The sequence below is a fragment of the Variovorax sp. GW821-FHT09D05 genome, from assembly GCF_059416325.1.
Genome location: NZ_JBWKOZ010000008.1, coordinates 324322 through 431051 on the forward strand (window position 1 = coordinate 324322; position 106730 = coordinate 431051).

Annotated in this window: 100 protein-coding genes, 1 pseudogene and 2 riboswitches (1 of these 103 running past the window's edge); of the genes and pseudogenes, 41 read left to right on the forward strand and 60 right to left on the reverse strand. The window is 67.2% G+C overall.

The window, feature by feature from the left end; genetic code table 11:
- Nucleotides 1–1305: the 3' portion of a lysoplasmalogenase family protein gene (locus AC07O3_RS23055; RefSeq protein ID WP_495340420.1), read on the forward strand. Its footprint begins 450 nt before the window's first position; 1305 of the gene's 1755 nt are visible here — the last part of the coding sequence; its start codon lies off the left edge, out of view; its stop codon occupies nucleotides 1303–1305.
- Here the strand turns inward: AC07O3_RS23055 and dmeF are convergent.
- Both dmeF and ruvB read right to left on the reverse strand, forming a co-directional pair.
- The gene (gene dmeF, locus AC07O3_RS23060) at nucleotides 1302–2243 is read right to left on the reverse strand and encodes a CDF family Co(II)/Ni(II) efflux transporter DmeF (protein ID WP_495340421.1); all 942 of its coding nucleotides are present in this window, start codon (nucleotides 2241–2243) and stop codon (nucleotides 1302–1304) included. The genes AC07O3_RS23055 and dmeF overlap by 4 nt on opposite strands.
- A gap of 6 nt (nucleotides 2244–2249) precedes the next feature.
- On the reverse strand, nucleotides 2250–3314 hold the full coding sequence (gene ruvB, locus AC07O3_RS23065) for a Holliday junction branch migration DNA helicase RuvB (protein ID WP_093056682.1): 1065 nt from the start codon (nucleotides 3312–3314) through the stop codon (nucleotides 2250–2252).
- An 87-nt stretch (nucleotides 3315–3401) separates the two neighbouring features.
- Between ruvB and AC07O3_RS23070 the strand changes: the two genes are divergently transcribed.
- Genes AC07O3_RS23070 through AC07O3_RS23100 form a run of 7 tightly spaced genes read left to right on the forward strand, consistent with a single transcriptional unit; the run spans nucleotide 3402 to nucleotide 9870 of the window.
- Complete coding sequence (locus tag AC07O3_RS23070; RefSeq protein ID WP_093056683.1) at nucleotides 3402–4019, forward strand: CDP-alcohol phosphatidyltransferase family protein; 618 nt, start codon at nucleotides 3402–3404, stop codon at nucleotides 4017–4019.
- Between the two features lie 31 nt (nucleotides 4020–4050).
- A complete protein-coding gene (locus AC07O3_RS23075) occupies nucleotides 4051–5817 on the forward strand; it encodes a bifunctional alpha/beta hydrolase/class I SAM-dependent methyltransferase (RefSeq protein ID WP_093056684.1) in 1767 nt (588 codons plus the stop codon).
- Entirely contained in the window at nucleotides 5814–7163 is a 1350-nt protein-coding gene (locus tag AC07O3_RS23080; protein ID WP_495340422.1) for a phosphatase PAP2/dual specificity phosphatase family protein, read from the forward strand. The genes AC07O3_RS23075 and AC07O3_RS23080 overlap by 4 nt, the downstream gene beginning before the upstream one ends.
- The gene (locus AC07O3_RS23085; RefSeq protein WP_093056686.1) at nucleotides 7153–7602 is read left to right on the forward strand and encodes a hypothetical protein; all 450 of its coding nucleotides are present in this window, start codon (nucleotides 7153–7155) and stop codon (nucleotides 7600–7602) included. Before AC07O3_RS23080 ends, AC07O3_RS23085 begins: the two co-directional genes overlap by 11 nt.
- Nucleotides 7599–8324 carry a lysophospholipid acyltransferase family protein gene (locus tag AC07O3_RS23090; protein ID WP_495340423.1) on the forward strand — a complete coding sequence of 242 codons (726 nt, stop codon included), beginning with the start codon at nucleotides 7599–7601 and terminating at the stop codon, nucleotides 8322–8324. Before AC07O3_RS23085 ends, AC07O3_RS23090 begins: the two co-directional genes overlap by 4 nt.
- Nucleotides 8321–9277: a phosphatidate cytidylyltransferase gene (locus tag AC07O3_RS23095; protein WP_093056687.1), complete on the forward strand. Its 957-nt coding sequence runs from the start codon at nucleotides 8321–8323 to the stop codon at nucleotides 9275–9277. The genes AC07O3_RS23090 and AC07O3_RS23095 overlap by 4 nt, the downstream gene beginning before the upstream one ends.
- A complete protein-coding gene (locus tag AC07O3_RS23100; RefSeq protein WP_495340424.1) occupies nucleotides 9274–9870 on the forward strand; it encodes a YdeI/OmpD-associated family protein in 597 nt (198 codons plus the stop codon). Before AC07O3_RS23095 ends, AC07O3_RS23100 begins: the two co-directional genes overlap by 4 nt.
- A 105-nt stretch (nucleotides 9871–9975) precedes the next feature.
- Here AC07O3_RS23100 and ruvA read toward each other — a convergent pair whose 3' ends face one another.
- Nucleotides 9976–10548, reverse strand: coding sequence for a Holliday junction branch migration protein RuvA (gene ruvA / locus AC07O3_RS23105; RefSeq protein ID WP_093056689.1), 573 nt, complete (start codon nucleotides 10546–10548; stop codon nucleotides 9976–9978).
- A gap of 20 nt (nucleotides 10549–10568) precedes the next feature.
- Between ruvA and AC07O3_RS23110 the strand changes: the two genes are divergently transcribed.
- Both AC07O3_RS23110 and ybeY read left to right on the forward strand, forming a co-directional pair.
- Nucleotides 10569–11525 (forward strand): PhoH family protein, encoded by a 957-nt coding sequence (locus tag AC07O3_RS23110; protein WP_426390504.1) that lies wholly within the window; start codon nucleotides 10569–10571, stop codon nucleotides 11523–11525.
- A gap of 1 nt (nucleotide 11526) precedes the next feature.
- A complete protein-coding gene (ybeY, locus tag AC07O3_RS23115; RefSeq protein ID WP_093056690.1) occupies nucleotides 11527–11994 on the forward strand; it encodes an rRNA maturation RNase YbeY in 468 nt (155 codons plus the stop codon).
- A 13-nt stretch (nucleotides 11995–12007) separates the two neighbouring features.
- On the opposite strand, the gene dtd is transcribed toward ybeY, so the two are convergent.
- Both dtd and AC07O3_RS23125 read right to left on the reverse strand, forming a co-directional pair.
- Nucleotides 12008–12451 carry a D-aminoacyl-tRNA deacylase gene (dtd, locus tag AC07O3_RS23120; protein WP_495340425.1) on the reverse strand — a complete coding sequence of 148 codons (444 nt, stop codon included), beginning with the start codon at nucleotides 12449–12451 and terminating at the stop codon, nucleotides 12008–12010.
- Nucleotides 12448–13365, reverse strand: coding sequence for a cation diffusion facilitator family transporter (locus AC07O3_RS23125; RefSeq protein WP_093177331.1), 918 nt, complete (start codon nucleotides 13363–13365; stop codon nucleotides 12448–12450). Before AC07O3_RS23125 ends, dtd begins: the two co-directional genes overlap by 4 nt.
- Nucleotides 13366–13515: 150 nt before the next feature.
- Here AC07O3_RS23125 and AC07O3_RS23130 point away from each other — a divergent pair, with 150 nt between their 5' ends.
- Nucleotides 13516–14061 carry a FecR family protein gene (locus AC07O3_RS23130; RefSeq protein WP_093078414.1) on the forward strand — a complete coding sequence of 182 codons (546 nt, stop codon included), beginning with the start codon at nucleotides 13516–13518 and terminating at the stop codon, nucleotides 14059–14061.
- The gene (locus tag AC07O3_RS23135) at nucleotides 14061–14687 is read left to right on the forward strand and encodes an OmpA family protein (RefSeq protein WP_495340426.1); all 627 of its coding nucleotides are present in this window, start codon (nucleotides 14061–14063) and stop codon (nucleotides 14685–14687) included. Before AC07O3_RS23130 ends, AC07O3_RS23135 begins: the two co-directional genes overlap by 1 nt.
- Before the next feature lie 7 nt (nucleotides 14688–14694).
- Here AC07O3_RS23135 and tyrS read toward each other — a convergent pair whose 3' ends face one another.
- Nucleotides 14695–15903, reverse strand: coding sequence for a tyrosine--tRNA ligase (gene tyrS / locus AC07O3_RS23140; RefSeq protein ID WP_093056694.1), 1209 nt, complete (start codon nucleotides 15901–15903; stop codon nucleotides 14695–14697).
- A 184-nt stretch (nucleotides 15904–16087) separates the two neighbouring features.
- Between tyrS and AC07O3_RS23145 the strand changes: the two genes are divergently transcribed.
- Together AC07O3_RS23145 and AC07O3_RS23150 are read left to right on the forward strand one after the other, a co-directional pair.
- Entirely contained in the window at nucleotides 16088–17434 is a 1347-nt protein-coding gene (locus AC07O3_RS23145; RefSeq protein WP_495340427.1) for a peptidoglycan DD-metalloendopeptidase family protein, read from the forward strand.
- A gap of 39 nt (nucleotides 17435–17473) precedes the next feature.
- Nucleotides 17474–18598, forward strand: a complete 1125-nt coding sequence (locus tag AC07O3_RS23150; RefSeq protein WP_495340428.1) for an anhydro-N-acetylmuramic acid kinase — start codon at nucleotides 17474–17476, stop codon at nucleotides 18596–18598.
- A 7-nt stretch (nucleotides 18599–18605) separates the two neighbouring features.
- Here the strand turns inward: AC07O3_RS23150 and mdtD are convergent, their stop codons facing one another.
- The 4 genes from mdtD to rplM form a co-directional block, all read right to left on the reverse strand.
- Nucleotides 18606–20030 (reverse strand): multidrug transporter subunit MdtD, encoded by a 1425-nt coding sequence (mdtD, locus tag AC07O3_RS23155; RefSeq protein WP_495340429.1) that lies wholly within the window; start codon nucleotides 20028–20030, stop codon nucleotides 18606–18608.
- Nucleotides 20031–20111: 81 nt separating this feature from the next.
- Nucleotides 20112–20477 carry an iron-sulfur cluster insertion protein ErpA gene (erpA, locus tag AC07O3_RS23160; protein WP_007827949.1) on the reverse strand — a complete coding sequence of 122 codons (366 nt, stop codon included), beginning with the start codon at nucleotides 20475–20477 and terminating at the stop codon, nucleotides 20112–20114.
- A gap of 186 nt (nucleotides 20478–20663) precedes the next feature.
- Entirely contained in the window at nucleotides 20664–21056 is a 393-nt protein-coding gene (rpsI, locus tag AC07O3_RS23165; protein WP_093056698.1) for a 30S ribosomal protein S9, read from the reverse strand.
- Nucleotides 21057–21068: 12 nt separating this feature from the next.
- Nucleotides 21069–21500, reverse strand: a complete 432-nt coding sequence (rplM, locus tag AC07O3_RS23170) for a 50S ribosomal protein L13 (RefSeq protein WP_007827946.1) — start codon at nucleotides 21498–21500, stop codon at nucleotides 21069–21071.
- Nucleotides 21501–21697: 197 nt separating this feature from the next.
- Here rplM and AC07O3_RS23175 point away from each other — a divergent pair, with 197 nt between their 5' ends.
- On the forward strand, nucleotides 21698–22648 hold the full coding sequence (locus tag AC07O3_RS23175; RefSeq protein WP_093078409.1) for a 23S rRNA (adenine(2030)-N(6))-methyltransferase RlmJ: 951 nt from the start codon (nucleotides 21698–21700) through the stop codon (nucleotides 22646–22648).
- 19 nt (nucleotides 22649–22667) lie between these two features.
- On the opposite strand, the gene AC07O3_RS23180 is transcribed toward AC07O3_RS23175, so the two are convergent.
- The 4 genes from AC07O3_RS23180 to ahcY form a co-directional block, all read right to left on the reverse strand.
- Complete coding sequence (locus AC07O3_RS23180; protein WP_495340430.1) at nucleotides 22668–23285, reverse strand: septal ring lytic transglycosylase RlpA family protein; 618 nt, start codon at nucleotides 23283–23285, stop codon at nucleotides 22668–22670.
- Nucleotides 23286–23347: 62 nt separating this feature from the next.
- Nucleotides 23348–24172 carry a methylenetetrahydrofolate reductase [NAD(P)H] gene (gene metF / locus AC07O3_RS23185; RefSeq protein ID WP_093056701.1) on the reverse strand — a complete coding sequence of 275 codons (825 nt, stop codon included), beginning with the start codon at nucleotides 24170–24172 and terminating at the stop codon, nucleotides 23348–23350.
- 10 nt (nucleotides 24173–24182) lie between these two features.
- The gene (locus tag AC07O3_RS23190; RefSeq protein ID WP_495340431.1) at nucleotides 24183–24965 is read right to left on the reverse strand and encodes a TlyA family RNA methyltransferase; all 783 of its coding nucleotides are present in this window, start codon (nucleotides 24963–24965) and stop codon (nucleotides 24183–24185) included.
- A gap of 10 nt (nucleotides 24966–24975) precedes the next feature.
- On the reverse strand, nucleotides 24976–26415 hold the full coding sequence (gene ahcY / locus AC07O3_RS23195) for an adenosylhomocysteinase (protein ID WP_093078405.1): 1440 nt from the start codon (nucleotides 26413–26415) through the stop codon (nucleotides 24976–24978).
- Nucleotides 26416–26481: 66 nt separating this feature from the next.
- Nucleotides 26482–26552: riboswitch (S-adenosyl-L-homocysteine riboswitch) on the reverse strand.
- 194 nt (nucleotides 26553–26746) lie between these two features.
- Between ahcY and AC07O3_RS23200 the strand changes: the two genes are divergently transcribed.
- The 8 genes from AC07O3_RS23200 to AC07O3_RS23235 all read left to right on the forward strand — a co-directional run bounded on the left by AC07O3_RS23200 (nucleotide 26747) and on the right by AC07O3_RS23235 (nucleotide 35027).
- Nucleotides 26747–28780, forward strand: a complete 2034-nt coding sequence (locus AC07O3_RS23200; RefSeq protein WP_495340432.1) for a hypothetical protein — start codon at nucleotides 26747–26749, stop codon at nucleotides 28778–28780.
- A 147-nt stretch (nucleotides 28781–28927) separates the two neighbouring features.
- Nucleotides 28928–29578 (forward strand): hypothetical protein, encoded by a 651-nt coding sequence (locus AC07O3_RS23205; RefSeq protein ID WP_093177320.1) that lies wholly within the window; start codon nucleotides 28928–28930, stop codon nucleotides 29576–29578.
- A gap of 152 nt (nucleotides 29579–29730) precedes the next feature.
- Nucleotides 29731–30225 carry a TIGR01841 family phasin gene (gene phaP / locus AC07O3_RS23210; RefSeq protein WP_093056706.1) on the forward strand — a complete coding sequence of 165 codons (495 nt, stop codon included), beginning with the start codon at nucleotides 29731–29733 and terminating at the stop codon, nucleotides 30223–30225.
- A gap of 14 nt (nucleotides 30226–30239) precedes the next feature.
- Nucleotides 30240–31160 carry an alpha/beta fold hydrolase gene (locus AC07O3_RS23215; protein ID WP_495340433.1) on the forward strand — a complete coding sequence of 307 codons (921 nt, stop codon included), beginning with the start codon at nucleotides 30240–30242 and terminating at the stop codon, nucleotides 31158–31160.
- A gap of 31 nt (nucleotides 31161–31191) precedes the next feature.
- On the forward strand, nucleotides 31192–31620 hold the full coding sequence (locus tag AC07O3_RS23220) for a hypothetical protein (protein WP_495340434.1): 429 nt from the start codon (nucleotides 31192–31194) through the stop codon (nucleotides 31618–31620).
- Nucleotides 31617–32690, forward strand: a complete 1074-nt coding sequence (locus AC07O3_RS23225; RefSeq protein WP_426390514.1) for an alpha/beta fold hydrolase — start codon at nucleotides 31617–31619, stop codon at nucleotides 32688–32690. The genes AC07O3_RS23220 and AC07O3_RS23225 overlap by 4 nt, the downstream gene beginning before the upstream one ends.
- On the forward strand, nucleotides 32687–33301 hold the full coding sequence (locus AC07O3_RS23230; RefSeq protein WP_093056710.1) for a GNAT family N-acetyltransferase: 615 nt from the start codon (nucleotides 32687–32689) through the stop codon (nucleotides 33299–33301). The genes AC07O3_RS23225 and AC07O3_RS23230 overlap by 4 nt, the downstream gene beginning before the upstream one ends.
- A gap of 97 nt (nucleotides 33302–33398) precedes the next feature.
- A complete protein-coding gene (locus AC07O3_RS23235; protein ID WP_093056711.1) occupies nucleotides 33399–35027 on the forward strand; it encodes a peptide chain release factor 3 in 1629 nt (542 codons plus the stop codon).
- A gap of 7 nt (nucleotides 35028–35034) precedes the next feature.
- Here AC07O3_RS23235 and AC07O3_RS23240 read toward each other — a convergent pair whose 3' ends face one another.
- The 3 genes from AC07O3_RS23240 to AC07O3_RS23250 are packed head-to-tail and all read right to left on the reverse strand — an operon-like array spanning nucleotide 35035 to nucleotide 37687.
- Nucleotides 35035–35838 (reverse strand): ABC transporter permease, encoded by an 804-nt coding sequence (locus AC07O3_RS23240; RefSeq protein ID WP_495340435.1) that lies wholly within the window; start codon nucleotides 35836–35838, stop codon nucleotides 35035–35037.
- A 5-nt stretch (nucleotides 35839–35843) separates the two neighbouring features.
- Nucleotides 35844–36695 (reverse strand): ABC transporter permease, encoded by an 852-nt coding sequence (locus tag AC07O3_RS23245; RefSeq protein ID WP_495340436.1) that lies wholly within the window; start codon nucleotides 36693–36695, stop codon nucleotides 35844–35846.
- Nucleotides 36692–37687: an ABC transporter ATP-binding protein gene (locus AC07O3_RS23250; protein ID WP_495340437.1), complete on the reverse strand. Its 996-nt coding sequence runs from the start codon at nucleotides 37685–37687 to the stop codon at nucleotides 36692–36694. The genes AC07O3_RS23245 and AC07O3_RS23250 overlap by 4 nt, the downstream gene beginning before the upstream one ends.
- A gap of 97 nt (nucleotides 37688–37784) precedes the next feature.
- Between AC07O3_RS23250 and AC07O3_RS23255 the strand changes: the two genes are divergently transcribed.
- Nucleotides 37785–38642: an HAD-IIB family hydrolase gene (locus AC07O3_RS23255; protein WP_495340438.1), complete on the forward strand. Its 858-nt coding sequence runs from the start codon at nucleotides 37785–37787 to the stop codon at nucleotides 38640–38642.
- Nucleotides 38643–38695: 53 nt separating this feature from the next.
- On the opposite strand, the gene AC07O3_RS23260 is transcribed toward AC07O3_RS23255, so the two are convergent.
- Together AC07O3_RS23260 and AC07O3_RS23265 are read right to left on the reverse strand one after the other, a co-directional pair.
- Nucleotides 38696–39907 (reverse strand): porin, encoded by a 1212-nt coding sequence (locus AC07O3_RS23260; RefSeq protein WP_495340439.1) that lies wholly within the window; start codon nucleotides 39905–39907, stop codon nucleotides 38696–38698.
- Nucleotides 39908–40106: 199 nt separating this feature from the next.
- Nucleotides 40107–41354 (reverse strand): MFS transporter, encoded by a 1248-nt coding sequence (locus AC07O3_RS23265; protein WP_440532787.1) that lies wholly within the window; start codon nucleotides 41352–41354, stop codon nucleotides 40107–40109.
- 88 nt (nucleotides 41355–41442) lie between these two features.
- Between AC07O3_RS23265 and AC07O3_RS23270 the strand changes: the two genes are divergently transcribed.
- Nucleotides 41443–42012, forward strand: a complete 570-nt coding sequence (locus tag AC07O3_RS23270; protein ID WP_093056718.1) for a TetR/AcrR family transcriptional regulator — start codon at nucleotides 41443–41445, stop codon at nucleotides 42010–42012.
- On the opposite strand, the gene AC07O3_RS23275 is transcribed toward AC07O3_RS23270, so the two are convergent.
- The 4 genes from AC07O3_RS23275 to AC07O3_RS23290 form a co-directional block, all read right to left on the reverse strand.
- Complete coding sequence (locus tag AC07O3_RS23275) at nucleotides 41999–42982, reverse strand: Bug family tripartite tricarboxylate transporter substrate binding protein (protein ID WP_495340440.1); 984 nt, start codon at nucleotides 42980–42982, stop codon at nucleotides 41999–42001. The genes AC07O3_RS23270 and AC07O3_RS23275 overlap by 14 nt on opposite strands.
- A 150-nt stretch (nucleotides 42983–43132) precedes the next feature.
- Nucleotides 43133–44173, reverse strand: a complete 1041-nt coding sequence (locus AC07O3_RS23280; RefSeq protein ID WP_495340441.1) for a histone deacetylase family protein — start codon at nucleotides 44171–44173, stop codon at nucleotides 43133–43135.
- A 36-nt stretch (nucleotides 44174–44209) separates the two neighbouring features.
- Complete coding sequence (gene ocd / locus AC07O3_RS23285; protein ID WP_495340442.1) at nucleotides 44210–45259, reverse strand: ornithine cyclodeaminase; 1050 nt, start codon at nucleotides 45257–45259, stop codon at nucleotides 44210–44212.
- Nucleotides 45260–45408: 149 nt separating this feature from the next.
- The gene (locus AC07O3_RS23290) at nucleotides 45409–46818 is read right to left on the reverse strand and encodes an aminotransferase-like domain-containing protein (protein ID WP_307615943.1); all 1410 of its coding nucleotides are present in this window, start codon (nucleotides 46816–46818) and stop codon (nucleotides 45409–45411) included.
- 170 nt (nucleotides 46819–46988) lie between these two features.
- Here AC07O3_RS23290 and gabT point away from each other — a divergent pair, with 170 nt between their 5' ends.
- From gabT to AC07O3_RS23325, 7 genes are all read left to right on the forward strand, one after another.
- Nucleotides 46989–48281, forward strand: a complete 1293-nt coding sequence (gene gabT, locus AC07O3_RS23295) for a 4-aminobutyrate--2-oxoglutarate transaminase (protein ID WP_093056721.1) — start codon at nucleotides 46989–46991, stop codon at nucleotides 48279–48281.
- Between the two features lie 30 nt (nucleotides 48282–48311).
- Nucleotides 48312–49415, forward strand: coding sequence for an ABC transporter ATP-binding protein (locus AC07O3_RS23300; protein ID WP_097197911.1), 1104 nt, complete (start codon nucleotides 48312–48314; stop codon nucleotides 49413–49415).
- Nucleotides 49416–49476: 61 nt separating this feature from the next.
- Nucleotides 49477–50505 carry an ABC transporter substrate-binding protein gene (locus tag AC07O3_RS23305; protein ID WP_093056723.1) on the forward strand — a complete coding sequence of 343 codons (1029 nt, stop codon included), beginning with the start codon at nucleotides 49477–49479 and terminating at the stop codon, nucleotides 50503–50505.
- 30 nt (nucleotides 50506–50535) lie between these two features.
- Nucleotides 50536–51792, forward strand: a complete 1257-nt coding sequence (locus AC07O3_RS23310) for an ABC transporter permease (protein WP_426390524.1) — start codon at nucleotides 50536–50538, stop codon at nucleotides 51790–51792.
- A 34-nt stretch (nucleotides 51793–51826) separates the two neighbouring features.
- On the forward strand, nucleotides 51827–52645 hold the full coding sequence (locus AC07O3_RS23315) for an ABC transporter permease (RefSeq protein WP_093056725.1): 819 nt from the start codon (nucleotides 51827–51829) through the stop codon (nucleotides 52643–52645).
- Nucleotides 52646–52660: 15 nt separating this feature from the next.
- A complete protein-coding gene (gene speB / locus AC07O3_RS23320) occupies nucleotides 52661–53620 on the forward strand; it encodes an agmatinase (protein ID WP_093078370.1) in 960 nt (319 codons plus the stop codon).
- A gap of 50 nt (nucleotides 53621–53670) precedes the next feature.
- Nucleotides 53671–55149 (forward strand): NAD-dependent succinate-semialdehyde dehydrogenase, encoded by a 1479-nt coding sequence (locus AC07O3_RS23325; protein ID WP_495340443.1) that lies wholly within the window; start codon nucleotides 53671–53673, stop codon nucleotides 55147–55149.
- A 40-nt stretch (nucleotides 55150–55189) separates the two neighbouring features.
- On the opposite strand, the gene uvrA is transcribed toward AC07O3_RS23325, so the two are convergent.
- Complete coding sequence (gene uvrA / locus AC07O3_RS23330; RefSeq protein ID WP_495340463.1) at nucleotides 55190–60940, reverse strand: excinuclease ABC subunit UvrA; 5751 nt, start codon at nucleotides 60938–60940, stop codon at nucleotides 55190–55192.
- A 186-nt stretch (nucleotides 60941–61126) separates the two neighbouring features.
- Between uvrA and AC07O3_RS23335 the strand changes: the two genes are divergently transcribed.
- Together AC07O3_RS23335 and AC07O3_RS23340 are read left to right on the forward strand one after the other, a co-directional pair.
- The gene (locus AC07O3_RS23335) at nucleotides 61127–62239 is read left to right on the forward strand and encodes an ABC transporter substrate-binding protein (RefSeq protein WP_093078365.1); all 1113 of its coding nucleotides are present in this window, start codon (nucleotides 61127–61129) and stop codon (nucleotides 62237–62239) included.
- Nucleotides 62240–62424: 185 nt separating this feature from the next.
- Nucleotides 62425–63537, forward strand: a complete 1113-nt coding sequence (locus tag AC07O3_RS23340) for an ABC transporter substrate-binding protein (RefSeq protein ID WP_093056730.1) — start codon at nucleotides 62425–62427, stop codon at nucleotides 63535–63537.
- Nucleotides 63538–63546: 9 nt separating this feature from the next.
- Here AC07O3_RS23340 and AC07O3_RS23345 read toward each other — a convergent pair whose 3' ends face one another.
- From AC07O3_RS23345 to AC07O3_RS23410, 14 genes are all read right to left on the reverse strand, one after another.
- Complete coding sequence (locus tag AC07O3_RS23345; protein WP_019656389.1) at nucleotides 63547–63696, reverse strand: hypothetical protein; 150 nt, start codon at nucleotides 63694–63696, stop codon at nucleotides 63547–63549.
- A gap of 119 nt (nucleotides 63697–63815) precedes the next feature.
- Nucleotides 63816–65510 carry an MFS transporter gene (locus tag AC07O3_RS23350; RefSeq protein WP_093056731.1) on the reverse strand — a complete coding sequence of 565 codons (1695 nt, stop codon included), beginning with the start codon at nucleotides 65508–65510 and terminating at the stop codon, nucleotides 63816–63818.
- A 172-nt stretch (nucleotides 65511–65682) separates the two neighbouring features.
- Nucleotides 65683–66339 (reverse strand): 2-hydroxychromene-2-carboxylate isomerase, encoded by a 657-nt coding sequence (locus tag AC07O3_RS23355; RefSeq protein ID WP_495340444.1) that lies wholly within the window; start codon nucleotides 66337–66339, stop codon nucleotides 65683–65685.
- A complete protein-coding gene (locus tag AC07O3_RS23360) occupies nucleotides 66336–66602 on the reverse strand; it encodes a DUF1289 domain-containing protein (protein WP_093056733.1) in 267 nt (88 codons plus the stop codon). Before AC07O3_RS23360 ends, AC07O3_RS23355 begins: the two co-directional genes overlap by 4 nt.
- The gene (locus tag AC07O3_RS23365) at nucleotides 66599–67087 is read right to left on the reverse strand and encodes a YbaK/EbsC family protein (protein ID WP_093056785.1); all 489 of its coding nucleotides are present in this window, start codon (nucleotides 67085–67087) and stop codon (nucleotides 66599–66601) included. The genes AC07O3_RS23360 and AC07O3_RS23365 overlap by 4 nt, the downstream gene beginning before the upstream one ends.
- A gap of 65 nt (nucleotides 67088–67152) precedes the next feature.
- Nucleotides 67153–67791 carry a homoserine/homoserine lactone efflux protein gene (gene rhtB, locus AC07O3_RS23370; protein ID WP_093056734.1) on the reverse strand — a complete coding sequence of 213 codons (639 nt, stop codon included), beginning with the start codon at nucleotides 67789–67791 and terminating at the stop codon, nucleotides 67153–67155.
- Nucleotides 67792–67794: 3 nt separating this feature from the next.
- Nucleotides 67795–68715 carry a hydroxymethylglutaryl-CoA lyase gene (locus AC07O3_RS23375; RefSeq protein ID WP_495340445.1) on the reverse strand — a complete coding sequence of 307 codons (921 nt, stop codon included), beginning with the start codon at nucleotides 68713–68715 and terminating at the stop codon, nucleotides 67795–67797.
- 138 nt (nucleotides 68716–68853) lie between these two features.
- Nucleotides 68854–69147 (reverse strand): acylphosphatase, encoded by a 294-nt coding sequence (locus tag AC07O3_RS23380; RefSeq protein WP_093177283.1) that lies wholly within the window; start codon nucleotides 69145–69147, stop codon nucleotides 68854–68856.
- 16 nt (nucleotides 69148–69163) lie between these two features.
- Nucleotides 69164–70333 (reverse strand): acyl-CoA dehydrogenase family protein, encoded by a 1170-nt coding sequence (locus AC07O3_RS23385; protein ID WP_097197904.1) that lies wholly within the window; start codon nucleotides 70331–70333, stop codon nucleotides 69164–69166.
- Nucleotides 70330–71559, reverse strand: coding sequence for a CaiB/BaiF CoA transferase family protein (locus tag AC07O3_RS23390; protein ID WP_495340446.1), 1230 nt, complete (start codon nucleotides 71557–71559; stop codon nucleotides 70330–70332). Before AC07O3_RS23390 ends, AC07O3_RS23385 begins: the two co-directional genes overlap by 4 nt.
- Complete coding sequence (locus tag AC07O3_RS23395) at nucleotides 71556–72572, reverse strand: Bug family tripartite tricarboxylate transporter substrate binding protein (RefSeq protein WP_093056739.1); 1017 nt, start codon at nucleotides 72570–72572, stop codon at nucleotides 71556–71558. The genes AC07O3_RS23390 and AC07O3_RS23395 overlap by 4 nt, the downstream gene beginning before the upstream one ends.
- A 28-nt stretch (nucleotides 72573–72600) precedes the next feature.
- A complete protein-coding gene (locus AC07O3_RS23400) occupies nucleotides 72601–72993 on the reverse strand; it encodes a cupin domain-containing protein (protein ID WP_495340447.1) in 393 nt (130 codons plus the stop codon).
- On the reverse strand, nucleotides 72990–73739 hold the full coding sequence (locus AC07O3_RS23405) for an IclR family transcriptional regulator (RefSeq protein WP_495340448.1): 750 nt from the start codon (nucleotides 73737–73739) through the stop codon (nucleotides 72990–72992). Before AC07O3_RS23405 ends, AC07O3_RS23400 begins: the two co-directional genes overlap by 4 nt.
- 89 nt (nucleotides 73740–73828) lie before the next feature.
- Nucleotides 73829–74749: a 2-hydroxyacid dehydrogenase gene (locus AC07O3_RS23410; protein WP_495340449.1), complete on the reverse strand. Its 921-nt coding sequence runs from the start codon at nucleotides 74747–74749 to the stop codon at nucleotides 73829–73831.
- A 94-nt stretch (nucleotides 74750–74843) separates the two neighbouring features.
- On the opposite strand from AC07O3_RS23410, the gene AC07O3_RS23415 reads away from it, so the two are divergent.
- Nucleotides 74844–75158: an EthD family reductase gene (locus tag AC07O3_RS23415; protein ID WP_495340450.1), complete on the forward strand. Its 315-nt coding sequence runs from the start codon at nucleotides 74844–74846 to the stop codon at nucleotides 75156–75158.
- Nucleotides 75159–75173: 15 nt separating this feature from the next.
- On the opposite strand, the gene yfcF is transcribed toward AC07O3_RS23415, so the two are convergent.
- The 10 genes and pseudogenes from yfcF to AC07O3_RS23465 all read right to left on the reverse strand — a co-directional run bounded on the left by yfcF (nucleotide 75174) and on the right by AC07O3_RS23465 (nucleotide 86293).
- On the reverse strand, nucleotides 75174–75806 hold the full coding sequence (yfcF, locus tag AC07O3_RS23420) for a glutathione transferase (protein ID WP_307615955.1): 633 nt from the start codon (nucleotides 75804–75806) through the stop codon (nucleotides 75174–75176).
- A gap of 57 nt (nucleotides 75807–75863) precedes the next feature.
- Entirely contained in the window at nucleotides 75864–76847 is a 984-nt protein-coding gene (locus AC07O3_RS23425) for a DUF4349 domain-containing protein (protein WP_495340451.1), read from the reverse strand.
- A 69-nt stretch (nucleotides 76848–76916) separates the two neighbouring features.
- The gene (locus AC07O3_RS23430; RefSeq protein ID WP_440532799.1) at nucleotides 76917–78920 is read right to left on the reverse strand and encodes an acetyl/propionyl/methylcrotonyl-CoA carboxylase subunit alpha; all 2004 of its coding nucleotides are present in this window, start codon (nucleotides 78918–78920) and stop codon (nucleotides 76917–76919) included.
- Entirely contained in the window at nucleotides 78913–79587 is a 675-nt protein-coding gene (locus tag AC07O3_RS23435) for a DUF4126 domain-containing protein (RefSeq protein ID WP_093177270.1), read from the reverse strand. Before AC07O3_RS23435 ends, AC07O3_RS23430 begins: the two co-directional genes overlap by 8 nt.
- A gap of 12 nt (nucleotides 79588–79599) precedes the next feature.
- Complete coding sequence (locus AC07O3_RS23440; RefSeq protein ID WP_093177268.1) at nucleotides 79600–80103, reverse strand: SMI1/KNR4 family protein; 504 nt, start codon at nucleotides 80101–80103, stop codon at nucleotides 79600–79602.
- A gap of 24 nt (nucleotides 80104–80127) precedes the next feature.
- Nucleotides 80128–80910: pseudogene (locus AC07O3_RS23445) on the reverse strand (enoyl-CoA hydratase/isomerase family protein); the annotation flags it as partial.
- Between the two features lie 17 nt (nucleotides 80911–80927).
- Nucleotides 80928–81791: an alpha/beta hydrolase family protein gene (locus tag AC07O3_RS23450; protein WP_495340452.1), complete on the reverse strand. Its 864-nt coding sequence runs from the start codon at nucleotides 81789–81791 to the stop codon at nucleotides 80928–80930.
- Between the two features lie 22 nt (nucleotides 81792–81813).
- Nucleotides 81814–83436 carry a carboxyl transferase domain-containing protein gene (locus AC07O3_RS23455; protein ID WP_093056750.1) on the reverse strand — a complete coding sequence of 541 codons (1623 nt, stop codon included), beginning with the start codon at nucleotides 83434–83436 and terminating at the stop codon, nucleotides 81814–81816.
- Nucleotides 83433–85103, reverse strand: coding sequence for an AMP-binding protein (locus AC07O3_RS23460; protein WP_495340453.1), 1671 nt, complete (start codon nucleotides 85101–85103; stop codon nucleotides 83433–83435). The genes AC07O3_RS23455 and AC07O3_RS23460 overlap by 4 nt, the downstream gene beginning before the upstream one ends.
- 17 nt (nucleotides 85104–85120) lie before the next feature.
- On the reverse strand, nucleotides 85121–86293 hold the full coding sequence (locus AC07O3_RS23465; protein WP_093056752.1) for an isovaleryl-CoA dehydrogenase: 1173 nt from the start codon (nucleotides 86291–86293) through the stop codon (nucleotides 85121–85123).
- Nucleotides 86294–86435: 142 nt separating this feature from the next.
- Between AC07O3_RS23465 and AC07O3_RS23470 the strand changes: the two genes are divergently transcribed.
- A complete protein-coding gene (locus AC07O3_RS23470) occupies nucleotides 86436–87464 on the forward strand; it encodes an AraC family transcriptional regulator (protein WP_093056753.1) in 1029 nt (342 codons plus the stop codon).
- A gap of 70 nt (nucleotides 87465–87534) precedes the next feature.
- Here AC07O3_RS23470 and AC07O3_RS23475 read toward each other — a convergent pair whose 3' ends face one another.
- The 5 genes from AC07O3_RS23475 to AC07O3_RS23495 form a co-directional block, all read right to left on the reverse strand.
- Nucleotides 87535–87861, reverse strand: a complete 327-nt coding sequence (locus AC07O3_RS23475; RefSeq protein WP_495340454.1) for a thioredoxin family protein — start codon at nucleotides 87859–87861, stop codon at nucleotides 87535–87537.
- A 51-nt stretch (nucleotides 87862–87912) separates the two neighbouring features.
- On the reverse strand, nucleotides 87913–88605 hold the full coding sequence (locus AC07O3_RS23480) for an HAD family hydrolase (RefSeq protein WP_093056755.1): 693 nt from the start codon (nucleotides 88603–88605) through the stop codon (nucleotides 87913–87915).
- A gap of 63 nt (nucleotides 88606–88668) precedes the next feature.
- Complete coding sequence (thiC, locus tag AC07O3_RS23485) at nucleotides 88669–90552, reverse strand: phosphomethylpyrimidine synthase ThiC (RefSeq protein ID WP_258352753.1); 1884 nt, start codon at nucleotides 90550–90552, stop codon at nucleotides 88669–88671.
- A gap of 90 nt (nucleotides 90553–90642) precedes the next feature.
- Nucleotides 90643–90748: riboswitch (TPP riboswitch) on the reverse strand.
- Between the two features lie 26 nt (nucleotides 90749–90774).
- Nucleotides 90775–91209 (reverse strand): YchJ family protein, encoded by a 435-nt coding sequence (locus tag AC07O3_RS23490; RefSeq protein ID WP_093177258.1) that lies wholly within the window; start codon nucleotides 91207–91209, stop codon nucleotides 90775–90777.
- A 56-nt stretch (nucleotides 91210–91265) separates the two neighbouring features.
- A complete protein-coding gene (locus AC07O3_RS23495) occupies nucleotides 91266–93053 on the reverse strand; it encodes a sensor histidine kinase (RefSeq protein WP_495340455.1) in 1788 nt (595 codons plus the stop codon).
- A 130-nt stretch (nucleotides 93054–93183) separates the two neighbouring features.
- On the opposite strand from AC07O3_RS23495, the gene AC07O3_RS23500 reads away from it, so the two are divergent.
- Nucleotides 93184–93930 carry a helix-turn-helix transcriptional regulator gene (locus AC07O3_RS23500; RefSeq protein WP_354338716.1) on the forward strand — a complete coding sequence of 249 codons (747 nt, stop codon included), beginning with the start codon at nucleotides 93184–93186 and terminating at the stop codon, nucleotides 93928–93930.
- Here the strand turns inward: AC07O3_RS23500 and iaaH are convergent.
- The 7 genes from iaaH to AC07O3_RS23535 form a co-directional block, all read right to left on the reverse strand.
- A complete protein-coding gene (iaaH, locus tag AC07O3_RS23505; RefSeq protein WP_495340456.1) occupies nucleotides 93923–95434 on the reverse strand; it encodes an indoleacetamide hydrolase in 1512 nt (503 codons plus the stop codon). The genes AC07O3_RS23500 and iaaH overlap by 8 nt on opposite strands.
- A 130-nt stretch (nucleotides 95435–95564) precedes the next feature.
- Entirely contained in the window at nucleotides 95565–96695 is a 1131-nt protein-coding gene (locus AC07O3_RS23510; RefSeq protein ID WP_495340457.1) for an acyl-CoA dehydrogenase family protein, read from the reverse strand.
- 33 nt (nucleotides 96696–96728) lie between these two features.
- Nucleotides 96729–97976: a glutamate carboxypeptidase gene (locus AC07O3_RS23515; protein WP_093056761.1), complete on the reverse strand. Its 1248-nt coding sequence runs from the start codon at nucleotides 97974–97976 to the stop codon at nucleotides 96729–96731.
- Nucleotides 97977–98063: 87 nt separating this feature from the next.
- Nucleotides 98064–99248 carry an acetyl-CoA C-acyltransferase gene (locus AC07O3_RS23520; RefSeq protein WP_093056762.1) on the reverse strand — a complete coding sequence of 395 codons (1185 nt, stop codon included), beginning with the start codon at nucleotides 99246–99248 and terminating at the stop codon, nucleotides 98064–98066.
- A 46-nt stretch (nucleotides 99249–99294) separates the two neighbouring features.
- The gene (gene aceK / locus AC07O3_RS23525; protein ID WP_093078329.1) at nucleotides 99295–101115 is read right to left on the reverse strand and encodes a bifunctional isocitrate dehydrogenase kinase/phosphatase; all 1821 of its coding nucleotides are present in this window, start codon (nucleotides 101113–101115) and stop codon (nucleotides 99295–99297) included.
- Between the two features lie 33 nt (nucleotides 101116–101148).
- Nucleotides 101149–101937: a carbonate dehydratase gene (gene can / locus AC07O3_RS23530; RefSeq protein ID WP_495340458.1), complete on the reverse strand. Its 789-nt coding sequence runs from the start codon at nucleotides 101935–101937 to the stop codon at nucleotides 101149–101151.
- 28 nt (nucleotides 101938–101965) lie between these two features.
- On the reverse strand, nucleotides 101966–102385 hold the full coding sequence (locus tag AC07O3_RS23535) for a MerR family transcriptional regulator (protein WP_435462387.1): 420 nt from the start codon (nucleotides 102383–102385) through the stop codon (nucleotides 101966–101968).
- Between the two features lie 106 nt (nucleotides 102386–102491).
- Between AC07O3_RS23535 and AC07O3_RS23540 the strand changes: the two genes are divergently transcribed.
- The 4 genes from AC07O3_RS23540 (at nucleotide 102492) to AC07O3_RS23555 (ending at nucleotide 106644) form a co-directional block, all read left to right on the forward strand.
- Nucleotides 102492–103556 (forward strand): MBL fold metallo-hydrolase, encoded by a 1065-nt coding sequence (locus tag AC07O3_RS23540; RefSeq protein WP_495340459.1) that lies wholly within the window; start codon nucleotides 102492–102494, stop codon nucleotides 103554–103556.
- A 10-nt stretch (nucleotides 103557–103566) separates the two neighbouring features.
- On the forward strand, nucleotides 103567–104877 hold the full coding sequence (locus AC07O3_RS23545) for a leucine-rich repeat-containing protein kinase family protein (protein ID WP_495340460.1): 1311 nt from the start codon (nucleotides 103567–103569) through the stop codon (nucleotides 104875–104877).
- Nucleotides 104874–105794, forward strand: a complete 921-nt coding sequence (locus AC07O3_RS23550; RefSeq protein WP_097197885.1) for a pseudouridine synthase — start codon at nucleotides 104874–104876, stop codon at nucleotides 105792–105794. Before AC07O3_RS23545 ends, AC07O3_RS23550 begins: the two co-directional genes overlap by 4 nt.
- A 79-nt stretch (nucleotides 105795–105873) precedes the next feature.
- Complete coding sequence (locus AC07O3_RS23555; protein ID WP_093078323.1) at nucleotides 105874–106644, forward strand: SDR family oxidoreductase; 771 nt, start codon at nucleotides 105874–105876, stop codon at nucleotides 106642–106644.
- The last annotated feature ends 86 nt before the right edge of the window (nucleotides 106645–106730 follow it).

Sequence of the window (106730 nt, forward strand, 5' to 3'; positions counted from 1 at the left end):
CTGCCGATGGCGGTGGCGGGCGTGCCACCGCTGGTGTTCGGCGTGGTGGCGCTGGTCGACCTGCTCTACCAGTTCTGGGTGCACACCGAGCAGGTGGGCAAACTGGGCTGGTTCGACCGCTGGTTCTGCTCGCCGTCGAACCACCGCGTGCACCACGCGGTGAACGACAAGTACCTCGATCGCAACTACGGCGGCATCCTCATCATGTGGGACCGGATGTTCGGCAGCTTCCGCGAGGAAGACGAACGCTGCGTCTACGGCACGCGCGGCGAGTTGCGCAGCTGGGACCCGCTGTGGGCCAACGCCGAGGTGTACTGGGCGCTGGCGAAGGATTCATGGCATGCGCGCAGCTGGGTCGACAAGCTGCGCGTGTGGTTCAAGCCGCCGGGCTGGCGGCCGGCCGACGTGGCAGCGCGGTTTCCGAAGCCGGCCTTCGACATTTCAAAGGTGACGCGCTACGAACCGGTGGTGAGCCGGGCCGTGCAGTGGTTCGCTGGCGTGCAGTTCATGCTGATGCTGGCGGGGGCCATATTCTTCCTGTGGTTCTCCGACACCATGCCGCTGCCGCAGGCCGCCGTCTGGCTGGCCGCGCTGACGGCGAGCCTGTGGGCCATCGGCGGCGTGCTGCAGGGGCGGTTGTCGATGACCGAGGTGCTGCTGATCGAGGCAGCGGCCCTGGCCACGGCGAGCGCGGCGCTGGGCATCGGCTGGCTGCACCTCGTCTTCAAGCCGCTGGCTTTGTCGATCGCGATCTTCTTCGCCGCGCGGCGGGCGGTGGCGGCTGGTGCCGTAACGACCTTCGACGGGCTGCTGCTGACGGGGCTGGTGGCATCGCTGGCCGGCGACGTGCTGCTGATGGGGCCGGCCAAGCTGTTCGTACCCGGGCTCGTGTGCTTCCTGCTGGCGCACCTGGCCTATATCGCGCTGTTCCGCATCGGGGTCGGCCTGTTTCCGCGCCGCGGCGTGCTCGCGGCGACGCTGCTGATCGGCGCGGGGATGTACGCGTTTCTCTGGCAAGGTGGGCTGCCCGTCGCCCTGCGGGTGCCGGTCGGCGTCTATGTGATCGTGATCGCCTGCATGGCGGCACAGGCCATCGGGCGGGCCGCCGTGCTACGAAGCGCAGACCCTGCCGCGCTGTGGGTTGCGGTGGGCGCATGCTTCTTCATGCTGAGCGACTCGCTGCTGGCAACGAACCGCTTCGTGTCACCGCTGCCGCTGGCGTCGCTGTGGGTGCTGGCTACCTACTACGCGGCGCAGATTCTGATCGTGCGGCACACGCGGCCCGCAGAAAGAAGCGGGAGCTAGTCGACGCAGCGCTGGATTTCCACCGTGGAGTGGCGAATCTCCTCGTGCATCGAGAAGCACGCCCGCACCTGGTCGGCCGTCAGCGTCATCGAATGCGTCACCACCGTGAGCGCACAGGCGTACGCATCGCGCCCCACGCGCCACACGTGCAGATCGGCCACGCGCGTTTCCGAATCGGCCAGCGTCGTCTCGACGCCTTCGCGGATCTCTTGCGTCACCGGGTGGTCCATCTCGCGGTCGAGCAGCACCTTGCCGGTTTCCTTCAGCAGCCCCTTGGCCCAGACCGCCACCAGCACCGCGCCGACGATGCCCATCGCCGGATCGAGCCAGGCCCAGCCGTAGAACCAGCCGCCCAGCAGCGCCGCAATGGCCAGTACCGAGGTGGCAGCATCGGCCACGACGTGCATGTAGGCGGAGCGCAGGTTCAGGTCGTGACCGTGGTCGCCATGCGCGTGGTGATCGTCATGCCCGTGATGATGGTGATGCGCCCCGCCCAGCAACCGCGCGCAGACCAGGTTGACCACCAGCCCCAGCACCGCGACCGAGATGGCTTCGGGGTAGTGAATGGCCGAAGGCGACCACAGCCGCTCGAGCGAGCCCACCACCATCAGCGCCGCGATGCCCAGCAGCACCAGCGCGCTGGCAAAACCGCCGAGCACTTCGATCTTCCAGGTGCCGAAGGCAAAGCGCGGGTCGCGCGCGTAGCGCCGCGCGGCCGCATAGGCAAAGGCGCTCAGACCGATGGCCAGCGCGTGCGAGCTCATGTGCCAGCCGTCGGCCAGCAGCGCCATCGAGTTGAACCACCAGCCGGCACCGATCTCGACGACCATCATCGCGGCGGTGATCCACATCACGAGGCGCGTGCTGCGCTCGGCGGAGGCGGTGTCGGCGCCGAAATGGTGGTCGTGCTGCCAGGCACTCAGGTCATGAGTGTGCATGTGTCTTCAGGCTCCAAAGAGGTCTTGTCCGTCGGAACGGCTCGAAGGCGGCGTCACGCCCAGGTGCCGGTACGCCGCCAGCGTGGCGATGCGCCCGCGCGGCGTGCGCTGCAGGTAGCCCTGCTGGATGAGATAGGGCTCGATCACGTCCTCGATGGTGTCGCGCTCCTCGCCGATGCTGGCCGCCACGTTGTCGAGGCCCACCGGGCCGCCGTCGAAACGGTGGATCACGGCTTCGAGCAGCTTGCGGTCCATCAGGTCGAAGCCCTGCGGGTCGACGTCGAGCATGGCCAGCGCCTTGTGCGCGATTTCTTCGGTGATGCGGCCATTGCCCTTGACCTCGGCGTAGTCGCGCACGCGGCGCAGCAGGCGGTTGGCAATGCGGGGCGTGCCGCGCGAACGACGGGCGATCTCGAAGCCGCCGGTTTCGTCGGTCTCCACCTTGAGCAGGCGGGCGCTGCGGGTCACGATCAGCGCCAGCTCTTCGGGCGTGTAGAACTCCAGCCGCGCGACGATGCCGAAGCGGTCGCGCAGCGGGTTGGTCAGCATGCCGGCGCGGGTGGTGGCGCCCACCAGGGTGAAGGGCTGCAGGTCGAGCTTGATGCTGCGCGCCGCGGGGCCCTCGCCGATCATGATGTCGATCTGGTAGTCCTCCAGCGCGGGGTACAGGATTTCCTCGACGACCGGGCTCAGGCGGTGGATCTCGTCGATGAAGAGCACGTCGTTCGGCTCCAGGTTGGTCAGCAGCGCCGCCAGGTCCTTGGGCTTTTCGAGCACGGGGCCGGAGGTCTGGCGCAGGTTGACGCCCAGTTCGGCCGCGATGATGTGAGACAGCGTGGTCTTGCCCAGGCCCGGGGGACCGAACAGCAACACGTGGTCGAGCGCCTCTTTGCGCTTGCGCGCGGCGCCGATGAAGATTTCGAGCTGCTCGCGCACCTTGGCCTGGCCGACGTACTCGTCGAGCAGCTTGGGGCGCAGCGCCCGCTCGATCGCCTCTTCGTTGGGCGATGCGGGGGCTGCGGACACCACGCGTTGGGGGGCGGGCGCGAAGTCGTCTGTCTGGATGGTCATTGGGTAAGGGTCTGCGTCGGCAAGTTTAGTCCTTGGGCCAGACTGGCAGAATGCTTCGGCACATAACAAACGAGGGGAAGCCAGCACGTGTCGATCTACGAACTGAAGCCGCGTTTCCAGGCCCTGCTGCGGCCGCTGGTGGTCCGCCTGCATGCGATGGGCGTCACCGCCAACCAGGTCACGATGGCGGCATGCGTCGTTTCGGTCGCGCTCGGGCTCTGGCTCTTCTTCGCGGCGCCCTCGCTGGCAGCCTTCGGGCTCATTCCACTTTGGATGTTCCTTCGCATGGCCTTCAACGCCATCGACGGCATGCTGGCGCGCGAGCACAACCAGCAGAGCAAGCTGGGCGCTTTTCTCAACGAACTGACCGACGTGGTCTCCGACGCGGCGCTGTACCTGCCCTTTGCGCTGGTACTGCCTTTCAGCGGCTTCTGGGTCGGCACGGTGATCGTGCTGGCCGGGCTGAGCGAATTCGCCGGCGCGCTGGGCCCCACGGTGGGCGCCTCGCGCCGCTACGACGGTCCGCTGGGCAAGAGCGACCGGGCCTTCGTGTTCGGCGCGCTCGGCCTCTACGTGGCCCTGGGCTTGCCGCTGCCGGGCTGGACGGCCTGGCTGATGCCGCTGCTTGCTGTGCTGGTGGCCTGGACCACCGTCAACCGCATCCGCCGCGCGCTGGCCGAGGCCGACGCCGCAGGCCGCCACTGAACAAGCTCCTACAAGATTTCACAGGGATTCAATGAACGACACCACTCCACGCGCTCCGAACGAGCTTCATTTCCAGACGCACGACGGCGAATCGCTTTTCTACCGCCACTGGCCAGCCACCGGCGCCACGCGGCGCGGCGCCATCGTGCTGTTCCATCGCGGCCATGAACACGGCGCGCGCATGGCGCACCTGGTCGACGAGCTGAACCTGCCCGACTTCGACTTCTTCGCCTGGGACGCCCGCGGCCACGGCCGCTCACCCGGGCAGCGCGGCTACAGCCCGAGCTTCGGCACCTCGGTGCGCGACGTGCAGACCTTCGTGCAGCACATCGGCACGGCACACGGCGTGCCCGAGCAGGACATCCACGTGGTCGCGCAGAGCGTGGGCGCGGTGCTGATCGCCACATGGGCGCACGACTACGCGCCCAAGGTGCGCGGGCTCACGCTCGCCTCGCCGGCCTTCAAGGTCAAGCTCTACGTGCCGTTCGCGCGCGCCGGGCTCGGGCTGATGCACAAGCTGCGCGGCCTGTTCTTCGTCAACAGCTACGTGAAGGCGAAGTTCCTCACGCACGACCCCGAACGCATCGCCAGCTACGAGAGCGATCCGCTGATCTCGCGGCCCATCGCGGTCAACATCCTGCTGGGCCTGTACGAAGCCGCCGACCGCGTGGTGGCCGACGCGAATGCGATCACGCTGCCTGTGCAGCTGCTCATTTCAGGCGCCGACTGGGTGGTACACCACAAGCCGCAGCACCAGTTCTTCGAGCGGCTGGGCAGCGCGGTGAAGACCAAGACCGAGCTGCCGGGCTTCTTCCACGACACGCTGGGCGAGAAAGACCGGGCGCCGGCCGTGGCGCAGATCCGCGAATTCATCCTGCAGCGCTTCGACGAGCCGGCCGTGCCGGTGGACCGCCGCGAGGCGCACTTGAGCGGCGACACGGCCGACGAGTCGCGTGCGCTGGCCGAGCCGCTGTCGCCCCTGTCACCGCGCGGTGCCTACTGGGCCATGACCCGCGCGAGCCTGAAGCTGGGCGGCACGATGTCGGAAGGCATCAAGCTCGGCCACGCCACCGGCTTCGACTCGGGCAGCACGCTCGACTACGTGTATCGCAACCATCCGCAGGGCAGCTCGGCCATCGGCCGCTCCATCGACAAGACGTACCTGGACTCCATCGGCTGGCGCGGCATCCGCCAACGCAAGATCCACGTCGAGGAGTTGCTACGCATTGCAATGGAGCGCCTGGCCGACATGCACCGCGAGGTGCGCGTGATGGACATCGCCGCCGGCCACGGCCGCTACGTGCTCGACGCGGTGCTGGCCAGCCCTGTCAAGGCCAGCTCCATCCTGCTGCGCGACTACAGCGACATCAACGTGCGCGACGGCCGGGCGCTCATCGCCGAGAAGGGCCTGGAGGACGTCGCACAGTTCGTGCAGGCCGACGCCTTCGACCGCATGAGCCTCGCGAGCGTATTGCCGCGGCCCACGCTGGCCGTGGTGTCGGGCCTGTACGAGCTGTTCCCCGACAACGAGATGGTGCGCCGCTCGCTCGCGGGCGTGGGCGACGCGGTGGAAGACCGCGGCTACCTCGTCTACACCGGTCAGCCGTGGCACCCGCAGCTCGAGATGATCGCGCGCGCCCTCACCAGCCACCGCCAGGGTGAGGCCTGGGTGATGCGCCGTCGCACCCAGTACGAGATGGACCAGCTGGTGGAAGAAGCGGGCTTCCGCAAGATCGACCAGCGGGTCGACGAGTGGGGCATCTTCACGGTGTCGCTGGCAGTGCGCGTCACTCAATGACCGCCTGGCTGGCGCAACGGCCCTGGAAGCGCGCCGCCGCATGGCTGGTGTTTCTGGGGCCGCTGTTCTATGCGACCTATGGTTTCGCCAACTGGTGGGCGACCACGCGGGCGAACGTGCCGTCGATGGCTTTCGAGTGGGAGCGGCAAGTGCCGTTCTGGCCGTGGACGATCTTTCCTTACTGGACGATCAACGTCTTCTATGCGCTGTCGCTGTTCCTGGCGCGCAGCCGGCACACGCTCGACCGGCACGCGCTGCGGCTGGTCACGGCCACGCTCGTCGCCTGCAGCTGCTTCATCCTCTGGCCGCTGCACTTCAGCTTCGGGCAGCCGCCAGTCGACGGGGCGCCGGCCTTTCTGTTCAACGCGCTGCGCGGGTTCGATCAGCCGTTCAACCAGGCGCCTTCGCTGCACATCGCGCTGGCCGTGATCCTGTGGGATTGGTATCGGCAGTTCACCCGGCCCCTCTGGGCGCGGCTGGTGCTGCATGTGTGGGCCTTCGCCATCTGCGCGTCGGTGCTCACGACGTGGCAGCACCACTTCATCGACATTCCGACCGGTGCGCTACTGGGCCTGTTCTGCGTATGGCTGTGGCCGCTGGAGCGCGTGGTGTCGATGCCGCGCGCGTGGCGCATCACGCGCGATGCGCAGCGCTGGAAGCTGGCGGGTTTCTATGCAGTGGGCGCGGCGCTGTTCCTTGCGGCAGCGCTGTACGGCGGCGGTGTCACGCTGTGGCTCGCATGGCCGGCCGCGTCGCTGGCGCTGGTGGCGTTGAACTACATCGGCTTCGGCGCACGCGGCTTCCAGATGGACGGCCACGGTCGCATGGGTTGGGCCGCGCGCTGGATGCTGGCGCCCTACCGGCTCGCCGCCGCCATCAACGCCTGGCTCTGGACGCGCAAGCTGCCGGCTTCGGTCGAAGTGGTGCCGGGCCTGCGGCTGGGCCGACGGCCGACGCACGCCGAATGGCTGGCCGCCGGGCAGCCCCGGCTGGTGAGCCTGTGCGCCGAGCTGCAGATGCCCGCGGGCGTGCCGCATGCGCGCTGCGTGCCGCTGCTCGACCTGACGGTGCCGCCAACCGTGCGCCTGCAGCGCGCGGCGGCCGTCATCGAAGGCCAGCGCCGGAACGCGGACGATGCCACAGTGTGGGTCTGCTGCGCGCTCGGCTTCTCGCGCAGCGCTGCGGCGGTGATCGCCTGGCTGGGCCGCTACGGCCCGGCCGGCGGCGTCGCCCAGGCCGAAGACACGGTGCGCCGCGCACGGCCGCAGATCGTGCTGCGGGGTGCCTGGCGGGTGTCACTGGAGCCGTTCAAACCTTTGCCGGAGGTACCGCCCCATGACCGATGACAACGACCGAACCACCTGCGCCGCGCTGGCGGGCCTTCTGCGCGCCATCGCGCTGCTGGGCCTCTGGGGCTTCGCGCTCACCTGCATCTCGGCGCTGGTGCTCGCGCTGACGCTGCGCTCGCTCTCGACCACGGCCACCATGGGCTTCGGCGCGGTCGTGATCCTCGGCGCGCTGGAGCGCTACTTCGCGTTCCGGCTGCGCTTCGACGAAGCGCTGTTCGACGGCCTCGCGCGCAACACCGTCGCTTCGCTCGAAGCGCTCGACAAAGCGCTCTCCACGCTCGGACTGCGCGAGCCACCGCCGTCGCAACACAACACCACGCGCCCGCTCGACGACCGCGTGCAGGGCACCCGACAGCTCATGCAGCGCCACGCCATCGTGGTCGCGTGCCAGAGCGCCTTGTTCCTCCTTGCCTTGATGACACAGGACCTCTCTTGACCGAAGAAAACAACAAGAACAACGACAAGCCCGAAAGCACCGTGCTGCGGCGCGGGCTCGCCATCGTGGCGGGCAAGCTGATCATCGGCGCGGCCGGGCTGCTGACCGGGGTGCGCGCCATCTGGTCGGGCACCACGCCGAAGGCCGAGCAGACGCTGTACTTCGCCAACCACACGAGCCACGGCGACTTCGTGCTGCTGTGGGCCACGCTGCCGCCCGATCTGCGCGCGCTCACGCGGCCGGTGGCCGGGCAGGACTACTGGATGGCCTCGAAGACGCGCCAGTTCATCGGCGCCGACGTGTTCAATGCGCTGATGATCCGCCGCGACGGCTCGGGCCAGGGCGAGAACCCGGTCGAGCAGATGAAGGAAGCGCTGGACGCCGGCGACTCGCTCATCATGTTCCCCGAAGGCACGCGCAACACGGGCGACGAGATCCTGCTGCCGCTGAAAAGCGGGCTCTTCCACCTGGCGCGCGCCTGCCCCAACGTGCGGCTGGTGCCCGTGTGGATCGAGAACCTGAAGCGCGTGCTGCCCAAGGGCACGCTGGTGCCTATTCCGCTCGCGTGCACGGTGCGCTACGGCGCGCCGATCAAGCTGGCTGAGGGGGAAGACAAGAACACCTTCATCGCTCGCGCGCGCACGGCGATGCTCGACCTGCGCCCCGAATACGACCGCATCGAACAACAAAACGGACAACGCAACGGAGGGAGCGCCTCGTGATCGAACTCTCTCCCTTCGCGTGGACCACGCTCAAGCTCTTCGGCGGCGTGGCCGGCGTGCTGATACTGGCCTCGGCCATCGGCGCGCTGCTCAAGTGGCGCGTGGCGCACGGCCAGCCTCATTCGGTAATCGACAACCTCAACTCGCGCGTCAATGCGTGGTGGGTGATGGTGGCGGTGATCGGCATTGCCTTTGCCTTCGGCAAGGGCGGCGTGATCGTGCTGTTCTATCTGATCTCGTTCTATGCGCTGCGCGAGTTCATCAGCCTGGCCTACACGCGGCGCGGCGACCATGCGCCGATCGCGCTGGCTTTCTACCTCGCGCTGCCGGGGCAGTATTTCCTGATCTGGATCGACTGGTATGGGCTCTACGCGATCTACATCCCGGTCTATGCATTCCTGCTGCTGCCGATCCTGGCGGCGGTCGGCGGCGACACGCGCCGCTTCCTTGAGCGCACCTCGAAGATCCAGTGGGGGCTGATGGTGTGCGTGTTCTGCATCAGCCACGTGCCGGCGCTGCTCACACTGCAGATTCCTGGCTTCGAAGGTCGCAACCTGCTTCTGATCGCGTTCCTGGTGATCGTGGTGCAAGGCAGCGACGTGCTGCAGTACGTGTGGGGCAAGCTCTTCGGCAAGCGCAAGGTGGCGCCCGAGCTGTCGCCCTCCAAGACCTGGGAAGGCCTGATCGGCGGCGTGGCGAGCGCCACCGCGCTGGGCGCCGCGCTGTACTGGGCCACGCCGTTCAACCCGTGGCAGGCGGCGCTGATGGCGCTCACGATCTGCCTGATGGGTTTCTTCGGCGGATTGGTGATGTCGGCCATCAAGCGCGACCGCGGCGTGAAGGACTGGGGTTCGATGATCGAAGGCCATGGCGGCATGCTCGATCGGCTCGACTCGGTGATCTTCGCGGCGCCGATCTACTTCCACGCGCTGCGCTACTGGTGGGTGCCATGAGCACGAAGACGGCAGAGCGCATTCCGCACGACACGCCGATCGAATGCACCAATGCCGCGTCGTGGACACGCTGGCTCAAGCGTCACCACGCGACCGCCGCCGGCGTATGGCTTCGCATCGCGAAGAAGGACAGCGGCATCGCCTCCATCGACCACCCCGCCGCACTCGAGGAAGCGCTGTGCTACGGCTGGATCGACGGCCAGCGCAAGAGCGATGACGCGCAGTATTTCCTGCAACGCTTCACGCCGCGCACCAAGCGCAGCATCTGGTCGCAGATCAACCGCACCAAGGTGCTGAAGCTCATCGACGAAGGCCGCATGCAGCCGGCCGGACTGGCCGAGATCGAGCGCGCGAAGGCCGACGGGCGCTGGGATGCAGCCTACGAAGCCGCGAGCGTGGCGACAGTGCCGCCCGATCTTCAGGCCGCGCTGGACGCGAACAAGAAAGCTGCGAAGTTCTTCGCCACGCTGGATGCGCGCAACCGCTATTCGGTGCTGTTTCGTACTCAGGGTGCGAAGAAGCCCGAGACTCGGGCGCGGCGCATCGCGCAGTTCGTGGAGATGCTGGCCAAGGGCGAGAAGATCTATCCCTGAGCGGCGAGAGTTTCGTTCCGGGGTGCGTGCGCTGCCGTTGTGCCGGAGGTTTAAGCGCTGCGCTGAACGATCACGCCGTCGGCGTGAGCGCGCCCCGAACCAAGCTCACTTAGCCAGTGACTTCAGCGCCATCTTGATGCCCTCGCTCACCGTCGCATCCTTCGGCAGCGCCTTGAGCGCAAGCGCGGCCTCCTTGTCGCTGTAGCCCAGCGCGATCAGCGCCTGGAGAATGTCCGCCTGCGCATCGGACGCCGCATGCGCCGGCAGGCCGATGTCAGCGCCGAGCTTGCCCTTGAGTTCAAGCAACAGCCGCTCGGCCGTCTTCTTGCCGATGCCCGGAATCTTCACGAGCCGGCCGAGTTCCTGCGTCGTGATCGCCTGCGAAAGCTCGCCCACGCTCATGCCCGAGAGCAGGCCCAGCGCGGTGCGCGGCCCCACGCCGGTGATCTTGATGAGCTGGCGAAAGGCTGCCCTTTCCTCCGCAGTGCCGAAGCCGTAGAGAATCTGCGCGTCCTCGCGCACGACAAAGTGCGTGAGCAGCGAGACTTTCGCGCCGAGGTTCGGCAGGTTGTAGAACGTGCTCATCGGCACGTCGACCTCATAGCCGACTCCGTTGCAGTCCACAACTACCTGCGGTGGGTTGCGTTCGGCCAGCGTGCCGGTCAGTTTGCCTATCATGGGTGCCCTTTTTCCTTGAAATGTCCGGCGTGATTCTGCGACACACCTTTACCCCACTGAACAATTCGCGCCTCGGCCACCTGTGCGGACCTCTGGACGCCCACCTGCGCCGCATCGAAGAGGCGTTGGGCGTGAAGATCGCGCACCGTCACGAACAGTTCAAGGTCGACGGCCCCAAGGCCTCCGCGCAGCGCGCAATGGACGTGCTGCAGGCGCTGTACGAAATTGCCCAGCGGCCCATCGACGCGGCGGTGGTGCAGCTCACGCTGGCCGGCGACGGCGGAATGCTCGATGGTGACGACGACATAGCGATGCTCGTCACCCGCCGCACCGACCTGCGCGCGCGCACACCCACGCAGGCGCTGTACCTCGACAACATCGCCAAGCACGACATCACCTTCGGCATCGGGCCGGCCGGCACCGGCAAGACGTATCTCGCAGTGGCCTGCGCGGTCGATGCGCTGGAGCGCGCCGCCGTGCAGCGCATCGTGCTGACGCGGCCCGCGGTGGAAGCAGGCGAGCGGCTGGGCTTTCTGCCGGGCGACCTGACGCAGAAGGTCGACCCGTACCTGCGCCCGCTGTACGACGCGCTCTATGACCTGATGGGCTACGAGAAGGTGCAGAAGGCCTTCGAGCGCAACGCGCTCGAGATCGCGCCGCTGGCCTTCATGCGCGGGCGCACGCTGAACAACGCCTTCGTGATCCTCGACGAGGCACAGAACACCACGCCCGAGCAGATGAAGATGTTTCTCACACGCATCGGCTTCGGCGCGCGCGCGGTGGTGACGGGCGACGTCAGCCAGATCGATCTGCCCAAGCAGCAGTTGAGCGGGCTGATCGACGCCGAACGCGTGCTCAAGCGAGTGAACGGCATCGCCATGACGCACTTCACGAGCGTGGACGTGGTGCGCCACCCGCTTGTGGCGAAGATCGTCGATGCCTACGACGGCCAGCGCAAGCGCGCGGGAGCCCACTGAGATGGCCGCATCCGCACTTCCCGCACTTTCGCTCTCGCTGCAGTTCGGCCGCTTCAAGGGCGTGGAGCGCCATCGCGCCGCGCTGCCGCGCCACAGCGTGACGCGCTGGATCCGCCATGCGCTGGACATCGACGGCGAGATCACAGTGCGCATCGTCGACGCCGACGAGGGCCAGCGCCTGAACCGCGAGTTTCGCGGCAAGGACTACGCAACCAACGTGCTGACCTTCGACTACGCGCAAAGCCCGCTGGTGATGGCCGACCTGGTGCTGTGCGCTCCGGTGGTGGCGCGCGAGGCAAAGGAAAACCGCAAGACGCTGGCCGACCACTACGCGCACCTGCTGGTGCACGGCACGCTGCATGCCCAAGGCTGGGACCACGAGACCAGCGAGGCCGACGCTGACGAGATGGAGGCCTACGAAATCGAGATCCTCGCGGGACTGGGCATTCGCAGCCCGTACGGCAAATAAATAACGGCCGCCGCTACGCCGTCATCTGCAGCGGGATGGTGACGGGCCCGTCGTTCAGCAGGTGCACCTGCATGTCGGCGCCGAACTCGCCGGTGGCCACCACCGGGTGCGCGGCCCGCGCCTGCGCCACGAAGTATTCGTAGAGCCGGCGGCCTTCGTCGGGGGGCGCGGCCTGGGTGAAGCTGGGGCGGTTGCCGCCGCTCGCGTCGGCCGCCAGCGTGAACTGGCTCACCACCAGCAGGCCGCCGCCGATGTCCTGCACGCTGCGGTTCATCTTGCCGGCCTCGTCCGAGAAGATGCGCAGCTTGAGGATCTTGGCGAGCATGCGGTCGGCGAGCGCGTCGACGTCGCCGCGCTCTGCGCACAGCAGCACGAGCAGGCCCGTGTCGATGGCGCCGACGGTGCGGCCGGCAATGTCGACGCGCGCATTTGCCACGCGTTGGAGAACAGCTTTCATAAGGCGTGATGTTCGCCGGCCTGGGTGGCGCGGGCTTCCATGGTCAGGGGCAGGAGCTGGATCGTCACGCGCAGGCCGGGCACGGCGTCCATCAGGGCCTGCTCCAGCTGGTCGCGCATGTTGGCGGCATGCTGCAGGGTCCAGTCGCCGGGCACGTGCATGTGCAGGTCGGCAAAGCGGCGCTGGCCGGCGCTGCGGGTCACCATGTCGTCGAAGCGCAGCCGCGTGCCTTCGGGCATGCGGGCGGCGAAGGCGTCGAGGGTGGCGCGCACGGTGGCGAGGGTTTCGGGGTCGAGGGCTTCGTCCATCAGGCCCTGCGACGAGCGCCACACCAGCTTGACGCCCTCGCGCACGATGTTGAGCGCTACGCCGATGGCCAGCAACGGGTCGAGCCAGAGCCAGCCGCTGAGCTGCACGCCGACGATGCCGACCACCACGGCGGCGGAGGTCCAGACGTCGGTCATCAGGTGGCGGCCGTCGGCCTCCAGCGCGATCGAACGGTGCGTGCGTGCCGCGCGGAAGAGCATGAAAGCCAGCCCTGCGTTGAAGCCCGAGCTGAGCACCGACAGCGCCAGGCCCCAGCCCAGCTGCTCCAGCGGCTGCGGCGACAGCAGGCGCTGGATGGACACCCAGAGGATCGCAATGGCCGCACCAACGATCAGGATGCCTTCGAAGCCCGAGGAAAAGTACTCGGCCTTGTGGTGGCCGTAGGGATGGTCGTCGTCGGCGGGCCGTTCGGCGATGGTCACCATGGCCAGCGCGAACATGGCGCTCGCCAGGTTCACGAAGGACTCCATCGCGTCCGAGATCAGGCCCATCGAATTCGTCATGTAGCCAGCCAGGCCCTTGAGCACAATCGTGATCAAGGCCACGGCAACGGACACACGCAGCAGCGTCTTGGGGGTCAACGTCATGCAAAAACCATGGGAATTGGGCAGAAGGCAACGCAAAAAGCGGTAAAAGGCCGCAAGAACTGCCTGAATTATCGGCTCCGTGTCTACATGTAACGCCTTCGCATTAATAATTTGCGACCAACGCGAAACTGTCCTTCGCAGAGAGCCCAGATGATGAAAAACCTCGTGATCGCCTTGGGCGGCCTCGCCATTGTGGCCTCGGCCGCGCTGGCACAAGCCCAGACGCCGTCGGCCGCTCCCGTGGCGGCGCCACCTGCCGCAGCCGCGTCCGCACCGGCGCCTGCTACAGCCGCCCCCGCCGCCAAGGCGGATCCCCAGGCGGGCTTCGTGAAGTTCGTGCGCGGCAACGTGCAACTGCTCAACGGCGCTGGCGCCACCCGCGCGGCCAGCCCCGGCGACGCGCTGGGCGCCGTGGACCGCATCGTGACCGGCCCCGACTCCTCGGCCTCCGTGGTGCTCCGCGACGACACGACACTGGTGGTCGGCCCCTCGTCGCGGCTCGACCTGAAGGAATTCCACTTCGACGGCACGACGCACGAAGGCGGCATGCTGGTCTCGCTGCTGCGAGGCTCCATGCGCATGATCACCGGCCTGATCGGCAAGACCAATCCCGACGCAGTGCGGGTCGAGACGCAGACGGCCACCATCGGCATTCGCGGCACCGACTTCATCGTGCAAGCCGACGGCCAGCCATGATGAAGAACCCCAACCCCCAACAGTCCCGCCTCGCATTCCTTCTTCCGGCCGCGCTGGCCGCCCTGCTGCTGGCCGCATGCTCGACGCCCGGCACGCGGGTGGTGCTGCTGCCGCAGGCGGACGGCAAGCCATCGGCAGTGGTGGTACGCGCCAAGGACGGAGAAGAAGTGCTTTCCACGCCTTACCAGCGCGCCACTGCCGCAGTGGGCGCAAAGGGCGCTCCGGTGGTCGACCAGGCCGATCCGGCCAAGGTGCAGGCAGAGAACAAGCCGCTGTTCGACATGCGCCCGCCTCCGCCGCAGCGCTATACGGTGTATTTCGAGCTCGGCGGCACCACGTTGACGCCGGCTTCGCAGCAGATCATGACCGAGGCGCTGGCTGCGGCGTTGGCGCGCAGCGGCGGCGACATCGTGGTCACGGGCCACACCGACACCAAGGGCAGCGGCGAGCAGAATGACCAGTTGTCGCGTCGTCGGGCGCAGGAAGTGGTTCAGCTCTTCGTGGAGCGCCAGTTCCCGGCCAACCGCATCGAGGCCGTGGGCCGCGGCGAGCGCGACCTGGCCGTTCCGACCGCCGACGAGGTGGACGAGCCGCGCAACCGGCGCGTCACCATCGAGGTTCGCTGAAAGCCCCTCAGCTCAGGGTCACGCGGGCGAACTTGCGCTTGCCGACCTGCACCACGTAGCTGCCTGCGGGCAGCTTCAGCGCCTTGTCGCTGACCACGGCTGAGTCGATACGCACGCCGCCACCGTCGATCAGGCGATTGCCTTCCGAGGTCGAAGGCGCCAGGTTCGCCTGCTTGAGCAGTTGGGCGATGCCCAGCGGAGCACCCGACAGCGACACCTCCGGAATCTCGTCCGGCACGCCACCCTTGCTGCGGTTGATGAAATCCTGCTCGGCCGCGTCCGCCGCCGCCGCACTGTGGAAGCGCGTGGTGATTTCCTTGGCCAGCGCGACCTTGGCGTCCTTCGGATTGCGGCCGCCCTCGATCTCGGCCTTCAGCGCCGCGATCTGCTCCAGCGACTGGAAACTCAGCAGCGTGTACCAGCGCCACATCAGGTCGTCGGAAATCGACAGCACCTTGGCGAACATGGTGTTGGCGTCTTCGCTGATGCCGATGTAGTTGTTCTTGCTCTTCGACATCTTTTCGACGCCGTCGAGCCCTTCCAGCAATGGCATAGTGAGTATGCACTGCGGTTCTTGACCGTATTCCTGCTGGAGATGGCGACCGACGAGCAGGTTGAATTTCTGATCGGTGCCGCCCAGTTCGAGATCGCTCTTGAGCGCGACCGAGTCGTAGCCCTGCATCAGCGGGTAGAGGAATTCGTGCACCGAGATCGACTGGCCGCCCTTGAAGCGCTTGTTGAAGTCGTCGCGCTCCATCATCCGGGCCACCGTGTACTTGGCGGCGAGCTGGATCATGCCGCGCGCGCCCAGGGGGTCGCTCCACTCGGAGTTGTAGCGGACTTCGGCAATATCGACGTTCAGCACCAGGCGCAGCTGGTCGAAGTAGGTCGCCGCATTGGCCTCGATCTGCTCGCGGGTCAGCGGCGGCCGGGTGCTGTTGCGCCCGGAAGGGTCGCCGATGGTGGTGGTGAAGTCGCCGATAAGCGGGATCACCGTGTGGCCCAGGTCTTGCAACTGGCGCATCTTGTTGAAAACCACCGTGTGACCCAGATGAATATCCGGCGCCGTCGGGTCCAGGCCGAATTTGATGCGCAGGGGGGTCCCGGTGGCTTCGGAGCGCTGGAGCTTGCGCACCCACTCGTCCTGCGGCAGCAGCTCGTCAGCGCCGCGGAGGGATATTTCTAGCGCGCGTCCTACACTATTTGAGAGGCTCATGGATGTAACAGATTCGGCCTTTACGGGCTTTTTTAGCTGACTTTGGGGGTGCCGAAGCTATACTCAGCCCGACTTTTCAAGCGCCGAATTCTAAGCGGCGCTTTTTTCCGCACCGTCTGCTGCCGCCCTGAACGTACTGGGCCTTGCAGCACGGATTTGCAGAACCTGAGCTGGAATTCACAGTTTGATCAACGGCATTCTTGCCGCCGAGGAGCTACTTGCTTCTCGCGTGGCCTATACATTCCGGACGTACCCCAAGCAGATCACCGCGGTCATTGCTGCCGCGCTGCTGAGCGCCGGCACCCTCGCGGTGGCATCGCTCGGTCCTGACGCATCCGACCTCCCGGTCCACCAGATTCTCGAAGCGACGGCGCCAATCTCGTTCGCCGACCAGAGCGAATCGCTCGAAAACTTCAGCTTCACCCTGTTCCGCACCGACGTCACCCGTTCGAGCGACACGGCCGAGGCACTGATGAAGCGCCTGGGCATTTCCGACCCGGCCGCCACCGCCTTCGTGCGCGGCAGCGTGGAAGCCCGCAACGCGCTGTTCTCGCGCGCCGGCCGCACCGTGACGGCCGAGGCCACGCAGGAAAACCAGCTCAAGAAGCTCAGCGCCCGCTGGATTCCCGACGGCGACGGCGGCTTCAAGCGCTTCGTCATCGAACGCACGCCCACCGGCTTTGCCGGCGTGACCGAGCGCGACATGCTCACGCCGGGCACGCGCCTGGCGAGCGGCACCATCCGCACCTCGCTGTTCGCCGCCACCGACGATTCGCGCATTCCCGACGCGGTGGCGAGCCAGCTGGCCGACATCTTCGCGGGCGACGTCGACGTGCGCGCCCTGCGCAAGGGCGACCGCTTCGCCGTGGTGTACGAAACCTTCGAAGCCGACGGGCAGGCGCTGCGCAGCGGCCGAGTACTGTCGGCCGAGTTCGAGAACAACGGAAAGATCCACCAGGCCGTCTGGTTCCAGCCTCCCGGCGCGGGCCAGAAGGGCAGCTACTACCGCCCGAACGGCGACAGCCTGCGCAAGGCCTACCTGGCGACGCCGGTCGAGTTCTCGCGCGTGTCCAGCGGCTTCGCGATGCGCATGCACCCGATCCTGAACAGCTGGCGCCAGCACAACGGCATCGACTACGCAGCACCCACCGGCACCTCGGTGCGTTCGGTCGGCGACGGCACGGTCGATTTCGCGGGCACGCAGAACGGCTACGGCAACATCGTCATCATCAATCACCGCAACAACCAGCAGACGGCGTACGCGCATTTGAGCCGCATCGACGTCAAGGCCGGCCAGGCAGTGAGCCAGGGCCAGACGGTCGGCGCGGTGGGCTCCACCGGCTGGGCCACCGGCCCGCACCTGCACTTCGAATTCCGCGTGGGCGGCGTCTATCAAGACCCGGCTTCCATCGCACAGGAAGGCGGCGCGCCGATCACCGCCGCCATGCGTCCGGCCTTCGAACGCGTCGCCGTGGGTGCGCGCACCGAGCTGGCGGCTGCTTTCTCGGTCATCCAGGCCAGCGCCGACTGATTCCGTCGCGCGGCCGGCCTCTCCAGCCCTGATCCAAAGATGGCCGCCGAACTTTTCATCGGCCTGATGTCGGGCACCTCGCTCGATGGCGTCGATGGCGTGCTCGCCGACTTTTCCGGTGGCCGCATCGCGGTGCAGGCCTACGCCACGGCGCAGTTCCCTGTGACCTTGCGCGCCGAACTGCTCGCGCTCAACACTCCCGGCGACAACGAACTGCATCGCGCGGCACTTGCCGGCAACGGGCTGGCACGTGCGTATGCCGGTGTCGTCGCCCAGTTGCTGGCGGACAGCGGCACCGACGCCAAGGCCGTCACCGCCGTCGGCGCTCACGGCCAGACGGTGCGCCACCGGCCGCTCGAGTTCGACGATGTCGGCTACACCCTGCAAGTCAACAACCCCTCGCTGCTGGCCGAGCTGACCGGCATCGACGTGGTCGGCGACTTCCGCAGCCGCGACCTCGCGGCCGGCGGCCAGGGTGCGCCGCTGGTACCAGCCTTTCACCGCGCGCTGTTCGCTCGGGCCGACGAGACGGTCGCCGTGCTGAACATCGGCGGCATTTCCAACCTGAGCCTGCTGCCAGCGACGAATACGGTGGGCGGCGCCACCGTGCTCGGCTTCGACTGTGGCCCAGGCAACGCGCTGATGGACCACTGGTGCCAGACCAACCAGGGCCAGCCCTTCGACCGTGGCGGCCAATGGGCGGCCAGCGGGCAGGTGCTGCCCGCCCTGCTCTCGCAGTTGTTGGTCGACCCGTATTTCGCCAAGACGCCACCGAAAAGCACCGGACGCGACCTGTTCAACCCGACCTGGCTCGCCGCGCAACTCGGCACCACGACGATGGCGCCTGCCGATGTGCAGGCGACGCTGGCCGAATTGACCGCACAGGTCTGTGCGGTAGACGTGAAGAGCTATGGAAAAGATAGCAAGCTGCTGATCGTCTGCGGCGGTGGCGCGCTGAACGACCATCTGCTAGACCGCCTGCGCGCCCTGCTGCCTGGCATCCATGTGGCGGCTTCGACCGATCACGGCCTGCCGCCCCAACAAGTCGAGGCGGCGGCGTTTGCATGGCTTGCCCGCGCGACCGTCCGGCGCGAGGCAGGCAATCTGGCCAGCGTGACTGGCGCGCGCGGGGCACGGGTGCTCGGCGCGATCTACCCCGCCTGATTCGCCCTCAGCCCTGGCCGGAAACCTCCGGCTGGGCGGGGTGCGGCGCTCGCACTTCCGAGGGAAGATGCCAGAAGATCATCGCTGAAGCCACCGTGATCAGCCCCATACTTGCAAAGGTGGCCTGAAAGGCATCCAGCGTGTGCGCGGGCGTTTCGGTGCCGAAGATGCCGTTGTAACCCGCCAGCACGGCGCCCGCGGCGGCCACGCCCAGGCTCATAGCCAGCATCTGCACCATCGACAGCAGGCTGTTGCCACTGCTCGCCATGCTGCCGTCCAGGTCCTTCAGCGTGATGGTGTTCATCGCGGTGAACTGCAGCGAGTTGACCGCGCCGAAAGCCAGCAGCTGCAGCACATGCAGCACCATCGGCTGGCCCGGTGCCGTCAGCCCGAAGCTGGCCATCGTGCAGCCCACGAGGATGGTGTTGATCACCAGCACCTTGCGGTAGCCGTGGCGCGTGATCAGCGGCGTGGCGAAGCGCTTCATGGCCATGCCGGCCAACGCGATCGGCAGCATCATCAGCCCGGCGCGCACCGGTGAATAGCCCATCGACACCTGAAGCAGCAGCGGCACCAGGAAAGGCATGCAGCTGCTGCCCAGCCGCGAGAACAGGTTGCCGATCAGGCCGATGCTGAGCGTCGGCACATGAAACAGCGAAGGCGCAAACAGAGGCTCGGGCGTACGCGAAGCGCGCAGCCAGTAGGCGACGATGCTCGCAAAGCCGAAGATCAGCACGACCATCACGCCGCCCTGGCGCAGGCCCACGCCGTCGAGCGAGAGCGAAATCGCCACCATGCCGAAGGCCAGCATCGCGTAGCCCACGCTGTCGAAACGCTTCTGCACCACGCCGCGCAGGTCGGGCATGTACTTGAGCGTGGCGATGCAGCCCAGCAGCCCCACGGGCACGTTGATCAGGAAGATCCAGTGCCACGAGGCGTACTGCACCAGCCAGCCGCCCAACGTAGGGCCCAGCAAGGGCCCTATGAGGCCCGGAATGGCGACAAAGCTCATCGCCTGCAGGAATTCCCCACGCGGCACCGTGCGCAGCAGCGCCAGGCGCCCCACGGGCAGCAGCAACGCGCCGCCCAGGCCCTGGACCACCCGGGCGGCCACCAACTGGCCCAGTCCGTGCGAGAGCGCGCACAGCACCGATCCGGCGGCGAACAGCACGATGGCCGAGAAAAAGATGCGCCGCGTGCCGAAGCGGTCGGCAATCCAGCCCGAAGCGGGGATCAGCATCGCCATGGTGAGCGCATATGCCACCACCACCGACTGCATGCGCAGCGGGCTCTCGCCGAGGCTCGCGGCCATCGCCGGCAGTGCGGTGTTGATGATGGTGGCGTCGAGCGTCTGCATAAAGAAGCCGACGGCGACGAGCCACAGCAGGCTCTTGCGAACGGGATTGACGGCAGCGTCAGCCTCGGAGTTCATAGGCAGGGAAAAGAGAAGCAGGAACGAAAAAGCCGCCCGGAGGCGGCTTATTGGGGAAGCTGGGTCAGCAGCATTCAGGCATCAGGCCGAGAAGCTCGATCCGCAGCCGCAGGTGCTGGTGGCATTCGGGTTCTTGATCACGAACTGGGCGCCTTGCAGGTCTTCCTTGTAGTCGATCTCGGCGCCGACCAGGTACTGGTAGCTCATGGCATCGATCAGCAGCGACACGCCGTTCTTGGTCATGGTGGTGTCGTCTTCGTTGGTGATTTCATCGAAGGTGAAACCGTACTGGAAGCCGGAGCAGCCGCCACCCTGCACGAACACGCGCAGCTTCAGGTCGGGATTGCCTTCCTCGGCGATCAGGTCGGCCACCTTGGCAGCCGCGCTGTCTGTGAAGACGATCGGCTCGGGCATCTGGGTCTGGATGTTTTCGGCAACGGCGCTCATGGGGTGATAACTCCTAGGGGGCCGGACATGCGGCCAATGGAACGAATGCTACTGCAATGCCGCATTCTCGGCAGGCTGGGTGTGGCGTGCACCCCAATGCAAGTGGGGTTGGAGGCCCTGGCGCCAAGAGGGCTTCCAATGAAAAAGCCGCCCGAAGGCGGCTTTTTGTTCGCAGCGAACAGTGGATCAGCGCTTGCTGAACTGCTTGCGACGACGGGCGGAGTGCAGACCGACCTTCTTACGTTCGACTTCACGTGCATCGCGCGTCACGAAGCCGGCTTGGCTCAGGACGGGCTTGAGCGACGCGTCGTAGTCGATCAGCGCACGGGTGATGCCGTGGCGCGTGGCGCCGGCTTGACCCGATTCGCCGCCGCCGTTCACGTTCACCATCACGTCGAAAGCTTCGAGGTTGTTGGTCAGCGCGAGGGGCTGCTTGGCAATCATGATCGAGGTTTCGCGGCCGAAGAACTCTTGGATGTCCTTGCCGTTGACCGTGATCTTGCCGGTGCCTTTTTTCAGAAACACGCGGGCGACGCTCGATTTGCGACGGCCGGTGCCATTGTTCCATTCACCAATCATTCTCAAGGCTCCTTACAGTTCCAGCACTTTGGGCTGTTGGGCGGTATGCGGGTGCTCAGCACCACCGTACACCTTGAGTTTCTTGATCATCGCGTAACCGAGCGGGCCCTTGGGCAGCATGCCCTTGACAGCCTTTTCCAGGGCGCGGCCCGGGTGCTTGTTCTGCATGTCGCGGAAGTTCGTCGCCGTGATACCGCCCGGGTAGCCCGAGTGACGGTAGTACACCTTGTCGATCGACTTGGCGCCGGTGACGCGCAGTTGCGCGGCGTTGATGATGACGATGAAGTCACCGGTATCGACGTGAGGCGTGTAAATGGCCTTGTGTTTGCCGCGCAAACGGAGAGCAACTTCGCTGGCTACTCGTCCGAGGACCTTGTCGGTCGCGTCAATCACAAACCACTCGTGCGTCACGTCAGCGGGCTTGGCGCTGAACGTTTTGGTCATGAGTTTTTCTCTTGAAAAGAGGGTTTGTCGGGCCCTTTTCCACGGTCGGCGTTCCTCTGACGGGAATCTCTTAGGTGGGAAGGTAGTCTTCGCCGCGGGGCCACAAAAACGCTGCGAAGCCCGCGATTATATAAAGAATGGCCCTGTGCTGGCAAATTCGCATATGTGCGGCCCAACACCGTTACCATCCTCCCCCTATGTTCAGTTACCGCCACGCCTTCCATGCCGGCAACCACGCCGACGTGCTCAAGCACACGGTGCTGATTGCCACGCTCGACCATCTGCTTGAAAAAGAGGCAGCCCTGACGGTCGTCGACACTCACGCCGGCGCCGGTCTGTACCGGCTCGACGGCGACTATGCCGGCACCAGCGGCGAAGCGGCTGACGGCATCCTGCGCCTTCTTTCGGACAAAAAAGAGCCCACCACGCCCGCCCCCGCGGCGAAGTCCGCTACCAAAAAGGTAGCACCCGAAGCCGAAGCCCCCTTGGCCGACGCGATCGCGCGCTACCTCAGCGTGATCCACGACTTCAACCCCAAGGGCGGCGCGCGCGTCTACCCTGGCTCGCCATTCATCGTGCAGCACCTGCTACGCGACCACGACAAGCTCAAGCTGTTCGAGCTGCACCCGACCGACGCCCGCACGCTGGACGCCAACATCGCCCAGCTCGAGGCCGGCCGCCAGATCGCGGTGCTGCGCGAAGACGGCTTCGGCAGCGCCACCAAGTTCCTGCCGCCGCCGTCGCGCCGCGCGCTGGTGCTTATGGACCCCAGCTACGAGATGAAGACCGACTACGGCCGGGTGCTCGATTTCGCGGCCGAGGCGCTCAAGCGCTTTGCCACCGGCACCTACGCGATCTGGTATCCGATCATTCCGCGCCCCGAGGCGCACGACCTGCCGCGCCGGCTCAAGACGATGGCGACCAAGGCCGGCAAGTCGTGGCTGCACGCCACGCTGACGGTCAAGTCCAGCAAGATCACGACGGATGCGTCGGGCGAAACGCACCGGCCGGGGCTGCCGGCCAGCGGCATGTTCCTGATCAATCCGCCGTACACGCTGAAGCCGCTGCTGGCGGCTGCGCTGCCGCAGCTGGTGGAGCGCCTGGCGCAAGACCGGCACGCCGCCTTCTCGCTCGATTCGGGCGGCTGAGCCTCCGCCTTTTCGTTTCTTATTTACGGCGACGAGGCGGCACGATCACCTTGCGCCGCGCGGGCACCGGCGACTTGGCTCGCTGCTGCACGGCCGCAGCCGCCACTGGCGCCGACGCATCGCCTGCCTCCACCGGCAAACCACCGCAGCGCATCCCTTCACGGTCGACGATCGACAGCGCCACCTGCTTGATGCCCAGGCCCGTCAGGCCGATGCGGTCGGCCGCCGCGCGGCTCAGGTCGATCACGCGGCCCGCTGCATAGGGCCCGCGGTCGTTGATGCGCACCAGCACCTCGCTGCCGTTGACGAGGCTGCGCACGCACACGCGCGTGTTGAAAGGCAGGGTCTTGTGGGCCGCCGTCAGGGCGGTCATGTCGAAGCGCTCGCCGCTGGCGGTCTTGCGCTGGTGAAACTGGATGCCGTACCAGGAGGCGCCGCCGCGCTCGAAGATTTCGCGCGGCCCGTCGTCGCCGGGCACGCCGTCGTCCGGCGTCTGTTCGCCCATTCCAGACACCGCCAGGTCATAGCGCACCGACGGCACGCTCGAACGCGGCGCCGCGCCCGGCGGCACCGCGATGGCGCGGGGCAAGGGCAGCAGCTTCCCCGTTCCGCCTTCGGCGTCCGTGGCCGTCGGCATGGCGCAACCGGCGAGAACGCAGGTCGCAGCTACCAGGACTGCACGAAGCCCCGCGCGCCCTCTCAATCGAGGCGCTCCAGTACAGCCAGCGTGGCCGCCGACTGGTTCATTGTGTAGAAGTGCAGCGCCGGGGCGCCACCGTCGCGCAGGCGCGCGCACAGGTCGGTCACCACGTCGAGGCCGAAGGCCTTGATCGATGCCGTGTCGTCGCCGAAGCTTTGCAGACGCAGGCGGATCCAGCGCGGAATCTCGGCGCCGCAGGCGTCCGAGAAGCGCATGAGCTGCGTCGAACTCGTGATCGGCATGATGCCCGGCACGATCGGCGTGTCGAGCCCCAGCTTGCGCGCGTCGTCGACGAAGCGGAAGTAGGCCTCGGGGCTGAAGAAGTATTGCGTGATCGCCGAATCGGCGCCCGCCTTCACCTTGGCGGCAAAGGCCTGCAGATCAGCCTCGGGCGAACGGGCCTGCGGATGGATCTCGGGGTAGCAGGCCACCTCGATGTGAAAGTCGCGGCCGGTCTCTTCGCGGATGAAGGCGACGAGGTCGCTCGCATACAGGAATTCGCCGCCGATGCCGTAGCCGCTCGGCAGGTCGCCGCGAAGTGCCACGAGGCGCTTGACGCCCATGGCCTTCAGCTCGGCGAGCTGCTCGCGCACCGTGGCGCGCGTGGCGCCAATGCACGAGAAGTGGCTCGCGGCGTCCACGCCTTCGGACAGGATCTCCTGCACCGCACCGAAAGTGCCCTGGTGCGTGGAGCCGCCCGCGCCGTACGTGACCGAGCAGAACTGCGGCTTGCGCACATACAGCTGCTGGCGCACGGCGCGCAGCTTGACCGCGCCTTCGGGCGTCTTGGTCGGGAAGAATTCGAAACTCAGCGGAAGGCGCACCTGCGTCTCCTTAGGAACCGTCGTTCGCGTCCTGGACGGCACGAACGGCGTGAATGAAAAACTCGCGGTTGCCGTCGCCTCCGGCGATCGGGCTGTCGAACCACTGCAGCACCCGCAGGCCGAGCGCCTCGCAGGCATCGTGCAGGCGCTTCTCGACCACCGCATACATCGACTCGTCGCGCACGATGCCGCCCTTGCCGACCTGGCCGGGCTGCAGTTCGAACTGCGGCTTGACCAGCATCAGCAGACGCCCGTAGTCGGCCAGGAATTCGACCACCGCAGGCAGCACCAGCGTGAGCGAAATGAACGAGAGGTCGCCAACGATCAGGTCGAAACGCGACTCGCCTTCTTCTTCCAGGTCATCGGGCGACAACGCACGCGCATTGACGCCTTCGATGGCAACCACGCGCTCGTCCTCGCGCAGCCGTGCATGCAGCTGCCCGTGGCCGACATCGACGCCAACCACCTTCGCGGCACCGCGCTGCAGCAGGCAATCGGTAAACCCGCCGGTCGACTGGCCCACGTCGAGGCACAGCTTGCCGGAGGGATCGACGCCGCTCTCGGCCAACGCGCCTTCGAGCTTGAGCCCGCCGCGCGACACATAGCGTGCCTCGGCAGCATCGGCGAGCTCGAGCTCGGCCGACTCGGGCACGTCGTCCTTGTTCTTGACGACCGAGCGCCACGCGTCGCTCGTGCCCGCGTCGCGCCAGCGCAGGCCGCCGGCAATGAGCCGCACCGCTTGCGAACGCGACGCGGCCAGGCCGCGCTCCACCAACAGTTGATCAGCGCGCATCCGTTGTCGATCAGTAGCGGTACGTGTCCGGCTTGTACGGGCCGTTCTTGCTCACGCCGATGTAGGCGGCCTGCGCGTCGGTCAGCTCGGTGAGCATGGCGCCGACCTTCTTCAGGTGCAGGCGCGCGACCTTCTCGTCGAGGTGCTTGGGCAGCACGTAGACCTTGCCGGCCTGGTAGGCGTCGGGCTTGGTGAACAGCTCGATCTGGGCGATGGTCTGGTTCGCGAACGACGACGACATCACGAAGCTCGGGTGGCCCGTGCCGCAGCCCAGGTTCACGAGGCGGCCCTTGGCCAACAGGATGATCTTCTTGCCGTCCGGGAACTTGATGTGGTCGACCTGCGGCTTGATTTCTTCCCACTCGTACTTCTCGATCGACGCGACGTCGATCTCGTTGTCGAAGTGGCCGATGTTGCAGACGATGGCCTGGTCCTTCATCTTGGCCATCGTGTCGTGCGTGATGACGTCCTTGTTGCCGGTGGTGGTCACGAAGATGTCGGCCTTGTCGGCGGCGTATTCCATCGTCACGACCTTGTAGCCTTCCATCGCGGCCTGCAGGGCGTTGATCGGGTCGATCTCGGTGACCCACACTTGCGCCGACAGTGCGCGCAGTGCCTGTGCCGAGCCCTTGCCCACGTCGCCGTAGCCGGCCACGCAGGCCACCTTGCCGGCGATCATCACGTCGGTGGCGCGCTTGATGCCGTCCACCAGCGACTCGCGGCAGCCGTACAGGTTGTCGAACTTGCTCTTGGTGACCGAGTCGTTCACGTTGATGGCGCGGAACAGCAGCGTGCCCTTGGCGCTCATCTCGTTCAGGCGGTGCACGCCGGTGGTGGTTTCCTCGGTCACGCCGATGATCTCGGCCGACTTGCGGGTGTACCAGGTCGAATCGACGGCCAGCTTGGCCTTGATGGCAGCGAAAAGAATGCGCTCTTCCTCGCTGCCCGGGTTGGCGAGCACGCCCAGGTCCTTCTCGGCGCGCTGGCCCAGGTGCATCAGCAGCGTGGCGTCGCCGCCGTCGTCCAGGATCATGTTCGGGCCTTCGCCCTTCGAGTCCTTGGGACCGAAGTCGAAGATGGCGTGGGTGTAGTCCCAGTAATCCTTCAGCGACTCGCCCTTGATGGCGAACACCGGCGTACCTGCCGCGGCGATGGCGGCGGCGGCGTGGTCCTGCGTCGAGAAGATGTTGCACGAGGCCCAGCGCACGGTCGCGCCTAGCGCCTGCAGCGTCTCGATCAGCACGGCCGTTTGAATGGTCATGTGCAGCGAGCCCGTGATGCGCGCGCCCTTCAGCGGCTGCGCCTTCGAGAACTCTTCGCGGATGGCCATCAGGCCGGGCATCTCGGTTTCCGCGATCTTGATTTCCTTGCGGCCCCAGGCGGCGAGGGACAGGTCGGCGATCGCCTGGTCGGCGGTCGAAACGGGGGTGGGCTTGAGAACAGCGCTCATGGGAACTCCAACAAAACTGGTTTGAAAGATGCCGCTGCGTACGGGGAACGGACTCACCGCAAGAACAGCGGGTGAGCGTGGTTGCGATGTGTGGTCCGAGCCTCACGCCTGACGGCGCTGCAACGCTCCTCGGAACGGCGGATTGTAGACGGGGCAAGAGCCTGCGCCAATGCTCGGGGCTTGGCTGACATTTGTCACCCTCGGAGTGACATTGACCTCTGGTTACGATTTCCTCAGGTTTGGTTCAGCAGCCAACCGGCCTGTTGTCGAGCCTATCTGAAAACAAAAGGGCACAAAAATGAGGATGACGAGGAATCTTGCGAGTTGGTGCATGGTCGCCTTGCTTGCGGCTTGCGGGGGAGGAGGCGGCGGCTCCGGTGGCCTTTCGCTGTCGTCGGGCGGCAGCGGCAAGCCAGAGGTCGCGGCCGGCAAGACCCTGGGCGCGGACGCGCGCAACGGCAGCTATCGCGTCTACGCGGCCAATGGCACGCAACAGCAACTGGCGGTCGATTTCGACGCCGGCAGCTACACGATGACGGACAACCTCGGCCTGGCCGAGTCCGGCACTTTCAGCGAAGACTTCACCGAGCCGGGGACCTACGTCTTTGCCAGCAGTCGGATCACGACTGCGGCCAACACCTCGCGCTTCCGGGTGACGACGGACGCCATCGTCGGTGCCTTCCCGTTCCAGACCGCGTACTCGAGCCCCGCTGCGTATGCCGCGCAGCCCTTCATAGCCGCGCGCGACTTCGTGGCTGACGCCGCATTGCTCGACAGCGACTACAACCGCCTCGGCATAACACGCAACGGCGCCGGCGCTTCGGACTCGCAAATCCTGTCCATGCGCGTCTCCGGCACCGGCACGACGCTCGAGATCTGTCTCGACAACGTGGTCTACCGAATCGCCTTGTGTCCCGCCACGTCGAAGCGAACCTACACAATCGCCGCAGACATCGACAGCGCGTGGGTTGCGACCAACATTGCCGATGCCGCTGACACAGTGAGGTTCCGGATGGCGCGCATCGGCGGCCAGAACGTCTATCTGGCGGCGGGCACCAGCTCGACTGCGCCGGCCACCCAGCTCTTGAGGATCGGTCTGCCCGACTCTTCGAACTGGCCCACCACCCGCGGCATCGGCGCATCGACCACGGGCAGTTGGGGCAGCAACCTGATCGACACCGCCAACTCGGTGCGCACAGCCACCAGCACGGACGGCACCTACGGCACCCTGACGATGCCGATAGGCGGCACCTTTCCGCTGCCGCCCGAAGGCATCCGCACCGTCAACAGCGGCGGCGCGAGCAGCTACTTCGCGATGCAGAACGGCCTGCTCTCGGTGGTCGTCGGTTCGCGCAACCCCAACACGCAGGGCTACATCCAGATCAACCTGATCGACACCGGCACCGCGCCCGACGCACGCAACGGCCGCTACAAGGTCTACGCCACCAACGGCACGCGGCAGACGCTGGCGCTTAACCTCGACAGCAAGCGCTACGAGATGACCGACGAGGCCGGCACCGTCGCCTCCGGCAGCTTCGCCGAAGACACGGCAGAAGCCGGCAGCTTCGTCTTCGACAGCAGCCGCATCACAAGCCCGGTGAACACGGCGCGCTTCCGCCTTGCGACGGACACGGTGGTCGGATCGTTCCCGTTCGCTGTCGCGCAGGTCACGCCGGTGAGCTATGGCGTGCGGCCGTTCGTCGCATCGCGTGCGCTGGTGAAGACGCAGGCAGCTCTCGACGGCGTCTACAACCGTCTGGGCATCAACCTGACGGCCACCACCGGCGATTCGTCGATCACGCAGGTCCAGATCGCCAACGGAGGCGCCACGCTCTACCTGTGCAACGACAACGGGATCTACCGCATCGACAACTGCCCTGCAGCCTCCCTGCGGACCTACACCGTGTCGGCCGGCCCGACCGTCGACACCTGGCACATCGTGAGCGTGACCAATCCCTCCGACAACGGCAACTTCGGGATCGCACGCATCGGTGGCGAGAACGTCTACCTCGGGGCCGGCGTCAGCTCCTCGACGCCCACGATCTCGCAGTTCCGCATCGGCCTGCCGGAGCGCGCGACATGGCCCACCATCGCCGCACGCGGTGGCGCTACCAACGGCAGCTGGGGCGGAACGTCCATCGACGCCGTCAACTACGCCCGCGCGCAGGTGCTACCCGACGGCACCACGGCCACGCTCAGTGCGACGCTGGGTTCGATGGGCACGATCGGCCCGCTCAACATGCGCGCGGCAACGTTCGGCGGCACCGCGTTCCACTTCGCAAGCCAGAGCAGCAAGCTCTTCGCGATGGTCGGCTCGCGCAACCCGGCCACGGCCGGCGCGCTTGAAATCGGCCTGATCGACTGACGCTCCAGGCTCTTCGTAAAAAGGCCGCACACCGCATCGCGCGGAGTGCGGCCTTTTTTCTTACTCATTCAGGCCTAAGTCGGCGGTCTGCACGATTCGCCGCCGCGACGTACATTGGCCGGACTCCCATCGCCCCCGAAAGCCACCATGCCGATTTCCCTGTCCAGCGCGTCCAAAGCCCTGCTCGCCACCACCGCCACCGCCCTTTGCCTGACCGCCGCCGTGCTGCCGGTCACCGCATCGGCGCAGAGCCCCGACACCGTACGCATCCGCGGCACCATCGTGCGCGTCGATGCCAACACCCTCGTCGTGCAGGACCGCGGCGGCGAGGTCGTCTCGCTCGCACGCCCGGCCGAGATGGCCGTGTCCGAGGTCTACCGCATCAAGCTGTCCGACATCAAGCGCGGCAGCTTCATCGGCACCGCCGCCATGCCGCAGGCCGACGGTACGCAGAAGGCGCTCGAAGTGGTGGTGTTCCCCGAGGCTGCGCGCGGAACGGGCGAAGGCCACCGCCCATGGGACCTGCTGCCCCAGAGCACCATGACCAACGCCACGGTCGCCGACCTGGCCGCGGCGCCGAAGTCGGTGCGCGGCGGCCAGCAGCTGCGGCTGACCTACAAGGGTGGCGAGAAGACCGTCATCGTGCCGCCCGATGTGCCCGTGGTCACCTTCCGCCCCGGCACCGACGCGCTGCTGGTGCCCGGCGCCCACGTGCTGGTCAATGCGCAGGAGAAGAACGGCACGCCCACGGCATTGCGCGTCACGGCCGGCCGCAACGGCTTCGCGCCGCCGATGTAAGAAGAAGCCCGGCACCCAAGGGAAATCCCGCAGGCATTTTTGTCGCTGCGGCAACCTCCGGTGCATCTGTGCGGCGTATCGTGGCGAGGGACTTTTGCCGCCAGGCTGGTCCCTGCCATCCAACCGTTCACCGTCACAGGAGATTCCGCACCATGGCCACTGCCAAGAAAGCCGCCGCCAAGAAGACCACCGCCAGCAGCAGCACCGCCAGCGCGAAGACGGCGATGCCGACCGCCGCGGACATGCTCAATCCGCTGAAGGGCATGGCCGACAAGCTGCAGAACCTCAACCTGACCGGCGGTGCCGGCAAGCTGCTGGAGAGCGGCCGCAAGGACCTGGCGGCGCTGATGCAGGCCAACGAGAAGTCCTACCAGGGCCTGCAGACCGTCGTGCAGCGGCAGACCGAGATGATCAAGAGCGCGATTGCCGAATGGCAGACCGCCGCCAAGGCAATGCCGGGCAAGGACCCGAAGGAAAACCTGGCCAAGCTCGACGAACTCGGCCGCCAGTCTTTCCAGCGCGCCATCGACGACATCAAGGAGCTGGCCAACCTCGCCGCCAAGTCGCAGGCCGACGCCTTCGACGTGGTGCGCCAGCGCATCCAGGCCAACGTGGACGAAGTGACGAAGCTGCTGCAGCGCAAGTAAGCCGGGCCGCAGCCATGACCGCAGTCCCGCCCCGCGTCGAGCAGCGCACGCGCGCCAACGGCATCGAGCTCGCCTGGGACAGCTTCGGCGACGCCGGTGCACCGCCGCTGCTGCTGGTCATGGGCCTCGGCGCGCAGATGGTGGCGTGGGACGACGCGTTCTGCGCCCGGCTCGCCGAAGCCGGCGGGCACCGCGTGATCCGCTTCGACAACCGCGACATCGGCCATTCGACGCATCTCTCGCACCTCGGCGTGCCCGACATCCAGGCACTGATGGCGCAGGCGATGGCGGGCCAGCCGCTGCGAACGCCCTACAACCTGCGCGACATGGCCGCCGACTGCGTCGGGCTGCTCGACGCGCTGGGCATCGCGCGTGCCCACATCGTGGGCGCCTCGATGGGCGGCGCCATCGGGCAGGAGCTGTGCATCCACCACCCGCACCGCATGCTGTCGTTCACCAGCATCATGTCGACCACCGGCGCTCCGGGCCTGCCGCCGCCCACGCCCGAGGCGATGGCCGTGCTGTTCACGCCTTCGCCGACGACCTTCGAGGCCTACCTGCCGCACTACGCCAGGGTGTGGCGCGTGCTGCGCGGCCCGTCTGACTTTCCGCTCGATGAGGCGCGCGACGCCGAAAAGGCCCAGCTCGTGTTCCTGCGCGGCCTCAACCCGGCCGGCGTGGCACGGCAGCTCGCGGCCATCCTGGCCTCGGGCAACCGCAAGCCCGCGCTGCGCGACGCGCGCGTGCCAACGCTGGTGATCCACGGCGACGCCGATCCGCTGGTGCCGGTGGCCTGCGGAGTCGACGTGGCCGATGCCATCCCGGGCGCGCAGCTGCTGCGCATTCCGCGCATGGGCCACGCGCTGCCCATTCCGATGTGGCCGCAGATCGTCGACGCCATTGCCGCGCACACGGCGCGGCACCCGAACACCTGACACAAGAACGACAGACAAGGGAGCACCTGCCATGAACCAGTTCTCCCCGCTCGACCCGATGGCGATGTGGCGCGAGCTCACCGCCCAGTGGGAAAAGAGCACCAACGAGTTCGCCAACGAAGCCATGGCCTCCGACCCTTTCCGCCAGGGCATGCACGGCGGCATGAACGCCTCGCTCACCGCGCAGAAGGCGCTGGGCGATCTGATGGCGCGCTACCTGACGCTGCTGAACCTGCCCACGCGCGCCGACCTCCAGGTGCTGGGCGAGCAACTGCAGCGCATCGACGACCACCTTGCGCGCATCGCCCGTGCGGTGGAAGGCGGCTCCGGCCCCGCGCCGATTGCGCAAGCTGCTGCACCGAAGCCGCGCCGCACGCGCCAGCCGCCGAGCCCGCCGCCGGCCGCAACGGCGAAGCCGGCCCGCAGCACGCGCAAGCCAGCAGGAAAGCGCCCGGCATGACCACCGCCCTCGATGCCTTCGCCCTGCCCGACATCGGCGCAGAGATCGAGCGCGCGATCCAGCGCAACATCAAGGGCCTGGATTTCCTCACCTCGGCCACGCCCACCGTCGGCCAGACGCCGAAGGACGAGATCCACCGGCGCGGCACGCTGAGCCTGTACCACTACCGCCCGATGGTCGACGAGATCTACCGCGTGCCGGTGCTGATCGTCATGGCAACCACCAACCGCGGCTACATCCTCGACCTTGCTCCGGGCCAGAGCATGGTCGAGCACCTGCTGCTGCAGGGCTACGACGTCTACATGATGGACTGGAACGCGCCGCGCCCCGACGAGAAGCGCCTGCGCATCGAAGACTACGTGCTCGACTTCATCCCCGATTCGCTGCGGCGCGTGCAGGAACGCTCGGGCGAGGAAGACGTCACACTCATCGGTTACTGCATGGGCGGCGTGCTCTCCACGCTCTATGCGGCGCTGCACCCCGGCGGGCCAATGAAGAACCTTGCGCTCTTCACCACGCCGATCGACTTCAGCCACATGAAGATGTTCCATGCGTGGTCGGACAAGCGCTACTTCGACGTCGACCGGCTGGTCGACACCGTGGGCAACGTGCCGCCCGAGATGCTGTTCGCCTCCTTCGACATGCTGCGCCCGGCGGGCCGCAGCGCAGGCGTGGTGCAGCTGTGGGACAACATGGACAACGACGAGTTCGTCAAGTCGTACCGCATGTTCGATCGCTGGGGCACCGAGATGCTTCCGCTGGCCGGCGAGTATTTCCGCCAGACCGTTAAGGAACTCATGTGGGGCAACAAGCTGCACAAGGGCGAACTGACGCTCGGCGGGCGCAAGGTGCTGCTGAAGAACATCAAGGTGCCGGTGCTGCACGCGCTCGCGCAGCATGACCACATCGTTCCGTATGAAGCGGGGCAGCCGCTGATTGCCGGCATCGGCTCGGCCGACAAGGAAGAAGTGGTGCTCAAGGGCGGCCACGTCAGCCTTGCCGCCGGCCCCAACGCAGTGCGCAGGCTGTGGCCCAAACTCGACGAATGGCTTGGAGTGCGATCGACATGACCATCACCGCCGTTTCCGATTCCTTTTCGCGGACCTATCCGCGCACCGTGACGAGCAGCGAAGGCAACATTGTCCTGCGCCTGATGACCGCGGACGACGCTGCGGCCGTGCTGGCCTTCGCGCAGGCACTGCCCGCGCACGACCTGCTCTTTTTGCCGCGCGACATCACCCAGCCCAAGGTGATGAACGCCTGGGTGCGTGCCATCGAGCGCGGCGACATCGACAGCGTGCTCGCGGTGCGCGAAGCCGCGGTACTTGGCTGCGCGGCGGTGATCCGCGATCCGCACTCGTGGTCCAGTCACGTCGCCGAACTGCGCGTGCTGGCCGCGCCCGAGCAGCGCGGCAGCGGCCTGGGCCAGCGGCTCGCGCGCGAGGCCTGCTCGCTGGCCATCGAGCGCGGAGCGGAAAAACTCGTCGCCCGCATGACCGTCGACCAGCGCAGCGCCATCGCTGTCTTCCAGGCCCTGGGCTTCCGCCCCGAGGCGCTGCTGAGCAAGCACGTGAAGGACTGGCAGGGCGTGACGCACGACCTCGTGGTGCTGAGCCACGACGTGGCGCGGTTCGAGGCGCAGATGCGGGCGTACGGGATGAACGAAGCGCTCGGAGCCTGAAAGAAGCAGGCGTCTGCGGGGGTGCTTTGCCAGGGCCGGACGGGGCGCAAACCGCCGCCCTTCTAAAATCGCGGCATTCCCCCGCAGATTGCCCACCTTGTCTTTTGTTGCCGAAACCCGCCGCCGCCGCACCTTCGCGATCATTTCCCACCCTGACGCCGGCAAGACCACGCTGACCGAAAAGCTGCTGCTTTTCTCTGGCGCGATCCAGATCGCCGGCTCGGTGAAGGCGCGCAAGGCCTCGCGCCATGCCACCTCCGACTGGATGGAAATCGAAAAGCAGCGCGGCATCTCGGTGGCCTCGTCGGTCATGCAGATGCTGTATCGCGACCACGTCATCAACCTGCTCGACACGCCCGGCCACAAGGACTTCTCGGAAGACACGTACCGCGTGCTCACCGCCGTCGACTCGGCCCTGATGGTGATCGACGCGGCCAACGGCGTGGAAGCGCAGACGCGGCGGCTGATCGAAGTCTGCCGCCAGCGCGACACGCCCATCATCACTTTCGTCAACAAGATGGACCGCGAAGTGCGCGAGCCGCTGGACATCCTCGACGAGGTGGAGCGCGAGCTCGGCATGCCCTGCGTGCCCATGACCTGGCCCGTGGGCCAGGGCAAGACCTTCCGAGGGATCATGAACCTGCGCACGCAGGCGATGACGGTGTTCGAGTCGGGCAGCGAACGTCTGCCGCAGGACTTCGAGACCATCCCGCTGAGCGAGCGCGACACGCTCACCAAGCGCTTCGGCGCCGACTTCGAGACCGCCATGGACAGCATGGAGCTGGCCACCGGCGCATCGCCCACCTGGGACCGCGAAGCCTTCCTGGCCGGCAAGCAGACACCCGTGTTCTTCGGCTCCGGCGTGAACAACTTCGGCGTGATGGAAGTGCTCGACGCGCTGGTCGACCTTGCGCCTTCGCCGCAGTCGCGCACCAGCACCACCATGGTCAACCGCCAGCCGGTGGTGAAGGAGATCCAGCCCGAGGACAAGGACTTCGCGGGCGTGGTCTTCAAGGTGCAGGCCAACATGGACGCCAACCACCGCGACCGCATCGCCTTCGTGCGCATGGCCTCGGGCAAGTACACGCCGGGCATGAAGCTCAAGGTGCAGCGCACCTCGAAGGAACTGCGCCCCACCAGCGTGGTGACCTTCATGAGCCAGCGCCGCGAGGCGGTGGAAGAGGCCTACGCGGGCGACATCGTGGGCTTTACCACCCACGGCGGCGTGCAGCTGGGCGACACCATCACCGACGGCGCGAGCCTGCAGTTCACCGGGCTGCCGTTCTTCGCGCCCGAGCTGTTCATGACCGTGATCCTGAAGAACCCGCTGCGCACCAAGCAGCTGCAGCAGGGCCTGGCCCAGCTCGGCGAGGAAGGTGCGATCCAGGTGTTCCGCCCCGAGGTCGGCGGCCCGATGCTGCTGGGCGCGGTCGGCCAACTGCAGTTCGAAGTGGTGCAGCACCGCCTGAAGGCCGAGTACGACGCCGACGTGCGGCTCGAAGGTTGCCAGTACACCGGTGCGCGCTGGATCACGGCTGACACGCCGGCTGAGCTGCGCGAGTTCGTCAACGCGTACCCGGTGCGCATGGCCAAGGACGCGGCCGATACGCTGGCCTTCCTGTGCACGTCGCCGTACGACGTGCGGCTGGCGCAGGAGCGATTTCCGAAGATCCACTTTCATCCGCTGCGGGAGCATGCGGGGTTGGCGCTGCAGAGCGCCGGTTGATGGCACGCTAGCTGCCCGTCGAGGCGTAGTGGCGTAACCCGAAGCGCCAAGCCCCGAACGCCGCCGCGAGAAACACGAATCCCGCGAGCGGCGACACCATGCCCACCCACCCGGGCGCCCCCAGCGGATCGGCCTTGCCCAGAATTGCCAGCACCGGGTAATAAGCCACGCAGGCCAGCGGCACGATGAAGGTCAGCACGCGGCGGAACCACTGCGCATACAGTGCCAACGGATACTGCGCCGCCTGCACGCCGCCGTAAGTCAGCACATTGGCGATCTCCAGGCTCTCGACGGTCCAGAACGACAGCGTGCCCTGCAGCACCAGGATGCCCAGGAACAGCGCGACGCCGCCGGCAACGGCGAACAGGGCGATCGCCACCGTGGCCGGAGTCCATGCGATGGCCGCCTGATGCGTGGCGAACACGATCACCGCCACACCCTGCAGCAAGCGCCCTGCGCGGCTGATGCGGAAGTCGTTGCCCATCAACTGCAGCGCGAGCGAACGCGGGCGCAGCAGCAGGCGGTCGAAGGCACCTGTGCGCAGGAACTCCGTGCCGAGCACGTCGAAGCCTCGACCGAGCGCATCGGCCAGCGCGAACATGCAGTTCACCAGCCCGTAGAACAGCGCCACCTCGCCGATGTGCCAGCCCTGCACTTCACCGAAGCGATGGAACAGCGCCCAGACGGCGACCACCTCGATGCCGGAGCCGAGGAACTGGCCGACGGTCAGCATCAGCGCCGAGGCCGGATAGCGCGCCTGCCCGCCGATGGACGCGCCGACCAAGCGGAAGAAAAGCGGAAGCGATCCCATCGCGTTCACCCGCCCTGCACCTGCAGGCCGCGCATGGTGCGGCCCATGGCGAAATGGCCGAAGGCCACGAGCACCGCGATCCAGAAAGCCTGCAGCCCCAAGCCGCCGACGGCCTGCCAACCCTGCAGCTGCCCGAAGTACAGGCGAGCCGGAATGTCCATCAAACCGGCCAGCGGCTGGATCAGCAGCGCGGTCTGCCAGCCATCGGGCAGCATCGCTAGCGGCAGCAGGTTGCCCGAGAGCACGATGACCATCGGCGTGGCCACCGCGCTGATGCCGCGTTCGTTGAGCGCGGCGGTGGCGGCCACATTCAGAAGCATCACCATCGACGTCGAAAGCAGCAGCGCGAGCACGGCCGACAGCATGAATGCGAGCCCCGCCGCAACGCCCGCCGGCAGTTGCCAGGCCCACTCGCCGAGGCCGGCCAGCGGCAGCACGACCATCGCGAACGCAGCCATCAGCGCCACGCGCGGCAGCACGCGCGCCGCGATCCAGCCGGCGCTGCGCGCGAACCACAGCGCATAGGCATCGACGGGCCGCAGCCGGTCGTAGGCGACGGCGCCGGTGCGCACCGCCTGCCCCACCTCCGGGTCGCCCAGCCAGGGCAGCAGCACGAGCAGCCCCTGCGCGAGCCAGGTGTATGTGATGGCCTGCGCGAGCGACATCGAGCTGCTCGCGCCCGTGGTGGCCGCGTGGCCGTAGAAGGCCGCGAACACCATCACCTTGATGCCACCCCACCAGCACTGCGTGGCGAAGCCGGCGAGCGCGGCGGTGCGGTACTGCAGCATCTGCAGGAAGCGCGACGCGAAGGCCGCGAAGTAGGGCCTCGCAAGATCGCGCGGGCTGGTCGCCGTCATGCCTCGGCCGCTCCATGCATGGCATAGAAGCGCGCGATAACGGCTTCGATCGCCAGCCCTTCGAGGCGGATGTCTTCCACCGCATGCGCAGCGGCGATGCGCGCGATCAGCGCGGGCGCGGCGGTCTGCGCCGGGTCGAAGTCGAGCACCAGTGTCTGTCCGTCGCGCGAATGCACGCGTGCGCCGGCCACTTCCACGGGCAGCTCGGCGTCCTGCGCAAAGTCGACCACCAGCCGGCGCTCGGCCATCACCTGCGCGCGCAGCGCCTCCACCGGGCTGTCGGCCAGCACGCGGCCGTGGCCGATGACGATCACGCGGCGGGCCAGCGCCTCGATGTCATGCATGTCGTGCGTGGTCAGCAGCACGGTGGTACCGCGCTCGCGGTTGGCGCGGCGCACGAAGTCGCGCACGGCGAGTTTCGACGGCGCGTCGAGCCCGATGGTCGGCTCGTCGAGAAAAAGAATGTCGGGTTCGTGCAACAGCGCCGCAGCAATTTCTGCGCGCATGCGCTGGCCCAGCGAGAGCTGGCGCACCGGCTGGTCGAGCACACGCTCCAGATGCAGCAGCGCGACCAGCTCGTCGCGCGTGCGGCGATAGCGCACCGGGTCCACGCGGTAGATGTCGCGCAGCAGGTCGAAGCCGTCGCCCACGGGCAGGTCCCACCACAGCTGCGTGCGCTGGCCGAAGACCACTCCGATGCGCGCCACGTGCCGCTCGCGGTCTGCAAACGGGTCGCGCCCGTCAACTTCCACGCGCCCGCCGTCGGGCCGCAGGATGCCCGAGAGGATCTTGATCGTGGTCGACTTGCCCGCGCCGTTCGGCCCGATGAAGCCGAGCAACTCGCCGCGCTCGAGCGAGAACGAGACGCCCGACAGCGCCTCCACCGTGCGATGGCGGCGCTGCACGAGCCCGCGCAGCGCGCCCATCACGCCGGGGTCGCGCTCGGAGATTCGGTAGGTCTTGCGGAGGTGGTCGACGAGGATGTGGGGCATGAAGGGCGCCGCGCCGGCCTCGATGGCGCGGCGGGGGCGGGATGCTACACGAAGAAGGCACAAGTACGATCACCGACTCTCCCCAACATTCCTCGCCATGCCCTCGCTGCCCGCCTCGCCCCACCACCTGCTGCCGCTGACCCGCTGGGAGGCGACGGCACGCAGCGCGCTCGTCGGCGTCTTCACCGACATCGACGACACGCTGACCCACGACGGCGCGATCACGCCCGATGCGCTGCAGGCGCTGGGCGATCTCAAGGCCGCGGGGCTGTCCGTGGTGGCAATCACCGGCCGGCCGGTGGGCTGGAGCCTGCCCTTCGTCAATGCCTGGCCCGTCGATGCCATCGTGGCGGAGAACGGTGCAGTTGCGCTGCTGCCAGCGGCCGGCGGCCGGGTCTGGAAGCGCTACCAGCAGGATGCGGCCACCCGCGCCGCCAACTTCGCGCGCATGCAGACCGTGCTGGCGCGCATCGAGCGCGAATTTCCGGGCGTCGGGCGCGCCACCGATTCGCCGGGGCGCGAGACCGACATCGCCATCGACCACAGCGAATTCGTGCAGCTCAGCGACGCCACCATCGCGCAGGTGGTGGCGCTGATGCGCGGCGAGGGCATGCACGCAACCGTGAGCAGCATCCACATCAACGGCTGGTACGGCGACAACGACAAGCTCGAAGGCGCGCGCTGGATCGTGCGCGAACTGTGGGGCCGCACGCTCGACGACGAAATGGACCGCTGGGCCTACGTGGGCGACTCCACCAACGACCAGCTGATGTTTCGCACCTTCGCGCACAGCATCGGCGTGGCGAACGTCGCGCGCTTCGTACCGCAGCTGGAGCACCTGCCGCGCTACGTGACGCAGGGCGAGCGCGGCTCGGGTTTTGCAGAGGCGGCGCGCGCCGTGCTGTCGGCACGAATGCAACAAGGAAATAAAAAAAGCCCGCACGAGGCGGGCTAAAAGGATCGGCCTGGAGACCCTTGGAGAAAACTCGAGAGGACTGACTACCCGGCTCAGAACGCGTGGCGAATGCCGAACTCGTAGCCCATCGACGACTTGGGCTGCAGCGCGGCCCGGTTGAACGCGACGACATACGACGGGCCGGCGCCGACCGTGTTGCCCGCGCCGTTCTTGTTGCTGACGCGCGCGATCGTGCCGTAGAGCGCGGTGCGCTTCGACAGGTTGTGCACGTAGCCCAGTGCGAGCTTGTTGGACTTCGGATCGGGGGCGTTCAAGACGCCGAGAGCCGGCACGCGGTTGAAGTCGTACTTGACCTGCGAGTACGAAGCACGGATCTGGCCCGGGCCGATCGGCACGGTCACGCCGATCAGGTAGCCGGTCAGGTCCACGTCCGGCACACGGGTGAAGACATTCAGCGGGTCGCGCTGGTCCTTCGAACGCGAGTACTCACCGAACAGCTTGGCCACGCCGAAGTCGTAGGTTGCGCCGAGGTTGAAGGTCTTGATCTTGCCCGGGCGCGCCACGGCCGCGGCGCCGGAGCCAGTCGTGAAGCTCGTGTCGTTCTGCGCATAGCTGGCGGCCACGTCGAGCGGGCCGGCTGCATAGCCGACGCGCCCGCCGATGTGGCGACCGGTGTTGGTCTTGTCGGCGCCGGCCACGGAGTCCGGCGAGGTGCGGGTGAGCTCATGCAGGCTGTAGCCCACGTTGCCGTAGAAGCCGCCCAGGTTGCGCGGCAGGAAGTACTGCACCATGTTGCCGGCGCGCTTGTACGTGCTGTTGCTGCCGTAGCCGGTGCCCGACACGCTGGTTTCGTTGGCGTCGATGATCAGCGAGCCGCCGATGCCGGTGTCGGCGAACGGATCGAACTGCTCTTCGTTCAGCACGGTGGCGGTCTTGTCACGGCCGAGGCGGATTTCGCCGAAGCTGCCGGCAAGGCTCACCGTCGAGCGGCGGCTGAAATTGCTGAGGCCAGTGGCGCCGTCGTCGTTGGTGATCGGGGACTCGAGCCAGAAGCTGGCCGACAGGCCGCCGCCCAGGTCCTCCACGCCGCGGAAGCCGAGGCGGCTGGAGCTCAGGCCCGAATTGGCCAGTTCGGTGCGGCTGGCCTTCACGCTGTAGAAGGGGCCGAAGGGGTTCGTCGACTCGCTCTTGTTCGATACGTTGCGGTAGGCGGCGTCGACCACGCCGAACAGCGTTACGGTCGATTGCGCCGACGCGGCACCACAAGCCGCAAGGGTGGCCAGAACAAGCAGGGATTTTTTCATTCGTATCACTCCAGGATGGGGAATTCGCCGCTCCGTATCGGGCGCGACAGTTAAGAAGTCCGGGCCTTTGCGCCACAGGACTGCATCCGAGTGTTTCTTCGCTAGAAGACGAATGAATTACATAGGGTTAACGCTTAATTGACGAAGGGATACCGCACTTGACATGTGTGAGCTGCGCGCCCTTGCGCGCCATTGCGCGTCAATGCGCGCCACGGCGTAACACCGACCACTGGTTCCAGACGCCGAAAGCAGCGATCAGCAGCAGCACCGCCGCATAGCCTTCCGTCGTATTCAGCAACCCCAGTGGCGCCACCAGGAAGCCCGCCAGCATCGCGGGCAGGCTGAACGCGAGATAGCTCACGACGAAGATCGCCGCGAACAGTTCGCCGCGCTCGTGCGATTGCGCCAGTGGCGCCAGCGTTTGCACCAGCGCCGAGAACGCACCGCCGAAGCCGATGCCCGCCACCGCGGTGCCAACGAAGAACAGCGCGAGCGAACGAGTGGCAAGCGAGGCGAGCAGCAGCCCCAGCCCGACCGCGATGCTGGCCATGCCGAGGATGGCTGGGCGAGGTGCAGCGAAGCGGCCGAGCAAGGTAGGCGCGATCGCGCCCATACCGGAGAGCACCGCCACCGTGAGTCCGTTGACCACGCCGTTGTCGATGCCGAAAACATGCAGCATCAACGACGGCGCGAGCGACAGATACAACCCGCCGAGCGCCCACACCACGACGAACACCGGCAGCCCGCGCACGAACTCGGCCCGTGCGCGCACGGGAATCGACACGCGCGGCACCAGCGAGGCCAGCGCACCGGCGCGCGGCGTGACGGTTTCGGGCATCCACAGCACCACCGCCGCGCCCAGCGCGAACACCGCGGCCAGTACGCCGAAAACCAGCATCACCGGCTGAACCGAGAACTTCACCGCCACACCCGTCAGCAACGCGCCCAACGCCAGGCCGGCCAGCGGAGACACGCTCGTGATCAGCGCCCCCAGCCGCTTGCGCGAAGCCGGCGCAGCCTCGACCACCGCCGCGCTCAGCGCGCCGCTAGCGATGCCCGTGGCCACGCCCTGCACCACGCGAGCGACGATCAGCCCGCCGATGCCGTGCGCCAGCAGGAAGAGCCCCATCGCCACCGCCTGCAGCACCAGCGCCGCCAGCACCACCGGCCGCCGCCCGATGTGGTCAGACAGCGAACCCGCCACCAGCAGCGAGATCAGCAACGCAATCGCATAGATCGCAAAAGCCACCGTGAGCAGCGATGACGAAAAGTGCCAGGCGTGCTGGAACACCACGAACAGCGGCGACGGTGCAGCCGCCGCGAAGAAGAAGGCGAACAGCACGGCGGCCAGCAACGGAAAAGCCGCGCGTGCCGGCAAGCGCCAGGGCTTGGCGCGGGCGGCGAGGTCGGAGGTGCTGACCGCGAGGTCGGGGCAGGTGGATGGCATGGCGAATCCTTAACGCAACTTTTTTTGCTTTTGTGATTCTAGACCTGGGAATCAACTAAAGCAAATATCTTTGCGTTAAAGTCCGAACATGAACGACATCGCCCTTCCCCACAAACGCCCCGGCGGCCGCAGCGCGCAGGTGCAGGCGCTGGTGCGCACCGCCCTTGAAGAACTCGTGGCCGAACAAGGGCGGGAGCGTGTGACGGTGCCGGCAGTGGCCGAGCGCGCGGGCGTCAGCGCCTCCAGCATCTACCGGCGCTGGGGCGATCTGCAGGGGTTATTGGCGGAGACGGCCACCCACCGGCTGGACCCGAACCGCCCACTGCCAGACACCGGCGCGCTACGGGCCGACCTCGAAGCCTGGGCGCGCGAACTCATCGAGCACCTGGCCAAGCCGTGCAACACCTCGCTGCTGAAAGCCGCGGCCGCGCTGGCCAACGGCGATTCGGACACCGACTGCCTGCGCAACCGCCGCAAGGAGGCGCTGACGCTGGTCGAGCAGGCACGCGCCCGCGGCGAGCACGCGCCGGAGCCGCAGCAGGTGATCGATCACCTGATTGCGCCGATCGTGTTTCGCCTTGTGTTTGGAGCGGACCCGGTGAAGCCGGAGTTGGCGGCGCGGCTGGTGGACGAACTGTTCGTGCTCAGTTCGTCTTGACTTCCTTCGCCAGCCCCAGCTTGTCGATGATCACCTTCTCCCTCACCACCGTCTCCTGCGCAAACTTGGTGTACGTCGCCGAGCTCATGTAGTTCGGCAGCATGTCGTAGCGCCCCAGCGCGGTCACGTAGCTCGGCTCTTCCATCGCCTGTTTGAACGCGTCGTGCAGCTTCTTCACCACCTCGGGCGGCGTGCCCTTGGGCGCGCCGATGCCGAAGGGCGAGTTCTGCACCACGTCGTAGCCCAGCTCCTTCAGCGTGGGCGCGTCGGGGAACTTGGCCAGGCGCTTCTCGCCCCAGGTGTTCAGCACGCGCAGCTTGCCCGCCTCGACCTGCGGCGCGAAGCCGGTGCTGTCGGCGGCGGCCATCAGCTGGCCGCTGACCACCGCGAGCATCAGGTCGGCGCTGCCCTTGTAGGGCACGTGCTGCAGCTCGATGCCAGCCTTCTGCGCGACGATCTCGGTCGTCAGGTGCGGGCTGGTCAGCGTGCCGGTGGAGCCGTAGGTGAGCTTGCCGGGGTTGGCCTTGGCGTAGGCAACGAAGTCGGCCCAGGTCTTGAAGGGGCTGTTGGCCGGCACGACGATGCCGAAGGCGTAGCCCGTGACGTTGATGACGTACGTGATGTCCTTCAGCGGGTCCCAGTTGATCTTGGTGGTGTAGCCCAGGCGGAACACGCCGAGCGGGATCTGCGCGACGGTGTAGCCATCGGGCTGCGAGGTCTGCAGCGCCTGCGCGGGCAGCGTGCCGCCCGCGCCGGGCTTGTTGTCGATGATCACCGGCTGGCCGAGGATCTTGCTCGCGTTCTCCGCGAGCTGGCGCATGGTGATGTCGGTCGGGCCGCCGGCCGGGAAGGCGATCACCAGCTTGATGGGCTTGGCGGGAAAGCCCTGCGCGAACGCCGCCATGGGAGAAACAAGGCCGCAAGCGGCAAGCGCGACGGCGGCGCGGAGAAATGTGGTGCGGCGGAGCATGGCTGACTGGATCCTGACTTTGAAAGCGCCGATTGGGCCCCGCCCCGTTGGGGAAGGCAATCGGGGCTCCCCTGATTTCCCGGGGAAAACAGGGCCATTCGCGGCATCCGAGTCGCCTGCGCGTCAGCGCAGCACGAGAGGCGGGCAGGGCTACGCCTGCCCGAAACCTTCGAGCACGTTCACCGCATTCACGCCCACTTCGGCCACCGCGTAGCCGCCCTCGAAGACGAACACCGTCGGCAGTCCCGCGCGCGCCAGGTCTTCACCCATGCGCAGGTAGTCGTCGCTCTTGAGCTTGAAGCCCGAGATCGGGTCGCCCTCGAAGGTGTCGACGCCGAGCGAGACCACGAGCGCGCCGGCCTTCACCGCCGCGATGCGCTCGAGCGCGGCCTTCAGCGCCGCGCGCCAGGCCGCGAAGTCCGTGCCGCGCGGCAGCGGCAGGTTGTGATTGAAGCCTTCGCCCTGCCCCGCGCCGCGCTCGTCGGCGTGGCCCAGGTAATACGGGTAGTCGGTCAGCGGGTCGCCGTGCAGGCTCGCGAAGTGCACGTCGCTGCGCTCGTAGAAGATGGCCTGCGTGCCGTTGCCGTGGTGGTAGTCCACATCGAGCACGGCCACGCGTTCGACGCCCGCGTCACGCAGCGCCTGCGCCGCGACGGCGGCGTTGTTGAGGAAGCAATAGCCGCCGAAGAAGTCGGCGCCGGCATGGTGGCCCGGCGGCCGCGAGAGCGAGAAGGCCGCGCGCTCGCCGCCAATGACGCGCTGCGCCGCAGTCCACGCACAGGCCGCGCCATGCCGCGCCGCCGCCCAGCTGCCGGCCATCAGCGGCGTGCCCGCATCGAAAGAGAACAGCCCCATGCGCGCCGGAAAGCTCTTCGGCAGCACGTCGGTGCGCATGCCGCGCGTGGGCCAGTACGAAGGCAGCGCATCACGCGAGACGTTGGTCGGGTCGAGCGCGACCCACTCGTCCCATGCATGCGCGATGAAGTCCAGGTAGCGCGGCGCATGCACTTTGGCCAGCAGCGCCTCGTCGAAGGCATCGGGCGCCTGCAGCGTGCCGAAGCCCCTGCGCTCCAGCTCATGCTTCACATGATCGACGCGGGCGGGCACCTCGAAGCACGGCACGAGTTCGCCGCGGAACATCTCGACTTTGCCCTGATGAAGAACGTGCTGGTCGTTGTAGATGGTGAGCATGGAGAAAAGCAGGATCGGCGGTGGTGAAGCCGCCCATCATGCCGCACGCCGCAGCACCGCCCGGCGCCGGCCCGAGGCCGTGAGGCCGAACAAGTCCTTCGGGTCATCGAGCTCGGGCACCAGCGCAATCTGCTGGCCGATGCCGCGCTCCGTGGCAAGGCGCTGGATGTAGCGCAGCGCCGTGTAGTCCTCCAGCGCGAAGCCCACCGAATCGAACAGCGTGACCTGTGCGGGGGTCTCGCGGCCGGACACTTCGCCGAGCAGCACGCGCCACAGCTCGTGCACCGGAAAGTCGGCGGGCATCTGCTGGATCTCGCCCTCGACGCGGGTCTGCGGCTCGTACTCGACGAACACGCGCGCCCTGCGCAGCACGTCGGGGTGCAGTTCGGTCTTGCCGGGCGAATCGCCGCCCACGGCGTTGATGTGCATGCCCGGCTCGATCATGTCCGGCGTGAGCACGGTCGCACGCCCCTGGCAGGCGGTGACGGTGGTGACGATGTCGGCGCCGCGCACCGCATCGGCCACGGAGTGCGCGCGCATGATGTCCAGCGACGTGCAGGCCGACAGGTGGCGCACCAGCTTGTCGGTGGCGTGCGGGTCGGTGTCGAACACGCGCACTTCTTCGATGCCCAATAGCGCATGAAAAGCCAGCGCCTGGAACTCGCTCTGCGAGCCGTTGCCGATCAGCGCGAGGCTGCGCGAATCGGGCCGCGCCAAGGCCTGCGCCGCCATGGCCGAGGTGGCGGCCGTGCGCAACGCGGTGGTGAGCGTGAGCTCCGACAGCAGCACCGGATAGCCCGTATCGACTTCCGCCAGCACGCCGAAAGCCATGACTGTCGGCAGCCCGACCTGCGTGTTGTGCGGATGTCCGTTGACGTACTTGAAGGCATAGGCGCCGTCGTCGGCCACGGGCATCAGCTCGATCACGCCCAGATGCGAATGGCTGGCCACGCGCGCCTTCTTGTCGAACTCGCGCCACCGCAGGAAGTCGTCGCGCAGCGCGTCGGCCAGCGCGGTGAGGAACTGGGGAATGCCGGTCTCGTCCACCAGGCGGACCAGGCTGTGAACATCGATGAAGCGGGTCATGGCGCGGCTCCTTGCGTAGCCCCCGGCACGGCGCTTCATCCCCTCACATGTTCACTCCACCATGGCTGATTCAGGATGCGCCTGCGCCAAGGGTTCGAGCCATTGTGCGCCTGCTTGCTGGCCTTTGCGAGCCCCGGCCCTGCCAGCAGTCAGTCGTGCCTGTGCTCTTCGATGTTGCGCTCAAGAAAGCGCCACAGCCGCTCGTCTTCGCTGAAGGCCACGTTGAACCGGAGCCAGCCGGTGGGATGCGGGTTGACCAGGAACAGCTGGCCCGGGCCGAGCATGATTCCCTCCGCCGCGGCGCGCCGCGAAAGCTCGGCGCTGTCGGCAATGTCCGGGTGCCGGGCCCACAGGTACATGCCGGCCGCGGCTTCATGGAACAGCTCGAAGCCAAGCCCGTCCAGCCGCCTCGCGACGCTGCCTTGCGCCTGCGCGAGCCTGTCGCGCAGGGCCTTGAGATGCTTGCGCCAGCGGCCGTCGGTCACGGTGCCGAAGGCCAGGCGCTCGGTGATGTCGGACGAGGTGAGGCCCGAAACCATCTTGAGCTGCGCCAGTTCTTCGAGCAGTTCCGGCTGGGCAACGACGTAGCCGACGCGGATGTTCGGCGAGATGGTCTTCGAGTAGCTACCCACGTAGACCACGCGGCGCAACTGCCCCAGGCTGGCGAGCGAGGGGCGCATCGATGCGTCCATCTCGGCGTAGATGTCGTTCTCTACCAGCGTGAAGTCGTGCGTCTGGGCCAGCTGGAGCAGTTGCACCAGTTGCGGCAGCGAAGCCATCGAGCAGGTCGGGCTCTGCAGCCGGGGCTGGGTGAAGAAGGCCTTGGGCCGGTGCACCGCGAGCAGCGCCTCGAGCGCGGGCATGTCGTAGCCCGTCGGGGTGCGCGGCACGCCGATGATCTCCACGCCCAGGAAGCGCAGCATGAACATCAGGTTCGGATAACCCGGGTCGTCCACCAGCACCGAATCACCCGGCTTCAGCAGGCGGCGCGCGACCAGGTCCAGCGCCTGGCTGGAACCCTGGGTCAGCAGGACCTGCGCGGCCTCGACCACGATCTGCTGCTCCGACAGCGCCTCGGCCGTTGCCATGCGCAGCGCCATGTGGCCGAAGGGCAGGCCGTAGCCGCCGATGTCGGTGCCTTCGGAGGCCAGGTGGCGCAGGCTGCGGCGCATGCCGTCCTCGAACAGCCAGTCGTGCGGCAGCCAGCCGCAGCCGGGCTTGAGCGGCAGGTTGCGGTTCTCGAAGATCTGCTGCAGATACCAGCGGGCGTCGAAGCGGGGGTCCGGGCGGGGCACGCTGGTGGTGCCGGAGGCGCTGTCTTCGCTGCGCCGCTTGACGAAGAAGCCCGCGTTGGCGCGCGAGACCAGCAGGCCCTGCGCCACCAGCCGGTCGTAGGCCTCGACCACCGTGAAGACACTGACGCCGTGGGCCGCGGCAAAGGCGCGGATCGACGGCAGCTTGCTGTCGGCCTTGAGCTTCTGGGCGCCGATCAGTCCGCGCAGCCCTTCCACGATCTGGCTTACCAGCGGCGTCGGCTGTTCGGGGCGAAGAATGAGCATCGGGGGTGTCTCCGGCAGTCCGGCCTGCACCATATTGAGGAAAGTATGTACAGGATACAAGACCAGTACAGTCTTCCGGGCGATCACTTCCGGTGTACATGGCTGGATCGAATCGCGCGACCTAGAGTGCCGGGATTCCTTCTTCACAGCACCAAAGCACAGGTCGTACCATGCAACGCGAACCCCACCTCAGCAACGCCGCCCTCATGGCCCGGCGCAACGCGGCCGTCGCCCGCGGCGTCGGCCAGGCCCACGAAATCTTCGTCAGCCGGGCCGCCAACGCCGAACTGTGGGACGTCGAGGGCCGCCGCTACATCGACTTCGCCGGCGGCATCGCGGTGCTCAACACCGGCCACTGCCATCCGGAGATCAGCGCCGCCGTCAAGGCGCAGGTAGATCTTTATTCGCACACCTGCTTCCAGGTGGTGGCCTACGAGCCCTATGTGGAGCTGGCCGAGCGCCTGAATGCACTGGCACCGGGCGCGTTCGCGAAGAAGTCGATCTTCCTGAGCACCGGCGCCGAGGCGGTGGAGAACGCCGTCAAGATCGCCCGCGCCCACACCCGGCGCCCCGGCGTCATTGCCTTCACCGGCGGCTACCACGGCCGCACGATGATGACGCTCGGCCTCACCGGCAAGGTGGCTCCCTACAAGATCGGCTTCGGCCCGTTCCCGGGCGAGGTGTTCCATGCGCTGTACCCGAATGCGCTGCACGGCGTGAGCGTGGACGATGCACTGCATTCGGTCGAGCTGCTGTTCAAGAACGACATCGAGCCCGAGCGCGTGGCGGCCTTCATCCTGGAGCCGGTGCAGGGCGAGGGCGGCTTCTACGTGGCGCCCAACGACTTCGTCGAAGGCCTGCGCGCGCTGGCGGACCGCCACGGCATCCTGATCATTGCCGACGAGGTGCAGACCGGCGCGGGCCGCACCGGCACCTGGTTCGCCAGCGAGCAGTGGCCCGTGGCGCCCGACCTGATCACCACCGCCAAGTCGATGGCGGGCGGCTTCCCCATCTCCGGCGTGGTGGGCCGCGCCGAGGTAATGGACGCCCCCGCGCCCGGCGGCCTGGGCGGCACCTATGCCGGCAGCCCCATCGGCTGCGCCGCGGCGCTCGCGGTGCTGAAAGTGTTCGACGACGAGCAACTGCTGGCGCGCAGCCGGGCGCTGGGCGAGCGGCTCACGGCCGGCCTGCGCCGCATCGCGGCCGACGTGCCTGCCATCGGCGACGTGCGCGGGCTCGGCGCCATGGTGGCCGTCGAGCTGTTCGAGCAGGGCGACACGTCGCGCCCCGATGCCGCGCTGACCCGCAAGGTGGTCGCGGAGGCGGCGCGGCGCGGGTTAATCCTGCTGTCATGCGGCACCTACGGCAATGTAATTCGCGTACTGGTGCCGCTCACGGCATCCGACTTGCTTGTGGACGAAGGCCTGGCGCTTCTCGCGGACAGCTTCGCCGCACTGCGCTGATCGACAGATCCTTTCCTTAATTCCTCCTCCATGACAGCAGAACCCTTGGTGCGCTTCCAGCGCGTCCAGAAGACCTACGACGGCGAACACCTGGTGGTGCGCCAGCTCGATCTGGACATTCACCGTGGCGAGTTCCTGAGCCTGCTCGGGCCTTCGGGGTCGGGCAAGACCACCACGCTGATGATGCTGGCGGGCTTCGAATCGCCGACCTCGGGCGAGATCCTGCTCGACGGCAAGCAGATCACCGGCACGCCGCCGCACAAGCGGAACTTCGGCATGGTCTTCCAGAACTACGCGCTGTTCCCGCACCTGAGCGTGGGCCAGAACGTGGCCTATCCGCTGACGGTGCGCAAGGTGCCCAAGGACGAGCAGCAGCGCCGCGTGCAGCGCGCGCTCGACATGGTGCAGTTGCGCGGCATGACCGACCGCCTGCCCGGCCAGCTCTCGGGCGGCCAGCAGCAGCGCGTGGCGCTGGCGCGCGCGCTGGTGTTCGAGCCCCAGCTGGTGCTGATGGACGAGCCGCTCGGCGCGCTCGACAAGCAGTTGCGCGAGCACATGCAGATCGAGCTCAAGGACCTGCACCGCCAGCTGGGCGTGACCTTCGTCTACGTGACGCACGACCAGGGCGAGGCGCTCACCATGAGCGACCGCGTGGCGGTGTTCAACGAAGGCGTGATCCAGCAGCTGGACACGGTCGACCGGCTCTACGAGACGCCTTCCAACCGCTTCGTGGCCGGCTTCGTCGGCGACAACACCGTGCTCAAGGGACAGCTGGGCCAACAGGGCCACAGTGGCGAGCATGCAGAAATGAAGCTGCCCGATGGTCGCGTGCTGCACGGGCTCAACGTCAGCGGCGCTGCCGCGGGCGCGACCGTCGAGGCCTGCATCCGCCCCGAGCGGGTGGTGCTGCACCGCAGTCCGCCCGCGCCGCGCGCCAACATGCTCGCCGCCCAGGTGGCGCGCGTCATCTACTTCGGCGACCACCTGCGGCTGCTGTGCAGCGTCGGCGGCGACCAGGCCGAAGCCACCGTGAAGCTGCCGCTGAACGGCCTCGAAGGTGCCGCCGCGCCGCAGGCCGGCGAAGCGGTGGTGCTCGAATTTCCGACGGCGCATGCGCGCATCTATGCCTCCTGAATCCGGCCAGTTGTTCCCTCGTTTCCTTTCTTTGCTTTCATCACCCAGGAAGACTTCCACCATGAAAAAGACTCTCCTCGCCTGCACCGTCGCCGCCAGCTTCGCACTGCCGGCCTTTGCCCAGCAGCAGCTCACCGTGGTCAACTTCGGCGGCGCCAACGCCAATGCGCAGAAGAAGGCCTACTACGAACCCTTCGAGAAGACCGGCACCAAGATCATCCCGGTCGAATACAACGGCGAGCAGGCCAAGATCAAGGCCATGGTCGAGACGAAGAAGGTCACCTGGGACGTGGTCGAGGTCGAATCGCCCGACGCGGCACGCGGCTGTGACGAGGGCCTGTTCGAGAAGCTCGACTATTCCAAGATCGGCAGCAAGGCCGACTTCCTGCCGGCCGCCGTCACCGACTGCGGCGTGGGCCTCTTCGTGTGGTCGACCGTGATGGCCTACAACGGCGAGAAGCTCAAGACCGCGCCCAGCAGCTGGGCCGATTTCTGGGACGTGAAGAAGATCCCCGGCAAGCGCGGCATGCGCAAGGGCGCGCGCTACAACCTCGAGTTCGCGCTCATGGCCGACGGCGTGAAGCCGGCCGATGTCTACAAGGTGCTCGGCACCAAGGAAGGCGCCGACCGCGCGTTCAAGAAGCTCACCGAACTCAAGCCGAACATCCAGTGGTGGGAAGCCGGCGCGCAGCCGCCGCAGTTCCTGGTGGCCGGCGACGTGGTGCTGACCACCGTCTACAACGGCCGCATCGACGCGGCCAACCGCGAAGGCCGCGACCTCAAGATCTACTGGCCGGGCGGCATCTACGACCTCGACTACCTGGTGATCCCGAAGGGCGCACCGAACAAGGAAGCCTCGCTGAAGTACATCCAGTTCGCGATGCAGCCGGCCAACCAGGCGGTCTATGCCCAGAACATCGCCTACGGCCCCACCAACACCAAGGCGCTGACTTCGCTGAGCAGCAAGGTGCTGGCCGACCTGCCGACCTCGTCGACCAACGCCAAGGATGCGCTGCAGTTCAACGTCGGCTTCTGGGCCGACCAGGGCGAGGCGCTCGAGAAGCGCTTCGCATCCTGGGCCACGCAGTAAACGGGCAAACGAGCGAGCGCGAAAGAGTCCATGCACGCGGCAACGTCTGTCCCCCTGGTTCCAGCAGAAGCGCCGCCCGGCGAACTGCGGCGTGCGCTGGCGCGCGCCGAAGCCCGCCGAAAGTGGCGCGCGTTTGCGCTCACGGTGCCGCTGCTGGTGTTTCTGCTGCTGACGCTGCTGGTGCCCATCGTGGCGCTGCTGCAGCGTGCGGTAGAAAACCCCGAGGTGGCCAACGCGCTGCCGCGCACCGTGCGCGCGCTCGACGGCTGGAACCGCAAGGAGGCGCCCGCGCCGGCGGCCTTTGCAGCCATCGCGGCCGACCTCGGCCAGCTGCCCGACAGCTCCGACGCCGGCGCCCTGGCGCGCCGCCTCAACACCGAGATCGCCGGCGCCCGCTCGCTGGTGATGGGCACCTTCCGTGCGCTGCCGATCGCCGGCACGCCGGAAGAGGTCAAGGCGCGCATGCTGGAGCTCGACCCGCGCTGGGGCGAGGCGCCGTACTGGCAGGCGATTGCCAAGAACGGCTCGCGCTGGACGCCCGACTACCTGCTCGCCTCGGTCGACCTGCGGCGCGACGTGGCCGGCGAGGTCGAGCGCATGCCCGCCGACCAGCGCGCCTTTGCCGGCATCCTGCTGCGCACCTTCCAGATCAGCGCCGTCGTCACCTTCTTCTGCCTGCTGCTGGCCTATCCGCTGGCCTGGTGGCTGTCGACGCTGCCCGCGCGCAAGGCCAACGTGCTGATGATCCTGGTGCTGGTGCCGTTCTGGACTTCCATCCTGGTGCGCGTGGCGGCCTGGATCGTGCTGCTGCAGTCCGAGGGGCTGGTCAACCGGGGCCTCATGGGCATCGGCCTGATCGACCATCCGCTGGCGCTGCTGTTCAACCGCACCGGCGTGATCATCGCGATGGTGCACATCCTGCTGCCCTTCATGATCCTGCCGCTGTACAGCGTCATGAAGAGCGTGCCGCCCACCTACCTGCGCGCGGCCGTCTCGCTGGGCAGCTCGCCGCTGGCGGCCTTCTTCCGCGTGTACGTGCCGCAGACCTACCCGGGCATCGGCGCCGGCGCGCTGCTGGTCTTCATCCTGGCGATCGGCTACTACGTGACGCCGGCGCTGCTCGGCGGCGCGGACGACCAGATGCTGAGCTACTACATCGCGCGCTACACCAACGTCGAAATCAACTGGGGCATGGCGTGCGCGCTGGGCTCCGTGCTGCTGGTCGCCACGCTGATTCTGTATGCCGTGTACCGCCGCATCGGCAAGGCCGAGCTGAGCCTCGGATGAGCCGCACGAAAAGCTGCACGAAAGACAGACGAACATGTTGAAGCTTCCCCAATTCCCGGCCTATGCCACCTTCGCCGACAAGCTCGGCTGGTGGCTGGTGCGCGGCGGCTGTGTCGCGGTGCTGGCCTTCCTGCTGGCGCCGATCCTGGTGGTGATTCCGCTGTCGTTCTCCGACAGCTCGTTCCTGGCCTACCCGATTCCCGGCTGGTCGCTGCGGTGGTATCGCAACCTCTTCGAATCGCCCGAGTGGGCACGCGCGGCGCGCAACAGCTTCATCGTCGCGCCGGCCGCCACGGTGCTGGCCACCGTGCTGGGCACGCTGGCGGCGGTGGGGTTGTCGCGCACGAGCTTCGCCTTCAAGGGCCTGCTCATGAGCGTGCTGATCTCGCCGATGGTGGTGCCGATCGTGGTGGTGGGCGTCGCCACGTATCTCTACTTCGCCCCCATCGGACTGGCCGACACCTACTTCGGGCTGATCGTGGTGCATGCGGCGCTGGGCGCGCCCTTCGTGCTGACCACCGTGCTCGCCACACTGGCCGGCTTCAACCAGAACCTGGTGCGCGCATCGCTGAGCCTGGGGGAGACACCGTTCAGGACCTTCATGCGCGTCACGCTGCCGGTGATTGCGCCGGGCGTGATCTCGGGCGCGCTGTTCGCCTTTGCCACTTCATTCGACGAGGTGGTGGTCACGCTGTTTCTCGCGGGGCCGGACCAGGTCACGCTGCCGCGCCAGATGTTCACCGGCATCCGCGAGAACATCTCGCCCACCATCGCCGCCGTGGCGACGCTGCTGATCATCTTCACCACCACGCTGCTGCTTGCGCTCGAATGGCTGCGCGGCCGGCGGCGTTGAACCCGCACACGCACGATGCCCACCACCACAACACCGAACCAGCCGCTGGGCGGCAACACGATGCCGCGCTTCGCCGGCCCCGGCACGATGATGCGGCTGCCCGCTGCAACGTCTCCGGCAGGGCTGGATGCGGCGTTCATCGGCGTGCCGCTGGACATCGGCACTTCCAACCGGCCGGGCGCGCGCTTCGGGCCGCGCCAGATCCGTGCGGAGTCGGCATTGCTGCGGCCCTACAACATGGCCACCGGCGCGGCGCCTTTCGACAAGCTGAACGTGGCCGACCTGGGCGACGTGCCGATCAACACCTATTCGCTCGAAAAATCGATCGACATCATCTCGGACTTCTACGACACGGTGCTGGCCGCCGGCTGCGCGCCGCTGACGCTGGGCGGCGACCACACCATCGCGTTGCCGATCCTGCGCGCATTGGCGCGCAAGCATGGCCCGGTGGCGCTGGTGCATGTGGATGCGCATGCGGACGTGAACGACGACATGTTCGGCGAGCGCATTGCGCACGGCACACCGTTCCGGCGCGCCGTCGAAGAGGGCCTGCTGGCCTGCGACAAGGTCTGGCAGATCGGCCTGCGCGGCACCGGCTATGCGGCGGACGATTTCGACTGGCCGCGTGAACAGGGCTTCACAGTGGTGCAGGCGCACGAGGTCTGGTACCAGTCGCTGGCGCCGCTGATGGCGCAGGTGCGCGAGCGCATCGGGCCGACGCATCCGGTGTACATCAGCTTCGACATCGACGGCATCGATCCCTCGTTCGCCGGTGGCACCGGCACGCCGGAGATCGGTGGACTCACCGTGCCGCAGGCGCTGGAGATCGTGCGCGGCTGCCGCGGGCTGAACGTGGTGGGCGCCGACCTGGTAGAGGTCAGCCCGCCGTACGACACGAGCGGAAACACTGCGCTGCTCGGGGCCAATCTGCTTTACGAAATGCTCTGCGTGCTTCCGGGCGTACCTTTCCGCTGACACCGGGTGCTTGCACCGGCTACTCATTTCTTTAGAGACAACACGACACCATGGACACGAAGACATCTCCCCTCGCGCTGCTGAACGACCCGACCTTGCTCAAGACCGATGCGCTGATCGCGGGCGAATGGGTTGCGGGCGCGAGCCGCTTCGACGTGAACGACCCGGCCACCGGCCGGAAGCTGGTCGACGTGGCCAACCTCACGCGTACGGATGCCGCGCACGCCATCGCCGCCGCCAACAAGGCGCTCGCCGCCTGGCGCGGCAAGACCGGCAAGGAGCGCAGCATCGTGCTGCGCAAGTGGTTCGACCTGCTGATCGCCAACACCGAAGACCTGGGCCGCCTGATGACCGCCGAGCAGGGCAAGCCTTTTGCCGAGGCCAAGGGCGAGGTCGCCTACGGCGCGAGCTTCATCGAGTGGTTTGCCGAGGAAGCCAAGCGCGTGAACGGCGAGGTGCTGCCGCAGTTCGACAACAACCGCCGCCTGCTGGTGATGAAGCAGCCCATCGGCGTGTGCGCGGCGATCACGCCGTGGAATTTTCCGCTGGCCATGATCACCCGCAAGGTGGCGCCGGCACTGGCCGCGGGCTGCACGGTGGTCATCAAGCCGGCCGAACTCACGCCGCTGACCGCGCTGGCCGCTGCGGAGCTGGCCGTGCGGGCCGGCATTCCGGCGGGCGTGCTCAACGTGCTCACGGCCGACAGCCAGAACAGCATCGCGATCGGCAAGGAGCTGTGCGAGAGCGACGTCGTGCGCCACCTGAGCTTCACGGGCTCCACCGAAGTGGGCCGCATCCTGATGAGCCAGTGCGCACCGACGGTCAAGAAGCTGTCGCTGGAGCTGGGCGGCAACGCGCCTTTTCTGGTGTTCGACGATGCGGATGTGGATTCGGCGGTCGAAGGCGCCATCGCGAGCAAGTACCGCAACGCCGGCCAGACCTGCGTGTGCGCGAACCGGCTGTATGTGCAGGAAGGCATCTATGACGCCTTCGTCGAGAAGTTCGCGGCCAAGGTCAGGGCGCTCAAGGTCGGCAACGGCTTCGAGGACGGCGTGACGCAGGGCCCGCTGATCGAGGATGCGGCCATCGACAAGGTGCAGCGCCATGTGGCCGACGCCATCGCCAAGGGCGGCAAGGTGCTGGCGGGCGGCCACAGGATGCAGGGCCAGTTCTTCGAGCCGACCGTGATTGCCGAGGCCACGCCCGACATGCTGTGCGCACGCGAAGAAACCTTCGGCCCCTTCGCGCCCGTGTTCCGCTTCAAGACCGAGCAGGATGGCATCGACGCGGCAAACAACACCGAGTTCGGCCTCGCGAGCTACTTCTACACACGCGACGTGGGCCGGATCTTTCGCGTGGCGGAAGCGCTGGAATACGGCATGGTCGGCATCAACGCCGGCGTGATCGCCACCGAGCACGTGCCCTTCGGCGGCGTGAAGCAGTCGGGCCTGGGGCGCGAAGGCTCGCACCACGGCATGGACGACTACGTGGAGATCAAGTACCTCTGCCTGGGCGATATCCAGAAATAAGAGGAGGAAGAAGGCGGGGGCAAGCCCCGCCCTGCCCTGTCTATCGCGCCAGCACTGGCGCCAAGGCCACGCCGGTGTGCGTGCCGAGCCGCACCACCTCTTCCGGCGGCGCCGCCGCGACGATGCGCCCGCCGGCGTTGCCGCCCTCGGGCCCGAGGTCGAGGATCCAGTCGGCCTCGGCGATCAGGTCGAGGTCGTGCTCGATCACCACCACGCTGTGGCCGCCGTTCACCAGCCGGTGCAGCACGTGGATCAGCTTCTCGACGTCGGCCATGTGCAGGCCCACGGTCGGCTCGTCGAGCACGTACAGCGTGTGCGGCGCCTTCTGGCCGCGGCGGGTGATGTCGTCGCGCACCTTGCTCAGCTCGGTCACCAGCTTGATGCGCTGCGCCTCGCCGCCCGATAGCGTGGGCGAGGGCTGCCCCAGCGTGAGGTAGCCGAGCCCCACGTCCTTCAGCAGCTGCAGCGGGTGGGCGATGTTGGGCATGCTGGCGAAGAATTCGACGGCCTCGTCGACTTCCATCTTCAGCACGTCGCCGATGCTCTTGCCGCGCCAGCTCACGGCCAGCGTCTCGGGGTTGAAGCGCGCGCCGTGGCACACCTCGCAGGGCACCTTCACGTCGGGCAGGAAGCTCATCTCGATGGTGCGCACGCCCGCACCGTCGCAACCGGGGCAACGACCTTCGCCGGTGTTGAAGCTGAAGCGCGCCGGGCCGTAGCCGCGCGCCTTGGCTTCGAGCGTGTCGGCGAAGAGCTTGCGGATGGTGTCCCAGAAGCCGATGTAGGTGGCCGGGCAGCTGCGCGGCGTCTTGCCGATGGGCGTCTGGTCGACTTCGAGCACGCGGTCGATGGTCTCGTAGCCCTCGACCTTGCTGCAGCCGGCCCAGGCCGGGCGCTTGCCGGCGGCGTCGGCGTCGCGGCCCGCCTTGGTCATGCGCTGCACCACGATGCCATGCACGTTGGCCAGCAGCACGTCGCGCGCCAGCGTCGACTTGCCCGAGCCGCTGACGCCGGTGACCACCACCAGGCGATGCAGCGGCAGCGTGGCGGTCACGTCCTGCAGGTTGTGCAGGTCGGCACCGTGCACGGTGAGCCATTCGCCGTTGTCCGTGGCCTTGGGGTTGGGCGAAGGCACGAGGCGGCGCGCCTGCAGCGGGTGCTTGATGGCATCGCGCAGGTAGCGGCCGGTCTGCGAATCGCCAGCGTTCTGGATGTCGGCCACCGAGCCCTCGGCCACCAGCCGGCCACCACGCTTGCCCGCGCTCGGGCCGATGTCGATGATGTGGTCGGCCCGGCGGATGGTGTCTTCGTCGTGCTCCACCACCACCAGCGTGTTGCCCTTGTCGCCGAGCTTGTGCAGCGCGTCGAGCAGGATCTGGTTGTCGCGCGCGTGCAGGCCGATGGTCGGCTCGTCGAGCACGTAGCACACGCCCTGCAGGTTGCTGCCGAGCTGCGCCGCCAGGCGGATGCGCTGCGCCTCGCCGCCTGAAAGCGTGGGCGCGCCACGGTCGAGCGTGAGGTAGCCCAGGCCCACTTCTTCGAGGAATTCGAGCCGGCTCTTGATCTCGGGCACGAGATCGCGCGCGATCTCCGCTTCGCGGCCCGTGAGCGTCAGCCCCTCGAACCACTGCCGCACCTCGGTCACGCTCATGCGCGCGAGTTCGGTGATGCCGATGCCGCCCGAGCCGTCGGCCGCGGTGCCGAAGCCCACGGCGCGGGCCGTGGCGTTCAGGCGCGTGCCCTCGCAGGTCGGGCAGACCACGTCGGCCAGGTCCTCGACCTCGGGTTCTGCAAAGGTCTGCTCGCGGCCCTTGTTGTCGTCGGCCAGCACGGAGTCGTCGAACACCTTGCGCTGGTCCTTGCTGAGCTTGACGCCCGTGCCCACGCAATCGGGGCACCAGCCGTGCTTGCTGTTGTAGCTGAACAGGCGCGGGTCGAGCTCGGCGTAGCTGGTGCTGCACACCGGGCAGGCGCGCAGCGTGGAGAACACGTTCACGCGGCCGATGCCGGCGGCGGACACGCCCGCCATCATCGCGGCGCGCAGGCCGTCGAGCTGGCTCAGCACGTGCACAACGCCCTTGCCGTGTTCGAGCGCCTTGGTCAGCGCCTCGCGCAGCTCGGTCTCCTTCGATGGCAGCACGTCGAGGCTGGCCACGGGCAGCTCGATGCTGTGCTCCTTGAAGCGGTCGATGCGCGGGAAGCCGGCGGTCGGCAGAAAGTCGCCGTCCACGCGCAGGTGCGTGAAGCCGCGCGGGCGCGCCCAGTCGGCCAGCTCGGTGTACACGCCTTTGCGGTTGCTCACCAGCGGCGCGAGCAGGCCGATGTGCTGGCCCTTGAAGTTGCGCATCAGCTGCGCGGCGATGCTGTCGGGCGTCTGCGGCTGCACGGCCGCGCCGTCGTGAATGCAGTGCTGGATGCCCAGCTTCACGTACAGCAACCGCAGGAAGTGCCACACCTCGGTGGTGGTGCCCACCGTGCTCTTGCGGCCGCCGCGCGACAGGCGCTGCTCGATGGCCACGGTCGGCGGAATGCCGTACACCGCGTCCACCTCGGGCCGGCCTGCCGGCTGCACGATGCTGCGCGCATAGGCGTTGAGCGATTCGAGGTACCGGCGCTGCCCTTCGTTGAAAAGAATGTCGAAGGCCAGCGTCGACTTGCCCGAGCCGCTCACGCCGGTCACCACGCTGAATTTGCCGCGCGGAATGTCGACGCTGAGGTTCTTCAGGTTGTGCTCGCGCGCGTTGACGATCTCGATCGCGTTGCTGCCCGGCGCCGTCTTCGCATTGGCGATGTAGCGGCGCGCGGCGCGCTCGGCCACCTTGTAGGCGTCGGGGCCGATGGCCAGCTCGTAGTCGGCCAGCGCGGCGCCGGTGAGCGAGGCGCGGTTCTCGCGCAGCTGCTCCGGCGTGCCTTCTGCCACCACCTGGCCACCGCCCTCGCCGCCTTCGGGGCCGAGGTCGATGAGCCAGTCGCTCGCGCGGATCACGTCGAGGTTGTGCTCGATGACGATCAGCGAATGGCCGGCGTCGAGCAGCTTGCGCAGCGCGCGCATCAGCCGCGCGATGTCGTCGAAGTGCAGGCCGGTGGTCGGCTCGTCGAACAGGAAGAGCGTGCCCTTGCGCGCCACCGACTGCTTGCTCGAGGTCGCGTTCTTGGCAGCCTCGGCCAGGAAACCCGCGAGCTTCAGGCGCTGCGCCTCGCCGCCGCTCAGCGTGGGCACGGGCTGGCCGAGCTTGACGTAGTCCAGGCCCACGTCGGAAATCGGCTGCAGCACGCGCAGCACGTCGCGGTCGGCCTCGAACACGGTGGCCGCTTCGGCCACGGTGAGGTCGAGCACGTCGGCCACGTTGTAGCTCTTGCCCTTGCGCTCCACGCGCACTTCGAGGATTTCGGGGCGATAGCGCTTGCCGTCGCAATCGGGGCAGCGCAGGTACACGTCGGACAGGAACTGCATCTCGACGTGCTCGAAACCCGAGCCGCCGCAGGTCGGGCAGCGCCCGTCGCCGGAGTTGAAGCTGAACTTGCTCGCGGTGTAGCCGCGCTGGCGCGACAGCGCCGCGGTGGCGAAGATCTCGCGGATGGCATCCCACGCGCCCACGTAGCTCGCGGGGTTGGAACGCGCGGTCTTGCCGATGGGCGACTGGTCGACGAACACCACGTCGCCCAGGTGGTCGGCGCCGAGCATGCGGTCGTGCGCGCCGGGTGTTTCGGTGGCCTTGCCGAAGTGGCGCATCAGCGCGGGCGCCAGCACGTCCTGTATCAGCGTGGACTTGCCCGAGCCGCTGACGCCGGTAACGCACACCAGGCGCGCCAGCGGGAACTCGACCGCGATGTTCTTCAGGTTGTGCTCGCGCACGCCTTCGAGGATGAGCCGGTGCGTGTTCTCGCTCACGAGCCGCTTGAAGCCCATGCCGATCTTCTTGCGCCCGCCCAGGTACTGGCCGGTGAGCGTGTCGGCGTCGCGCAGCTGGTCGGTGGTGCCGTCGAACACGATCTGCCCGCCGCGCGCGCCGGGGCCGGGGCCCATGTCGATCACGCGGTCGGCGGCGAGCATCACGGCCGGGTCGTGCTCGACCACCACCAGCGTGTTGCCGGCGTCGCGCAGGCGCAGCATGGCCTCGGTGATGCGGTTCATGTCGCGCGGGTGCAGGCCGATGCTGGGCTCGTCGAGCACGAACAGCGTGTTGACCAGCGAGGTGCCGAGCGCCGTCGTGAGGTTGATGCGCTGCACTTCGCCGCCGCTCAGCGTGCGGCTCTGGCGGTCGAGCGTGAGGTAGCCGATGCCGACGTCGTGCAGGTAGCGCAGGCGCGTGGTGATTTCTTCGAACAGCAGCTTCAGCGCCTGCGTTTCGCCTTCGCTCACCGTGTGGCCGTTGCCGTGGTGCTCGACGCGGTCGAAGAGCCTGCGCAGCCGCTCGATGGGCAGCAGCATCAGGTCATGCAGGCACAGGCCCGGCAGGGCTTCGAGCTGCGCGCGCGTCCACTTGGCGCCCGTGGGCATGAAGCGCTTTTCGGGCGGCAGCACGGCGTCGGCGTCTTCCTTGCTGCCGATGCGCCACAGCAGGCTGTCGAGCTTCAGGCGCGCGCCGCTGCAGGTGGGGCATGGCGTGTAGCTGCGGTATTTGGACAAGAGCACGCGGATGTGCATCTTGTAGGCCTTGCTCTCCAGGTAGCCGAAAAAGCGCCGCACGCCGTACCACTGCTTGTTCCAGTTGCCTTCCTTGTAGTTGGGCGTGCCTTCGATCACCCAGTGCTTCTGCTCGTCGGTGAGCTTGTTCCAGGGGGTGTCGCGCGGGATGCCGGCGGTTTCGGCGTGGCGCATGAGGTCGTCCTGCGCTTCCTTCCAGGCGGGCGTCTGGATGGTCTTGATGGCGCCGGCTCGCAGCGTGAGCTTGTCGTTCGGAATCACCAGGCCCAGGTCGACGCCGATCACGCGGCCGAAGCCGCGGCAGGTTTCGCAGGCGCCCACGGCCGAGTTGAACGAGAACATCGACGGGATGGGGTCGGCGTAGCGGATGTCGCTTTCGGGGCAATGCAGGCCGGTCGAGAACTTCCACACGTCCGTCGGCGCGTTTTCCTCTGAACCGGTGGCATGCACGGTGACGCGCCCGCTGCCGCGCTTGAGCGCCACCTCGATGGCCTCGACCACGCGCGAACGCTCGGCGCTCGAGGCGCGGAAGCGGTCGGCCACCACGTCGAGCACCTTGCGCGGCCCGGTGGGCGTGGCCACCTCGCGCTCGGCCTGCACGCGCGTGAAGCCGCTGGCCGACAGCCACTGCGTGACTTCCTCGGCCGTGGTGCTCGCGGGCAGCTCGACCGGGAAGGTGACGACAAGGCGCGGATCGCCCGCCGCGGCCGCGCGCTCGACGATCTGCGCGTAGATGCTGTCGGGCGAATCGTGGCGCACCGGCAGCGCAGTTTCGCGGTCGAACAGGTTGGCCGCGCGCGCGAAGAGCAGCTTCAGGTGGTCGTTCAGCTCGGTCATCGTGCCGACCGTGGAGCGCGAGGAGCGCACCGGGTTGGTCTGGTCGATGGCGATGGCGGGCGGCACGCCCTCCACCTTGTCGACGGCCGGCTTGTCCATGCGGTCCAGGAACTGGCGGGCGTAGGCGGAGAAGGTCTCCACGTAGCGCCGCTGGCCTTCGGCGTAGAGGGTGTCGAAAACGAGGCTGGACTTGCCCGAGCCGCTGGGCCCGGTGACCACCGTCATCTCGCCGGTGCGGATGTCGAGGTCGAGGTTCTGGAGGTTGTGCTGGCGCGCGCCGCGAATCCGGATGGAGCCCTGTGTCATGAGTGCCTTGGGGGGTGGGGCAAACATTCTAGGGAGTGCTCCATGACGGGTTTGCGCACTGCGTCACAAGGTCGGTGGCCGCGCAGGGGTTTGTCCGGATGGAGTTTCAGACACTTTCAGAAACAAATACGACATTTGTTTTCACATGTTCCCGGGCCAGTTCCTGCATTCCCTCGAAAGACTCCCATGACAAAGACGCGCATGCTTTGCGCCGCCGCCCTGCTGGCCCTCAGCGCCGTGGGTGCGTCGGCCCAGATCCTGATCGGCCAGACCACCGGCGTGACCGGCTCGGTGGCCGCGAGCGTGAACGAGACCATCGGCGGCGCGCAGCTGCTGATCGACTCGGTCAACGCCCAGGGCGGCATCCACGGCGAGAAGATCGAAATACTGCGCATGGACGACGGCTTCGACGTGAAGCGCGCCAGCGAAAACGCTCGCGTGCTGATCGAAGACAAGAAAGTGCTGGCGCTGTTCATGAGCCGCGGCACGCCGCATTCGCAGGCCATCATCCCGTGGCTCGACAAGTACGACGTGGCGCTCATCGGCCCCTCCACCGGCGCGATGGTGCTGCACAAGCCGCTGCAGAAGCACGTGTTCAACGTGCGCGCCACCTACCAGCGCGAGGCCGAGAAGGCCGTGCAGCACCTGCTGACCATCGGCCTCACGCGGATCGCGGTGGTGCACGTGACCGACTCGTTCGGCACGGACGCACTCGAAGGCGCGATGACCGGCTTCGCCAAGGGCAAGGCCAAGCCGGTCGTGACCATTCCGGCCGACCGCGACAAGCCCGACTACAAGGTCATCGTGCCGGCCATCAAGGACGCCAATGCGCAGGCCGTGGTGTGGATCGGCTCGGGCGTTGCCGTGGTCGACGGCATCAAGGCGCTGCGCGCGGGTGGCTCGGCGGCGCAGGTGGTCACGCTGTCGAACAACGCCTCCTCGGGCTTCATCAAGCAGCTGGGCGACGCGAGCAAGGGCGTGATCGTGACGCAGGTGTTCCCGAACGAGCGCTCGCTCGGCCAGCCGATGGTGAAGGAAGCCCAGGCACTCGCACAGGCCAAGGGCCAGGCGGAGCTGTCGCCGGCAATGCTCGAAGGCTTCGCCTCGGCCAAGGTGCTGGTGGAGGCGCTGCGCCGCGCGGGCCCCAAGCCCACGCGCGCGAAGATGGTCGCTGCGCTCGAAGGCCTCAAGGGCTACGACCTGGGCGGCGGGCTTGAAGTGAGCTATTCGCCGCAGGACCACAGCGGCATCGACTTCGCGGACCTTTCGATCATCAGCGACGGGCGCTTCAAGCGCTGAGCCCCGCCCCTCGACTACGCCTTTCGAACCAACGGCCCGCCGGCAAAACCGGCGGGCCGTTGGCCCTGGGCATTCTGCAAACCTTGGTTTGACAGGGTTTCCGCGAACTGGCGGCAAGTGACGTTCAGCAACACATTACACACCTGCTGACAGAAGCACTCCGCTTCGTGGAAAGGCTTTGCTCGATGAAAAAGACGTTCACGTCCTGCGCCGTGGCGCTGCTCCTGGCCATGGCGGCCCCGGGCGCATCGGCCCAGATCCTGATTGGCCAGTCGGCCGATCTTTCGGGGCCGGTGGCGGCCAGCGTCAAGGAAACCATCATGGGCTCGCAACTGGTCATCGACCAGGTCAACGCCCAGGGCGGCATCAACGGCGAGCAGATCGAGGTGATCCGCATGGACGACGGCCTCGACGCCAAGCGCTCGCTGGAGAACACGCGCGTGCTCATCGAAGACAAGAAGGTCGTCGCGCTGCTGCTCAACCGCGGCACGCCCAACACGCTCGCGGTGATTCCGCTGCTCGACAAGTACGGCGTGGCGCTGGTCGGCCCTTCGACGGGTGCGATGGCGCTGCACAAGCCGCTGCAGAAGAACATCTTCAACGTGCGCTCGACCTATCAGCGCGAGGCCGAGAAGGCCGTGCAGCACCTGCAGACCACCGGCATCCAGCGCATCGCTGTCGTGCAGGCCGACGACTCCTTCGGCAAGGATGCGATGGAAGGCGCGAACAAGGGCTTCGAGAAGGCCAACCTGAAGCCGGCCGTGGTCGCGCTGGCCGACCGCAACAAGCCCGACTTCGCGGCGATCGTTCCGCAGCTGACCAAGGCCAACGCACAGGCGGTGCTGTGGATCGGCTCGGGCACGGCCGTGACCGACGGCATCAAGGCGCTGCGCGCCGCGGGCTCGGCGGCGCAGATCATCACGCTGTCGAACAACGCGGCCTCGGGCTTCATCAAGGAACTGGGCTCGGCGAGTGCCGGCGTGATCATCACGCAGGTGCTGCCCTACGAGCGCTCCTTCGGCCACCCGCTCATCAAGGAAGCGCTGGCGCTGGCCAAGGCCAAGGGCCAGAACGACCTGTCGCCCGCGCTGCTCGAAGGCTTCGTCGCCACCAAGGTGATGGTGGAGGCGCTGCGCCGCACGGGCCCGAAGCCCACGCGCGCAAAGCTCATCGCCACGCTCAACAACTTCCAGTACGACGTGGGCGGCGGGCTCGACGTGAGCTACTCGCCGACGGACCACACGGGCATCGACTTCGTAGACCTGTCGATCGTCAGCGACGGCAAATTCAAAAGATAAGGCGGCGCCTTACTTGGGCGCAGCGGCGGGCGCAGGCTCGTGCGTGGTGGTATCGCCACCATGCTTCTCGCCCGACATGTCGACCTTGTCGCCGGCCTTGGAGATCACGTACAGAGCAATGGCGGCAAAGATGACGAAGCCGACGACGAGTTTCCACATGGGTGTTGTCTCCTGACGAGGTTGATTGATTCGAGGGGTTCAAGAAAAAGGCCTCATGCGGTTGGCATGAAGCCTCTTTGTTGAACGGAGGGCATGGCGCCCTCCTGTGCGAGCGACGCTCAGTCGTTCGCGTAGATGTCCACGTTCTTGGTTTCGCGGATGAAGATCGTGCCCACCACCAGCGTGATGCCGGCAATGATGATCGGATACCAAAGCCCGTTGTACATGTTGCCGGTGGAGGCCACGATGGCGAAGGCCGTGGTCGGCAGCAGGCCGCCGAACCAGCCGTTGCCGATGTGGTACGGCAGGCTCATCGAGGTGTAGCGGATGCGCGTGGGGAACAGCTCGACCAGCATCGCCGCGATCGGGCCATAGACCATCGTCACCAGCAGCACCAGCCAGAACAGCAGCAGCACCGTCATCACCTTGTTGATCTTGGCTGGGTCGGCCTTGGCCGGGTAGCCCGCAACCTTCAGGTCTTCGGCCACGCCCTTCTTGAAGGCAGCGATTTCCTTGGCGGAGTTCTCGTCGAACTTGGAGTTCGCGACGTTGCCGACCGGCGCCTCGACCGACTTGTCGCCGATCTTCACGATGGCCTTCGAACCCGGCGCGCCGGCCACGTTCTCATAGCTCACCGAGTTCTGCACGAGGTAGCGCTTGGCGATGTCGCACGAGCTGCGGAAGTCGATCTCGCGAGCCACCGGATTGCCCTGGAACGAGCAGGTCGCCGGGTCGGCCGTCACCGTGACGGCGGCCGTGGCCTGTGCGCGGGCCAGGTCGGGGTTGGCGGCTTCGGTCAGCATCTTGAAGACCGGGAAGTAGGTGACCACGGCCAGCAGGCAGCCGGCCATGATGATTGGCTTGCGGCCGATCTTGTCCGACAGCGTGCCGAACACCACGAAGAACGGCGTACCGAGCAGCAGCGCGGCGGCAATCATCAGGTTGGCCGTGGTCGCATCGACCTTCAGCTGCGCAGTCAGGAAGAAGAGCGCGTAGAACTGGCCCGAATACCAGACCACCGCCTGGCCTGCGGTGAGGCCGACCAGCGCCAGGATGACGATCTTCAGGTTCTTCCACTCGCCGAACGACTCGGACAGCGGCGCCTTCGAGGTCTTGCCCTCGGCCTTCATCTTCTGGAAGGCCGGCGATTCGCTCAGCGACAGGCGGATCCACACCGAGATGCCCAGCAGCAGGATCGACACCAGGAACGGAATGCGCCAGCCCCAGTCGTTGAACACCGCTTCGCCGAGCCATTCGCGCACGCCCAGGATCACCAGCAGGCTCAGGAACAGGCCGAGCGTTGCCGTGGTCTGGATCCACGAGGTGTAGGCGCCGCGCTTGCCGTGCGGCGAGTGCTCGGCCACGTAAGTGGCGGCACCGCCGTATTCACCGCCGAGCGCCAGGCCCTGCAGCATGCGCAGCGCGATCAGGATCACCGGCGCCGCGACGCCGATGGTCGCGTAGCTGGGCAGCAGGCCGACGATGAAGGTCGACAGGCCCATGATCAGGATCGTGACCAGGAAGGTGTACTTGCGCCCGATCATGTCGCCCAGGCGGCCGAACACGATGGCGCCGAACGGACGCACCAGGAAGCCGGCGGCGAACGCCAGCAGCGCGAAGATGAAGGCCGCGCCCGCATCCAGGCCACTGAAGAACTGCTTCGCGATGATCGCGGCCAGCGAACCGTAGAGGTAGAAGTCGTACCACTCGAACACGGTGCCGAGCGAGGAGGCGAAGATGACTTTCTTCTCCTCCGCTGACATGGGCCGGGGGGCCGGATGCGGCACTCCCCTCGAATCTAGTGTGGCTGCCATTGGTCATCTCCTGTGTATGCGTTCGTTGCGGTTCCCGGCATTCGGGACCGTGAGGCATTCTTGGAGGCGCGACTGACCCGAGCCTTGCGCGAAACTGAACCGACGCTTACGGATTAGGGTGAAACCCGCGCAGCGCGTTTCAGCCTGTAAGAAATTCGGCCCTTACCGGGTTTTACCTAGGTGCCTGGTTCTTGCTGCTGCGCAGCAGGGATGGGCGCTGGTCGGCCAAGGTCCATTGCGGGCCGTCGAACCATGCGTCGCCCATCAGATAGGCACGCAGCATCTGGAGGCCGTCGAAGCCCCAGAACAGGCGGCCGTCGACCACATACGCAGGCGTGCCGAACACGCCGAGCTGCAGGGCCTCGTCGGTGTTGCGCTTGAGCAGGGCCTTGCTCTCGTCGCTGCTCGCTTCGCGCTTCGGCTTCAGCTGCGTGGTGAGCGCAGCAAGGCGCGTGGCGTCGCCAGGCTCTTCACCGCCGCGCCACACGTGGCGGAAGACGGTCTCTGCCACGAGGCGGCTGATGCTGCCGTCGTCACTGGTCGACAGCGCGAGCCGCAGGTGGGCCAGCGGGTTGTAAGGATGCGAGGCCGGCATCTCGATCTCGATGCCGTTCGCATGGCCCAGCCAGAGCACGTGGCGATACGTCCATCTGCGCTTCGACGGAATCTCTGCCGGGCCGAGTTGCCCGTGCTGCTTGAGCAGCGCACCCAGCAGCACCGGCTTGTACGCCACGCTGTAGTTCAGGCCTTCGAGCGCCTCGGGCAGGTGTTCGAACGCGAGGTGCGCGTAGGGCGAGATGAAGTCGAGATAGAAGTCGATGTGCTTCATGCGTGCCTGTCTCCTGTGTCGGCTGGAGCCCGCCAGATGCCGGCCTTGGCCCGCAACTCTATCGCTCGCCACACATGGCGCCGCGTTTCGTCTTCCATCTTGCTCCAGCCCGCGATCTCGGGAATGGTGCGCAGGCAGCCTTCGCAGAAGCCGCTCAGGCGGTCCATGCGGCACACCGACGAGCACGGCGAGGGCACGTCTTGCGCCATGGCCTGCACGGCCACGGCGCGTTCGGCGAGCGTTTCCGCCTCGTCGAAATTCACACCACGTCCGCTACCGGCGCACCGGTGAGCTTCTCGAGGTCATGCGGGCGCAGCTGGAACACCGCATGCGGATGTCCTGCGGCCGCCCAGATTTCCTCGAAGCGGAACAGCTCGCGGTCGATCAGTACCACGGGCTTGGTCACATGGCCCACGGGCGAGACGCCGCCGATGGTGAAGCCGGTGCGCGCCTTCACGAAGTCGGCATCGGCACGGCCGGTCTTGCCGACCAGCGCATCGACCTTCTTCTCGTCCACGCGCTTGTCGCCCGAGGTGATGACCAGCACCGCCACTTCGTCGCTCTTGCGGCGGAAGATGATGCTCTTGGCGATCTGCCCCACGGAAATGCCGAGCGCATCGGCCGCCTGCTGCGCGGTGCGGCAGGCGTCGTCGAGCATGCGTGGCGAATGGGGATGGCCGGCGTCCTGCAGCACGCGGGAGACGCGCTGGACGCCTTCGGGGAGGGAGTGGAGTTCAGAGCCGCACATGGACATGGATTCGAATCTATCAGGCACCGTGGTGCCGGGGGAATGAGGAAACGGGTCCGCAGCCTCTACGCGCTGCGCTTGAATGCAAACAGGAATGCGCCCATCGCCATCAGCACGCCGCCGAAGACGCGGTTCTGCGCACGCCGGGCGCGCACGCTGCGAAGCACGCCCTGCAGCCGCGCGGCCAGCCAGGCGTAACCGTGCATCACAGTCACGTCGACCATCACCGTCGTGGCCAGCAGCACCAGCAGCTGCAGCCACAGCGGCCGTGTCGGCTGGATGAACTGCGGCAGCACGGCCGCCATGAAGACGATGCCCTTGGGGTTGGTCACGTTGGTCAGGAAGCCGCGCAGCACGCGCTGCGGCGCAGTGAGGTCGGGCTCGGAAGCCGCCTCCTGCGCGTTGCCGTCGATCTTCGCAACGGGCGCGCGCCACTGGCGCCAGCCCAGCCACAGAAGGTAGCAAGCGCCGACCACTTTGATGACCGTGAACGCGGTGGCCGAGGCGGTGAGCACCGCGCCCACGCCGAGCCCGGCCACCAGCAGGATCACGGCGAGCCCCAGCTGGAGCCCGACGATGGTCGCCGTGGTGCGCCGCACGCCGTAGCTGAGCCCATGGCTCATGCTGAGCACCGCGCCCGAACCGGGCGACACGGCGATGACGCAACTCGCCACCAGGAATGCGAGCCAGACTTGCAGGTCCATGCTTCAACCCGCCCTCTTGGTGCGGATGGCCTTCGAGGCACGCGAGTTCGGCTCGCGGCCCAGCGCCTCGCTGATGTACACGCCTGCGTCGATCAGCCTGTCGAGGTCGATGCCGGTCTCGATGCCCATGCCGTGCAGCATGTAGACCACGTCTTCGGTCGCCACGTTGCCGGTCGCGCCCTTGGCGTACGGGCAGCCGCCCAGGCCGGCCGAGGACGATTGGAAGTTCCACATGCCCATCTCGAGCGCCGCCAGCGTGTTGACCAGCGCCTGCCCGTAGGTGTCGTGAAAGTGGCCGGAAATGGCGTCGACATCGAAGTGCGCCAGCGTGGCCTCCATCGCCGCCTGCACCTTGCGCGGCGTGCCCACGCCGATGGTGTCGGCCACGTCCACGCGCTGCACGCCGATGCCCTTCATCAGCTGCGCGAGGTAGCCGACCTTGGCCGGCGCGATCTCGCCTTCATAGGGGCAGCCCACGGTGCACGACATGGCGCCGCGCACACGGATGCCCTTCTCGAGCGCCGCGGCCACCACGGGCGCAAAGCGCTCGATGCTCTCGGCAATGGAGCAGTTGATGTTCTTCTGGCTGAAGGCCTCGCTGGCTGCGCCGAACACCACGATCTCGTCGGGCCACTCTTCGCGCGGCGCGGCGATGGCGGCCTCGAAGCCTTTCATGTTGGGCGTCAGCACCGAATAGCGCACGCCGGGCTTGCGCCTGATGCCGTGCATCACCTCGGCGTTGTCTGCCATCTGCGGCACCCACTTGGGGCTCACGAAGCTGGTGACCTCGATCTCCTTGAGCCCCGCGTCCTGCAGGCGGTGCACGAGGCCGATCTTCACTTCGGCCGAGACCGGCTGCTTTTCGTTCTGCAGGCCGTCGCGCGGGCCGACGTCGACGATCTTGACTTTGGTGGGGAGTTTCATGGGATGTCTCTTGTGTCGCGGGAGGATGAGAAACCGCCTTCGATTGTCCGACACATGCAATTGCCCTGCTTGGTACACAAGCCGCGGAAGGTAGCAATGCCCGCCTGCGGGGTTGCAAATGGCGCCAGCCGGCGGGTACTAGGCGGTTTCGCGCTGCTCGAAGCCCTCGGGCACGCCGTGCGTAGCCGCATCGCTCACGTCGACTGCATCCACGCGCGCACCGTCCGGCCCCTGGCGCGCCCAGCGGATCAACTCTTCCACCGCGTCGGCCCCGCCGGCTGCAAGCGCCTCCACGCTCCCGTCGCGCCGGTTGCGCACCCAGCCGCGCACGCCGAGCCGCTTCGCCGCCTGCACCATCGACCAGCGGTAACCCACGCCCTGCACGCGGCCGCGGATGGCGAGGTGGCGGGTGACGATGGCGTCGTTGTTCATGGCGTGGTGGTGCAGATCAGTACGACTTGGGCAGCCCCAGCGCTTTTTCGGCGATGAAGTTCAGGATCATCTGCGGGCTCACGGGTGCGATACGCGGAATGTAGCTCTCGCGCAGCAGCCGCTCCACGTGGTATTCCTTCGCATAGCCCATGCCACCCAGCGTGAGCACGGCGTTCTGGCAGGCATCGTGCGCCGCTTCTGCCGCGAGGTACTTGGCGGCGTTGGCCTCGATGCCGCAGGGCTCACCCGCGTCGTACAGCGTGGCGGCCTTGAGCATCATCAGATCTGCGGCCTCCAGGTTGGCCCAGGCCCGCGCCAGCGGATGCGCCACGCCCTGGTTCTGGCCGATGGGCCGGCCGAACACGACGCGCTCCTGTGCGTACTGCGAAGCGATGCGCAGCGCCGCGCGGCCGATGCCGATGGCTTCCGCCGCGATCAATATGCGCTCGGGGTTGAGGCCGTGCAGGATGTATTCGAAGCCCCGCCCTTCCTCGCCGATGCGGTCTTCTTCCGGCACTTCGAGCCCGTCGATGAAGAGCATGTTCGAGTCGACTGCCGCACGGCCCAGCTTGTGGATCTCGCGCACCTCGACCTTGCTGCGGTCCAGCGGCGTGTAGAACAGCGTGAGACCCTGCGTGGGCTTCTTCACCTGGTCCAGCGGCGTGGTGCGCGTGAGGATCAGCATGCGGTCGGCCACCTGCGCGGTCGATATCCAGATCTTGCGGCCGTGCAGCAGGTAGCCGCCATCCGGCTGTCGCACCGCCTGCGTCTTGAGGCTGGTGGTGTCGAGCCCCGCGTCGGGCTCGGTCACGGCGAAGCAGGCTTTCTCCTTGCCGGCGATCAGCGGCGGCAGGAAGCGCTGGCGCTGCTCCTCGCTGCCGAACACCACCACCGGGTTGAGCCCGAAGATGTTCATGTGCACCGACGACGCGCCCGACATGCCTGCGCCTGATGCACTGATGGCGCGCATCATCAGCGCCGCCTCGGTGATGCCGAGCCCCGCGCCGCCCTGCGCCTCGGGCATGGCGATGCCGAGCCAGCCGCTCTCGGCCACGGCGCGGTGGAACTCGTGCGGGAACACGGCACGGTCGTCGTGGTCGCGCCAGTAGTCGGCGGGAAAGTCTTCGCAAAGGCGTTCGATGGCCGCGACGAGCGAGCGCTGGTCTTCATTCAGGGAGAAATTCATTCTTCGCCGTCTTTCTTCAATGGGTCCGGTAGCAGCGTGACGCCGCTTTCGAGCATGCGTTCGATGGCCTCGTCGCCGTAGCCCGCTTCGCGCAGCAACTCCACGCTCTGCTCGCCGATGCGCGGCGTGGGGCGGCGGATGGCGGTGGGCGTGGCGCTGTAGCGGCCGACCGGCGCGAGGGTGCGGATGCGGCCCTCGGTCGGATGGTCGAGCTCGGGGTAGAAACCGACGGCGCGCAGGTGCGGGTCGTCGAGCAGGCTGTCGGTGCTGTGCAGCCGCGCGACGGGAATGTCCGCGGCATCGAGCGCGGCAAACCATTCGTCGCTGCCGCGCGTGGCCATCACCTCGGCCACGAAGGCGTAGACCGCGCCGATGTTCGCGGCGCGCGCGGTGTGCGTGCCGAACATCGGCGAGCTGCGCAGCTCGGGCCGGCCGATCACATCGAAGAAGGCCTGCCAGTGCTTGTCGTTGTAGATGAGCACGCTGAGGTAGCCGTCGGCCGTGGCGTAGGGCTTGCGATGCGGTGCGAGCAGGCGCGCATAGCCGGTGGGGCCGAGCGGCGGCTCGAAGCTGTGGCCGCCGAGATGGTCGCCCATGACGAACTGCGACAGGGCTTCGAACATGGGCACTTCGACGGCCTGGCCCTTGCCGGTGCGCTGGGCATGCAGCACGGCGGCGAGCAATGCGATGGCTGCTTGCAGGCCGACGGCGCGGTCGGCCAACGTGACGGGTGCGTAGCGCGGCGCGCCGCCGCTTTGCTGCGCGAACAGCGAGGCGACGCCTGCTGCACCTTGGATGAGGTCGTCGTAGGCGGGCTTGCCGGCGTAGGGGCCCTGCTCGCCGTAGCCAAAGGCGCCGAGGTAGACGATCTTCGGGTTGACCGCAGCCACGGCTTCGTAGCCCAGCCCGAGCCGCGCCATCGCCTGCGGCCGCGTGTTGTAGATCAGCGCATCGCACCCCGCCGCCAGCTTCAGGCAGGCCTCGCGCCCCTCGGGCTGCTTGAGGTCGAGCACGATGGAGCGCTTGTTGCGGTTGAGGTGCATCGCCATCGCGCCCATGCCCGGGTGGCGCATCGGGCCGACGGCGCGCAGGTTGTCGCCGCCGGGCGGCTCGACCTTGATGATGTCGGCGCCGAGGTCGCCGAGCGTCTGCGTCGCATACGGCCCCATCACCACGGCCGTGAGGTCGAGGATGCGGATGCCCTCCAGAGGTCCGGTCGCACTCATTCGGGCTGGATCCCCGCGGCCTGGATCAGCTTCTTCCACTTCGCAAGCTCCGACACGGTGAACGCGCCCAGCTCTTCCGGCGTGCTGCCGAAGGCATCGAAGCCCAGCTTCGCCACGCGCTCCCGGAAGGCCGCGCCGTTGGCCATCTCGGACAGCGCCTTGTTGAGCTTCAGCACGATGTCGCGCGGCGTGCCGGCCGGTGCGAACACACCGTTCCACGAAGTGATGTCGAAGCCTTTCAGCTCGGGCGTGTCGGCCAGCGGCGGCAGCTCGGGAAAGAGCTTGGTGCGCTCCTGCGTGGTGACGGCAATCGCGCGCATCTTGCCGGCCTTCACCGTGGCAAGGCCCGCGGCGAGGTCGACCACCATCATCGACACCTGTCCGCCGATCAGGTCGGCAATTGCAGGCGGCGTGCTCTTGTAGGGCACGTGCAGCATCGGCACGCCGCTCATGCGCGACAGCGTGGCGCCGCTCACGATGCCGGTGCTGTTGCCGCTCGCATAGGTCAGCTTGCCGGGGTGCGCGCGGCCCCAGGCCAGCAGCTCGGCCACGCTTTTGACGGGCAGGTCGTTGTTGACCACCAGCATGAACGGCAGGTTGCCCATGCGGCTGACGGGCGCGAAGTCTTTCACCGGGTCGTAGGGCAGCGACTTCATCAGGCTCGGGTTTGCCGAGTGCGTGGTGTTGGTCGTCATGAACAGCGTGTAGCCGTCGGGCGGCGCCTTGGCGACGAACTCGGCCGCGATGACGCCGTTGGCGCCGGCCTTGTTGTCGACGATGACCGAAGCCTTGAGCGCCTCGCCGAGCATCTGCCCGGTGATGCGCGCCACTGCATCGGTGCCGCTGCCGGCCGCGAAGGGCACGACGAGCCTGATCGGCTGCTTCGGGTAGCCGTCCTGCGCGAAGGCCCATGGCACGGTGCCGGCAAGCCCCGCGGCCGCGCCGATGGAAATGAAACGGCGGCGGTTCGCCACCGCGACCGTTTGACCTGTCGCGTTCTTCGTCGTCTGCATGTGGTTTGTCTCCGGTTGTTGTGTCGGTTCAGGGCCGGATCACGCGCTCCGGCGATTCCTCGTACGGCGGGCTGTAGATCACCAGCACGCGCACCGGCTCGTCGCTCACCACCGTGAAGGTGTGCATCGCGTCGGCCGGAAAAAAACAGCTGTCGCCGGGGTGCAGCTCCTGCCGCTGGCCGCCCACCTCGGCGACCGCGCGGCCTTCGAGCATGTAGCAGACCTGCTCGATGCCCGGGTGCGCATGCGGCAGCGCACCCTTGCCCTTCTGGATGTGGCCGACCAGCACTTCGAGCTGCCTGGCGCCCACGGTCTCGGGGCCGATCAGGCGCTTGTTCAGCGTGCCGGTGTGGTTGGCCGGGTGGTAGCCGGCGATCTCGTCCTCGCGGACGAAGTAGCGTGGGGCAGCAGTCGTTGTCATCGTGGGCTTTCTGTCTTGGGTTCGATGGCGAGGCAGGCCGAGCGCAGCATTGCGGCGATCTCCTCGACGCGCGCCTCCATGCGGTAGCGCGGGCCTGCAACCGAGATGGCATAGGCCTCGCCGCCGATGCGCAGCGGCCAGGCCAGGCCGATCAGGTCGGGAATGCTTTCGCCGAGGTTGCCGTACCAGCCGCGCGCAGCGGAGCGCTGCAGCTCGGCCTCGATGGCGTCTGCGGTAGTGAGCGTGGCCTCGGTCAGCGGCGCGAGCGTCATGCCGCCCAGCAGCTTGCGGCGCGCTTCGGCGTCGAGCGTGGACAGCAGCGCGCGGCCCAGCGAATTGGCGTAGGCCGGGCGCGTTTCGCCCGATTCGGCCGTGTAGCGGATGCTCTGCGGCGCGCTCAGCACCTCCAGGTAGACCACCAGGCCCGCATCGCGGAACTTGGCGAAGACCACCGTCTCGCGCGCCGCGTCGCGCAGCTCTTCGAGCGTGGACTTCACCCGGTCGAGCACCGGGTCGTGGGCGGCGATGACCTGCGCCATCGCAAGCAGCCGGCCCGTCGGGTAGTAGCCTTGGCGGCGGCCGGTCTCGTACATGTAGCCCTGCTCTTCGAGCGTGCGGATCAGGCCCAGGCAGCTCGACACCGGCATGTCGAGCAGGCGCGCCATCTCGGACAGCGCCAGCGGCTGCTTCTCGCGGGCAAAGAGCTCGACGATCTCGATCACCCGAAACGCAGTTTTCACAGTCATGAAAAGATTTTCATACTTGTGAAAAACTTGCGCTTCGGGGTTTCCCCTGCCCGCGCCCTATTCCGGCGGGCCTGACGTAGCTTGCGCCGTCAGTAGCCGCGCGCGGGATCGACCACGCCGGCGACCGGCAGGCCCTGCTCCATCGCGCGGATCTTCCCGGCGATCTGGGTGATGGACTCCTCGCGCAGCGTGCGCGCCGAGCCGTGCGGTGTCACGGTGATCTTGGGATGCCGCCAGAAGGCATGCTCCGCCGGCAGCGGCTCGACCTGGAACACGTCGAGCGTCGCGCCCGCGAGCTGGCCCGCGTCGAGCATCGGAATGAGGTCGTCCTCCACCAGATGGCCACCGCGCGCGATGCTGATGAGATAGCCCTCGGGCCGCAGCTTGCCCAGCGTGTTGCGATTGAGGATGCCGCGCGTCGCCTCGGTCAGCGGCAGCAGGTTGACCAGCACGCGCGTGGACGACAGGAACTCGTCGAACTGCGCCTCGCCGCTGAACACGCGCACGCCGTCGATCTCTTTTGGCGAACGGCTCCAGCCCAGCACCGGAAACTCGAACTGCACCACGGCCTTGGCCACGCGCTCGCCGAGCACGCCCAGGCCCATGATGCCGACCGGGAAGTCGCGCCGCAGCTTCGGCTTGCGGTAGCTCCACTTGCCTTCGCGTGCATCGGCCTCGTAGGCGTCGAACTCGCGGAAATGGCGAATGAGCGTGTGGCAGACGTACTCGGCCATCTGCACCGACATGCCCGCGTCGTCGAGCCGCACGATGCGCGTGTGCGCCGGCACCTTGAGCTTGAGCAGCGCGTCGACGCCCGCGCCGATGTTGAAGATGCCGCGCAGCTTGGGCTGCTCATCGAGAAACTCCTGCGGCGGCGCCCAGACCACGGCATGGTCGGCCTGTGGCGCGCCGGGCTTCCAGGCTTCGATGACGGCGTCGGGGAGTTCGGCCTTCAGGCCTTCGATCCAGGGGTCTGGGCGGTTGTCGGTGAGGTAGACGGTGATTCGCATGGGCACGCATCTTAGGTCGCGCCCGCGTCGCCCTCGGCTTGTGCGGGCACTGGCCATCTCCTATCCTCGAACGCTCACCTCAGGAGACCCCTACATGATCAAATTCAGCGTGATGTATCCCCACGCCCCCGGCGTACGGTTCGATCACGACTACTACCGCGAAAAGCACATGCCCCTGATCAAGGCCCGCATGGGCGACGCATGCCTCTCGTACACCATCGACAAGGGCCTTACCGGCGGCGCACCGGACTCCGCGCCCACCTACGTCGCCATGTGCCACGTGTTCGCCGAATCGGTCGAGGCCTTCCAGAATGCCTTCGGACCGCATGCGAAGGAGATCAGGGGCGACGTGAAGAACTACACCGACATCGCGCCGGTGATACAGATCAGCGAAGTGGTGGTGGGCTGACGGGCCGCCTCGCCCTCAGCGCAGCGGCCGCTCCAGCGCCACCCAGCTCTGGACGGACGGCCGCTGCCACTGCCGGTCCGCGTACGACGCCAGCCGCTGCGGCACGGCGTCTCCGTTCATGACCAGGCGATTCAGCATCAGCGCCAGGTCGACGTCGGCGATGGACCACTCGCCGAACAGGTTCTCCGCGTCATCGGGAAGCAGCGCCTGTGCCACCTGGAAGAGCGTCTTCGCCGACTGGTGCGCCACCGCCGACAACGGTGCGCTCGCCGGGCCGTAGAAGATCACCTCGGTCGAGCGCTCCTGGCGGATCGGCATCAGGTCGCTGCGAAGCCAGGCCTGCAGCTGGCGCGCGCGGGCTCGGGCACGCGGCTCGGCCGGGTACAGCGCCGTTCCCTGTGCGAAGGTCTCGTCGATGTACTCGGTGATCGCGGACGACTCCGACAGGGAGAAGTTGCCGTGCACCAGCGTCGGCACGCGCTGCGTCAGCGAGAGCTGCGAGAAGCCGGCCGCCCGGTGCTCCAGCGCCCCAAGGTCGACGGGGGACAAGTCGAAGTCCAGCTGCTTTTCATGCAGCGCCACGAACACCGACATGGCATAGGGGCTGGTGAACTGGGCATCCACGTAGAGACGTAGCGGATCCGGCATCGAGAAAGGCTCCTGCGTAAGAAAAAGGGCCTCAAACCGACCCTCCCGCGATCTTACTTACTTGGCTTCCCTGGCTGTGGCGCGGCGACGACGCCACAGCACGCGCACCAGCCATCCCATCGGCAGCACCACCAGCACCAGCCACGGCAGCACCGCCGCGATGAAGGTGATCAGCGAGCCCACGCTTTCCGCCAGCACCGAGCCCGCGTTGCGCAGCGCATGCCCCATCGGGCTGTACCCATCGCTGCCACTCACCAGCGCGCGCCTGGGCGTGAACTGGATCTGGATGTGCTGCTTGCTGGTCTGCTGCGCCAGCACCTTGCGCTGCGTGGCGATGGCGTCGAGCTCGGCCTGCGTGTCCGACAGCGTGCGCTGGATGGCCAGCAGGTCGGCCATGGTGCGCTTGGTGACGGTGTCGCGCAGCATCGTACGCAGGCTGTCGCGGAACTCGGTACGGTTCTTGATGCGGGCCTCGACGTCGATCACCTCGGCGGTCTTGTCCTCGCTGGTGGTGGTGTGCGAGACCACGTTCGCCACGCCGGCCAGGCCGCCGAGCAGCTTGTCGACATCGGCGGGTTCCACGCGCATCTCGAGCATGGCGTTGCCGGGCTGCTGCGGCGTCTCGCGCAACAGGGAAGACGACAGCAGCTCGCACTTCAGCGAACCGCACAGGTCGCGCACCTTGCCCCAGGCATCGGCCAGCTGCTCGGCCGGCACCTCGACGTTCAAGTCCTGCCGCACGGCCAGGAAGCGCTGCAGCGGCGTGTTGTCCTGCGACTGGTCGGTGGCCGACGGTGCGGAGGCCGGTTCCGCGGAACGCATCCGCGCCTCCTTCCTCATGGCCATGCCACCGGCATAGCCAGCTGCAGCCTGCATGGGCGCGGGCGGCGGCGAGGCCGGCTCGGCAAGCGCGGCAGTCTCGTTGTTCCTGCAGTCGCAACCGGCGAGCGACAGCGCGGCCGCCAAGGCCAGCAGGACGATGCCCGCGCGGTGGCGGGCAGAGAGGAAACGGGGCGAACCGGAAGGCGTGCGATAGGTCATGGAGAGTTCCCTTGAATGATGACTACCGCAGCTGATACGGGCAGGCGCCCGGAACGGGGTTAAGTTTTTTCAGGCGGCCGCGGCACCCATTCGCAACAACTCGTCGCCTTCGGCCACCTGCTCGCCCGGCGCGAACATCAGCTCTTCCACCGTCCCGTCGGCCGGCGCTGCGATGGTGTGCTCCATCTTCATGGCCTCCATCACCGCAAGCGGCTGGCCGCGGCTGACCTTGTCGCCGGCCTTGACCGCGAAGGACACGACCTTGCCCGGCATAGGCGCAGTGAGCCGGCCGCCTTCGGCCTGCGTGTCGCCAGCGTGGGCGAGGCGATCGATGGCGGTGATCTTCGTGGCGCCCTTCGAGGCGAAGATGTGGGCGGTGGCGCCATCGACGTGCACGTCCAGCGTCTGGCGGTTGCCCGCGAACTCGACCTCGAACTCACCCGACGGGAACTGCCCGACCACCAGCGGGCCTTCGGCGCCGCCGGCTTCGAGCCACAGGCTGCCGTCGCGCTTGTAGGTCAGCAGGGCGATCTGTTCGGCGCCGCGAAATTCGAAGTCGAAGCGGCGCAGGTATTCGCCGTGCGAGCGCCAGCCGTCGCGGCGTTCGAACGGGTCGGGCACGCCAACCGGCCGTTCGGTGACCAGCGTGCGCGTGATCGCGGCGGCGGCTGCCAGCGGCAGGCCCAGCGCTTCGCGGTCGAACAGCACGGCGCGCTCGCGCTCGATCAGCGCGGTGTCGAGGTTGGCCTTCGAGAACGACTCCGTCGCCAGAATGCCGCGCAGGAACTGCACGTTGGTCGACACGCCCACGATCTGCACCTGCGCCAGCGCGGCGTCGAGCCGGGCCAGCGCCTCTTCGCGTGTAGTGCCGTGCACGATGAGCTTGGCGATCATCGAGTCGTAGAAGGGCGAGATCTCGCCGCCCTCGCGCACGCCATCGTCGATGCGCACGCGACTGCGCTGGAAGGCCGTGGCTTGCGGCTTGCGATACACGCGCAAAGTGCCGGTGGCGGGCAGGAAGTTGTTGTCGGGGTTCTCGGCGCAGATGCGTGCCTCGATGGCATGGCCGTGGATCTGCAGCTCTTGCTGCTTCGCGGGTAGCGTCTCGCCCGATGCCACGCGCAGTTGCCATTCGACGAGGTCGAGGCCGGTGATTGCTTCGGTCACAGGGTGTTCAACCTGCAGGCGCGTATTCATCTCCATGAAGAAGAAGTTCATCTCGCCGCCCTCGCGCTGCTCGACGATGAATTCCACCGTGCCCGCGCCCACGTAGTTCACCGCACGTGCCGCGGCCACGGCGGCATCGCCCATCTGCTTGCGCATCGCCTCGGTCATGCCGGGCGCGGGCGCTTCTTCGAGCACCTTCTGGTGGCGCCGCTGCACCGAGCAGTCGCGCTCGAACAGGTAGACGTAGTTGCCGTGCGTGTCGCCGAACACCTGGATCTCGATGTGGCGCGGGCGCTGCACGTACTTTTCGATCAGCACCGCATCGTCGCCGAAGCTGTTGATGGCCTCGCGCTGGCACGAGGCCAACGCGGCGGCGAAGTCTTCGGCCTTGTCGACCGCGCGCATGCCCTTGCCGCCGCCACCCGCGCTGGCCTTGATGAGCACCGGGTAGCCGATGCGATCGGCCTCGCGCTGCAGCAGCTGCGGGTTCTGGTCATGGCCGTGATAGCCCGGCACCAGCGGCACGCCGGCCTTTTCCATCAGCTGCTTCGACTCGGCCTTCAGGCCCATCGCCTTGATGGCCGAGGGCGGCGGGCCGATGAAGACCAGGCCCGCGTCGGCGCAGGCCTGCGCGAACTCTTCGTTCTCGCTGAGGAAACCGTAGCCCGGATGCACGGCCTCGGCGCCCGTGGCCTTGGCGGCTTCGAGGATCTTTTCCCAGCGCAGGTAGCTGTCCTTCGGGGCGCTGCCGCCGAGGTGCACCGACTCGTCGCAGGCGCGAACGTGGTTGGCATGCGCGTCGGCATCGGAGTACACGGCGACCGTGCGAATGGCCATGCGGCGCGCCGTCGCGGCAACCCGGCAAGCGATTTCGCCGCGATTGGCGATCAGGATCTTCTTAAACATTCGGAGTGTCTCCCGGAGGATTCTTTTTCAGTTGGAATGCGGGCACCACGCCCGGATCGGGTCGGCCGCTGAAGATGCGGGCCACGCGGGCGAACAGCGCCTTGAGGAAACGCCAGCTCTTGCGGATGAGCCACACGCTCAGCACAAGCACCAGCACGAACAGCACGAGAAAGACGAAGGGATGCGCCACCGCGAGCCACAGGCCCGCCGGCACCATCGTGTCTTCGACCAGCGAAGCGCCCACGTTCGAAAACGGCTCGGGCGATGTGTTGATGGCCGCGCGCGTCGTGGCCTTGGCCGCATGCGCCGTGGCCGCGAAGCTGCCGCCCACCAGCGCCGCGACGACGGCCATTGCGCCATGGTCGGCGCCGAACACGCTGGCCGCGAGCGCCGCGCCCGCGGGAATGCGAATGGCCGTGTGCACCACGTCCCACAGCGAATCGAGGCCGGGAATCTTGTCCGCGAAGAACTCGATGAACACCATGAAGCCGCTGGCCGCGATCACGACCGGGTGCGCCAGCAGTTGCAGCCCGCTCGGCAGCGGCACCCAGCCGAAATAGCCCACCACGCCGGTCAGCAGCACGACCAGGTAAAGCCGCACGCCGCTGGCCCAGCCGATGGCGGCGGCCAGTGCGATCAGCTGGGGCATGTCGAGGCTGGTGTTCATGGCGATCAGTCCTCAGTCGAATTCGATGGTGCCGGCTTCCATGGAAGCCACGAGGTCCGCGAGCCATGCCTCGACGGACGCATGCTCGACGGGGCGGTCTTCGTCCGCCTTCCAGAAGGCGATCAGCTGGCCCGGCTCGCCGCCGCCCTCGGCATCGATGTCCACGCACAAGTGGCTGCCGCCGCCGTTCGACAGAAACGGCACCCAGCCGCGCCGCCACGTGGACGGGTCTTCGAAGTCGGAGCCGATCATGTCGTCGAGCATCTCCTTGGTGTCGGCGATGTCCTCGAGCGCGCTGAACATGCGGTTGTCCTGCAGGCTGTCGAAGCTGCTGTTCGGCTGGCCGTTGCGCCAGCGGTAGAGCGCGCGAAAGGCCTCCGGCAGCTTCAGCGAGAACTTCGCCTCGAAGGCATCGAGGTCAGCGTCGCTCACACCGGGCTGCAGCACCGCGTGGTAGTCCGCGCGATGGGCAGCCAGCCACGCGTCCATGCGTTCGATGAGTGCGTCATGCGTCATGGTGTTCGGGCCTTGTTCGTTTTCCAGCCACGAGGGCTTGCGCTTCTGCAGGAAGGCCTGCACGCCCTCGCGGCCTTCGTCGCTCGCACGAATGTCGGCAATGCCCTCAACGGTCTTCGCGATCAGCGCGTCGTCGATCTCGCGGCCGGCAACGTCGGCAATCAGCTGCTTGCAGGCGCGCACGGCAGCAGGGCTTGCGCCGGTCAGCGCCTTCACGAGTTCGTCGACCTTGGCATCGAGCGCATCGGCTGCGACCACTTCATGCACGAAGCCGATGCGGTGCGCCTCGGCGGCGGTGAAACGCTCGGCCGTGAGGAAGTAGCGCTGCGAGGCGCGCGTGCCCATCGCGCGCAACACGTACGGGCTGATGGTCGCGGGCACCAGGCCGATCTTCACTTCGCTCAGGCAGTACCACGCGGTGTCGACGCTCACGGCCATGTCGCACGCGGCCACCAGCCCCATGCCACCCGCATACACATCGCCCTGCACGCGCGCGATGGTGGGCTTGGGGCACTCGGCAATCGTGCGCAGCATGGCGGCCAGCTTGCCCGCGTCGGCGACGTTCTCGCCGCGCGTGTAGTCGGCCATGCGGCGCATCCAGTTGAGGTTCGCGCCCGCGCAGAAGGCCGGGCCGTTGGCGCCGAGCACGATGGCCTTGACCTGCGGCGCGGCGCCGGCTTCGGTGAAGGCTTGTGTCAGCTCGGCGATGACGATGTCGTCGAAGGCGTTGCGTGCGTCGGGCTGGTCGAGCCAGATGCGGGCGATGGTGCCTTCGAGGGTCAGTTTCAGCTTGGTGTATGCGCTCATGTTGCTTGTCTTTTCGTTCATTGCAAGTGCCGGGGCAGGCCGAGCTTCGCGAGGAACTGATCCACCATCGGCACCCAGATGGCGGCGTTGTCGCGGCCTTCGAAGAAGGCATGGCCGTCACTGCCGTAGGGCGGCACGCCCTCGAAACGCACGTCGACGCCCTTGGCTTTGTAGGCCTCCAGCAGCCGCTTCGCCAATGCGGGGCCGAAGAAGTGGTCGTTCTCCGAATAGACCCACAGCATCGGCACCTTGGTGGTCGATGCGTAGCGGCCGAAGGCATCGACCAGCTTCGCTTCGTTGCATACGTCGTCCGGCCCGCGCGAGCCGCGCCCGCCTGCAAAGTTGATGGTGCCGACCACGCCCTCGGGGTTCAGGCTCGACAACGCCAGCACACCGAAGCCACCGGCCGATTTGCCGAGCAGCACCATGTGCTGCGCGTCGGCATACGGCAGCGTGCGCGCATAGTCGAGCGCGGCGCTGATGTCCTTCGCAGTTTCGAGGCCCGCCTGCACGTAGTCGGGGTTGGCGCAGCTGAAGTAGTTCTCGGCCCACGGCCCATCGGACTTGCCGTAGCCGCGCCGCAGCGGATTGATGACCAGGAAGCCGTGCTTCGCGAACATCTCGGCCTGTCGCGCGTAGCGGTCCTGCGTCTTGGGAAAGTCGGCGGGCGAGCGCGGCGTGCCGTGGTTGATCACCAGCACCGGGAACGGTCCGTCGCCCTCGGGCCTGTATTCGGTGGCGGCCAGCTTGATGTGCGACTCGCCGAAGAAGCCCTTGACCGTCATCGGTATCTCGATGTCGCGGCGCGCCACGCTTTGCGCGTGCGCGCCCAACGCTGAGCAAAGCAAGGCGGCGATGAGTGTGAGCCGGCGCAGCGTCATGAGAGCGTTTCCGTCCCGAGCCTTACATGCGGAAGATGCCGAACTTCGGCTCTGGAATCGGCGCATTCCGTGCCGCAGCCAACCCCAGCGCCAGCACGCGCCGCGTATCCGCCGGATCGATGATCCCGTCATCCCAGATCCGCGCGGTGGCGTAGTAAGGGTGCCCCTGGTCTTCGTACTGCTGGCGGATCGGCGCCTTGAAGGCTTCTTCCTCTTCCTTGCTCCAGCTGCCGCCCTTCAGTTCGATGCCGTCGCGCTTCACGGTGGCCAGCACGCTCGCGGCCTGCTCGCCGCCCATCACGCTGATGCGCGCGTTGGGCCACATCCAGAGGAAGCGCGGGCTGTACGCGCGGCCGCACATGCCGTAGTTGCCGGCGCCGAAGCTGCCGCCGATGATGATGGTGAACTTGGGCACGTTGGCGGTGGCCACGGCCGTCACCATCTTGGCGCCGTGGCGCGCGATACCCTCGTTCTCGTACTTGCGGCCCACCATGAAGCCGGTGATGTTCTGCAGGAACACCAGCGGAATCTTGCGCTGGCAGCACAGCTCGATGAAGTGCGCGCCCTTCTGCGCCGACTCGCTGAACAGGATGCCGTTGTTGGCGACGATGCCCACGGGCATGCCCTCGATCTCGGCAAAACCGCAGACCAGCGTGGCGCCGAAGCGCGCCTTGAACTCGTGGAACTCGCTGCCGTCGACGACGCGCGCGATGATCTCGCGCACGTCGAAGGGCTTGCGCGTGTCGGTGGGGATCACGCCGTAGAGCTCCTCGCGCGGGAACGCCGGCGCGCGCACCTCGGCCTTGGCCGGGGCCTCGGCCGCCTTCGCATTGAGGTTGGCCACCGCCGAGCGCGCGAGCGCCAGCGCATGCAGGTCGTTCTGCGCGAGGTGGTCGACCACGCCCGACAGGCGCGTGTGCACGTCGCCGCCGCCCAGGTCTTCAGCCGTCACGACCTCGCCCGTGGCCGCCTTCACGAGCGGCGGGCCGCCCAGGAAGATGGTGCCCTGGTTCTTCACGATGATCGATTCGTCGCTCATCGCCGGCACGTACGCGCCGCCGGCCGTGCACGAGCCCATGACCACCGCGATCTGCGGAATGCCCTGGGCGCTCATGTTGGCCTGGTTGTAGAAGATGCGGCCGAAGTGCTCGCGGTCGGGGAACACCTCGTCCTGGTTCGGCAGGTTGGCGCCGCCCGAGTCGACGAGGTAGATGCAGGGCAGGCGATTCTGCTCGGCGATCTCCTGCGCGCGCAGGTGCTTCTTCACCGTCATCGGATAGTAGGTGCCGCCCTTCACCGTCGCGTCGTTGCACACGATCATGCAGTCGACGCCATTCACGCGGCCGATGCCCGCGATGATGCCGGCGCCCGGCGCCGACTCGGCCCCCTTGGCGTCGAGGTACATCGCATGCGCGGCCAGCGGCGCGATTTCAAGAAAGGGCGTGCCCGGATCGAGCAGCTCGGCCACGCGATCGCGCGGCAGCAGCTTGCCGCGCGCGGTGTGCTTGGCACGCGCGGCCTCGCCGCCGCCCTGCTCTACCTTCGCGAACTGCGTGCGCAGGTCATCGACCAGCGCGCGCATGGCTGCTGCATTGGCCTGGAAGTCCGCCGAGCGGGCGTTGAGTTTGGTTTCGAGTTGGCTCATGCTGTTTTTTCTTGGCTAAGGCCGAGTTGCTCGGTCATGGCATCGCGGATCTTGAATTTCTGGATCTTGCCGGTCACCGTCATCGGGAACTCGCTGACGAAGCGGATGTACTTGGGCACCTTGTAGTGCGCGATCTGGCCCTTGCAGAACTCGCGCACTTCTTCTTCGGTGGCGCTCTGGCCAGGCTTGACGATGATCCAGGCGCACAGCTCTTCGCCGTATTTCTTGTCGGGCAGGCCGACGACCTGCACGTCCTGCACCTTCGGGTGGCGGTACAGAAATTCTTCGATCTCGCGCGGGTAGATGTTCTCGCCGCCGCGGATCACCATGTCCTTGATGCGGCCGACGATGTTGACGTAACCCTCGCCGTCCATGGTCGCGAGGTCGCCGGTGTGCATCCAGTGCTCGGCGTCGATGGCCTCGCGGGTCTTGGCCTCGTCGTCCCAGTAGCCGTGCATGACGGAGTAGCCGCGCGTGCACAGCTCGCCCGACTGGCCGGCCGGCATGACGGCACCGGTCTCGGGGTCGACGATCTTCACTTCGAGGTGCGGCTGCACTGTGCCCACGGTCGATACGCGGCGGTCCAGCGGCGTGTCGGTGCTGCTCTGGCAGCTCACGGGGCTGGTCTCGGTCATGCCGTAGGCGATGGTGATCTCGCTCAGGTGCATCTCGCTGACCACGCGCTTCATCACCTCGATAGGGCACGGCGAGCCGGCCATGATGCCGGTTCGCAGCGTCGACAGGTCGAACTCCTTGAAGCGCGGATGGTCGAGCTCGGCGATGAACATGGTGGGCACACCGTGCAGGCCGGTGCACTTCTCTGCCTGCACGGTCTCGAGCACGGTGAGCGGGTCGAAGCCGTCGTTCGGGTACACGATGGCCGAGCCGTGCGTGAGGCAGGCCAGGTTGCCCAGCACCATGCCGAAGCAGTGATACAGCGGCACCGGAATGCACAGCCTGTCGGCGGGCGAGAGCTTCATGCACTCGCCGATGAAGAAGCCGTTGTTCAGGATGTTGCGGTGCGTGAGCGTCGCGCCCTTGGGAAAGCCCGTGGTGCCGCTGGTGAACTGGATGTTGATGGGGTCGGTGGCCTTCAGCGTCTTCTGGACTTTGGCGATGCGGGGATCGCTGGCATCGCCGCTTGCGAGCAGTTGCGAGAAGCGCTGCATGCCGGGCTGCTCACCCCCCTGCCCGGCCTTGTCGATCCAGAAGGTGTGGGCCAGTTGCGGCACACGCTTCGGGCCCAGTTCGCGCAGCATGCCGAGGTAGTCGCTGGTCTTGAACTGCGCCATCGTCACCAGCGCCTTGCAGCCGACCTTGTTGAGCGCGTACTCGAGCTCTGAAGTGCGGTAAGCGGGATTGATGTTGACGAGGATCAGGCCGACCTTGGCGGTGGCGATCTGCATCAGCACCCACGCCACGTTGTTGTGCGACCAGATGCCGACGCGATCGCCGGGCGCGAGGCCGAGGTTCAGCAGTGCGCTGGCGAGTTTGTTCGATTCGGCCTGCAGCTCGCGGTAGGTATAGCGCTGGCCTTCGTGGCGGCTGACGAGCGCCTCGCGGTCGGGCTGCTTGCCGACCATGTCGTCGAAGAAATCGCCGATGGGTTGTTCGATGAGGGGGACATCGGTGGCGCCTTGCGCCATGCTTTGGGTCAAGAGCGCCATGGCGATGCGTCCTTATTTCAGGCGGTTTCGGAGAACAGCTCGCGGCCGATCAGCATGCGGCGGATTTCGCTGGTGCCCGCGCCGATCTCGTACAGCTTGGCATCGCGCCACAGCCGCTCGACCGGAAAGTCCTTCGTGTAGCCAACGCCGCCCAGCGCCTGGATTGCCTCGCCGGCCATCCACGTCGCCTTCTCTGCGGAGTACAGGATGGCACCCGCCGCATCCTTGCGGAAGGTGCGCGCATGGTCGTTGCGGTCGCAGGCCTTGCCCACGGCATACACGTACGCACGCGTGGCCTGCCAGGTCGAATACATGTCCGCCAGCTTGCCCTGCATCAGCTGGAACTCGCCGATGCTCTGGCCGAACTGCTTGCGCTCGTGGATGAAGGGCAGCACCGCGTCCATGCACGCAGCCATGATGCCCAGCGGGCCACCCGAGAGCACAGCGCGTTCGTAGTCGAGGCCGCTCATCAGCACCCTTGCGCCCTGGCCTTCGCCGCCGAGCACGTTCTCTTCGGGTACTTCGCAGTTGTCGAAGAACAGCGGGAAGGTGTTGGAGCCGCGCATGCCGAGCTTGTCGAGCTTGGTGCCGGCGGAAAAGCCCTTGAAGTTCTTCTCGACGATGAAGGCCGTCATGCCGCGCGCGCCCATCTCGGGCTCGGTCTTGGCGTAGATGACCAGCGTGTCGGCGTCGCCGCCGTTGGTGATCCACATCTTGCCGCCGTTGAGCACGTAGTAGCCGTTCTTCTTCTCGGCCTTGAGCTTCATGCTCACCACGTCGGAGCCGGCGTTGGGCTCGCTCATGGCCAGCGCGCCGACGTGCTCGCCGCTCACCAGCTTGGGCAGGTATTTCTTCTTCTGTGCGTCGCTGCCGTTGCGGTGGATCTGGTTCACGCACAGGTTGGAGTGCGCACCGTAAGACAGGCCCACCGAGGCCGAGGCGCGCGAGACTTCTTCCATGGCCACGATGTGGGCCAGGTAGCCCAGCTCGGTGCCGCCGAATTCCTCTTTCACCGTCATGCCGTGCAGGCCGAGGTCGCCGAGCTTCTTCCACAGGTCGTGCGGGAACAGGTTGTCGCGGTCGATGTCGGCGGCGCGCGGCGCGATTTCGTTGGCGGCGAAGTCCTGGATGGCGCTGCGCAGCGAGTCGATGGTGTCGCCCAGGTCGAAGTTCAGGCCGGGATCGTGCATGGGGTTTGTCTCCTCTGAAGGGGTCTGCGCGCAATGCCACCCGCGCTGGGTGGCGCTTGCGAAAGATCGCAGCTTACGCCTCGCCGTGCCGCAATTGGCGCCACAATGGTTGCAAATCACGCCACGACCGATCCGTCGAACCATGTCGCCCCCCTCGTTCCTCAGACCCGCCCGCGCCGTCACGCCGATGGCCTTCGTGAGAGCTATCGTGCAGGGTTACGAGCGCTATGGCATGGACCCCGCCGAGGCGCTGAAGGCGGCACAGATCACGCCGCGCGAACTGGCCCGGCCGGGCGCGCGGGTGACGGCCGCGCAGTTCGAGGTGCTGTCGGGCCACGCCATGCAGGAGCTCGACGACGAAACACTCGGCTGGTTCTCGCGGCGCCTGCCCTGGGGCACCTACGGCCTGCTGTGCCGCGCCTCCCTGAGCTCGCCCGACCTGGGCGTGGCCATCAAGCGCTGGTGCCGCCACCACCGGCTGCTGACCGAGGACATCGGCCTGTCGCTCGAAGTGGCCGGCGGCATGGCCACGCTGCGCATCGCCGAGAACGTCCCGCTGGACGACGCCTTCCGCGAGTTCTGCCTGGTGACCACCCTGCGCTTCGTGCACGGCTACATGTGCTGGGCCATCGACTCGCGCATCTCGCTGCGACACGCGAGCTTTCCGTTTGCCGCGCCGCCGCACAGCGACGCCTATCCGCTGATGTTCACGCCAGACGTGCGCTTCGACGCGCCGCAGGCGGGCATCAGCTTCGACGAACGCTATCTCGCCCTGCCCCTGCAGCGAGACGAACGCGCGCTGCGCACCATGCTCAGGCGCGCACTGCCGCTCACAATCCTGCAGTACCGGCGCGACCGCCTGCTGGGCCAGCGCGTGCGCGAACTGCTGCGTTCGCGCGCCAGCGAGGCCACCACCGCCGAGGCGCTGGCCGGGCTGCTCAACGTGTCGAGCCGCACGCTGCACCGGCAACTGCACGAGGAAGGCACTTCGCTGCAGGCGCTGAAGAACGAGGTGCGCCACGAGATGGCTGTCGACCTGTTGCGCCGCACCACGCGGCCTGTCAAGCAGGTGGCGCTGGCCGTGGGGTTTCGCAACGAGAAGAGTTTTTCGCGGGCGTTCCTGCAGTGGACGGGGCATGCGCCTCGCGACTTTCGGCAGCAGGGGCTGTAGCGGAGGGCGTTTGGGGCACGTTCGGGGTGCGTGCGAATGACACCGGGTACTCCCCTCCGGGAATGACGCGTCAGCTAGGCTTTGCGATCAACGCAAGCGCGTCGGCAATCGACTGACTGTCCTCAGGCCGCACCAGCTTCGCGACCTGCTTGCCGTCACGCATGAACACCAGTGTGGGCCACAGGCGCACGTTGAACGAACGACCCAGCGGACGCCCGCTGCCGTCTTCGACCTTGATGCGGCGAATGTCCGGGTACTTGGCAAAGGCCTCGGCAATGTTCGGCTGGGCGGCCTTGCAGATGCCGCACCAGTTGGTGCCGAACTCGACCACGGCGGGGCCGGTGAGCGCGTCGATCTCGCTGCGGTCGGGCTGCTCGGTTTTGTATTCGGAAGTCATGGGAAGTGGTTCCTGCGGCTCGGGAGTTGCGCCCTGCATTCCACCAGAAACTCAGGCCGCCTGCAGCCCGTAGCCCGAAAGCAGCGCCGGCAGTTCGGCCATGTCGCTGAACACCTTCACCGCGCCCACGCTCAGCAGCGGTCCGGGGCCGCTGTGGCCTGATTCGCCCGTGCTGTAGCCGAACACCGTGGCTCCTGCAGCCACGCCGGCCATTGCGCCGGTGACGGTGTCTTCGACGATGGCGCAGCGCTTCGGGTCGACACCGAGGGCTTCCGCCGCAGCGAGATACACGTCGGGGTGCGGCTTGGAGCGCGGCATCTCGTGTCCGCTGAAGATGCGGCCCTGGAAATAGTCGAGCATGCCGACCTTGGCGAGTTGCAGTTCGACCTTGTGGCGGTCTGCTCCCGATGCGCAGGCGATGCGGCCCTTGAGCCTTGAATGGATTTCGCGAATGGCGGCGGGCGCGTGGGGAATGGCGACGAGGTCGCGCTCCAGCGCCTCATTGCGGCGGGCGCGGAAGGTCTTGAGCCAGTCGTCGGTGATCCTGACGCCGGTCTTCGTCTCGATGAGCGCGGCCTCGTCCTTCACCGCCTTGCCGGTGAAGGTGTTCATCGATTCCTCGGTCGTGATGTGCCAGCCGAGCTCGCCGAGCATTTCGGCGAGCACGCGGTTGGTGATGGGTTCGGAGTCGACGAGCACGCCGTCGCAATCGAAGAGAACGGCGGAAAAAGGAAAGGGGGTCATTGCGGTGCCGGAGTTCGGTGATTGGCCCCATGGTAGCAACGCCCCCTTTTCGCAGGAGGAAGCTCAGGCTATCGGACGGATCGGGATGTACATCTCGCCGCCACCGGCCATGAATTCCTTCGACTTCTCTTCCATGCCCTCGGCCATGGCGGCCGCCTCGGCCACGCCCTTCTTCGCTGCGTATTCGCGCACTTCCTGCGTGATCTTCATCGAGCAGAACTTGGGCCCGCACATCGAACAGAAATGCGCCACCTTGCTCGAATCCTTCGGCAGCGTCTCGTCATGGAATTCGCGGGCGGTGTCGGGGTCGAGGCCCAGGTTGAACTGGTCCTGCCAGCGGAATTCGAAGCGCGCCTTGCTCAGCGCATCGTCGCGCGAGCGAGCCCCAGGGTGCCCCTTGGCCACATCCGCCGCATGCGCGGCGATCTTGTAGGCAATGATCCCCTGCTTCACGTCGTCGCGGTCCGGCAGCCCCAGGTGCTCCTTCGGAGTCACGTAGCAAAGCATCGCGGTGCCGGCCCAGCCGATCATGGCCGCGCCGATGGCACTGGCAATGTGGTCGTAGCCCGGCGCGATGTCGATGGTCAGCGGCCCGAGCGTGTAGAACGGCGCCTCGTGGCAGTGCTTGAGCTGCTCGTCCATGTTCGACTGGATCATGTGCATCGGCACGTGGCCCGGCCCTTCGATCATGGTCTGCACGTCGTGCTTCCATGCGATCTGCGTGAGCTCGCCCAGCGTGCGCAGCTCGGCGAACTGCGCCTCGTCGTTGGCATCGGCGCCTGAGCCGGGACGCAGGCCGTCGCCGAGCGAGAAGCTCACGTCGTAGGCCTTCATGATGTCGCAGATGTCTTCGAAGTGCGTGTAGAGAAAGCTCTCCTTGTGGTGCGCGATGCACCACTTGGCCATGATCGATCCGCCGCGCGACACGATGCCCGTCATGCGGTCGGCCGTGAGGTGAATGAACGGCAGGCGCAGGCCGGCGTGGATGGTGAAGTAGTCGACGCCCTGCTCGGCCTGCTCGATCAGCGTGTCGCGGTAGATCTCCCAGGTCAGGTCTTCGGCCACGCCGCCCACCTTCTCGAGCGCCTGGTAGATGGGCACCGTGCCGATGGGCACCGGCGAGTTGCGCACGATCCAGTCGCGCGTGGTGTGGATGTTCTTGCCGGTCGACAGGTCCATCACGTTGTCGGCGCCCCAGCGAATGGCCCACACCAGCTTCTCGACCTCTTCCTCGATGCTCGAGGTGACGGCCGAGTTGCCGATGTTGGCGTTGATCTTCACCTTGAAGTTGCGGCCGATGGCCATCGGCTCGACTTCGGGGTGGTTGATGTTCGCGGGAATGATCGCGCGGCCGCGGGCCACTTCGTCGCGCACGAACTCGGGCGTGATGATGCGCGGAATGGTCGCGCCCATCGGGTTGCCCATCACGCGCCTGGCGCGCTCTTCGTTGGCAAGGTACTCGGCCATCCACTCGCGCTTGCCGTTCTCGCGCAAGGCCACGTACTCCATTTCGGGCGTGACGATGCCGCGGCGCGCGTAGTGCATCTGCGTGACGTTGGCGCCCGACTTCGCGCGGCGCGGCGTGCGCTGCAGTGCCGAGGCGCCGGCGCGCAGTTCGGCCAGGCGTTGCGCGTCGCGGTCTTCGTTCTTGGCGCCGTCGTCCAGCGCGTGATGCGAGCGGCCTTCGTAACTTTCGGTGTCGTTGCGCTCCAGCACCCAGGCGCCGCGCACGTCGGGCAGGCCGCGGCGCACGTCGATCTCGACCTTCGGGTCTGTGTACGGGCCCGAGGTGTCGTAGAGCGACACGGTCTCGCCGTTGGTGAGTTGCACGTCGCGCACGGGCACGAACAGGTCGGGCCGGCTGCCCGGAATGACGCACTTGTGCGACGCGGGAAAAGGCTCGCGCGTGAGCGAAAGCAGCGTGGTGAACTTGTCGGGGGCATTCATCGGAGGCACTCCTTGTTGAGGAAAGGGTGCTCCGCAATCGCTCGGTGGGCTTCGGGAAGCCCGTCACGGAAGGGGGAGTGACGGACCGAAGTCAGGGAGTGCAGCTCTTCTTACGCCGGTATGACCCGGATCAAGTTCGCGGGTCGGCTGCTTTGCCATCTCAGCACGCCACATGCGTGCACCCCGGAGCGGGGCCGATTGTGCGGGCCTCGGCCCGGTGCGTCAACCCAGGGGTACTTGCAGGTCGCCGTCCAGGTAGTACCAGCGGTCGCCTTCGCGCACGAAGCGGCTGCGCTCGTGCAGGCGCGTGGCGGCACCCGTGGCCGCGCTGCGCTGGCGCGCGACGAACTCGATCTCCGCATGGTCCGCGTCGAGCACCGAGCGCGAGCGGATGTCCAGCCCCAGCCACTTGACGCCCGGCTCGAACTCGATCGAGGCCGGCCGCTTCGACGCGTGCCAGGTGGCGAGCAGGTATTCGCCGCGCTCCAGCACAAAGGCCGAATAGCGCGAACGCATCAGCGATTCGGCGTCGGGCGCGGGCGTGTTCCCGAAATCGTCGAGATAGCGGCCACAGCACAGGGCGTAGCCGATGGGCTTGTCGCGGCGGTCTGTACGGCCGCAGGGGCAAGGTCCGGTGGTGGGATCGTTGGCGCTCATGAAGACCGCTATTGGAACACCTTGCGGGCCGGGCGCGGACAGGGCAAGCCCCGAGGCTAGGCAGGCCGGCTTGCGGCAATGGCTTCCTGCAGGGCCTGCGCGCCCGCCGGCTTGTAGATCAGCGCATAGCCCGCGCGCTCGACCTCGGCCCGCGTCGCATGCGCGGTTTCGCCGGTGAGGATGACGACGTTGCGCACCTTGCCGACCGCCTGCAGGGCCTGCGCGGCGGCCAGGCCCGAGAGGCCGCTGCCCAGGCGCAGGTCGCTCAGCATCAGGTCGAACACGCCGCCCTGCTGCAAGGCTTCGCGCGGGTTGGCCGCCAGCACCACCTCGTGGCCCCAGGCGGACAGAAGCGAACGCATGGCCTCGCGCACGGGTTGCTCGTCGTCGAGCACCAGGATGCGAAGGGCGGCAGCTTCTTCCGTTGGCCCGGCCGGCACGGCCAGGTCGTCATCTGCCGGTGGCGCGGCCGTCTTATCGAGCACCAGCGAGAAGGTGCTGCCGCGGCCCGGTGCGGTGCGCACCTGGATGCGCGAACCCATCACCTGCGCCATGCTCGCCACCAGCGACAGGCCCAGCCCGAGCCCGCGGCTGCGGTCGCGTCCGGGGTTGTCGATCTGGAAAAACTCCTCGAACACCTGCGCCTGGTGCCGCGCGTCGATGCCCACGCCGGAATCGCGCACCTCGATGCGCCAGGCGCCCGGCGTCACATGCCTGGCGCAGACCAACACGGTGCCCGAGGGGGTGTACTTGATCGCGTTGTCCACCAGGTTGCCGAGCAGCCGCGCGAGCATGCGCGCGTCCGCCTGCACCGCGGCGCGCGTGGGGCGCACGCGCAGGTGCAGCCCCTTGGCCGCGGCCAGCGCCGCAAAGCGCCCGTGCAGCGCATCGAACAGCGGCTGCAGGCGCATCGGCTCGGGGCGAACGGGCGCCACGCCGCCGTCGAGCTGCGCGATGTCCAGCAGCGCATCGATGGAGCCGCGCAGGGCATCTACGCTGTCGCGCATGAAGCGCAGGTTCTCGGCCGTGGGCGGATTGCGCGTGTCCAGCGCGTCGACGAAGATGGCCAGCGCATGCATGGGCTGGCGCAGGTCGTGGTTGGCGGCCGCAAAGATGCGGGCGCGCTGCGCGGCAAGCTGTGCCACGTGGTCGAGCTGGCGCGACAGCGCTTCGGCCAGGCGCGCGTTCTCGAAGCCGTTCTCGATGGAGCCGACGATCAACCGGTTTTGCTTGCGCGCATAGTGCAGGGCCGCCACGAGCTGCGACACCGCAAGGCACCCCATGATGACCGTCACGCTGCCCGGCTCCAGCACCAGCCGCAGCGCCAGGCTCAGGAACACCGGGACGCCGAAGCACAGGGCGGCCAGCCACCACTGGGCAAGCGCGGCAATGATCACGCTGGTCGTGCCGCTCACGAAGAAGTACATGAGCAGGATGTGGGCAAGGTCGCCATGCGGGAAGAACAGCCACGGCGCCAACGCCCACACCAGCCCCGGGAACAGCATGCGCAACTCCAGCCGCCGGCGCGTGCGCGCGGCAGTGGCTGCATCGATGGCGGCCGGATCCAGCCGGTGCAGATGGCGGTGCATGTTCCATTGCATCGCGTGCACCAGCACGGCCCACACGAGCGTGCCGCGATTGCCGGTGAGAACGAGGAACAGCATCCAGAACACCGCGGCCGTGACGGCGGCTGACAGCGGCGTGTCCCGCGTGTCGATCACATAGGCGCGCGCCAGGCTCTGGTCCACCAGCGGATTGGCGTTGGGCGCCTCGATCCAATAGTCACGGAACCGCTTCAGCAGCGGCCTGGATGCGTGTTCGGTGATGGGAGTTGTCGATGGCATGGCCGGGCTGCCGTCGATTCTGCGCGATATGCATGACCGCGCGGCGCATGCATTCGCGGGCATCCACCCTTGGCGCGGCGCTTGCTAAACGTTAGCGTTACAACGGCTCCCTCGAGAAAGTCGGCGATGTATGTACCTCACAGGCTCTGAACAGCACGCACTGCGCGGCGTTTTCACGCTGCTGGCGGAAGACCGCGGCGAGCAGGAGATCCGCGAGCGCCTGGGCTGGGCGCTGCTCGACCTGCTGCATGCGGACCAGTTCGCCTCGTTCGTGTGGGACGCCGCCAGCGGCAGCTTCGGCGCGCGCGTGGCGCTACACATGGACCCCGCGAATCTCGACAGCTATGCGCAGTGGCACCAGCACCACGACCCGATCACATTCGTGCTGCAGTCGCGGCGCCGCGCCACACGCGTGACCGAAGTGATGCCGCAGCGCGAGCTGATGCGCACCGCATTCTTCAACGACTTTCTCGCGCGCGACGGGCTGCACTGGGGCATGAACCTGCATGCCTTCGAGGGCGAACGCGCACTGGGAGACCTGCGCATCTGGCGCCGCAAGGGGCGCAGCGATTTCGGCGATCACGAGAAGGCGTTGCTCGACCTGATCGAGCCGGCGTTCGCGGGCGCCCTGCAACGGGCGCAGCGCGCGACTGCTCCGGCGTCCGGGGCGCGCGAAGCCGCGTGGGCCTTGCTGAGCGTGCGCGAGCAGGAAGTGGCCCGCTGCGTGCGCGAAGGGCTCACCGACAAGGAGATCGCGCGGCGCCTCGCGGTGGGCGTGCCCACCGTGCGCACCTACCTGCGGCGCATCTTCGACAAGCTGGGCATCGAGCGCCGCTCGGCGCTCGCAGGCTGGGCCATGCCGCTCGCGCTCACTTAGGCGCCGGCAGCCGGCCGAGCACCTGCTCCACCGCCATGCCCACGGCCAGCAGCTTGCGGTCGCTGCCGGCAGGGCCGTCCAGCTCCAGGCCCACGGGCAGGCCGCTGGTTGCGCCGAGGCCCGATGGCAACTGCACGCCCGGTATGCCGGCGTTGCTGCCCGGGTCGGTGTTCTGGATCAGCGAGCCGAAGTTCTCGGGGCTGCTGGCTTCGGCCCCCGCGGCCAGTGCCACGCGCGGCACCGTCGGGAACACCAGTGCGTCGAGCCTGTTCTTCGCGAAGGTGTCGCGGTAGAGCTTCTGCAGAGCGGGGCGCGCGACGCGCATCGCGTTCTCGTAGACCGGCTTCGCATCGACCACGCCACTGGCTGCGGGCAGCTTGCGCGGGATGACGAAGGTCTCGAAGGTGCCCTTGACGTCGGGGCTGGCGATGCCGGCCGTGAGCTGTGCAATGTCGATACCCGTGCGGTACTTCGCGAGGTAGGTCACCATGTCGTCGTGCGCCTCGTAGAGCGCCAGCGGAAAGCCGACCGCGCCGTTGAGCTCCATCAGCTTCGGCATCTCCACATCGACCAGCGTGACGCCGGCCGCGCGCAGCTTCGCAAACGCGGCATCGGTGGCGGCGCGCGTGTCGGCGTCGAGATTGGCCTGCATGGCCGGCACCACGCCAAGGCGCAGGCGCTTCAAGTCGGCAGGCTTGAGCGGCTTGCCGCCGGCAATGACGCCGTCGAGCAGCGCCACGTCGGCCATCGATTGCGCCATCGGCCCCGCCGTGTCGCGCGTGTGCGAGATCGGCGCAATGCCCTGCTGCGGATAGCGCCCCACTGTCGGACGCAACGATGCACAGCCGTTGAACGCACACGGAATGCGCACCGACCCGCCCGTGTCGGTGCCCAGCGCAGCAGGCGCCATGCGCGCACCCAGCGCGGTGCCGTTGCCCGACGACGAGCCGCCCGCGATGCGCGTCGCGTCGTAGGCATTGCGCACGCCCACCTCGGAGCCGGTCTGGAACGCGGGGTTGTAGCCGGTGACGCCGAAGGCCAGTTCGTGCATGTTCGTCTTGCCGAGCACCACCGCGCCGGCCGCGCGCAGCCTGGCCACCACCGGGGCGTCGGCGGAGGGCACGAAGCCCTTGAGCGCGGGTGTGCCGGCCGTCGCGGGCAGGCCCTGCACCTGGATGTTGTCCTTGATGGCCACCGGCAGGCCGGCCAGCGGCTTGCAGGCGCCACCGCGCTTGCGCAGTGCATCGGCGGCGCGCGCGGCCTTCAGTGCGCCGGCTTCGTCGAGCGTGATGAAGGCGTTGAGGTTGGCTTTGGCCTTGGCTTGGGCGAGATACGCCGTTACCAACTGCTCGCTGGTGACGGTGCCGGCGCACAGCTGCTGCACGGCTTCGGTCGCGGTCAGAGTGGAAATACCAGGGGCTGCGGGCTGCGCGCGCGCCGGCAGGGCCACGGCACCGATGCACAGGAGTGCCAATGCGGGGGAAGCGGTTCTGAAGATGGACATGGCAAAGACCTCCGACAAAGAGGCCACCATGCTGCGCCTGCTGCGCGTATCTGTCTGTCATCCAAACCGATGACAGACGGGTGGGGGTTGCGGCGCTACCGGAACATCACCCGCCCCGGCCGCATGTCGCTCACGCCAGCGCGCGTTGAATCAGCAGCTTCTGTATGTCCGAAGTGCCTTCATAGATCTGGCACACGCGCACGTCGCGGTAGATGCGCTCCAGCGGAAAGTCGTTCACGTAGCCGTAGCCGCCCAGCGTCTGGATGGCCGCGCTGCACACGCGCTCGGCCATCTCGCTGGCGAACAGCTTGGCCATGGCGGCTTCCTTCAGGCAGGGCAAGCCGGCGTCGCGCAGGCTCGCGGCATGCCAGATCAGCTGGCGCGCGGCTTCGAGCTGCGTCGCGCATTCGGCCAGGCGAAAGCCCACGGCCTGCTGGTCGAAGATCGAGCCGCCGAAAGCCTGGCGTTCCTTGGCATAGGCCAGTGCTACGTCGAAGGCGCTGCGTGCCATGCCCACGCTCTGCGCGGCAATGCCGATGCGGCCGCCTTCGAGCGCGCCGAGCGCGATCTTGTAGCCCTCGCCTTCCGCGCCGATCAGGTTCTCGCGCGGGATGCGGCAGCCGTCGAAGTTGATCTGCGCTGTGTCGCTGCTGTGCTGGCCCAGCTTGTCTTCCAGGCGCGCCACGTTGTAGCCCGGCGCATCGGTCGGCACGATGAACGCGCTCATGCCGCGCTTGCCCGCGCCCTTGTCCGTTACCGCGATGACGATGGCCACCTGGCCGTTCTTGCCGCTGGTGATGAACTGCTTCACGCCGTCGATCACGTAGGCGTCGCCGTCCTTGCGCGCCGTGGTGCGCAGGCTCGAGGCATCGCTGCCTGCCTGCGGCTCGGTGAGACAGAAGGCGCCGAGCATCTGGCCCTGCGCCAGCGGTTCGAGCCACTGCTTCTTCTGCTGCGCGTTGCCGTAGCGCATGAGGATGGCGTTGACCGGGCAGTTGGTCACGCTGATGGCGGTGCTGGTGCCGCCGTCGCCGGCCGCGATTTCTTCCAGCACCAGCGCGAGAGTGAGGTAGTCGAGGCCGGCGCCGCCGTTCTCTTCGGGCACGCAGATGCCGTAGGCGCCCAGCGCCGCGAGGCCCTGGTGGGCTTCCTTCGGAAAGCTGTGCTCGCGGTCCCACTTGGGCGCAAGTGGCCAGAGTTCGGCTTGCGAGAAATCGCGCACCGCGTCGCGGATGGCTTCCTGGTCAGCGCTGAGCAGCATGGCGTTGTCTCCTGTCTTTTCTTCTGTTCGTGCTTATTTGCCGGCGCCCAGATCCATGATCAGGCGAGCGGCCATGTACAGGCGGCGCGGAATGGCGCTGATGTCCACGTACTCGGCCTTGTCGCTGTGGTAGCCGAAGCCCGGCAGGCCCAGGCTCTCGATCACGGGCTTGCCCGAGAGCGCCGCATAGGCTGCGTCGGTGCCGCCGCCGGTGCGCTCTTCCACGCCCAGCGTGCCGCCGGCTTCCTTGTAGTAGCCCACGGCCTTGTCGACCAGCTTCTTGCCGCCTTCGCCGGCATTGAAGGCCGGGCGGCCGCGCGTGACGATCACCTTGACGTCAGCCTCGGGCAGTTTCTTCTGCTGCGCGCGTTCTTCCAGCGTCTTCATCGCGGCATCGAAGTCTTCGTTGCGCGCATAGCGCACGTCGGCATTCAGCGTGGCGCTGGCGGGGATGATGTTCGACACGTTGCCGGCCTTGGCAATGGTCCAGTTGAAGCGCAGGTTCTTCGACTTGTCGTCGATGCTCATGGTGCGCAGCACGAGGTCGGAAGCCTCGACCAGCGCGTTCACGCCCAGCTCGGGCGCCGCGCCCGCATGCGAGGCCTTGCCGGTGATGTTGACCTGCACATAGGCGATGCCCGAGGTACCGAGCGAGAGCTTCTCGTCGCCGGCGCTGGTGGGCTCGAAGGAGAGCACGTAGTCGGCCAGCTTGGCTTCTTCCTGGATCAGGTCGCGCGAGCCGAAGGAGCCTTTTTCTTCATCAGTGTTGAACAGCACGGTGATGGTGCCGTAGTCGCGCACGCCGTAGTCCTTCAGCAGCTTGAGCGTGTGCAGGATGACGGCGTTGCCGCCCTTGTCGTCGGCGATGCCGGGGCCGTAGGCCTTGTCGCCTTCGATCTTGAACGGCGCCTTCGCGAGGATGCCCTTCAGGTACACGGTGTCCATGTGCGAGAGCAGCAGCAGGTTCTTGCCGCCGCGGCCTTTGATCTTGCCCACGATGTTGTCGCCCACCACGATGCCGGCCGACTTGCTGCGCGTGACGGTGAAGCCCAGGTTCTTGAGTTCGCCCTCGAGGTAGCTGCCGGCGGCGGCGATGCCTTCGGCGTCACCGGTCCCGGTCTCGATGTTGACCAGCTTTTCCAGCGTCTTGATCACCGCGGGCTGCTCGTCGGTGGCAGCCTGGAACAGCACGTTGTCGCGCTTCTGGGCCCAGGTGGCGCCCGCCACGAAGGCGGTGGCCAGCACGGCGGCGATGGCGGTACGGTGGATGGATGGGCGCATGAAATCTCCTGCTCTACGCATTGTTTGAAGTGTCTGAATGAAAAAGCCGGCAAACGCCCATCCCTCGGACGCCCCCGGCCATTGTTTCTATAGCAATTCGAGTGCCACCGCGGTGCCTTCGCCCCCACCGATGCAAAGCGTCGCCACGCCGCGCTTCTTGCCGCGCGCCTTCAGCGCATGGATCAGCGTGACCATGATTCGAGCGCCGCTGGCGCCGATCGGGTGGCCCAGCGCGCAGGCGCCGCCGTGCACGTTGACGATCTCGTGCGACACGTCGAGCTCGTGCATCAGTGCCATCGGCACCACGGCGAAGGCTTCGTTCACTTCCCACAGATCGACGTCTTTCACCTTCCAGCCGGTCTTCTGGAACAGCTTGGCGACGGCACCGACGGGCGCGGTCGAGAACCACTCGGGCTGCTGCGCGTGCGTGGCGTGGCCGACGATGCGGGCGATGGGCCTGGCGCCGATCTTCTTCGCGTGCGACTCGGTCATCATGATCAGCGCGGCCGCGCCGTCGTTGATCGACGAGCTCGATGCGGCGGTGATGGTGCCGTTTTCTTTCTTGAACGCGGGCTTCAGCGTGGGGATCTTGTCGAGCTTGACCTTGCCCGGGCCTTCGTCGATCGAAATGACGGTGTCGCCGCCGCGGCCCTTGACCGTGACGGGCACGATCTCGTCCTTGAAGAGGCCGGTGTCGGTGGCCTTCTTGGCGCGCTCGACACTGGCGATGGCAAACGCATCCTGCTGCTCGCGCGTGAACTTGTACTTGGCCGCGCAGTCTTCGCCGAAGGTACCCATCGAGCGGCCCGGCTGGTACGCGTCTTCGAGGCCGTCGAGCATCATGTGGTCGAAGATGCGGTCGTGGCCCATGCGGTAGCCGCCGCGACCCTTGAGCATGAGGTAGGGCGCGTTGGTCATGCTTTCCATGCCGCCGGCCACCATCACGTCGTGCGTGCCGGCCAGCAGCAGGTCGTGCGCGAGCATCGCGGCCTTCATGGCCGATCCGCACATCTTGCTGAGCGTGACGGCGCCGGCGCTGTCGGGCAGGCCGCCCTTGTAGGCCGCCTGGCGCGCCGGGGCCTGGCCCTGGCCTGCCATCAGGCAGTTGCCGAACAGCACTTCGCCCACGCTGTCGGGCGCGATGCCGGCGCGCTCGACGGCGGCCTTGATGGCTGCGCCGCCGAGGTCGTGCGCGGAGAGGGACGAAAAGTCGCCCTGGAAGCCCCCCATGGGGGTGCGGGCGGCGCCGACGATGACGATGGATTCGGACATGGAGGTCTCCTTCAGAAGTGTGAAAGCGGGATCAAGAAGCGATCGGTCAGAAATGCGTCGCGTGCCCTTCGTGCTGGAAGCGCTGCGATTCTTCGTACGGGAACACATCGAGCATCTGCCCGGCCTGGATGCGTTCCTTGTGGTGCTGCCAGAAGGCGGCGTCGAGCAGGTCGGCGTGGTGCGCCATGAAGGCTTCGCGCACGTCCTTGTTGCCCAGCAGGAAGGGCTCGAAGGTTTCGGGGAACACGTCCTTCGGACCCACCGAGTACCAGACCTCGCCGCTCATCTCGTCTTCTTCGTTGCGCGGCGTGGGCACCTTGCGGAACTTGCAGTCGGTGACGTATTCGATTTCGTCGTAGTCGTAGAACACGACCTTGCCGCCGCGCGTGACGCCGAAGTTCTTCCACAGCATGTCGCCGGGGAAGATGTTGGCTGCGACCATGTCCTTGATGGCGTTGCCGTACTCGATCACCGCGTGCTCCAACTGGTCTTTCGCGCGCCTGGCATGCGCCGGGCTCTCGGGGTGGGCCAGCGTGTCGAAGGCTTCCTGCAGGTAGATGTTGAGCGGGATCATCCGCCGCTCGATGTAGACGTGCTTGACCACGACTTCCATTTCCCCGTTGCCGTCGCGGTCGCCGATTTCGAGCTGGCTGGGCGCGAACTTGCGGATTTCCTCGATCAGCTCGGGCTCGAAGCGATCGAGCGGAAAACCCACGTCGCTGTACTCCAGCGTGTCGGCCATGCGGCCCACGCGGTCGTGCTGCTTCACGAGCATGTACTTGCCCTTGATCTGCTCGCGCGTGGTGTCTTTCTGCGGCGGATAGAAGTCCTTGATGACCTTGAACACGAAGGGGAACGACGGCAGGTCGAACACCAGCATCACCATGCCCTTGATGCCGGGCGCGATGCGAAAGCGGTCGCTCGAATAGTTCAGGTGCGAGAGGAAGTCCCGGTAGAACAGCGTCTTGCCCTGCTTGGCAAGGCCGAGCGCGTTGTAGATCTCGGCGCGCGGCTTGCGCGGCATGAGCGAGCGTAAAAACTGCACCCAGGCCGAGGGCACCTCCATGTCGACCATGAAGTACGCGCGCGCAAAGCTGAACAGCATCTGCAGGTCGTCTTCGCCGAACAGCGCCGCGTCGATGTAGAACTTGCCGTGGCTGTCGTGCAGGATCGGCAGCGAGAACGGAATCTCGGTGAAGCCGTTCATGATCTTGCCGACCACGTACGCGCCCTTGTTGCGGAAGAACAGGCCCGACAGCACCTGCAGCTGGAAGTTGGCGCGCAGCTTGACCTGGTGGAAGCGGTTCAGGATGACGTGCGCCACGCGCTCCGCATCGCGCCGCTTGTTGGCAAAGCTGCCGAGCAGAGCGAAGTCGTCGAGCATCTGCTCGAGGGTGTCGGCCAGCGTGTCGGGCTCCGGGTAGTACGGCCGGTAGGTGGGCGCGCCGCGCGGCTCGATGTACTCGGTGCTGATGGCCGGGCGCACGAAGATGAAGTCGTTCTGGAAGTACGCGCGGTGCAGGATCTTCGTGGTCACCGAGTTGAAGAAGCTCTCGGCCAGCTCGGGCTGGTGGTGGTCCACCAGCAGGCCTATGTAGTGCAGCTTGATCTGGTGCCACACGTCCATGGGCTGGTCGCCGGCCTTGAACTCTTTTTCGAGCCGGGCCACGGCCTCGCTCACGCGCAGGTCGTAGAACTCGATGCGCTCGCGCTGCGCCCGCTGCTGGCCGTGCCAGTCAGCGGTTTCGAAACGGTGCTTGGCGCGCGCCGACTCGGCGCGGAACAACCGGTAGTGCCGGTTGAAGCCGTCCATCATCGCCTTCGCGATGTCGTAGGCCAGCGGCGAATCGAGGCGCTGCGGGAACATGGGCGGGCAGGCAGTTGGAGGCGCCCGGGCCGCTCAGGCAGCGGCGGCGTCTGTCGTGCCGTCGGCCTCGGGCTGCGGCGTCATGGCCTGCGCCTCCTGCACCGACTGGTTCACCTGCGTGCCCTGCAGCGTCAGCGACTGGATCACCTCGCCGGGCTTGCTCCACTTGTAGCGGATGCGCTGCACCGCGGCCTTGTACACCGCGTCGAGCGGCTTGGCGCCGTCGACGCTCAGGCCCAGGTCCTGCAGCAGGCCGTCGTGCACGCCGAAGGTCCAGCCGTGGATGCGCACCTTCTGGCCGCGCGCCCAGGCGTCGACCATGACGGTGCTGACGGCCACGTTGACCACCTGTTCGGCCACGTTGAGTTCGCACAGCGCATCGACGCGCGCTTCTTCGGGCAGGCTTTCGAGCATCACGCTGTGGCGGTCGCGCACGTCCTGGATGTGGCGGATCCAGTTGTCTGCCAGGCCGATGCGCTTGCCGCTGAGCGCGGCCTTGACGCCGGCGCAGCCGTAGTGGCCGACCACCATGATGTGCTCGACCTTCAGGTGCTCCACCGCGAACTGGATCGCCGAGAGCGCATTGAGGTCGGAGTGCACCACGATGTTGGCGACGTTGCGGTGCACGAACACTTCGCCCGGCTCCAGGCCGGTGATCTGGTTGGCGGGCACGCGGCTGTCGGAACAGCCGATCCACATGTAGCGTGGCGTCTGCTGCTTCACCAGGCTGGTGAAGAAACCGGGCCGGTCGCGCTCCATCTGGGCGGACCAGGCGCGGTTGTGGGCAAAGAGGTCGTCGAGGTTATCGGTGTTGTCGGACATAGTCGGCTATTGTCGATGAGTCGTGTTTTCAGGCCTTGGCTTCGGCCGGCTTGCGGGTCTTGGTCGCCTTTTGTGCTTTGACAAGGGTGGCGCGTCCCTTTTTTTCATGCTCCCGCACTTCCGCGAGATTGGCCTGCAGCTCGGTCAGCTGCGCCTCGAGCTGGGCCCGGTGGGCGCCCAGCACGCCGAGGAATTTTTCCAGCTGCGGCACGGTGTCGCGCGGGCTGTCGTACATGTCGAGGATGTCTTTTGCCTCCGTCAGGCTCAGGCCGAGGCGCTTGGCGCGCAGCGTGAGCGTGAGCCGGGCGCGGTCGCGCGCGCTATAGATGCGCTGCAGGCCGGCCCGCTCGGGCGTGAGCAGGCCCATGTCCTCGTAGAAGCGGATGGCCCGCGTCGTGAGGTCGAATTCCTTCGCGAGCTGGCTGATGGTGAAGGTTTGCGCAGGCATGGCGGGGGTCTGGAGAAGGGGCGTTACGGGCGCGACAGCAGGTTTGCGCCGCGATCCCTACAATGGTGCCACTACTCCATGACGTTTACGTAAACGTCAATCTTACATGAACCTCCTCGAACGCGAACTCCACTACCCCCTCGGCGACACGCTCCCCGAGCCCGGCGAAGCCCTGGAAGTGGCGCCCGGCGTGCGCTGGATTCGAATGCGGCTGCCCTTTGCGCTCGACCACATCAACCTCTGGCTGCTGCGCGACACCCTCGACGGCGTCGAGGGCTGGACGGTGGTCGACTGCTGCATCGCCCGCGACGAGGCGCGCGCGCAGTGGGAGCAGGTGTTCGAGACGCAGCTGCAGGGCATGCCGATCCTGCGCGTCATCGTCACCCACATGCATCCCGACCACATCGGCCTGGCCGACTGGCTCTGCACGCGCTGGAACGCACCGCTGTGGATCAGCTCGACCGACTACCACGTGGCCCGCGTGCTCAGCACCGCCGGCGACACCCTGGCGGGCGGCGAACCAGCGGCGCGCTTCTTTGCCTCGCACGGCCTGACCGACCCCGAATCCATCGCCAAGATCCGCGCGCGCACCAACTACTACGCGAACATGGTGCCCTCGGTGCCCGAGAGCTTCGTGCGCATGCTCGACGGAGACATCGTCACCATCGGCGGCCACGACTGGCGCTGCATCAGCGGCTACGGCCACGCACCCGAGCACATCGCGCTGTATTGCGACGACCTGAAGCTGCTGCTGGGCGGCGACATGATGCTGCCGCGCATTTCCACCAACGTGAGCGTGCACGCGGGCGAACCCGAGGCGAACTCGCTGCGCCTTTTTCTCGACAGCATCGACAAGTTCAAGACGCTGCCGGCCGACACGCTGGGCCTGCCCTCGCACGGCAAGCCCTTCCGGGGCATCCACCGACGCGTCGACCAGCTGCAGGAGCACCATCGCGACCGGCTGGCAGAGCTGCTCGAAGCCTGCACGGCACGCGCGCTGACGGCAGCCGAAGGCCTGCCGATTCTGTTCAAGCGCGAGCTCGACCTGCACCAGATGACCTTCGCCATGGGCGAAACGGTGGCCCACCTGCACCTGCTGTGGTTCTCCGGCCAGGTGAAGCGCGAACTGGGCAAGGACGGCATCTACCGCTTCGGCGCGAAGGCCGCCTAAACTCCCCCGGATGGACGACATGCTGGCTCAGCTGCGCGCGGGCCGGCTGGCAGGCGCAAAAAGAATCGATCTCTCGTGCGGACTCACCGAGTTTCCGCGCGAGCTTTTCGACCTTGCGGATTCGCTCGAGGTGCTGAACCTGTCGGGCAATGCGCTCGACACGCTGCCCGACGACCTGAACCGCCTGCACAGGCTGCGCGTGCTGTTCTGCTCGGACAACCGCTTCACCACTTTGCCCGAGTCGATCGGCCGGTGCCACGACCTCGACATCGTCGGCTTCAAGGCCAACCAGATCCGCACGGTGCCGGCCGCGGCGTTGCCGGCCTCGTTGCGCTGGCTGATCCTCACCGACAACCAGATCGAAGAGCTGCCCGACTCCCTCGGCGAATGCACGCGGATGCAGAAGCTGATGCTGGCGGGCAACCGCCTGCGCGCGCTGCCGCAGTCGATGACCGCGCTCGAGCAGCTCGAACTGCTGCGCATCTCGTCCAACCGCTTCGAGACACTGCCCGCATGGCTGCCCTCGCTGCCGCGCCTGTCATGGCTCGCCTGCGCGGGCAACCCCTTCGACACGCAGGCCGAAGACGCGGCGATCACCGCGCAGTCGGTGCCGCACATCGACTGGCGCGAACTGGCGCTGGGCAGAAAGCTCGGCGAAGGCGCTTCGGGTGTGATCCTTCAAGCCACGCTCGGCAAAGCACAGCAGGTGGCGGTCAAGCTCTTCAAGGGTGCAGTCACCAGCGACGGCTGGCCGCACAGTGAAATGGCCGCCTGCATTGCGGCCGGCGTGCACCCCACGCTGATCGCTGCGCAGAGCCGCATCGACGGGCACCCCGAAGGCACAGAAGGCCTGGTGATGGGGCTGGTCGATCCGTCATTCGTCACCCTCGCGAGGCCACCGAGCCTTGCTTCATGCACGCGCGACGTCTATGCCGAGGAAGCGCGTTGGACGTCCGGCGTGGCGCTGCGCATCGCACGCGACATCGCCTCGGCCATGCAGCACCTGCATGCGCGAGGGATTCTTCACGGCGACCTCTACGCACACAACATCCTGTGGCACGCACAGCGCGGCGGCCGGCTCGGCGACTTCGGCGCGGCCTGGATGACCGGCGCGCTCGACGCGCCACAGACGCGCGCGTTCCAGGCGCTGGAAATGCGCGCCTTCGGCTGCCTGCTGGAAGAACTGCTCGAACGCTGCACCGACGCGGTGCCCGCATCGGTGACCACGCTGAAAGACCGCTGCCTGCAGCCCGACGCCGCCGCGCGCCCGACCTTCGCCCAAGCGCTGTCGTTACTGCAGCAGGCATCTTCATCGCCATGACCCGGCGCCGACCGCCGCAGCTGCCGCTACCCACGCGCGACGGCGTAGGCCCGAGCTGCGTCGGCCTGTCTTCCGGCCCCTGGCCGACCATTGCCGAATTCCTGATCGAGCGTTTTCCCGCGATCACGCGCCAGGCCTGGCTCGAGCGCATCGAAGCGAACGACGTCATCGACGAGCATGGCATGCCCGTGACCGCCACGCGCCGCTACCAGTCGCCGCTGCGCGTGTACTACTACCGCACGCTCGACGACGAAGCGCGCATCCCATTCGAAGAGCAGATCGTGTTCCAGGACGACGATCTGCTGGTCGTGGACAAGCCCCCCTTCGTGCCCGTCACGCCCACCGGCAAGTACCTGCAGGAAAGCCTGCTGGTGCGCCTCAAGCGCAAGCTGAAGCTCGACGACCTCGTGCCGATGCACCGCATCGATCGCAGCACCTCGGGGCTGGTGCTGTTCTCGGTGCGGCACGCCACGCGCGGCGCGTACCAGGCGATGTTTCCCGAGCGCCGCATCGCCAAGCACTACGAGGCCGTCGTGCCGTGGCGCGAGGGCGTGTCGTCGGTGCCCGAGATTTACCGCAGCCGCCTGGTCGACGACGAACATTTCATGCGCGTGCGAGAAGAGCCCGGCGAGCCCAATTCCGAGACTCGCATCGAGGTACAGGAGGTGCGCGACGGCCATGCGCTGTTGAAGCTCTCGCCGGTGACGGGCCGCAAGCACCAGTTGCGCGTGCACTGCATGGCACTGGGCATGCCGATCGTGAACGACCCGATCTACCCCGTGCTGCTGCCCGAGGGCGCGGACGACTTCGGCAAGCCCTTGCAGCTGCTGGCCCGGTCGCTGGCCTTCCTCGATCCGGTGACCGGCGACCTGCGCAGCTTCACGAGCCCCCGGAGCCTGTCGCTGACACCGAGGTGACGCGCGCGCGGCGCGGCGCGCACTAAGCTCGTTTCCTGAACTTGCATTGCCGATCTTTCATTCAGGAGACACCCGCACCATGGACACCACCCAACTCTTCTCGCTGAAGGGCCGCACGGCGCTGATCACCGGCGGCTCGCGCGGCATCGGCCGCATGATCGCCGAGGGCTTCCTGGCCCAGGGAGCGCGCGTGTACATCTCGGCTCGCAAGGCCGCAGCCTGCGACGAAACGGCGAAGGAGCTGTCGGCCTTTGGGCATTGCGTGTCGCTGCCTGCGGACGTATCGACGCTCGAAGGTGCGCAGGCGCTGGTCGATGCCTATTCGAAGCACGAAGGCTCGCTGGACATCCTCGTGAACAACGCCGGTGCGGCCTGGGGCGCGCCTTATGAAGAGTTTCCCGAGAGTGGATGGGACAAGGTGGTGGACCTGAACCTGAAGACGCCGTTCTTTCTGACCAAGGCGTTGACGCCGATGCTGAAGAAGGCTGCGACGGACCATCTGGCGAAGGTGATCAACATCGCTTCTATCGACGGGATTTCGGTCAATCCGCAGGAGACTTATTCGTATGCGGCGAGCAAGGCTGGGCTGATTCAGTTGACTCGGCGGATGGCGCTTCGGTTGGCGCAGGATCGGATTGTGGTTAGTGCTATTGCGCCTGGTGCGTTTGCTTCTGACATGAACAAGCTGGCGCGGGATCACGGGGATGAGGTGAAGGAGCGGATTCCGGCTGGGCGTATTGGGGTGCCTGAGGATATGGCTGGGGCGGCTATCTACTTGGCCTCGCGTGCGGGGGACTATGTGATGGGGTCTACGTTGGTTGTGGATGGGGGGGTTACGCACGCTCGCTGAGGTTTTTCTTTCCGGGGCCGGGTCTCGGCCCGGCGGCCGACTCACTTTCTTTTGCTTCGCCAAAAGAAAGTAAGCAAAGAAAAGGC

Bases quoted from the DNA above. Each gene is read 5' to 3' on its own strand.
- dmeF (WP_495340421.1), bottom strand. From the start codon at position 2,243: ATGCACACTCATGACCTGAGTGCCTGGCAGCACGACCACCATTTCGGC.
- ruvB (WP_093056682.1), bottom strand. From the start codon at position 3,314: ATGACCATCCAGACAGACGACTTCGCGCCCGCCCCCCAACGCGTGGTG.
- AC07O3_RS23075 (WP_093056684.1), top strand. From the start codon at position 4,051: ATGAACGACACCACTCCACGCGCTCCGAACGAGCTTCATTTCCAGACG.
- AC07O3_RS23080 (WP_495340422.1), top strand. From the start codon at position 5,814: ATGACCGCCTGGCTGGCGCAACGGCCCTGGAAGCGCGCCGCCGCATGG.
- AC07O3_RS23085 (WP_093056686.1), top strand. From the start codon at position 7,153: ATGACCGATGACAACGACCGAACCACCTGCGCCGCGCTGGCGGGCCTT.
- AC07O3_RS23100 (WP_495340424.1), top strand. From the start codon at position 9,274: ATGAGCACGAAGACGGCAGAGCGCATTCCGCACGACACGCCGATCGAA.
- ruvA (WP_093056689.1), bottom strand. From the start codon at position 10,548: ATGATAGGCAAACTGACCGGCACGCTGGCCGAACGCAACCCACCGCAG.
- AC07O3_RS23110 (WP_426390504.1), top strand. From the start codon at position 10,569: ATGTCCGGCGTGATTCTGCGACACACCTTTACCCCACTGAACAATTCG.
- ybeY (WP_093056690.1), top strand. From the start codon at position 11,527: ATGGCCGCATCCGCACTTCCCGCACTTTCGCTCTCGCTGCAGTTCGGC.
- dtd (WP_495340425.1), bottom strand. From the start codon at position 12,451: ATGAAAGCTGTTCTCCAACGCGTGGCAAATGCGCGCGTCGACATTGCC.
- AC07O3_RS23125 (WP_093177331.1), bottom strand. From the start codon at position 13,365: ATGACGTTGACCCCCAAGACGCTGCTGCGTGTGTCCGTTGCCGTGGCC.
- AC07O3_RS23130 (WP_093078414.1), top strand. From the start codon at position 13,516: ATGATGAAAAACCTCGTGATCGCCTTGGGCGGCCTCGCCATTGTGGCC.
- AC07O3_RS23135 (WP_495340426.1), top strand. From the start codon at position 14,061: ATGAAGAACCCCAACCCCCAACAGTCCCGCCTCGCATTCCTTCTTCCG.
- tyrS (WP_093056694.1), bottom strand. From the start codon at position 15,903: ATGAGCCTCTCAAATAGTGTAGGACGCGCGCTAGAAATATCCCTCCGC.
- AC07O3_RS23150 (WP_495340428.1), top strand. From the start codon at position 17,474: ATGGCCGCCGAACTTTTCATCGGCCTGATGTCGGGCACCTCGCTCGAT.
- mdtD (WP_495340429.1), bottom strand. From the start codon at position 20,030: ATGAACTCCGAGGCTGACGCTGCCGTCAATCCCGTTCGCAAGAGCCTG.
- erpA (WP_007827949.1), bottom strand. From the start codon at position 20,477: ATGAGCGCCGTTGCCGAAAACATCCAGACCCAGATGCCCGAGCCGATC.
- rpsI (WP_093056698.1), bottom strand. From the start codon at position 21,056: ATGATTGGTGAATGGAACAATGGCACCGGCCGTCGCAAATCGAGCGTC.
- rplM (WP_007827946.1), bottom strand. From the start codon at position 21,500: ATGACCAAAACGTTCAGCGCCAAGCCCGCTGACGTGACGCACGAGTGG.
- AC07O3_RS23175 (WP_093078409.1), top strand. From the start codon at position 21,698: ATGTTCAGTTACCGCCACGCCTTCCATGCCGGCAACCACGCCGACGTG.
- AC07O3_RS23180 (WP_495340430.1), bottom strand. From the start codon at position 23,285: ATGCCGACGGCCACGGACGCCGAAGGCGGAACGGGGAAGCTGCTGCCC.
- AC07O3_RS23190 (WP_495340431.1), bottom strand. From the start codon at position 24,965: ATGCGCGCTGATCAACTGTTGGTGGAGCGCGGCCTGGCCGCGTCGCGT.
- ahcY (WP_093078405.1), bottom strand. From the start codon at position 26,415: ATGAGCGCTGTTCTCAAGCCCACCCCCGTTTCGACCGCCGACCAGGCG.
- AC07O3_RS23200 (WP_495340432.1), top strand. From the start codon at position 26,747: ATGGTCGCCTTGCTTGCGGCTTGCGGGGGAGGAGGCGGCGGCTCCGGT.
- AC07O3_RS23205 (WP_093177320.1), top strand. From the start codon at position 28,928: ATGCCGATTTCCCTGTCCAGCGCGTCCAAAGCCCTGCTCGCCACCACC.
- phaP (WP_093056706.1), top strand. From the start codon at position 29,731: ATGGCCACTGCCAAGAAAGCCGCCGCCAAGAAGACCACCGCCAGCAGC.
- AC07O3_RS23215 (WP_495340433.1), top strand. From the start codon at position 30,240: ATGACCGCAGTCCCGCCCCGCGTCGAGCAGCGCACGCGCGCCAACGGC.
- AC07O3_RS23220 (WP_495340434.1), top strand. From the start codon at position 31,192: ATGAACCAGTTCTCCCCGCTCGACCCGATGGCGATGTGGCGCGAGCTC.
- AC07O3_RS23225 (WP_426390514.1), top strand. From the start codon at position 31,617: ATGACCACCGCCCTCGATGCCTTCGCCCTGCCCGACATCGGCGCAGAG.
- AC07O3_RS23230 (WP_093056710.1), top strand. From the start codon at position 32,687: ATGACCATCACCGCCGTTTCCGATTCCTTTTCGCGGACCTATCCGCGC.
- AC07O3_RS23240 (WP_495340435.1), bottom strand. From the start codon at position 35,838: ATGGGATCGCTTCCGCTTTTCTTCCGCTTGGTCGGCGCGTCCATCGGC.
- AC07O3_RS23245 (WP_495340436.1), bottom strand. From the start codon at position 36,695: ATGACGGCGACCAGCCCGCGCGATCTTGCGAGGCCCTACTTCGCGGCC.
- AC07O3_RS23250 (WP_495340437.1), bottom strand. From the start codon at position 37,687: ATGCCCCACATCCTCGTCGACCACCTCCGCAAGACCTACCGAATCTCC.
- AC07O3_RS23255 (WP_495340438.1), top strand. From the start codon at position 37,785: ATGCCCTCGCTGCCCGCCTCGCCCCACCACCTGCTGCCGCTGACCCGC.
- AC07O3_RS23260 (WP_495340439.1), bottom strand. From the start codon at position 39,907: ATGAAAAAATCCCTGCTTGTTCTGGCCACCCTTGCGGCTTGTGGTGCC.
- AC07O3_RS23265 (WP_440532787.1), bottom strand. From the start codon at position 41,354: ATGCCATCCACCTGCCCCGACCTCGCGGTCAGCACCTCCGACCTCGCC.
- AC07O3_RS23270 (WP_093056718.1), top strand. From the start codon at position 41,443: ATGAACGACATCGCCCTTCCCCACAAACGCCCCGGCGGCCGCAGCGCG.
- AC07O3_RS23275 (WP_495340440.1), bottom strand. From the start codon at position 42,982: ATGCTCCGCCGCACCACATTTCTCCGCGCCGCCGTCGCGCTTGCCGCT.
- AC07O3_RS23280 (WP_495340441.1), bottom strand. From the start codon at position 44,173: ATGCTCACCATCTACAACGACCAGCACGTTCTTCATCAGGGCAAAGTC.
- ocd (WP_495340442.1), bottom strand. From the start codon at position 45,259: ATGACCCGCTTCATCGATGTTCACAGCCTGGTCCGCCTGGTGGACGAG.
- AC07O3_RS23290 (WP_307615943.1), bottom strand. From the start codon at position 46,818: ATGCTCATTCTTCGCCCCGAACAGCCGACGCCGCTGGTAAGCCAGATC.
- gabT (WP_093056721.1), top strand. From the start codon at position 46,989: ATGCAACGCGAACCCCACCTCAGCAACGCCGCCCTCATGGCCCGGCGC.
- AC07O3_RS23300 (WP_097197911.1), top strand. From the start codon at position 48,312: ATGACAGCAGAACCCTTGGTGCGCTTCCAGCGCGTCCAGAAGACCTAC.
- AC07O3_RS23305 (WP_093056723.1), top strand. From the start codon at position 49,477: ATGAAAAAGACTCTCCTCGCCTGCACCGTCGCCGCCAGCTTCGCACTG.
- AC07O3_RS23310 (WP_426390524.1), top strand. From the start codon at position 50,536: ATGCACGCGGCAACGTCTGTCCCCCTGGTTCCAGCAGAAGCGCCGCCC.
- AC07O3_RS23315 (WP_093056725.1), top strand. From the start codon at position 51,827: ATGTTGAAGCTTCCCCAATTCCCGGCCTATGCCACCTTCGCCGACAAG.
- speB (WP_093078370.1), top strand. From the start codon at position 52,661: ATGCCCACCACCACAACACCGAACCAGCCGCTGGGCGGCAACACGATG.
- AC07O3_RS23325 (WP_495340443.1), top strand. From the start codon at position 53,671: ATGGACACGAAGACATCTCCCCTCGCGCTGCTGAACGACCCGACCTTG.
- uvrA (WP_495340463.1), bottom strand. From the start codon at position 60,940: ATGACACAGGGCTCCATCCGGATTCGCGGCGCGCGCCAGCACAACCTC.
- AC07O3_RS23335 (WP_093078365.1), top strand. From the start codon at position 61,127: ATGACAAAGACGCGCATGCTTTGCGCCGCCGCCCTGCTGGCCCTCAGC.
- AC07O3_RS23340 (WP_093056730.1), top strand. From the start codon at position 62,425: ATGAAAAAGACGTTCACGTCCTGCGCCGTGGCGCTGCTCCTGGCCATG.
- AC07O3_RS23345 (WP_019656389.1), bottom strand. From the start codon at position 63,696: ATGTGGAAACTCGTCGTCGGCTTCGTCATCTTTGCCGCCATTGCTCTG.
- AC07O3_RS23350 (WP_093056731.1), bottom strand. From the start codon at position 65,510: ATGGCAGCCACACTAGATTCGAGGGGAGTGCCGCATCCGGCCCCCCGG.
- AC07O3_RS23355 (WP_495340444.1), bottom strand. From the start codon at position 66,339: ATGAAGCACATCGACTTCTATCTCGACTTCATCTCGCCCTACGCGCAC.
- AC07O3_RS23365 (WP_093056785.1), bottom strand. From the start codon at position 67,087: ATGTGCGGCTCTGAACTCCACTCCCTCCCCGAAGGCGTCCAGCGCGTC.
- rhtB (WP_093056734.1), bottom strand. From the start codon at position 67,791: ATGGACCTGCAAGTCTGGCTCGCATTCCTGGTGGCGAGTTGCGTCATC.
- AC07O3_RS23375 (WP_495340445.1), bottom strand. From the start codon at position 68,715: ATGAAACTCCCCACCAAAGTCAAGATCGTCGACGTCGGCCCGCGCGAC.
- AC07O3_RS23380 (WP_093177283.1), bottom strand. From the start codon at position 69,147: ATGAACAACGACGCCATCGTCACCCGCCACCTCGCCATCCGCGGCCGC.
- AC07O3_RS23385 (WP_097197904.1), bottom strand. From the start codon at position 70,333: ATGAATTTCTCCCTGAATGAAGACCAGCGCTCGCTCGTCGCGGCCATC.
- AC07O3_RS23390 (WP_495340446.1), bottom strand. From the start codon at position 71,559: ATGAGTGCGACCGGACCTCTGGAGGGCATCCGCATCCTCGACCTCACG.
- AC07O3_RS23395 (WP_093056739.1), bottom strand. From the start codon at position 72,572: ATGCAGACGACGAAGAACGCGACAGGTCAAACGGTCGCGGTGGCGAAC.
- AC07O3_RS23400 (WP_495340447.1), bottom strand. From the start codon at position 72,993: ATGACAACGACTGCTGCCCCACGCTACTTCGTCCGCGAGGACGAGATC.
- AC07O3_RS23405 (WP_495340448.1), bottom strand. From the start codon at position 73,739: ATGACTGTGAAAACTGCGTTTCGGGTGATCGAGATCGTCGAGCTCTTT.
- AC07O3_RS23410 (WP_495340449.1), bottom strand. From the start codon at position 74,749: ATGCGAATCACCGTCTACCTCACCGACAACCGCCCAGACCCCTGGATC.
- AC07O3_RS23415 (WP_495340450.1), top strand. From the start codon at position 74,844: ATGATCAAATTCAGCGTGATGTATCCCCACGCCCCCGGCGTACGGTTC.
- yfcF (WP_307615955.1), bottom strand. From the start codon at position 75,806: ATGCCGGATCCGCTACGTCTCTACGTGGATGCCCAGTTCACCAGCCCC.
- AC07O3_RS23425 (WP_495340451.1), bottom strand. From the start codon at position 76,847: ATGACCTATCGCACGCCTTCCGGTTCGCCCCGTTTCCTCTCTGCCCGC.
- AC07O3_RS23430 (WP_440532799.1), bottom strand. From the start codon at position 78,920: ATGTTTAAGAAGATCCTGATCGCCAATCGCGGCGAAATCGCTTGCCGG.
- AC07O3_RS23435 (WP_093177270.1), bottom strand. From the start codon at position 79,587: ATGAACACCAGCCTCGACATGCCCCAGCTGATCGCACTGGCCGCCGCC.
- AC07O3_RS23440 (WP_093177268.1), bottom strand. From the start codon at position 80,103: ATGACGCATGACGCACTCATCGAACGCATGGACGCGTGGCTGGCTGCC.
- AC07O3_RS23450 (WP_495340452.1), bottom strand. From the start codon at position 81,791: ATGACGCTGCGCCGGCTCACACTCATCGCCGCCTTGCTTTGCTCAGCG.
- AC07O3_RS23455 (WP_093056750.1), bottom strand. From the start codon at position 83,436: ATGAGCCAACTCGAAACCAAACTCAACGCCCGCTCGGCGGACTTCCAG.
- AC07O3_RS23460 (WP_495340453.1), bottom strand. From the start codon at position 85,103: ATGGCGCTCTTGACCCAAAGCATGGCGCAAGGCGCCACCGATGTCCCC.
- AC07O3_RS23465 (WP_093056752.1), bottom strand. From the start codon at position 86,293: ATGCACGATCCCGGCCTGAACTTCGACCTGGGCGACACCATCGACTCG.
- AC07O3_RS23470 (WP_093056753.1), top strand. From the start codon at position 86,436: ATGTCGCCCCCCTCGTTCCTCAGACCCGCCCGCGCCGTCACGCCGATG.
- AC07O3_RS23475 (WP_495340454.1), bottom strand. From the start codon at position 87,861: ATGACTTCCGAATACAAAACCGAGCAGCCCGACCGCAGCGAGATCGAC.
- AC07O3_RS23480 (WP_093056755.1), bottom strand. From the start codon at position 88,605: ATGACCCCCTTTCCTTTTTCCGCCGTTCTCTTCGATTGCGACGGCGTG.
- thiC (WP_258352753.1), bottom strand. From the start codon at position 90,552: ATGAATGCCCCCGACAAGTTCACCACGCTGCTTTCGCTCACGCGCGAG.
- AC07O3_RS23490 (WP_093177258.1), bottom strand. From the start codon at position 91,209: ATGAGCGCCAACGATCCCACCACCGGACCTTGCCCCTGCGGCCGTACA.
- AC07O3_RS23495 (WP_495340455.1), bottom strand. From the start codon at position 93,053: ATGCCATCGACAACTCCCATCACCGAACACGCATCCAGGCCGCTGCTG.
- AC07O3_RS23500 (WP_354338716.1), top strand. From the start codon at position 93,184: ATGTACCTCACAGGCTCTGAACAGCACGCACTGCGCGGCGTTTTCACG.
- iaaH (WP_495340456.1), bottom strand. From the start codon at position 95,434: ATGTCCATCTTCAGAACCGCTTCCCCCGCATTGGCACTCCTGTGCATC.
- AC07O3_RS23510 (WP_495340457.1), bottom strand. From the start codon at position 96,695: ATGCTGCTCAGCGCTGACCAGGAAGCCATCCGCGACGCGGTGCGCGAT.
- AC07O3_RS23515 (WP_093056761.1), bottom strand. From the start codon at position 97,976: ATGCGCCCATCCATCCACCGTACCGCCATCGCCGCCGTGCTGGCCACC.
- AC07O3_RS23520 (WP_093056762.1), bottom strand. From the start codon at position 99,248: ATGTCCGAATCCATCGTCATCGTCGGCGCCGCCCGCACCCCCATGGGG.
- aceK (WP_093078329.1), bottom strand. From the start codon at position 101,115: ATGTTCCCGCAGCGCCTCGATTCGCCGCTGGCCTACGACATCGCGAAG.
- can (WP_495340458.1), bottom strand. From the start codon at position 101,937: ATGTCCGACAACACCGATAACCTCGACGACCTCTTTGCCCACAACCGC.
- AC07O3_RS23535 (WP_435462387.1), bottom strand. From the start codon at position 102,385: ATGCCTGCGCAAACCTTCACCATCAGCCAGCTCGCGAAGGAATTCGAC.
- AC07O3_RS23540 (WP_495340459.1), top strand. From the start codon at position 102,492: ATGAACCTCCTCGAACGCGAACTCCACTACCCCCTCGGCGACACGCTC.
- AC07O3_RS23545 (WP_495340460.1), top strand. From the start codon at position 103,567: ATGGACGACATGCTGGCTCAGCTGCGCGCGGGCCGGCTGGCAGGCGCA.
- AC07O3_RS23550 (WP_097197885.1), top strand. From the start codon at position 104,874: ATGACCCGGCGCCGACCGCCGCAGCTGCCGCTACCCACGCGCGACGGC.
- AC07O3_RS23555 (WP_093078323.1), top strand. From the start codon at position 105,874: ATGGACACCACCCAACTCTTCTCGCTGAAGGGCCGCACGGCGCTGATC.